Consider the following 114,821-nt stretch of genomic DNA (forward strand, 5'->3'; position numbering starts at 1 on the left):
GCACCACGGTCTCCCTGCCCGACTCGACATCGGTGATGCTCCCCCGCCAGGCGTGCACCTCCGGGGGCGAGTCGGGGGAAGGCGCCACCCGCAGGAGATACCGACGCCCCGGCTCCCACGGGAACTGCCTGGTGTTCGGATCGGACCGAAGGCCCGGCAGAGACGACTCACTCCCCCTGAGCGTCGCGCCGTGGTCGCCGGGGGCGTACCCGCCCCAGTTGGCGGCGGTACATCCGCGATGGCGACGGTTCCACTGCAAGCCCAGATGGGCGCCGCCACGCAAGGTTCGCTCGCTGGCAAAGCTCACCTGAAGTGCCCAGAAGTAGGTCCTGCGCACGGCCGGGGGCTGCAGCACCTCCAGGGTGGCCGACACCTCGATCAGCGGCACCTGTGGCAGCTCCCAGGCGAGATGCAGCGACGAGGCGCCGTTGCGGCTCGACGGCTCTCCGGACACCCGCTCTCGGGCGGTGACGGCGGATCGAACGCGGCGCCACATGTCACCGATCATGGCGGGCTCTGCTGGCTGGCCCAGGGGTGGACCCACGAGTTGGAGTAGATCCCGGGATACCGGGCGCACGACCAGTGGCCCCACGGGTTCGGTCCCTTGCCCCACGCCGAGTAGCCGTACCCCGAATTGGCGTACTTCTCCCAGTTGAACTCCGGCCACACCGCCGGGCTGATCGCCCCCCCATTGCGGTTGCCGAGCAGGGTCTCGCGCGACTCCCAGACCAGGAGGGCGGCGACGATCGCGTTGTGCTCCGGGTTGAGGATGTCGGCATCCGCCGGCAGGTTCGGCGCCTTGTCCGAGTGGTAGGCCCGCACCCGGTCGACGCGGCTCTGCCAGTAGTACGGGTGGTTCTGGAACAGCCCGGCGGTGCCGCTGCGCGAGTTCACGGCATAGGGCACGCCGTTGCTCTCGCACGCCATCACCGCCATAGCGTTGTCCACCTGTGATCCGACGCAGAACTCGGTCCCGTTGCGAGTGGCGCACTTGGTCTGGGCCAGGCCCCACGACTGGAACACGGACGTCACCATCGGCCGCCACTGTTCGACGCCGGCAGTGGGCACGTAGCCGTAGTCGGGCGTGGTGGTCGTCGTGGTCGAGGCCGGCGTAGACGCCTGCGTGGTAGTGGTGAGCTGAGATGCCAGCAGCTCCTCCTGGCGCCGCAGCTCCTCCTCCTCGGCGGCTCGGCGCGCCTCCTCCTGCGCCTGCCAGGTGCTGCGCAACTCGGTGACGCGACCACGGGCGGTCTCGACGGCGGCGGTACGGGCGGCGGCCTCCTCCTGGAGTGGACCGAGACGGCTCCTCTCCTCGGCGAGTCGCTGTTCCGCCGAGGCGAGCAGGTCGCCCAGATCGTTGGTCGAGACCACCAAGCGGTTGAGCAGGTCACGGTCCCCCTCACCGATGGCGGCCAGGTAGGCGAGTCGGGCGGAGAACGAGGCCACGTCGGTGACCACTATCGGGGTGCTGCCGCCGGCGGTCATGTACATGGCGGCGATCCGCGTCCGGATCGCCGAGTCCTGATAGTCGATGGAGGCGATCCCCTCACTGCGGCGTTCCCCCAGCCGCAGCATGGTGGCCTGGAGCCTCGCCACCGCCTGCTCGGTCTCCTCGATGGCGCGCCGCGTCTCGGCGAGCCGGGCCTCGGCCTGCCTCGCCTCGGCCTCGGCGGCGGCGATGTCGTCGAGGGTGACGGTCTTGGCGGAGGCGGTACCGGCCGAGAGCAGCCCTCCCGCCATGAGTGCCAGGACGATCGTGGCGGCGAGCCGCCGCCTCCGGCGGTTCGGGGCGTTCATCGACGCCGATCCTATTCGTACCCGGGAGACACGGTTCGGGTGATTCCCGCGGCGAGCAATCTCACCACCTTCTCATCGGAATCCAGGCCGGTAGCGACCGGGGCCGGTCAAGATGCCCACATGTCATTCAAGAAGAAGCTGATCGTCACTTCGGGCGCGACTCTCGGCGTGATCCTGGTCGCCGGGTTCGCCGCCTGGTGGTTCCTGCTCCGCTCCGACGCCCCGCCGCCGGTGGATCTGGGGGAGGCGGTTGCGGCGGCCACCTCGACCACCGTTCCCGGGGCGCCGGCCGAATCGAGCAGCCCTGACGGCGTCGAAGGACCCTGGTCCATATCGCCCGGCTCGTTCGCCGGCTACCGCGTCCAGGAGGAGCTGGTGAGGGTGGGCTTCACCACGGCGGCAGGTCGCACCGAGGACGTGACCGGATCACTGACAATTGAGGGCGGAGAGGTCACGGAGGTCGAGGTCGAGGTCGACGTGACCACGCTCACCAGCGACTCGAGCCGCCGCGACCGATCCCTGCGCGATCAGGCGCTGGAGACCGACCTCTTCCCCACCGCCTCCTTCGTGTTGGTGGAGCCGGTGACTCTCCCTGCCGAGGCCGAGTCGGGCGATCCGTTCGCCATCCCCGCCGTCGGCGATCTGACCATCCACGGCGTCACCAACCGGGTGACGATCGACTTGGAGGCCCAGTTGGTGGGAGACGTGATCATCGTGGTCGGATCGACCCCGATCGTGTTCGCCGACTACGACGTCGCGACGCCGTCGGCGCTGGCGGTGCTCTCGATAGAAGACAACGGGATCATGGAGTTCCAGTTGACCTTCGCCCGGGGGTGACGTCAGGCCGGTTCGATGCCGGCCATCGGCTTGCGTGTCCGCCGGCGCTGCGCCGCCCCCACCAGGCCGACCCCGAGCAGGATGATCGGCAGCCCGACGATGGTCCACCCGCCGATCACCTCGTCGCCGAGTGTCACCCCGAGGAGTACCGCCACGACCGGGTTCACGTAGGCGTAGGAGGTGGCGACGGCCGGACGCGTCGTGGCCAGCAGGTAGGCGTATGCGGTGTAGGCGAAGAGGGATCCGAACACCGCCAGGTAGACCAGGGCCAGTACCGATCGAAGCGTCGGGGTCCCGCCGAGCCGCTCCCCCCGGGCGAGCCCGACCAGGGCGAGGGCCATGCCGCCGGTGAGCATCTGGGTTGCAGACGCCATCAGCCCCTTCGGCATCCGCATCCGGCCCGCCAGCACCGAGCCGAACGCCCACAGAAACGGTGACAGGACCATCAACAGGGTGCCCAGGGGCGACCCCCGAAAGTCGCCCTCGCGGCTGAGCAGGACCACCCCGGCGAGGCCCACCAGGAGACCGGCCCACTCCAAGCGGTCCGGCCAGCGGCCGAACACCCCACTCCACAGGGCCGCCCACAGGGGCATCACCGCCACGGCGGAGGCGACCAGGCCGGACCCCACCCCGTTGTCCTCGGCCACCGCCACCAGGCCGAGGCCGCCGATGAACAGCACCGTCCCCACCAGGGCCGAGTTGCGCCACTCGACTGCGTCGGGATGGGAACGGCCGCGGGCCCGGGCGATGGCGTAGAGGGCGGCGCCGGCGACCACCAGCCGGATCCCGTTCATGAGGAACGGCGGGAACGACTCCAGCCCGTACTTGATCGCCAGGTAGGTAGAGCCCCACACCACATAGACCAGGAAGAGGGAGGCGGCGACCAAAGCGGTTCGGGACCCTTCGGGTGTGTCGGTGCTCGGTGCCATCTTCCGTTCGGGTCGTCGATGGCATTCTGCCACCGCGGTGAAATCGTCACCCGCTCAAGACCACGCAGCGTGGTGCCGATGAATACTTATCGTGTTCAAGCGTACCGTCACCGCCCTGGTCGTCCTGGTCGCCATCCTTATGGGAATGGCTGCCCCGGCGATGGCCAATGTGACGAGGCGCGCCGAGGGGCTCACCATCTCCGGGGAGCCGACAATCGACGAGGCCTCCGAGATCTCGCACCAGTGGTCTCGCATCCACCTCTTCTTCCCGGCGGCCGCAGCCTGCGTGCCACCGGTCTCCGTGGTGGTGGTCGACAGGGCCGAGGACGCCTGGGCCAGCGGCAAGGTGTCCGGCATCGCCGCCTTCTATCGGCGGTCCGAGCAGACCGTGTTCGTCGAGCACGGCAAGGTGCGCGCCGAGCACCTGATCCACGAGTTCGCCCACCACCTCGACCTCTCCTGCGGCTTCAACGAAGGCGGCCTCGGTGCCGAGTTCCTCGGGGCTCAGGGGTTCGCCGCCGACCAGCAGTGGACCCAGGGATCGACCTGGGGCCGGGTGCCGGCCGAGCACTTCGCCGAGGCCGTGGTCGGATTCATGGGGATCGACTCGGTGGACCTGCCGGTGTCCTCGGCCGCCTTCGCCCTGGTTCGCCGCTTCGCCATCTGGGGCGCCGGTGGGAACGAGGCGGCTGCGGCGCCGCTCTCCGAGCCGCGGAACTGAAGTTCATGACCCGGGCTGGGGTACCCTGCGGCCCCAGATGAGATCCCGTCTCCCAGCCGCCGTCGCCTTTATGCTGCTCATGGTGACCCCGGTCGCCATGGCCGCTCCCGAGGACGTGACCGCCGAGGAGCAGTGGTTCGTCTACGACCTCAACCGGGCCCGGTGGGATCCGCAGGGGTACGCCGCCGAGATCGAGGCCGCCTACCCGGGGGCGTACGGCCTGTCAGAGGCGGCCGGCCTGCTCCCTCAGCCGCCGCTCGCGCCCAACACCTCCCTGTACGCCTCGTCGGGGTTCAAGTCGAACGAGATGGCCTGGTACGACTACTTCGCCCACAAGAGCCCGATCACCGGGAAGTGGCCGAATGGCCTCGCAAGGTCGTACGGGTATCCCCTCCCGTCCTACTGGTCCAGCAATGACAACTACATCGAGGTCCTGTGGGCTTCGAATGGTGGTGGCAGTGTGCCGCCGCCGGCCGCCATCTTCATGGACTCGCCGTACCACACCCCGATCCTGTTCCAGTGGACCCGACACGAGATCGGCGTCGGCCACACCGACCTCTGTTCCACGCGGGGCGGATCGTGCCGGGCACTTTCCGTGAACGCAGCGTCGCGCACCGAATCCGCCCCGTGGACGCTCTTCGTCACCGGCGTCGCGTACGACGACGCCAACGGGAACGGCAGGATGGATCTCGGCGAGGGTCGCAGCGGGGTTCAGGTGAGTGCGGGTGGGTCCTCGACCACCACGAACGCCGGTGGTGGCTACTCGCTGATGCTCCCCCCCGGGAAGCACACCATCTCCACTTCCGGTGCCGGGTTCGGGGCGTCCACGGCTTTGGTCCTGGTGATCGGGCACAACGTCGGGGTCGATTTCGAGAAGGGCACGCCTGTCGGGGAGGTGCGCGCCTATCCGAGCCGGCTCGCAGGTGCCGACCGGTACGCCACGGCGGTCCAGACCTCCCAGTACTCCCACCCGACAGCCAGCGGAGGAACCGTGTACCTGGCCACCGGCGGCAACTACCCGGACGCCCTCTCTGCCGGTCCCGCCGCCGCCCGTGAGGACGCCCCGATCCTACTCACCGCTCCCACCGCCCTCCCCGGCAGCACCCGCAGCGAGCTGGCCCGCCTCCAGCCCTCCAAGGTGGTGGCGGTGGGGGGACCGGTGGCCATCGCCGACGAAGTGCTAGCCGAGGTGAAGGCGCTCCTCCCTGCGGCCACCATGGTGCGTCGCTCCGGGCCCACGAGGTACGGGACCGCCGCCGCCGTCTCCGCAGGAGCCTTCCCCCAGGGGGCGGATGTGGTGTACGTCGCAACCGGGCTCAACTTTCCCGACGCCCTGGTGGCGTCGCCGAACGCCATCCTGGATGAGGCTCCCCTGCTGCTGGTGCCGTCCACCGGCATCCCGTCCGACGTCGGAGCCGAGTTGACCCGTCTCGGGCCGAGCCGGATCGTCATCGTCGGCGGGACCGAGGCGGTGTCGGCCCAGACCGAGACGGCACTCCGGGCCTACGCCCCGACCGTGACCCGCATCCCCGCCTCCAGCCGGTACTCGCTCTCGGCCGAGATGTCCAAGCGGGCGTACCCCCAGGGGGCGAACACCGTGTACGTGGCCACCGGGGAGAACTACCCGGATGCTCTCGCCGCCGGACCGGCTGCCGGCACCAACCCTGGCCCGCTGCTCCTGGTCACCCCGTGGGGCGTTCCCGACGCCGTTCGAGATGAGTTCGAGCGGCTCGACCCCACCAACGTGGTGATACTCGGCGGCCCGGCTGCGGTGCCCGACTCGGTCCTGGCGGCACTGGTCCGGCTGCTCGAGCCCTGATCCTCCGAGGGGCCGATGGCTCTCTGTGACTCCGACGCGACCGACGCCCCGGGTGTGGCCCCGGGGCGTCGGTCGCGGTCGATGACCGCAGGTCAGATTCCGCGGTAGAGGCGACGCTTCTCGTCGGCGGTCACCAGGAGGCCGGCGCCCGAGAGCAGCAATCCCAGGCCGGCCAGGGCCACCAGCAGCAGGTTGCCTCCACCGCCGGTGTTGGGCAGGTCGGGCACGGTGGTGGTCGGCCCCGCCACCGTCGAGGTGGTCTGACCGACCGTCGTGCTCGGCCCCGCCACGGTGGTGCTCGTCTGAACGACCGTCGTGGTCGTCGGATCCGTGGTGCTCGTCGTCGTGGTCGTCGGATCCGTGGTGCTGGTGGTCGTGCTCGGACCACCGATCGTGGTGCTCGTAGTAGTCGGCGGCTCCGTAGTCGTAGTCGTCGGCGGCTCCGTAGTCGTAGTCGTCGGCGGCTCCGTAGTCGTAGTCGTCGGCGGCTCCGTAGTCGTAGTCGTCGGCGGCTCCGTAGTCGTAGTCGTCGGCGGCTCCGTAGTCGTAGTCGTCGGCGGCTCCGTAGTCGTAGTCGTCGGCGGCTCCGTAGTCGTAGTCGTCGGCGGCTCCGTAGTCGTCGTAGTCGGCGGCTCCGTAGTCGTAGTCGTCGGCGGCTCCGTAGTCGTAGTCGTCGGCGGCTCCGTAGTCGTAGTCGGCGGCTCCGTAGTCGTCGTAGTCGGCGGCTCCGTAGTCGTAGTCGTCGGCGGCTCCGTAGTCGTAGTAGTGGCGGTCGGATCCACGCAGATGTCGAGGTGCGAGATCCCGTACGGCGCCCCACCCGGGCCTGCCGGAGTGGTGTAGGGAAGCGTGCCCGGGTACACGAGGTAGTGCGTGTCCGGGCCTCCACCGGTCTTGACGTAGACCAGGGCCGATCCCGTGGGGTCGTCCACCGAGGTCACCCCGTCGTACTCACCTGGTTCCCCGGCCTTTGGATGGAGGTAGACGGTCACGCCACCGGCGGACACCGCTGCGCCCGGCGAGAGGTCCTCGTATCGCGTGTACCCCTCGGGGCACGACGGGTGCGGCCCATCCGGCACTGTGGTGGTCGTCGAAGGCCCGGCGACGGTGGTCGTCGTGGTCGGGCAGTTCTTGCCGACCTTCAGGTTGCTGTGGTTCCAGGGCCCGTGGCTGGTGTTGCCGTTCCCCCAGTTGGAGTTGGCCACGACCTTGAAGTCGAGGTCGTTGGTGGCGGCGAGGTAGATCGAACCGCCGAAGGACAAGTTCGGGTAATCGAATGCGCCTGTCTGGATCTCGACCCATGATCCGCCGTTCACACGGTAGGAAACCGTGATGCTCGAGTTCTCATACTTGACGTTGTTGCCCGTCCCCCATGACGTCGTGAGCCAGTCGACCTTGTAGAGGCCGCCCTCGTTGGTCTCACACGTGGGAGTGCCGGTGATAGTGGCGTGGTGGGCGAAGGCGGGGACCGCGACGGCCACCCCGAACGCCATCAAGACCATCACAAGGCCGATCACGGTCAGCCCGGAACCTGCGCGCGCCCTCGGCGAGCTCGCATGTGTAGAACGAATCATCTTGGACCGCGCCTTTCCTGCATTGCCACATGCACTTCTGTCCTCGGCGTTCCGGCTCCCACCGGCACACCCCCTCATCACCACTCAACGTAGCACTTTCCACAACCCACTTCCAGATGAACGCCCAAAGTGATCAGATCGTTCGGCCAGCAGCGAACTGACTAGTCACTCGCCGGGCTTTCGCGATCTCGATCAATCCCTTCAGGTCCACCCCCGCCACTCCGATGAGTGGTTGAAGTGACCACCTTCCGTAACCGCCTCTCGATCTTCGCCGCCGCGGCCCTGGCTTCTGCTCTGCTGCCGACCGTCGCGGCGGTCGCTGCCACCGATCCAGCAGTCGACGCCCAGCAACTGGTCTACGAGCTCAACCGGGCCCGCTGGAACCCGGGGGCATTCGCCGCCGAGATGGGATCCTCGATGCCGGCGATACCGGCGGCTCCTCCCGTTGCACCCAATCCCGCCCTCACCTCGTCGGCCATGTTCAAGGCCAACGAGATCGCCGACAACGGCTACTTCTCCCACCAGAGCGCCGTCACCGGAATCTGGCCCAACCGACTGGTGCGCGACCACGGCTATCCGCTCCCTCCCGGCTGGCCCGACGACGCCAACTACCTCGAGTCCCTCCACGGCGGCAGCCCCAACCCGCGCAACGTGCTGCTCTCCTTCGCCGACTCGCCTTCCCACCGGGTTCACGTCTTCGGTGAGGGCGGGTTCCTCGCCCACAACGAGATCGGGGTCGGACGGAGCACCAACCAGAACTACTGGGCGGTCCACCTCACCCCCCGCGCCGGGTCGCCGCTGTTCGTGACCGGCGTGGTGTTCGCCGACACCAACGGGAACGGCCTGATGGACCTCGGGGAGGCCATGCCCGGGGTCACCATCGCCACCACGGCAGGTACGACGACGACCAACGCCGGCGGTGGTTACAGCATCTCCCTCGCCCCGGGCTCCTACGCCATCACGGCGTCGGGTGGCGGGATGGCGGCCTCGGTCGGCGCCTCCTTCGATCTCGGCTCCTACAACGTCGGGGTCGACTTCATCAAGGGTGCGCCTCGCGGCGTGGTTCGCGCCTACGAACTCTGCCAGGGCCTGCAACCCACGATCTTGGGGACCGACTGGGATGACGTCCTGGTCGGCACCTCGGGCAACGACGTCATCCACGGGCTCGGGGGTGACGACCAGATAGACGGCATGGGCGGCAACGACGTCATCTGCGGCGGAGACGGCAACGACGTCGTCGAAGGTGTCGCCGAGAACCCACGCCTCGCCGGCGGTGACCGTTACGACACCGCAGCGGTGGTGGCCCGCTACTCGCACCCCGATGTCACCGGAGGCGTCGTCTACCTCGCCACCGGCACCAACTATCCGGACGCCATTGCCGCCGGACCCGCCGCCGCCCGGCAGAACGCACCGATCCTCCTCGCCTCCCCGACCGGCCTCCCGGGAGACACCCAGCGCGAGCTGACCCGTCTGCGCCCCGCTCAGGTGGTGGTCCTCGGTGGGTCGACGGCGGTCTCCGACGCCACACTCGACCAGGTCCGCAATCTTCTGCCCGGCGCTCAGGTGACCCGTCGCGCCGGCAGCAACCGCTACGCGACGGCGGTCGAAGTCTCCAAGGCTGCGTTCCCGTCAGGTGCCGGCACCGTGTTCGTCGCCACCGGGACCGCCTTCCCCGACGCCCTCGCCGCCGCCCCGGCCGCCATCGCCGCCGCTGCCCCGCTCCTCCTGCTGCCCGCCACCGGGGTCCCGTCGGTGGTCGCCGACGAGCTGCGACGCCTCGCCCCGACCCGGATCGTGGTGGTGGGTGACGCCAGCGTGGTCAGCGATGTCACCCTGGATCAGCTGGGAGGCCTTGCTCCAACGGTCACCCGCCTTGCGGGCGCCACTCGGTACGCCACGGCGGCGCAGGTGTCGAGGGCGACCTACCCCGACGGGGCCGACACGGTGTACATCGCCACCGGCGAGAACTTCCCCGACGCCCTGGCCGCCGGTCCCGCCACCCGGATCGGCGACGGGCCGCTCCTCTTCGTGTCCTCGACCTCGGTGCCAGACGTGATCCGCGACGAGATCGCCCGGCTGGCTCCGACCAAGATCATCATCCTCGGCGGGCCCGCCGTGGTGAGCGAAGCGGTGGCCGCCCAACTCGGGCGATGACCCGGCCAGGAAGAGATGTCGTAACACAGCAACCGTCCACCGGTACCCTGCCACCGGTGGACTTCACCCAGCGTCACGACACCGGTTCGGCACTTCTGACCTTCGAGAAGGCGATAGACATCGGCGTGTTCGACGGGAGGATCGGCCCGGGAGTCGTCGAGGCACCGACACCGCTGCCGGCGGAAGATGAACTTCCCCCCGGCGCCCTTGTGCCGGACCCGGAGAACACGGGACGCAGGTGGAATCCGTGGGCGCTCACACTCGGCGTGGCCATGGTGCTCGCCGGGCTGTCCTTCATCGGATTCGCTGCCTTCCAGAAGTTCGGCACCGACGCCATCGCCGCCTCCCATCAGGCCGACCTCGAGGTGGAGTTCGAGGCCAGGAAGGAGGGACCGGTCCCGGTCACCACCGAGACGCCACCGGACACGAGTTCCGCCGATCCTGCAGAGTTCGACGACCCCGAGGACGTCCCGATCCTCATCGGCACCGCCGGGGACCCGCTGCTCGCCGAGTCCGACAACATCGTGGTCGAGGCACCGCCCGCCTCCGGGATGGCGCTGGGAAGGATCGTGATCCCCCAGGCCGGGGTCGACTGGGTCCTGGTGGAGGGCGTCAGCGCCGCCGACCTCCGCAAAGGACCCGGGCACATGCCGTGGACTGCCGTACCCGGGCAACCCGGCAACGCGGTCATCAGCGGCCACCGGACCACCTACGGATCGCCGTTCAACCGGCTCGACCTGCTGGTGCCCGGCGATCGGTTCACCGTGGAGACCCTCATCGGCGACCACACCTACGAGGTGGTGTCCACGCTGATAGTGGCACCCGACGACGTCTGGGTGACCGAGCAGTGGACCGGGGGCTGGCTCACGCTCACGACATGCCACCCGAAGGGTTCGTCACGTCAGCGTCTGATCGTGTTCTCGAAGCTGGTGGACGGGCCCAACGCCGCCGCCATCAGGGTCGAGTACCCGTCGCTGTACACGCCTCCGCAGCCGCCCGCCTGACGGGGCGCCTACCAGGGGGCCCCTATGTACTTGGGCTCCAGGAACTCGTGCATCCCGTGGTGGGAGCCCTCCCGGCCCAACCCCGACTGCTTGACGCCACCGAAGGGGGTGGCCGGATCGGAGATGAGGCCGCGGTTCAGCGCCACCATCCCCGCCTCCAGCCGCTCGGCGACACCCATCCCCACCCGCTCGTCGGCCGTGTACACATAGGAGATGAGGCCCATGTCGGTGTCGTTGGCCTGCTCCACCGCATCGTCGAGATCGTCGAAGGCGACGATCGGCGCCACCGGACCGAAGATCTCGGTTCCGAGGATTCCCGCTCCCCTGGCCACGTCCTTGATCACCGTCGGCAGGTAGAAGTAACCCCGACGCTCGGGCGCCTTGCCACCGGTCACCACCGCCCCATCGGCCGCCGCCTCCTCGACCATCTCGGCGATCTTGTCCCGGCTGGCGGCGTTGATCAGCGGCCCGACGTCGGTCCCGGGCTCCATTCCCGGACCCACCTGCAGCGACTCCATCGCCGTCGCCAGGCGCGCCGCGAACTCGTCGACCACGGGTCGCGCCACATAGAAGCGGTTGGCAGCGGTACAGGCCTCGCCGGCGTTGCGCATCTTGGCCTGCATCGCCCCGGTCACGGCGGCGTCGATGTCGGCGTCGGCGAGCACCAGGAAGGGCGCGTTTCCACCGAGTTCCATCGAGACGTTGAGAACTCGTTGTGCGGCGTTGGCCAGCAGCAGACGGCCAACCTCCGTGGAGCCTGTGAAGGAGAGCTTGCGGACCCGGCGGTCGGCCATCATCGCCGCCACCACCGGGCCCGACCGCCCCGCCGGAACCACGTTCACCACCCCGGGCGGACACCCCGCCTCGGCCAGGAGGTCGGCCAGAGCGAGCGCCACCAGCGGGGTGTCGGAGGCCGGCTTGAGCACCACGGTGCAGCCGGCGGCAAGGGCCGGACCGATCTTGCGGGTTCCCATGGCGATCGGGAAGTTCCACGGGGTGACCAGCAGCGACACGCCCACGGGCTGATAGAGGACGGTGACCCGCTTGTCCCCGGCAGGTGACCGGTACACCTCGCCCCGGATCCTCACCGCCTCCTCGGAGAACCATCGGAAGAACTCGGCCCCGTAGCGGACCTCGCCGATGGCGTCGCCGAGGGCCTTCCCGTTCTCCCGGGTGATCAGCTCGGCGAACTCCTTCTCGCGTTCCACGATCAGGTCGAACGCGCGGCGCAGGACTTCGGCGCGGCGCCGAGGTGCGGTGTCGGCCCATTCCCCCGCCGCTCCCTGGGCGGCGGTCACCGCCTCGAGCCCGTCCTCCTCGGTGCCGCTGGCCACCGATGCGATGGCCTCCTCGGTCGCCGGGTCGATGACCTCCATGGTCGAGCCGTCGGATGCCGCTCTCCACTCACCCCCGATGAACAGCCCGGTCTTGCCCTCCGCGAGGAGTCGGTCGAGTAGTGCCATGTCCGGGATGGTAGAGAAGGTGCCGGTGACAGTCGCGGGCGACATGCCCTCCCCCGCAGGGGGAGCCGGCCCGAAGGGCCGCAGGGGGCACCAGCACTACCAATGTGTGTGAGGCATTCCCTCCCCCGCAGGGGGAGCCGGCCCGAAGGGCCGGAGGGGGCACAAACGCGACATCACCCGCAGCAACACCCTGCCAGGACCGTCGTTGCTTCTGCCCCCTCCCGGCTCCGCCGTACTCCCCCCTCCGGGGGGAGGAAACACCGAACCGACCCGCCCGACGCCATTCCCTCCCCCGAAGGCGAGGAAACACCGACACCTCCCGGCTTCGCCGTACCCGCCCCTGCCCGCGCACTCCAGGAGGGGAAGCCCCGGAGCCGCTATCGCTCGTCAGGCGTCCAGGACCGCCCTCCAGGTCTCCTCGCCCACATTCCCTCCGCTGAGCACCACGGCCGTCACCGGGCTCGGCGGCACCTTTCCGCTGAGCAGCGCCGCAGCACCCACCGCTCCCCCGCCTTCGACTCGGAGCCCGTGTTCCCGCCAGAGGTGACGCATCGCCCCGGAGATATCCTCCTCCGACACCAGAACGGTCGAGTCGACCAGGTCCCGGCACATGCCAAAGGTGAGGTGGTTCTCTCGGCCCAGGCCGCCGGCGAGGGCATCGGCAAGGGTGTCCTCCTCGACGACATCCACGACCCTTCGCGCCTGGAGCGAGAGGTGCATGGCCGGGCCCCTCTCCTGGCTCACGCCCACCACCCTCACTCCAGGGATCAGGTGTTTCACCGCCGTGGCCACACCTGAGATGAGCCCGCCTCCTGAGAGCGGCACCACGAGGGTGATTGCCTGCGACACCTGCTCGGCGATCTCCAGACCGACGGTGCCCTGGCCGGCGATCACGCGAGGATCGTCGAAGGGATGCACGTAGGTCACGCCGGTGGCCGCCAGGTCGAGGGCGGCCGCCTCCGCCTCGTCCTGGCCGGGGCCGCCGACCACAACCTCTGCGCCGAGTGCTCGGATTGCCTCGACCTTCGATGAGGGCACCCGCTCCGAGAGACAGATCGTGGCCCGGACGCCGAGCCGGGCGGCGACGAAGGCCACGGCCCGCCCGTGGTTACCGCTGGACACCGCCACCACCCCGGCGGAACGCTCCTCTTCGGTCAGGGAGAGCAGCGTGTTGGCGGCGCCCCGGACCTTGAACGAGCCCGTCTCCTGCAGGCACTCGGCCTTCAGCCAGACCTCACCGCCGCCCGGAAAGCCCGATCCGCCCAGGACCGGAGTCACCACGGCGATGCTGGAGATTCGTTGGGCGGCGCCGGCGACTTCCTCGAACGTCGGGCGCCCGACGATCACCCGGCAGAGACGACGAACGGTCCGGGGATCGTGGTGCCGTCGCCGAAGGTGAGGTTGCTCACCGTCGCCTCGAAGCGGTCTGTCTCCAGGATGGTGAACTCGATCTCTCCGGAAGCCGAGCCGTCGGCGCCCGAAACCGGGATCGGGCCGGGGCCATCGGCGTCGAAGTAGACACAGATCCCGGTGCCGGCCGACGAACAGTCGATGTCGAACGTCCCCAGCTCGCCGGTCCAACCCGGTCCGTAGACCGTGTAAGCCTCGATCGACAGGAAGAAGCCGTCGGTGTCCGGGTCGTTGTGGACATGGTAGAACGGGTCGCTCGAGCCACCCTGCGGGGGGATGTACGAGATCGGACCGCTGAGTGCGCTCCAGTCGACGGTGTAGGAGCCATCGGGGTTCTGGACCAAGGCCCCCTCCCCGGAAGCGGCTTCCGTGGTGGTCGTCGCAGCAGCCTCAGTGGTCGTGGTGGCGGCCGTCGCTTCGGTGGTCGTCGCCGCAGCCGCGGTGGTCGTCGCCGCAGCCGCGGTGGTCGTCGCCGCAGCCGCGGTGGTCGTGGTTGCGGCGTCGTCGTCGCCACAGGCGCCGACGATGAGCGTCAAAGCGGCCAGAATGAACAGCAGGCCCTTCCGGAACATGGATCCCTCCCAGGAAGCGGCACCTTGCCGCGATACGGGGACTGTAGTTGCCAGGCCCGATGGCGTTCGGCATCCAAGCCGGTGGGATTGCCCGACCGACCCAACCCACCGACGCCCGATACGGCAATAGGCTGCGAAGATGACTTCCGGCGAGATCATCGCCCACTTCCTGCTCGCCGCAGCCCTCGGCGGGCTGATCGGGATGGAGCGCCAGGTGGGTCGCGCCGACCGCAGCCACGACTTCGCCGGGTTGCGCACCTTCGCCCTGTACTCGGTGTGGGGGGCCGGCGCCGCCTACCTCGGAGATCGATTCACCTCGGTCGCCTTTGCCGCTGCCGCCGCCGCCTTCGGTGGTCTGATCGTGGTCGAGTACTGGCTTGCCGGCAGGCGGGGCGAGACGGGGACCACCACCGAGGCTGCCGCCTTCGCCGCTTTCGTAGCAGGAGTGCTCGTCTGGTCAGGTGAGGAGGTGGCGGCGACGGCGCTGGCGGTCGGGGTTGCCGCCGTCCTCCAGTCGAAGGCGTGGGTGCACGGCCTCGTGGGTCGGTTCTCCGACGAGGACATGCGGGCGGTGCTGCGCTTCGGGGTCCTCACGGCCGTGATCCTGCCTCTTGTACCCGACCGTCGCATGGGCCCATTCGCCGCAATCAACCCCCGAGAGATCTGGCTGATGGTGGTGCTGGTCGCCGGAATCGGGCTCGCCGGGTACGTGACGCTTCGCCTGCTCGGCCCGCGCGGGCTGGCACCGACCGGGCTGATCGGGGGCCTGGTCTCCTCGACCGCCGTGACCCTCGGGTTCTCCCGCATGTCGCGCAGGGTGCCGACAGCGACTTCGGCTCTTGCCGCCGGAGTTGTGGCGGCCTCCGGGCTGATGTACGTGCGGGTGCTCATCGAGACCTTCGTCGTCGAGCCGGAGGTCGGCCGCCTGCTCGTCATGCCCCTGGTCGTGCTGTTCTGTGCCGTCGAAGGGATCGCCCTGGTCATGTGGTGGCGTTCGGGTCACGCCGAGGCGGACCAGCCGCTCGACGTGCGCAATCCCGTGACCCTCACCGCAGCGCTGCAATTCGGAGTCCTGTACGGGGCGGTGGTGCTCGTCGCCGCCGCTCTGGTCGATCGGGTGTCGGAGGCATCACTCTCGGCGGTGGCCGCCATTTCGGGTATCAACGACGTCGACGCCATCACCCTGGCCACCGCCAACCTGGTGCGCGAAGGCAAGGTGTCGGCGGTATCGGCGGCGCAGGCGGTGCTGGCCGCTGCCACGGTGAACACGCTGGTCAAGGCGGCACTCTCCGCCTTCCTGGGTGGTCGCAGGTTCCGGCTGCAAGTTCTTGCCGTCCTGGGCCCGGCGGCGGCCGCCACGGCTCTGGCGTGGATGCTGGTTTGATGGGATGCGACTCGGAGGCGTGGTGAGATGAGCCGGACAGCCTGCGTGGCCAGAGCACTGCAAGCCCACGTGGCGCTCGCCCTGCTGCTCTCCGGATGCACGACAGGGACCCCCGCCCTCTTCTCGGAGGTTTCCACCACGACCACCGTGGCCCCCCCGGGGACGACCACCCCCGGCGTTGCTCCGGAGTCGACATCGACGACCGCCGCCCCATACCGCCGGGTCGACGCCTTTGGTGTGCTGCTCCGCTACGAAGGCGGCTCCGACGAGGGGACCATCGAGGTCGTCGTGTGCAACGCTACCGCCGGCGACTCGGGAGAGTTCACGGTGACCATCACGGCACCGGTGCAGGCGACTCTTGTCACCGGGGAGGCGCTGGAGTCGCGGACCTGCGCCGGGTACCACGACGCGACCGTGACGCTCGGGTCCGTGGCCGTGGCCGGACCCGGCACCTATCCGGTGACGGTGGCCGTGACCGAACCGGAGGGCACCGCCGAGACGACCTTCGAGGTTTCGATTGAGGAGCTCACCATCACACCGGACGCGGCGCAGTACGCCGACTACGAGGCATGCGTCGACCGCGGCGAGATCGGATGTGCCGACTACGTCTGGTACCAGCCGGTTCCTGGCGAGGTACTGAAGCGACTAGGTGTCGTGCAGTCGATCGCTCCGGCAGAGCTGGAACCGCTCGCCACCAGGTCGGTGTTCGCCAACGCCAACTGCATCGTGCGGATCGAAGAGTTCCTGGGAATCACCGGACCGAGGCCGATCTCGCACCGTTTCCTGGTCTCCGAGTACGCGGGCGGGTACGCATCGCCCATGAGCAGGTGGACGTCGGCGGCCTCCCTCGAGTTCCACCTGGAGAGCATCGCCCTGTGGCTCGACTCGGAGTGGCCCGCAGTCCAGGACGGCCAATGCGATCCGACGACCGCTCACGAGCTCACCCATGTCGTGCTGGGCGACACGCCGCTTGGCGGCTTCCTGAACGAGGGGCTCGCCACCTGGATGCAGATCACGGAACGCTCCAACGGCGCGAACCGGTCCTCCGACATCACATGTGGCGACGACGCCTGGTACGGGTACGACATCGCAAGCGGTACCGACACCTGGATCCCGTACTCGAACCTCTCCACATTCGATCCCGACGCACCGGGCATCTATGCGTACTACACGGGGGAGTGCTTCTGGAACTGGCTCGAGACCACCTACGGGACGGCCAAGGTCATCGAGATCGTTCAGGCGGCCCACGCCCTGCACGACACCGAGGTGTACAACGGCTGCCGGCCCGGAGGGCCCCCCGTGCTCTTCATACGCGACATCGTCAACCCGATAATCGGCGAAGACGTAAGCGTCGTTACCGAGCCGATGTTCGGCGTCGGACTGGAGTGGCACGCCTGCCTGGCGTAGATGCCGGCGTTCGTCACCCATGTCAGACCGACCCGTCTCGCCTTCTAGGCTTGGTGCCGGGGCCCGTAGCTCAACGGTCAGAGCGCCGGACTCATAATCCGACAGATGCAGGTTCGAGTCCTGCCGGGCCCACCAGTCTAGAACTGACGGACATTTCTTACATCTCGGCTCTCCGGATCCAACCGAGGAGAGTGATGACCGAGAGACAACAGCAGCGGCTGGTGAACCATCGGCTGGCGGTGATCCGCCACGCCGAGGAAGTGACCGGCAACGTCGCCCAGACCTGCCGCTACTTCGGGATCAGCCGCCAGACCTTCTACGTCTGGCTGCGCCGCTACGAAGAGAAAGGGCTCGAAGGTCTGCGGGATCGGTCCCGACGTCCCCACCACAGCCCCAACGCCACCTCAGCCGAGGTGGTGGGAAAGATCATCTACCTGCGCCAGAACTACCACTTCGGGCCGGGGAAGATCGCCATGTATCTCCGCCGCTACCACGAGATCACCATCAGCCCCTCGGGGATATGGCGGATCCTGTGCCGGCTCGAGCTGAACCGACTCCCCAGCTCGCAACGCCACAAGACCTACCAGAAGCGATGGAAACGCTACGAGAAACCCCAACCAGGCCACCGCGTCCAGGTCGACGTCAAGTTCATCACCCCCGTCGGGGCAGCCGGGAAACGGTTCTACCAGTTCACCGCCATCGACGACTGCACCCGGCTCCGGGTCCTGCGGGCATATCCCCGCTGCAACCAGAAGACCGCCATCCAGTTCCTCGACTACCTCCTGGCCAAGCTGCCGTTCCGAGTCGAGGTCATCCAAACCGACAACGGAGCCGAATTCGGATCCCAGTTCCACTACCACGTCCTCGACCGCGGCATCAGACACGTATACATCAAACCGGCCACCCCCCGACTCAACGGCAAAGCGGAACGATCTCACCGCATCGACGAAGAAGAGTTCTACCGGATGCTCGACGGCGTCGTCATCGACGACACCGACCTGTTCAACGACAAGCTGCAAGAGTGGGAGGACTTCTACAACTTCAACCGACCACACGGCTGCCTCGACGGCCAGACCCCCTACGAACGGCTAAGGCAGAAGACCACCGAGAGCCAACCGGTGTAAGCAGACACCGTCAATTGCACACTGCCGGGCCCACTGCGACTCACTCGAACCGCGATCGCGTCGATCCTCTCGGATGATCGAGCGCCGCCCGCGAGCGTGCTGTCGGGCAGGAGACACTACCCGCTCAAACCAGGGACGCTCAATGTCGGCCCAGCAACACGCAATGCCGCTCGAAAGCGACTGAGGCGGCATTCGACTCCCGGTTCTTAGGGGATGCAGATTCTTGCGGACAAGCACCGACGGATCGACCTCTACCGAGTCGTGGCGCGTGCAAGCACCACCAGGTCAACCGCGAACCGTAAGGAGCCCGAGACTGGCCGCCCCACCACGCGAATCTCATTGCCCGCGTGGCGCCATTGAGCCGGGGCCTTTGACGAGAAAGACGCCGAGCCCGCAGACCAGCAGGGTGAGGGCGGCGACCGCAGCAGCAGTTGACCCGCTGTCGTGCACTAGGAAGGCCCACGAGGATGGCGGAATCCCTGGGGACTGGGTGCCGATAAGCCACATCACCGCAGGCGTTAGAACCTGGATGAGCATTGCCCACGTGCGCGGGACCAATCCGGAGAGTGCGTATCCTTGCCCGACCAGAAAGCAAGAATTTCGGCAGGCAACTGAAGGATTCACCCCCGGTGGACTCAAAGCGATCAGTGTCGCGATGGCCACCACCGATAGCGCGACGTGCCCGACCTTACGTTCGGCCATGGACCGGACGCTGATTCGCTCGAGATCGTCGCCAAGGTAGTAGCAGGCATTCAAGAGAACACCGGCAGGGATCACGGGAAGCAACGGCCATAGATCTGCGACGACTTCGACACGGCCAGGCACCCGAACGGCAGTGCTGAACGCAGCCGACAGAAGCAGCGCAACAGCTACCGAGATGCCCACTGCCGCTGAATCCAGTCGTCTAAGTAGAAGTCGCACAGTCGATCAAGGTCCGGCTTGCCGCGGCTAGGAGTGGCGGGGGTTCTTCTCGTATGCCGTGGGCGTAGTCGTAAATCTCGTCCACCCATCTCACAATCGACCCCACGATCTCCAGTTGAGCGGGATCATCCGGATCGCCACTTAGGCAGTCGTGTATGTAGGAGTTGATCACCGCGCCAGTCGCTACCAACCGAGGGTCCTCGGCCGTATCGCGCACCTGCGGAATGAATCCGACCAGCGGACCTACGTCGGAGAGGTCTTGCGTCAAACGCACCGGCGCTGGGTGGCCACTCGCCTTGATGGCTGCGACCAGTGGATCGAGCGCCGCGATGAGATCGGGTCGGTATCGCTCATACTCAACGGTGAGGCAGACCTCCGGCCTGTCGCCTTCACACGCGACATCGGCTCGAACCACCTCGAGTGTGTCCTCGGTCCCCGCCAGCAAGATCGCAGCAGCGATCACCACACCGATGCTCGCGAAGACGCCGCGGGACAACATACCTGGCATTCGAGGTGACAGCCCAAGGGCTGTGATCGTTGCCGCGGCGTAGAACGAGAACTGGACGGCACTCACCGGCTGTCGAGGTGAGAGGGAGATGAGGGACGCGCCGGCCCCTCCGACGCGAACAAACGCGTAGTCAACCGAGTACCCGAAGAGAATCATCGCGAAGACGACGAGGGGCATCATCGCAACCGAAATCCACTTCTCAGTCTTCCAGCCAACGACCAACCCACTAGCACATGCAAAACCAACCAAGGCCAACGCTGGAGGCGTTGTTTGGAGGGCCGTTCCATACGGATGACCTGGCGTTCCATGCAGCTTGACAGCAATCACGACTGAGGTGAGCCCGACGAGGTACGCGAGGCTGGTCCACGTCATCAGACTGGCCCAAATGGCTGTGACGGCACGTCTTGCTTCGTTCCGGGCGTCCACAGCTTCCTTAGTCGCAGAGAACCGTACGCCCTCCCACGCTCCGAGCCCGGCGACGAGCGGTGCAAGGAGCACCGTGACGAAGTGGAAGTTGTATATCGCCCATTGCATCTCATGCAGCGAGTCGAGGGGCCGTAGGAAGTAGTTGAAGATCACTAGCGATACGATCGCCGCAAACGCAGTGCGGCCGATCGACCGTCGGAGTCCCAGAGTGATCACTTGAGCCTCACTCGGCCTGCAAGTCTGGCCGTGGGGTGCACGAGTGGCTCTCCGTGAGGAACCGCAACGCGGTCTCGATCGGCCGTTCGTCGCCGATCGCTTGGTTCGGGGGTGCCAGCTCCTCCAACCCTCTCGCGCTGCCGTCGAATAGGACGAGCCCCCGGTCGAGGACGACGACACGATCACCCAGGAGCTCGACCTCCTCAACCAGGTGCGTTGCTAGCACCACCAACCGACTACGCGACCAGGCACGGAGCAGGTGCCTCAGTCGGGCACGATGAGAAGAATCGACTGAAGATGATGGCTCGTCAAGGAGCAGCAACCGGGGTTCATGCACGGTGGCTTGTGCGAGATAGACCGTCTGCCTTTCGCCGACCGACATTTGGCCGATCCTCCTATCTGCCAGGTGAGTTGCACCGAACGCGCCAAGCGCCGCTCTTGCAGCCTTCCGCCTGTGTCCGCGCGCGACCTTCGCGAGCCAAGCGGCATACTCGACGGCGTCGATGGCCGTGAAGTGGCCCGGAAACGAGGCGTCTTGGGGGAGGTACCCAATCCAGGAACGAGCGCGCCGCAGTTGCCTTCGATCCGACAGGGAGTTGCCTGCAATGAAGACAGACCCCGAGGACGGGGGATACAAACTGGCGAGCGTACGAATCAGAGATGATTTCCCGGCCCCATTCGGGCCAGCCAGCACCAGGAGCCCGGTGTCCGCCTCCAGGGTTATGTCGTCTAAGACCAGTCGATCGCCGCGCCTGAGCGAGAGATTCTGGACACGAAGGGTGGGTGGAGGCCCGTCCTCCACCCACCCTTCCCCATTGGGCCGTTGTGGTGCTCCGTTCACCCTCAAGCGGGGCGTCTCCAGACTAAGGGACGGCTAGGGGATGATGACCCAACTTGAGCAACTATCCGGCACCGGCCAACCCATCTCGGCACACGCGATCGTCTTGATCGTATAGTACGACCCTGGAGCGGTGTGCGAGAAGTACCTTGTTGTATTCTCGATCTCAGGAGTGGTTCGTTGATAGAGCAAGCTGTACGGATACCACGACGAATAGAATCTCGTCTTCGCGTAGACCGTGTTTCCGTCGTTGATCGGGTCCTGCAAATAGAAGTTATTCCAGCTGGTTGATCCGTGGCCGGCGTCGCCCCACGCCTTGACAACTCGGTGTCCGTTGTACCAGGAGTCAATCGGCCCCCAGGCTGTCGCAGCCGCGGGACCGGCGCCGAGCAACAGGGCCAACGCAGCCCCCAGGATGACTCGGATCGTCTTTGTCATGAGTGCCTTCTCCTTCCCCCGGAACCAGTGCGTTGACACCGCGTACGTTTTCCTGTTCCAGGCAATCATTTCATCCCAGTTACTGTCTGATAGGGCCCAAAGACCCTATTTCGAGATCAAGGAGATTCTCGCCAGAGGTGCGAGCTCGCACCTCGCTGACCTGACCATCGAACGATGGGCCTGATGCACGGATAGTTGACAATGAGTCTGGCTTGCTTCGGTGGGCCGGGAAGGATGTTGCCTATGCCAAAGCCGTATCCCCGAGAGTTCCGTGACGATGTCGTGCGGGTGGCCCGCAGCCGAGACGAGGGGGTGACACTGGATCAGATCGCGGCGGAGTTCGGGATTCATCCGATGACGTTGACCAAGTGGCTGCGTCAGGCCCGGATCGATGCCGGTGAGCAGCCGGGACGCTCCACGACCGAGTCGGGGGATCTGCGGGCTGCTCGGCGTCGGATCCGCCTGTTGGAGCAGGAGAACGAGGTGCTGCGCCGGGCTGCGGCGTATCTCGGCCGGGCCAACCTCCCAAAAGGGTGATGTATCCGGTGATTCGCGAGCTCGCTGCCGACGGGATCCCCGTTGTGGTGGCGTGCCGGGTACTCGATGTCGCTCGCCAACCCTACTACCGGTGGCTGCATCGCCCGATCGGCCCGGTCGAGGCCCGCCGTGGGGTGTTGACCGAGGCGATCCGGGAGGCACACACCGATGATCCCGAGTTCGGGTACCGGTTCTTGGCCGACGAGGTCCGTGCCGGCGGCTATGACGTGTGTGACCGCACCGTGTGGCGGATCTGCGCCGCGAATGGCTGGTGGGCCAGTTTCTCCGTTGCCAACCGGCGCCGCAAGACCACCATCGGGCGTCTCCCCGCCCACGATGACCTGGTTCGCCGGGAGTTCACCGCCGAGGCCCCCAACGAGGTGTGGGTCGCCGACATCACCGAACACCCCACCGGCGAAGGCAATCTCTATCTGTGTGCCGTCAAAGACCTGTGGTCGAACCGGATCGTCGGCTACGCCCTCGACGAACGCATGAAAGCCCGCCTCGCCGTCGCCGCCATCGAGATCGCCGTCGCCCGCCGCGGTGGCGTGGCCGGATGCATCGTCCACACCGACCGCGGGTCGCAGTTCCGTGCCCGGGCACTGAAACGCTGCCTGGACCGTCACGGCCTGGTCGGGTCGATGGGCCAGGTCGGCTCAGCCGCCGACAACGCCGCCGCCGAATCGTTCTTCTCGCTCCTACAGAACAACGTTCTGAACCGGCGACACTGGCGCACCCGAGACGAGCTCCGAATCGCCATCATCACCTGGATCGAACGCACCTACCACCGCCGACGCCGCCAACAAGCCCTCGGCCGATTGACCCCCATCGAATACGAGATGATCATGACCCCAGCCGCCAAGGCGGCCTAACCCAAACCACCCGTCACCAAAACGTGTACCAGGCCCCATCGCCAGGCGGCTGAGGTCGCTGCCAGCGGCCACCAAGCCGACGATCAGGCGTTCATCGACGCCGTCAGCCTCGACGAGAGGTGAGACGCTCCGAGATCTGGACCGCCTCAGCAGGTAGCGGATACGCGGGCAAGCCGCGCCCGGTGGTCATCGTTCAAGACGACCGCTTTGATGCGACACACTCGGTGACCGTATGCGCCTTCACCACCGATCCGACCGAGGCGCCACTGATTCGGCTCCCCGTGGCCCCCGACGATCAGAACGGCCTCCGGATGCCCTGCAGCCTCATGGTGGACAAGATCACCACCGTGCCTCGCACCAAGCTGAGAGAACCGGTCGGGCGTCTCGCCGATCAGGACATGGTCAGGCTGGGTCGTGCCATCGTGGTCTTCTTCGGGCTGGCCGGCGCCTAACCGACCTGAGTACCGCCTCTCCCTTCGGCCTTGCTCTCCCGCAGGCTGCCGCCACCTGCGATGTGACGACTTCCACTCGAAACCGGCCTGCGGTTGGCGTCGCCTGCCCGGCCGGCGCTCGGCTCGGTCCACCGGAGTGGTGTGCTTCATGGGGAGCCTGTGCCGGCCCCACTCGTCGATCGTCCCGGACCAGACCAACGACCTGGGGGGCCGGGTGAGCCGACCCCCCAGGACATGGCCGACGACGGCATGCCGCCTCATGCGATGTGCTTCTCTGCGCTACTGAGGCTCCGTCGATCGGCCGATTCCCGATCCGAGGCCCTTGTGCCACACGAATGCCTCCACGCGAGCGGTGACCTCTCGCAGGATGGCGGCGGCGGCATCGTGACGAAGGCATCCGGCCTCCACCAGGGCCGCCAGCTCATCGGCAGCCGTTGCCGTGAGGGCGGCGACGACCTCACCTGGATCGAAACCGTTCTGGCGTGCCACCTCGGCGATCGACTTGCCGGAGTGGAGGTTGCGGACCAGCTCGAGCACATCGATACCGATCGCGTGAGCGGCACCCTTGAGCATGCCGCGCAGGGTCGGCTGCCGGTACAGGTCGGGCCGCTCGCACTCGTCACCTCCCAGCGGCCCACCCGGCTTCTCCACGAAGGCGGTGAACCTCGCCGTGACATGAGCCTTCAGCCGCTCACCATGGGCGGGGCGAATGCACCCCTCGCCGACCAGGTAGTCGATCCTGCGGTGCAGCGGTGCCGCCAGGGCGGCGACGACCACCATCGGATCCACACCGTTGGCGCGCGCCACCCAGGCGATCGATTCCCCCTCAGCAAGGAGCCGGACCAACTCGGTGGTCGGGATCCCGATCACCTCGGCCGCCGTGTTCAGGTATGACCTGAGGAACGGGAACCGATACACGTCGGGGATGGCGCAGTCCGGCCGATGCCTGGCATCGGACTCGGCCCCGGCATCATCGGCGAGCGTCGTCGTGGTCGGCTCGGAGTCCACGATCGTGGTTCGTGTCGGCTCCCCATCCGTCTGCTGAGCCAACACCGGGGTGACACCGGACAGCGCCAGTGCCGCCACGATCCCCACAGTCGTCAGTCGATATCGCAGCCCCATCGGTTACTCCTTCTCTAGGTGCGACATCCGGAGCATCGGCCGCCCACCTCGGGAATCCCTCGGAGCGGGCTGTGAACTCTCTGGGACGGGTAGCACCTTCGACTCTCAGCAAACTCCCAGGAAAAGCCGATAGGTTGGACCTGATGTCTGAAACCGACGATCCGGTGAGGATCCTCGTCGTCGACGATGAGGAGTCGCTGCGCGACCTAGTGGGCAGCGCCCTGCGGTTCGCCGGCTACCAGGTCGCCGCCGTCGCCGGCGGCCTCGAGGCCCTGCAATCGCTTCGGGCGGACCCGCCCGATCTCGTGGTCCTCGACGTCAACCTCCCCGACATGGATGGTTTCGAGGTGTGCCGGAGGATGCGTCGCGACTCGATCGCCACACCGGTCGTATTCCTCACGGCCCGCGACGAGATGGAAGATCTGCGAACCGGGTTCAGGCACGGGGGGGACGACTACCTCACCAAACCATTCAGTCTCGAAGAGCTGGGGCTCCGTATCGAAGCGGTGCTCCGGCGGTCCCGTGGCCCTGCCGAGGACCGGCATCGCCTGCAACGCGGGAGCCTGATCCTCGACGAAGACGCCCACCAGGTGTGGCATGACGACCAGGAGGTGGTGCTCTCGCCGACAGAGTTCCGGCTGCTGCGCTATCTGCTCATGAACCAGGGCAGGGTCCTGTCCAGGGGCCAGATCCTCGACCACGTCTGGGAGTACGACTTCGATGGCAACCACAACGTCGTGGAGACCTATGTCAGCTACCTGAGGCGCAAGCTCGGAGACGGTAGCGGGCGGATCATCTCCACGGTTCGTGGTGTCGGTTACGTGATCCGGCCCCCGACCACCCCCCGACCGTGACGCTTCGGGCCCGACTCGTCGCCGGTTTCACGGTGCTGCTCCTCGTGGCGGTGGGCATCACCGGGGTCGTGGCGACTTCTGCGGTCCGGGCGACCCTCACCGCCCAGGTCGAAGAGTCCCTCCACGAGGTGGCGCGCCGCGGGACCGAGATCGACCTGCGGACGCTGGTGCGCGGCGGCGACGTGTTCCCCAGAAACGTGGCTGTGGTCGTCATCGGCCCGGAAGGTAGGGTCCTGCGCTCCACTCCGTCCGGGTTCGGCGACGCACCCGATCCCCTACCGGACGTGTCGACCCTCGCCCACACCCCGACCGGGTTCTCGACCTTGCCCGCCGACGACGGGTCGTTCGACTACCTGGTGGTGATCACCCGTCCGACCGACACCGCAACGGTGGTGTGGGCGTCGCCTCTCAAGGAGGTCGACCGGGCCGTCGGCCTGGTCGCCAGGATGCTCATCATCGCCGGAGCCGTCGTCTTGATCCTCGGCGTCGCCGCAACCTGGTGGACCGTCCGCCGCGGCATGCGGCCGGTGGACCGGATGGTGGCGACCGCCGGTGCCATCGCCTCCGGCGCGACCGGGCGTCGAGTCGATGCTCAATCGGCGAAGACCGAGCTGGGTCGTCTGGGCCGCGCCCTCAATGAGATGCTTACCCAGATCGAGGCGGCCAAGGCATCCGATCGAGAGTCCCAAGATCGTCTGCGGAGGTTCGTCTCAGACGCCTCCCACGAACTGCGCACCCCCATCACGGCCATCGGCGGCTACGCCGAGCTGTACCGGCAGGGCGGCCTTCCGACCGCCGAGGACGTCGGGCGCGCCATGGGCCGCATCGAGGCGGAGAGCACCCGCATGCACCGACTGGTCGAGGACCTGCTGCTGCTGGCGCGAATGGACGAAGGCTCCCCGATCCGGCGCGAGCGGGTGGACCTGGGGAGGCTCGCCACAGACGGCGTGGCCGACCATCGAGCCGTCGATCCGACCCGACCGGTCTCGCTGATCGCCCCGGAAGGGATCGTCGTGTCCGGCGATCCCCAGGCACTCGCCCAGGTCGTCGCCAACCTGCTGGCCAACACCCGTGTCCACACCCCGGAAGGGACGACGGTGGTGGTCGACGTCCGCCACCAAGACGGCCGCGCAGTCCTCGAGGTGAGCGACGACGGTCCCGGGTTGGCCGACGGTGATCACGCCAGGGTGTTCGAGCGATTCGCCCGGGGCGATCGCTCGCGATCCCGGAGCAGTGGTGGCGCCGGTCTGGGCCTGTCCATCGCAGCCACCATCGTGCGCGGCCACGGCGGCTCCATCGACGCCGACCAAGCACCCCAGGGCGGTTTCCGGGTGACGGTGGGGCTGCCCGCGGTCGCCTCGGTGTCGTCCGCCGACTGAAGCGCCACCAGACCGCGAATTTCAGTCTTAGGCCCATCCTGCCGATGGTGACGGCAGGCGCACTCGAGTCGCCACGACCGCCCGACCCGCTCGGGGCCACGGACCATCGGGGTCGATCCAATGCATCGCTTTCTAACTGCAGCAATCGCCATCACGATCTCGGCGACCGCTCTCCTCGTAGCACCCGCGGCAACCGCCGCCGGCGTCACCGAGATCGTCATCGTGGGCGGTCCCGGGGCCATTGACGACGCCGTCCTGGAGCACCTGGCGACGTGTTCTGCCGTCCCGGTTCGCCGGGTGGCCGGGCCGAACCGCCACCAGACGGCTGCCGCCGCATCGGCGGACGCCTTCAGCGCATCGGACGAGGTCTTCGTCGCCACGGCATCCGATTACCCGGACGCAGTCGCCGCCGGAGCGCCGGCTGCACTGGCCGGGGCACCCGTCCTGCTCACTGACCCGGACCTGCTGCCCCAGGCCACACGCGACGAGATCTCCAGGCTGGGTGCCACCCGGATCTTCCTGCTCGGGGGCGAGGCAGCCGTGTCACCTGCGGTGCAAGAAGCCCTCTCCTCGTACGGCGAAGTCATCCGGATCGCCGGCCCCGACCGTTACGCCACCGCCGCCGCCATCTCGCGGGAACGCTTCGGCTCCGCCGACACTGTGTTCGTGGCAACTGGTGACGACTTTCCCGACGCCGTCGCCGCCGCGCCGGCCGCCGCAGCAGCAGGCGCTCCCATCCTCCTCGTCTCCAGGGACGCCGTCCCTGCACCCACCCGCGCCGAACTGGAGCGCCTCGACCCGGCCACCGTGGTGATCCTCGGCGGCGCCGCCGCCATCTCCGAAGCCGTGGCGTCCCAGATGCCCGGAAATGTGGTCCGGGTCGCCGGATCGAACCGATTCGCCACGGCGGCCGCCATCTCCCGGGTGGCCTTCACCGCCGGCGAAACCGACGTCATCTACGTCACCACCGGCCTGGCCGCCCCCGACGCCCTGGCCGGGGGACCGGCGGCCGGACACCGAGGAGGACCGGTTCTGCTCGCCACGAGGACCGGGCTCCCCTCCGCCACCGCGGCCGAGATCTCCCGCCTCACCGGGCTTCCATGCGCACAATTCGAGGCGCCCACACCCGAATTCCGGTTCGGTCTCGAGCCGGGGACCGTCCTCGGCGGCCATGTGCTTCCCCTGGACTGGTCGAAGCGACCATCGCCCTGCGGCGTCACCGAGGAGACCCGGCTTGTCGCCGCAACCGCCTCCGGCCGACCCGCCCTGTGCCCGGGTGATGCCTCACCGGCGGTGGCCGACCTGCAGCGCTTGCTCCGGCAGAAGCTGTTGTACCGCCAGCCGATCACCGGCGCCTACGACGAGCCCACCGCCTACGCCGTGGCCACCTTCCACAAGCTGATCGGGCGGGCCCATCGCGACCCGGCAACCGCACAGGCCGAGTGGCTGAGCGATCCGCCGCCTGAGGACTGGACAAACGCCGACTGGGAGATGCTCGAGTCGTTCCATCCCCTGCCTCCGAAGCCGCGCGACGGGCAGCCGGACCGGGTGGAGGTGGACATCGGTCGCCAGGTCCTGTACCTGATCGGAGGCGACGAGGTGCGGGCGATCATCCCGGTGAGCACCGGGGCCGGCACCGGGGTTCGGGGATGCACCTGGGTCGGGTGCGGAGCGCAGGTGACGCCGCGAACCGACCGCCTACCCGCTGGAAGCGTGTTCTACACCCAGCACTCCTACGCCAACGGATGGTCGCCTCGGCCCGGGGCCTGGTCGATCTACAAGGCGATCTTCTACAGAGGCAACCATGGGGAGTGGAACTACGGCATCCACGGCTACCGGTCGGTGCCCCACTACCCCGCCTCCCACGGCTGCATCCGGGTGACCGTGTGGGACATGGATCATCTCCGCCCGTTCGGAGCACCGGCCCTGGTTTGGATCGGGATGCCGATCCACGTGTGGGACGGCTAGACCCCAGGGCGACGTTCGCTCCTCCGAAGGACGGAGTGGGCACAGACGCGACACAGGTCCGCGACGCGTTCCCTCCCCCGAAGGGGGAGGTGGCCCGAAGGGCCGGAGGGGGCACAGGCGCGACCTTGGTCCGCCATCTACCGTGGGCCCGTGTTTGCCCGCCTACGGCGCCTTGGCGCCCGCATCGCCGAGAGCCTCTTCTACCTGCCCGCCCTCGGCGTGGCTGCGGCAGCATTCCTGGCGTTCTTCGTCACCTGGGCCGATAGAGCCAGAGCCGACACGATCGCCGAGATCCCGCTGCTCATGCGCACCACGGTCGACGGGGCCCGTGCGGTCCTGACCACCGCGGCGGCAGCCACGATCACGGTCGCCGGCATCGTGCTCTCGGTGACCGTGGTGGCGGTCCAACTGGCCGCCAGTCAGTTCTCACCGCGGGTCGTTGTCACCATCTTCGGATCCCGCTTCCAGCAGGTGGTCATCGCAATCGTGACCGGCGCCTTCACCTATGACCTGCTGGTGCTGAGCACCATCCACAGCGCCTCGGTGCTCGAGGGCGAACCTACCAGGACTCTCTCGGTCACCCTGGCGCTGGTCCTAGCGGTGGTGTCGGTCATGGCGATCATCGCCTTCATCGATCACAGCGTGGGCGTGATGCAGGTCGGCGAGATCATCCGGCGCACCTCCGACGCCACTCTGGCGGTGCTGCGGCGACACCTCCCCGAGCGCGGAACCGCCCCCGGCACCGACGACCAGGTCCGCCTGCCTCCGGCACCGGCCACCACGATCCGAAGCACGCTCGACGGGTGGATCCAGCACGTCGACACCGAGGCCCTCCTCGAAGCCTTGCCTCCCGGATCCGTGGCCCGGCTCGACGTGGACACCGGCTGGTTCGTCGGCGTCGGATCCCCCCTGGCCACCGTGTGGATGAACCATGAGGATGCCGACGACTTGGTCGAAGACCGGGTCTGTCGGGCTGTCGGCATCGGGAGATCACGATCCACGCAGAGCGATCCCACTTACGGCGTCCGACAGTTGGTGGATGTGGCCCTGCGGGCGCTCTCGCCGGGGATCAACGATCCAACCACCGCCAATGAGGTGATCCTCCACCTCACGGAGATCCTGCGCGAGGTCTTGGTGCGTGACATGCCGCCTCGCGTCATCCACGGTGCCGGCGGGCGGAGGCTGTTTCGCCCCCACCAGTGGACGCGAGGCGATTGGGTCGGACACGCCTTCCAGGAGGTTCGCATCGCCTCGACCGATCAGCCCGAGGTGGCGCGGGCGCTGATCCGCTCCATGGGCTCCCTGCTCGAACACCTCGAGCACGTCGGACTGGCAGGGCGCGCCGAGATCCTTCCCAAGGAGGCGGCGTTGGTCCTCGCCGGGATCGAGTCCAACGGATCCCTTCTCGAGGAGGACACCGCCCCGATCAGGGACCTGGCCGTCGCACTCCGGCTGGCGCCGACCGAGGAGCACTGATCGAGCCGACTCACAGAGGCGCCAGAGGCCGACGCCCAGAATCAGGCGACCCTGACGGAACCGCCTTCTTCGGTGAGCGCAACCGTCGCCCGTGTAGACAGCAGAGTCCGCGGTGCTCGGTCTCCTGGTCCTCATTGGCGTAGAGCATCATGTCGAGGTCGATCGTCCACCTCCACCGATCCAACTCCAGGCCAGCCCCCGCGGCGGGTCCGACTGATAGCCTGCCCGACAAGACGGAGGAACGATGGACCTCACTGGCGCGACCGCCCTGATCACCGGAGCCGCCTCGGGGATCGGGCTCGCCCTCTCCGAAGAATCGCTTCGGCGCGGAGCCGGGGTCGTCATGGTCGATGTCGAAGAGGGGCGCCTGCAGGCCGAGGCTGCCCGCCTGCGGGCTCGGGGCACGGTGACGCCGATCGCTGCCGACGTCGCCCAGCGCGAAGCCTGGAGCGCGATCGTCGGGCGGTCCAGAGCGGTCGACCTCCTGATCGCCAATGCGGGTGTGGGAACGGTCGGTGTGCCCGTGTGGGAACTCACCGCCGAGGACTGGCAGTGGGTTCTCGGGGTGAACCTGTGGGGCACGCTTCTCGCCATCGACGCCATCCTGCCCGGGATGGTGGAGCGGGACCGTGGTCACGTCGTCATCGTGTCTTCGGCCGCCGGCCTGCTCTCCCCGCGAGGCATGGCTCCCTACACGACCTCCAAGCACGCGCTCACCGCTCTGGCCGAGACCCTGCACCATGAGTTGACGGCGGCAGGATCGGCCGTCGGTGTCACCTTGGTGTGTCCCGGCTTGGTGAAGACCCGCATGGCCGACAACGAGCGAAACCGCCCCCCGTCGTTCGAACCTCCGGCGGCTGTCAGGGAAGCGCGCAGGAGGGCCCATGAAGGCGACATCGAAGCGATGCGGCTTGCAGTCGCCTCGGGTAGGGATCCGGCCGAACTGGCGCGCCAGACGCTCGATGCCGTCGAGCAGAGCCGCTTCTATGTGATCCTCGACGACTGGATCAAGGATGCGATGAGCACCCGCGCCGCAGACATCGCCAAGGGACGCCCTCCGACAGATCCAAGTTGAGGCTCAGCCGAGAGTGCCTCCGTGCTCCAGACGCAGTTCGCGGGTGATGACACGCTGTGCCGTCATCAACCCTTCCAGCACCTCGGCGTACAGCGGGATCCGCCCCGGGGCGCAGCAGCCCACCTGCAGCCTCCCGGCGGCGGCCCCGGCGTCCTCGAGGCGAGCGATCACGGGCAATGGGTCCATGGCGGCGGTCAGATCGGTGATCTGCTCCGAAGCCTGGCCCAGCAACCCTGCCAGCGCCTCCAGATGGGGGGTGCGGTGGGGCTCACAGCAGTCGGCGGCGAGTCCTAGTACGGCGGTGCGGGACCGCTCGAGTGCGGCCACCGCACTGGTGAGATCCGGCTCGCTGGACACGAGACGACGAGGATAGGTCCGTCACGCCGACACTCGGTTCGGTAGCCTCGCAACCAAGCGACCAAGGGAGTGCCCATGTCCGGATTCGGTGACGGCGCGCGCAGGATGCTGGAAGGCGAGACGCCGGAGGTGAAGGGAATGTGGGCGTGGACGGCCCTCCGGCTGCTTCTCGGATGGTCGTTCCTCTGGGCGTTCCTCGACAAGATGTTCGGTCTGGGGTTCGCCACCTGCCGGATCCCCGACTCCGGCGGGTCGATCGACTTCCTGTGCGATGCTGCGATGGTCAATGGGGGCTCCCCCACGTACGGTTTCCTCAACTTCGCCACCCAGGGCAGCCACACCGGAGGTCTGTTCGAGTGGATGGCGCCTGCTGCTCCAGACGCGATCAATCTGGCCGACATCGGGTTCATGGCGGCGCTGCTGCTCGGGGGGCTCACGCTAATGCTCGGCATCGGGGTTCGACTTGGCGCCATCGGCGGGGCTCTGCTCATGGCCTTCATGTTCCTGGCCGCCGACGTGTGGCCGGAGAACAACCCGGTCAACAGCAGCCATGTGATCGAGATGGTCGCCCTGCTCGGGGTCGCCACGGTCGGTGCCGGGCATTTCTCGCTTCAGGGGTGGTTCGACCGGACCATCGGGTGGCGCTGGGTCAGGTAGCCGGGTCGACGGACTGAAGACGGCGCATGCGCTCCCCCGCAGGGGGAGGTGGCCCGAAGGGCCGCAGGGGGCACAGACGCGACCCAGGCCTCTCAGGGTCCGCCCCAGTCCCGGCTACGCCGTACTCCCCCATGCGGGGGGAGGAACGAACCGGACGGAAGGGCTACGAGGCCAAGCCCTCGCTCGGACCGACCGCCGGCCTCGGCGCCGCCGGGAGGCTCAGCTCGAAAACGGTCTGTCCGTCCTCACGGCGATAGACGAGGTCGCCGCCCATCAGCCGCGCCAACGACCGCGACACGGTCAATCCCAGCCCGACCGCAGCCGGTTGCTCGCTGTACGACGGAGCCCGGTGATAGGCGTCGAACACAGACTCGGGGTCGTCCTCGGCCACACCCGGCCCGTTGTCTCTGACCCGGACGAAGGCAGACGCCTCGGAGACCGTGACCTCGACACCCACGCGCTCGCCCCCATACCGAACCGCGTTGGTGAGCAGGTTGCGCACCACCTGGCGGACCCGCCCCGGATCTCCGATCGCCCAGGTCTCGTCGCCGGTCAGGTTCGCCGATTGGGGACATGGCCGGCAGGACTCGACCACCCGCGCGACCAGCGAGCGAAGCTCGAACTCGACGCGATCGACCCTCAGGTTCCCGATGTCGGCGCGGGCCGCCACCAGGAGATCCTCGATGATCTCGGCCATGTCGCCCGCCTCGACGGCGATGGACTCGATCATCCCCGTCCGTTCCCCCTCGGTCAGATCAGTCCCCTCACTCCGGAGCACCTCGGCAAACCCGAGGACTGCGGTGAGCGGGGTGCGGACCTCGTGGCTGATCGAGGCGATCAGCTCGTCCTTGGAGCGGACCGCCGCCTCCAGGTGACGGGTCCTCTCCGCTACCTGCCGCTCGAGGGATCGGTTGACCTCGACGATGTCGGCGGTCATGGCGTTGAACGCCTCCGCCAGCTCGCTCAGCTCATCGGACCCGGTGACATCGGCGCGCAGGTCCAGGTCGCCCTCGCGAATGGCGCGGGTGACCGTGACCAGTGCCTTGATCCGACCCACGATGTGGCGCGCCACCCGCACCGCCACGAAGAGCGCCGCCGCCACGACGAGCAGACCCAGGACCAGGAACCAGATGGCGGCGACCTCGGCGCTGCGGGCGAGCGCGTGCCCGCGGACACGGACATCGTCGAGGAGGGCATCACCGATCGCCGCCATGGCGTCGATCCTCTCCGTCGTCGCGGCGAACCACTCGGCGGGGGTCACCGAGGGCGGGTCCTCATCTGCTCGCAGGCGGAGGTCGGCGAGCACAGGCGAGTCGAGCACCGTGAGGTGCTCCCGGAACTCCTCCTGCATCGCCGGGTCCAGTGCCGAGCGAAAGGTGGCCAGGGCGGCGTCCTGGCGTTGGCGCATCACGATCACCAACGACTCAGGCGAAGGGAAACCGGCTCCGTCGGCGAGATCGGCGGCGACAAGGGCACGTTCCATCCCGGCAGCCTCACCGGCCTCCACGATCAGCGCCCACAACGCCAGCGACACGTCCAGCTCGGGGTCCTCACCGGAAGCCGCCACCAGCAGCAGGCTCGCGTCCTGCAGCCCCTCCACGCGTGTGGAGTAGAAGGAGACGACCTCCGTGGTGGACGCCTCGAATGAGAGCACCCTCGCCCGGACCTCGGCAACCGAGGCGAGCAGCTCGGCGCCGATGTCGGCGTTGGCGAGAGATCCGATCGAGGTCGCCATTCCGGCTATGGCGACGGAGTACGAAGCACCGGCCGCGTCAGTCGCCTGATGTTGGGCGAGCAGACCTGCCAGGTCACCGGCAGACCTGGTAGTGAGGTAGACGGAGGACCGGCCCCGCTCGCGCTGCAGCTCGATCACCAGGCCCTGCGTCACCGAGGCCAGATCCGCCGCCTCGGCGAGCTCGTTCATCACCCGTCGGTCCTCGACCTTGTCGGCGATCCCGACGACGAGCAATGCCAGCACCGCCAGCAGGGGGATGAGCACCATCACCACCAGCTTGGTGGCAACGCTCATGTGGAACAGACGACGGCGAACGGGCCCATCCCTGAAGGAGGGTGGAGACGTCGCGTCGTGCCCCGCTCGCCGCGAACCGTTGGACCGATCGTCGTCGCTCATGCTCACCCGGCGGAGACCCCGCCGCCGGCAGCGCACGATAGCGACCACCGAGAGTTGTCGCGGTCAGGGTCGGGACTCGCCTCCGATCGAGCCGCCCAGGTAGGCGGCCCGAACCCTCTCGTCGGCGGCCAGGTCCGTCGCCGACCCCTCCAGGGCGACCCGGCCCACCTCGAGGACGTAGGCCCGGTCGGCCAACCGCAGGGCGGCGCGAGCGTTCTGCTCCACCAGGAGCACGGTCATCCCCTCCTCCGCCCGCAGCCGCTGCACAATGCCGAACAGCTCGCGCACCACCAGCGGCGCCAGGCCCAAGGAGGGTTCGTCGAGGAGCATGAGGCGGGGATGGGCCATCATTCCCCGGGCGATCGCCAGCATCTGCTGCTGGCCCCCGCTCAGGGTTCCGGCCCGCTGATGGCGACGCTCCTTGAGAATGGGGAAGATGGCGAACGCCTGGTCGCGGTCGGCGTCCACCGCAGACCGGCCATCCCTTCGATGGCGCCGGTAGGCGCCGAGATCCAGGTTCTCGTCCACCGTCATCGTGGCGAACACCTGCCGGTTCTCCGGCACGTGCGCCATGCCCAGGGACACGACCTTCTCCGCACCGAGACGGGTGACGTCCTGCCCGTCGAAGATGACCCGCCCCTCCCTGGCCCTCAACATCCCGCTCACCGTCTTCAGCAGTGTGGTCTTGCCCGCCCCGTTGGCGCCGATGAGGGCCACGATCTCACCCGGCTCGACCGTCAACGAGACGCCGTCGAGAGCGCGGATCTTCCCGTAGTAGGAAGAAACCGCCGAGACCTGGAGGCCGGCGCTCATTCCTCCGCCTCCCCGAGGTAGGCGGCGATCACCACCGGGTCGGCCTGGACGCTGGCAGGCAGGCCATCGGCGATCACGGCGCCATGGTCGAGCACCAGCAGATCGTCGACCAGGCCCATCACGAACTCGACGTCGTGCTCGACCAGGATCACCGTCGTGCCCGACTCCCTGATCCCGGCCACCAGGGCGGCGAGAGCGCGGCGCTCCTCCGAGTTGAGTCCGGCTGCCGGTTCGTCGAGGAGCAGCAGTCGCGGCTCCGTGGCCAGTGCTCGAGCGATCTCCAGGGTGCGCTGCAGTCCGAACGGCAGATCCAGAGCCTGCTCGCCGGCCCGGTCGGCCAGGCCGACACGATCGAGCACTTCCATCGTGGCCCTATGGATTTCGGCCTCTTCGCGGCGCGAGGTTCCGCTGTTCAGAGCGGCCGCGAGCATCCCGACCCGGCCATGGAGGTGCCTCCCAACCATCACGTTCTCCATGACGGTCATGTGAGCGAAGAGGCGCACGTTCTGGAAGGTCCGGGTGATTCCCCTGCGAGCGACCTCGTGGGGCTCCAGTGCCCCGATCGGAGACCCATCGAAGATCACCTCGCCCTTGCTCGGGGCGTACACCCCGGCGATGACGTTGAACAGCGTCGTCTTGCCCGCCCCGTTGGGGCCGATGAGGCCCTTGATCTCGCCGCGGCCGACCTCGGTGGAGACATCGCTGAGAGCCACCAGGCCCCCGAAGAACATCGAGAGCCCTTCGACGACGAGCAGCGGCCCGTTGGATGCGGTCACTCCGACCTCCAGCGTCGCGTCGCCTGCTTCAGCCTGGCGATCACGCCCTCGGGCATGAAGATCATGATCAGGACCAGCATCAACCCGAAGGCGACCACCTCCTGCTGCCCACCGGCCTCTCCGACCAGCGAGCCGAGGTGGGTGCGCAACAGCTCCCGAACCACGAGCACGGCAGCGACCCCGAACGGCGCACCCCACACCGACGCCATACCGCCCACGGCGGCCATCACCACCAACTCGAGAGAGGCGGCGAACCCGAACGGGCCCGGGGAGACCGCCACCCTGAAGTGGGCGAACAGGCTTCCGGCGAGGCTGGCGTACATGGCGCTGATCACCAGGACTCGCACCTTGAAACGGGCGGTGTCTATTCCCAGGGTCTCGGCGGCGAGCTCGTTGCCGTGCAGCGCCCGCAGCGCCCGCCCCGAGCGGGACCGCACCAGGTTCAGGGCCAGCACGATCCCTACGATCGCCACCAGCCACACCAGGTAGTAGTACCGCTCGACCGGCCACAGATCGAATGAGCCGATCCGCAGTCGAGGCACCCCGTACAGGCCGTCGAAGCCGCCGGTGATGTTGCGCGACCCCAGCGAGTATCCGAAGTTCTCCCGGAAGACGATGACGATGATGATCCCCAGGCCGAGGGTGGCCATGGCCAGGTAATGGCCGTGCAACTTCAGGATCGGCCGGCCCACCAGGTAGGCGACTCCCCCGGCGAGCGCCATCCCGCCGACGATGAGCAACCACGGCCACCACCACTGATTCGCCAGGCCGGCCCCGATCCCCAGCACGTCGGCGCGGGTCGTCAGGATGGCCGAGACGTAGGCTCCGATCCCGAAGAACGCCGCCTGTCCCAGCGAGACCTGCCCGGCGTAACCCATCAGCAGGTTGAGGCCCACCACCACGGTGGTGAGGATCCCGATCCGCACCATGGTGTCGAAGGTGATGACGCCACCGGTCAGGCGCGAGATGTCGAAGCCGCCCGGTGCCAGCTGCTGGAGCAAGCCGATCAGCACCACGAACCCGGAGAATGCGACCACGCCGTACAGAGTTGCGCGGCGACGGGCCGACACCGGCGGCGTCTCGGCCACGAAGTCGGGGGCGGTCACTGGAACCTCCCGGCACGGGACCTTCCGCGCAAGAGCACGGCGATCAACACGATGAAGGCGAACACGTCGCGCAGGCCCGCCTTGGTGACACCGGCGGCCAGGTTCTCGACCAACCCGAGCAGCAGGCCGCCCCCAACAGCGGCGGGGAGGCTGATCAGACCGCCCATGGCGGCGGCCACGAAGCCCTTGAGCCCGATGGTGAGGCCCATGTCGTACACCGGCTTGGTCAGGGGGGCGAGCACGATCCCGGCAACCGCACCGAGTGCGGCGGCGATGCCGAATGCGATCGCCGACATCCGGCTGGGGTTGATCCCCATCAGGCGAGAGGCGTCACGGTTCACCGAGCAAGCCCGCAGTGCCTTTCCCAACATCGTCTTGTCGAGAAAGAGCGACAGGACGGCGAAGGCCAGAACCATCGTGGCCAGGACCCACAGGGTCTGTGCCTTGATCACCAGCCCCCAGGGCCGGAAGATGCTGTCGGAACCGGTCGCCGTCGTGAACGACGGCAGCGTTCGCCCGGCATGGCCCCAGTAGATCAGGGCCAGGCCCTGGATGGCGATGTACACCCCCACGGTGATGATGATCAAGGTGAGGGGATCTGCGTTGCGGGCGGGAAGGATGGTGAGTCGTTCGACGACGACACCGATGACAGTGGTGAGCACCACGGCCAGCAGGGCGGAGATGATCAGGCCGGTACGGCCCTCCCCGGTGAACGGCGTCTCGTAGAGGGTCACGGTGAACAGGGCACCGAGCATCACGAAGGCGCCCTGGGCGAAGTTGATGATCCCGGTCACGGTGAACACCATGACGAAACCGAGGGCCACCAGGGCGTAGACGGCGCCGGTGCCGATACCTGCCACCACCAGCTGCCCGTACTGCTGTAGGCCGAAGTTCTGCCGCGATCCCAGCAGCCAGATGACGGCGACGACGAGGAGAACGCCCGCAGCCTTCAATGCGAGGCGGGAGGTCCTCTTCTCGATCAGCGCCAGCACGGTGCCCCTTCCTGCCTGCGGTCGTCTCGCGCCGCATCGTCGGGGCACGAGAGGGTAGTGGTTTGGTTTGGGGGGTCGGCCTCACGGCCGACCCCCCAAACCTCTTCGTCTTGGGTTACCAGTCGCTCGACGGGAAGTTGATGTACCCGCCGTCTTGCACCTTGACGAACCCGAGACCGGTGTAGTCCAGTCCGAGGTGATCGTCGGCGCTGATGTTGAACACGCCTCCGGTCCCCGGCCAGTCTGTGATTTCGGTCTCGACGTAGTCGCGAATCGCCGCCCGGCGAGCATCCAGGTCGGCGTTCTCCTCCAGGCTGCTCAGCGCCTCGCCGGCCCACATGAGGGCGTCCCATGCGTGGCCCCCGAAGGTGCTGATCGGCTCACCTCCGGTGAAGGCCGTGTAGTCGGCGATGTACTGCAGCAGGTTGGCCTTCTGCGGATCGCTGTCGGGCAGCGTGTCGGCGAAGAGCAGCTTGCCGCAGGGCAGCACCGTGCCCTCGACCGCATCGGGAGCCAACGAGATGTACTGCGAGTTGCAGGATCCGTGGCCACCGATGATCGGCAGGTCGGGGAGGAACTCCCTCGCCGCCTGGGTCACCGAGGACGAGCCCGGGGGGATCGACCCCACGACCACCGCGCCACATCCCGACGCCTGGGCGCCGGTCATGATCGGGAACTCGGTGTCGGTCCGCTCGAACGAGCCCTCGAAGGCGATGGTGATCCCGGCCGGCTCGAAGAACTGCTTGGCGCTGTTCAGCGTGTCCTGACCGTAGGCACCGTTCTCATACAGGTAGCACACCGAGGTGACACCCAGTGAGTTCAGGTACTCGGCCTGCCAGGCTGCACTGTGCTGGTTGTCCTGTGGCGTCTTGAACAGCCAGGGACGGGTCTGTCCCTCGCTCTCGATGATGCCGCGCGACGACGCCATGGAGATCATGGCGATCATCGCCTCCTCGGCGATCGGCGCCATGGCCAGGGCGTTGCCCGACAGCGTTCCCGCCACCAGCACATCGACCTGGTCCTCCTCGATCAGCCGGGTTACGAGGGCGGCCCCGTTGTCGGCGTTCGACTCGTCGTCGAGGATGATCACCTCGACCGAATGGTGGACGCCGTCAGGTCCTGTCACTCCACCCGCCCACTGCTCGGCGAGCATCCGGGCGGTGTTTGCCTCGGGCACGCCCAGTCCGGAGCCGGGCCCGGTCTCCGAAGCCACGAACCCGATCTTGTAGGCGGTTCCCTCGACCGGCGGGGCCTCGGTGGTTGCCGACGCCGCCGTGGTCGTGGTTTCCTCAGCAGCAGTCGTCGTGGTTTCCTCAGCAGCAGTCGTGGTGGTGCCGGCGTCGTCGTCGCCGCAGGCGGCCACAACGAGGAGCATCACCACCGTGAGCAGGCCCAGGCGCCACCACCGGTGACCCTTCGCCTGCCGTTTCGCTTCTTTCATCTCGCCTCCTGACTCAGTTATCGAGGAGAAGGTGGGTCCCTCCCCCGCACTCGAGATGATCGACCCGGTGGCGGCGAGATCTCCCTCCGCCACGCGAGTCATCCACGGCACCAAGACCCGGTCGGCTCACGGCCGCAGCTGAGGGTGTGAAGGCGGAAGACCCGACCCGGCCGACATGATCGGTCACGGTGACTCGCCCCTGCCACGCGCCCTCTCGCTGCCGCCCCTTTCCTCTCGCCTTCCGGGACCTGTGTGGGTCCATCGTCGGGCCCATCCACGGCGCCGGTCCGGCCCCTCATGGAGGCCGCGACACACGGGAATGTACCGAGCGGGCCCTGCCGGAGGCAGGCCGAATTCGGGACTAAGGTCCCTATCTCACCGGAAGCGAGCCAGCCCGTCCGATCGGTAGGTTCGACCTTCGATTGCGAACAGAACGGGGGCGATCCGCATGATTCTTCCAGAGATCGAGACCCTTGCGCGTGCCGACCTGGAACGCCTGCAGTCGCAACGACTGTCGGACCTCGTCGATCGCCTCAAGGGATGCGAGGCTCCCTTCTGGCAGGCCAAGATGTCCGGGGTGGGCGAGGTCCGCTCGCTTGCCGACCTCGCCTCGCTTCCCTTCACCGAAAAGGCCGAGTTCCGAGACCACTACCCCTTCGGGATGCTGGCCTTGCCCCTCACCGAAGTGGTGCGGCTCCACGCCTCGTCGGGCACCTCCGGCAAGCCGACCATCGTCGCCTACACGGCGAACGACGTCGCCGTGTTCGCCGAGGTCAACGCCCGGGCCCTGGCGGGGATGGGCGCCACCCCCGACGACGTCGTCCAGGTGGCCTATGGATACGGACTGTTCACCGGCGGGCTGGGACTCCACTACGGCGTCGAGCGCCTCGGCGCCGTGGCGGTGCCCACATCGGGGGGAAACGTCCGGTCGCAGCTCACCTTCCTGCTCGACCTGGGCGTGACCGGTCTGGCCTGCACCCCCTCATTCGCGCTGCTCCTCGCTGAACAGGCGGCCGCCGAGGGCGTCATGGATCGCCTCCGGCTCCGTTGGGGAATACACGGTGCAGAACCCTGGTCCGAGTCGATGAGGGCGAAGATCGAACAGGCCTGGGGCGGCGAGTACGACGCTTGTGACGTCTACGGGCTGTCCGAGGTGATCGGACCCGGCGTGGCCGCCGAGTGCCGGGACAACAAGGGGGGCCTCCACGTCATGGAGGACCACTTCTATCCGGAGATCGTCGATCCGGAGACCGGCGAGCCGGTGGCCGATGGGGAGATCGGCGAGCTGGTCCTGACTTCGCTCACCAAGGAGGCCCAGCCGGTCATCCGCTACCGGACCCGAGACCTCACCCGGTTCCTGGATGACGGTTGCCCCTGCGGGCGGACATCGCGTCGGATCGACCGCCTCCACGGCAGGGCCGACGACATGCTGATCATCCGCGGGGTGAACGTGTACCCGAGGGCGATCGAATCGGTGCTGCTAGAGGACCCCGCCCTGTCCGGGCAGTTCGCCATCATCATCGATCGGCGCCCGACCCTCCCCGAGATGGAGGCGCGGGTCGAACTGGCCGATGCCTCCCACGCATCCCGGCGTGCGGAAATCACCCAGGCGCTCGAGAAGCGGCTGGCCACGGTGCTGCGGTTGCGCGTCTCCGTCACGGTCGGCGACCCGGGAAGCGTCCCCCGCCAGGAGGTCGGCAAGGCGAAGCGAGTCTTCGAGCGCATCGACGATCGGGACCCGCTGGCCTGAGCCTCCTCAGGCGGGGGCGGCGACCCCCGTCACCAGGGCCGCCCCGGCCGCCAGGGCCTCCATGTTCATGGAGCGGTGACGCGCCGGAACGCGAGCGGCAACCGCCTGCCGCAAGGCTTCGAACTCGACCACCGGGGTGTGCGCCTGCAGAAGCCCGAGCGCGACCACACCCGATACCAGCTGCCCGCCCGACACCAGCCTTGCGGTCTCGACGATGGGAAAGGCCTCGACTCCACTGGGGGGTTCCTCGCCCCCGAGGGCGACGGAGTCCACGAGGATGCGAGTGACTCCTCCCGTCTCCTTGCGACCCTTCGTCCACGACTCGCCGTTGAGCACCAGCATCAGGTCGACGGTGTCGGCAAGGGGGAACCCGAGCTCGCCACGCGTGATCACCACGTCGGAACGGCTGTTGCCGCCGCGCGACTGCGGCCCGTAGACCTGGGAGTGCGCCGATCGCAGCCCGGAGAGCACGGCCGCCTCGGCGAGCATGAGGCCGGCGGTGACCACTCCCTGGCCGCCGGCGCCGGCGATTCGGATCTCGATCCGGTCGTTCATGGCGTCGCCTTCCTGGCGCCGGTGAACACCGGCCGCTCCTCGCGTTGCAGGACGCCGGTGGCCAAACCGGCCGGAGCGCCCGCCCCGGGAACGAACTCGACGAATCGCTTCTCGGCGAGAGGATCGGCGACCCCCTGTTCCAGGCGGGTCATCCAGGTGAGCATGTCGGCCCCCTCGCCGATCTTGTTGTAGCGCCCGTAGTACACCGGGCAGTCGCTCACCACCTCGACGAAGGCAAAGCCCCGATGTGCCATCGCATCGGCGATGATGTCGGTCATGGCGCCGGGGTTGGCCGCCAGCACACGGCCCACGAAAGAGGCGCCCGCCCCGGCAAGCAACCGGCAGGCGTCGAAGGGGGTCTCCACGCTCCCCTGGGGCGTGGTCGAGGCGATGCTCCCCTGGGGCGTGGTGGGGGCGGCCTGGCCACCGGTCATCCCGTAGATCGAGTTGTTGAGCATGAGGACCGTCATGTCGACGTTGCGGCGGGCGGCGTGGATCAGATGGTTGCCGCCGATCGCCAGCGCATCGCCGTCCCCGGTGATCACCACCACTTCGAGGTCGGGGCGCGCCAGCTTGAGCCCGGTGGCGAATGCGGGGGCACGACCGTGAGTCCCGTGAAGGGTGCAGAAGTCGGCGTAGCCGACCAGCCTGCTGCTGCACCCGATGCCGGCCACCATCGCCACCTTGTCCTGATCGAGCCCGAGCCGATCCACCGCCCCGAAGAACGACCGCAGCACGATGCCGTGGGCGCACCCGGGACACAGGACGTGGGGCATCGCCCACTGGCGCAGGTACACGTCGACGTCGAGCATCCCTATCCCTTCCTCGCCGCCATCAGCCCGTCGAGGGCCGCCAGGATCTCGGTGGGTGTGATCGGCTCGCCGTCGGCGCGCATGTGCCCCACGACCGACGCCCGGCCGGCTGCGGCGCGCTCCACTTCACCGATCATCTGGCCCCGATTCATCTCGGCCACCAGGATCGTGTGCACCCGGGCGGCCGCTGCGGAGATCGCCGCCGTCGGGAACGGCCACAGGGTCCGCGGCCGGATCAGGCCGACGGCCATCCCCTCGTCGCGAGCCCGGTCCACAGCCTCGCGTGCCGAACGGCCGACGATCCCGTAGGCGAAGATCGCCACGTCCGCATCATCCATCCGGTACTCGATCAGGTCCTCCACCTCGTCGAGATGGTCTTCGACCTTGCTGTGGAGCCGGTCGATGAGGGCACCCGCCTTCTCGGGATCCCCGGTGGGAAACCCGCGTTCGTCGTGGGTGAGCCCGGTCACGTGAAAGCGGTAGCCCTCGCCGAAGGCGGGAAGTGGCGGCACACCATCGGCCGGAGCAGCCTTGGGAAGAAACTCCGAGGGGGGAACCTGTGGCTGCTTGCGATCGACCACCGCCACCTCTGCGGAAACCTCGACACCCTCACGGGTGTGGCCGACCACCTCGTCGTAGAGCAGGATCACCGGGGTCCGGAAGCGCTCCGCCAGGTTGAACGCCCGGACGGTCAGCTCGTAGACCTCCTCGACGGATGCGGGGGCGAGCACGATCGCCGGGTGGTCGCCGTGGGTGCCCCAGCGGGCCTGCATCACGTCGCCCTGCGAAGGCGAAGTCGGCAGCCCGGTGCTGGGCCCGCCCCGCATCACGTTCACGATCACGCAGGGGACCTCGGCCATCGTGGCGTAACCGATGTGCTCCTGCATCAAGGAGAAGCCCGGGCCGCTGGTGGCGGTCATCGCCTTGCGCCCCCCGAGCGACGCCCCGATCACGGCCGCCAGGGAGCCGATCTCGTCCTCCATCTGGACGAACACCCCGCCGCGGGCCGGCAGGGCGCGTGCCATGTACTCGGCGATCTCCGAGGAGGGCGTGATCGGGTAGCCGGCGTAAAAGGTGCAGCCGGCGGCCACGGCGGCACGCGCCGCCGCCTCGTTGCCCTGGAGGAGCTCGATCTTGCCCATCAGGAGGCACCCTCCCCCGCGGCGACACCGGCCACGACCGGCGGGTGGATCCGGATGGCGAAGTCGGGACAGAGGATCTCGCAGAGACGGCATCCGGTGCAGGCGTCGGGATCGACCACGGCCAGCTTGCCGTCGAGGGTGAGGGCAAGGCAGTACTCGGGACACACCCGAGAACAGATGTCGCACGCCTTGCACCAGTCGTGCTTCACCTCGATCACGTGCGGCCCGGCGACGCCGGTCGCTTCCGGGGCGGGCTGCGCCGGGATCACGACGGTGCCCGCCTCCTTGCCCGCCCGAAAGGCGGCCAGGTTGATCTCGGCGGTCCCCTTCGGAACCAACGACGAGATGGCGGCCTCCCAGTACTGGTCATCGATGTCGAGGAACCCGGCCACCGATCCCAGGATGACGCTGTTGGCGGCCCGGACGTTCCCCAACCCGGAGGCGATCGCCGCCGCGTTGAGCAGACGGGGCTGCAGCCGCCGATCGGCGATGGGGCCGTCGTCGATGCGCGGGTACGCCGTCGCCCATCCCCGGCGGTCGACACACGCCCCGGGCGGGATGATGGTGCGCACGTCGACGACGACCGCTCCCCCGGGACGCACGTAATCGATCCACCTCAGTCCCTCGGCCCACTCGAAGGCGGCGAGCACCTCGGCACTCCCCTTCGGCGCCAGCGGGCTGCTCACCCGGGGCCCCCACCGGATGTGGCTCACCACCGACCCGCCGCGCTGGGCCATGCCGTGCACCTCGGACTGCTTGACGTCGTTGCCCGCCCGGACCAGGGCGTCGGCGACGATCATCGAGGCCAGGATCACCCCCTGGCCGCCGACCCCGGCCAGCAGCAGCCCCTTGGAGCGGTCAGACACCGGCGGCCTCCTTGCGGGGAATCGGAGCGATCGCCCGGGGCGGACAGAGCTGGGCACACAGGGTGCAGCCGGTGCAGGTGACGGTGTCGATGACGACCTTCCGTCTGCCATCGAAGGTCTCGTCCGACCAGACGATCGAGGGACAGCCCAGCGCCATGCACGCCTGGCAGGCGGTGCAGGCGGCGGCGTCCACCAAGTAGGGGCGGTCCTTGACCTTGACCGGGGCCTCCACGCAGGGCCGGTTGGTGATGACCACCGACGGCCCCTGGTTTCCGATTGCGGCGTTGATGGCGGCGTTGGTGGCGGCGATGTCGTACGGGTCGACCACGCGCACGTCCTCGACCCCCACCGCCTTGCACAGCGCCACCAGGTCGACCGCCTTGGCCTCCTTGCCCTGAAGGGTCTTGCCGGTGCCGGGATGCTCCTGGCCACCGGTCATGGCGGTGGTCCCGTTGTCGAGGATGATCACCGTCACGTTGGCGTTGCTGTACACCGCCTCGACGAGACCGGGGATGCCGCCGTGGACGAAGGTGGAGTCGCCGATCGTGGCCACCACCGGAGCCTCGGTGCCGCCCGATGCGGCTAGGCCGACCGCCATCCCGATGCTGCTCCCCATGGCCAGGCAGGTGTCCATGGCGGCCAGGGGCTCGAGGGCCGCCAGCGTGTAGCACCCGATGTCGCCCGAGACCACCGCCCCGAGGCGCTTCAAGGCGACGAAGGGAGCGGTGTGGGGGCACCCGGGGCAGAGCAACGGCGGGCGCTTGACGGTGGCCGGCGGGGCGGCGACCGGCTCGGGCGCTTCGACGACGCCGGCGGCGGCGAAGCCGGCGGCGACGGCGTCGGGGCCGAGCTCTCCGATCTGGGAGAACCACCGCTTGCCCTCCACGGCGATCCCGGCCGCCAGGATTGCATCCTCCAGGAACGGATCGAGCTCCTCGACGACGAAGAGACGGCCCACCGAGCCGGCGAACTCCCTGATCCTGTCCATCGGGAGCGGGTGGACCATCCCCAATTTCAAGACACGGGCTTCCGGCAGCACCTCACGCACGTAGTTGAAGGAGATGCCCGAGGTGATCACGCCCACCGCGGTGTCCTCCCCGAACTCGGCGGTCAGGTCGCAGTCCTCCGCCCAACGGGCCATCTCTTCGAGCCGCTGCAGGAGCACCGGGCGGCGGCCCCGGGCGTACCCGGGGATCATCACGTACTTGGAGGGGTTGCGCACGAACCCGGTGGCCGGCCGATCCTCCCTCTCGCCCAGGGCGACCAGGCCCCGGTTGTGCGAGATCCGGGTGGTGCTGCGCAGCAACACCGGCACGTCGAAGCGCTCCGAGATCTCGAAGGCGAGCCTGGTGAACTCGAGGCACTCGCTGCTGTTGGCGGGCTCGAGGAGCGGCACGCCGGCGAACCGGGCGTAGTGGCGGCTGTCCTGTTCGTTCTGCGAGGAGTGCATCCCCGGGTCGTCGGCCACGACCAGCACCAGCCCGGCCCCGACCCCCGTGTAGGCGGCGGTCATGAAGGTGTCGGCGGCGACGTTGAGGCCGACGTGCTTCATGGTGACCAGGGCGCGGGCACCTCCCAGCGAGGCTCCCAGCCCGACGTCGAGGGCCACCTTCTCGTTGGGCGACCAGCGGACGTCCATGTCGCCGCGATGCCGGATCGACTCCAGGATCTCGGTGCTCGGTGTGCCCGGATAGCCGGCGGCGACCCTCACCCCCGCCTCGACGGCACCGCGGGCGATGGCCTCGTTGCCGGAGAGCAGTGTTCGTTCCGGAAGGCGCGTCCCGGGTTCCTCGACGATGAGGCTCATGACCTCGACCGCCAGAAGTGTGCGTTCACATACCGCAACCGCCTGCCCTCCTCCACCGGATCGTTTCCCGTCCGGCCGTTCGGTTGGGAGACAGGCTCCCACCCCTGCGACCCGGCGGCAATCCTCCCTGAACATCATTTCCATGATGCATTGGACCCATGCGGATCGGAGTCATGGAGCGAGACTTCGACACCGGGGCCCTCCCGGTTCGTCTAGCGTGACGGGCCATGACCGACCCCCAGCCCCCCGTCCCCGACCTGCGCTACGGGCTCAACGGAGCCCTCGACTTCGAGTTTCTGGAGGTGGGGCCGGACCGGGTCGAGGTACGAATCGCCGTCGACGTCGTCCACCAGCAGCCGTACGGAATCGTCCACGGCGGGGTGTACTGCACCCTGATCGAGGCGGCGGCCTCGACCGGAGGCGCCTTCTGGGCGATGTCGCAGGGGATGCCCGGAGCGGTGGGGGTCTCCAACACCACCGACTTCTTGCGTTCGGTGCGCGGCGGCGAGTTGGTCGCCGAGGCGACACCGCTGCATCGGGGGAGGACCCAGCAGTTGTGGCAGGTGGTCGTCACCAGGAGCGAGGATGGGAAGGTGGCGGCGCGTGGGCAGGTTCGCCTGCAGAACCTGACCGACACCTCGGTGGTGGGGGGTTTGGAGCCGGTGTGAAGGACCGCTCAGGGGGCGGCTAGAGCGCCCAGTGCCCGTTCGACGAAGACCGCCGCCATCCACTTTCGGTAGCGAGAACCGAGGTCGGCGTTGTCGAACGGTCGCACCGGCTTGGCGGCCAGCTCGGCGGCGGCGGCGATCGTCTCCCGATCGAGCCGGCGCCCCAGGAGAAGGGCCTCGGCGTCGACCGCCCGCAACGGAGCCGGCGAGACGGCGCCGAGCACGATCCGAGCGTCCGACACCGTGCCGTCCTCCGCCAGCCGGACTCCGGCGGCCACGCCCAGCATGGGGAAGTCGACAGCCTGGCGACGGCGCAGCTTCAGGTAGGTGGTGCGGAGGCCGGCGGCCGGCGGCACCAGCACCTGGGTGAGTATCTCGTCACGCCTCCTGGCCATGTGGTCGATCCCGTCGGGCCGGTAGAGATCCGAGACCGGAAGCACCCGCTCCCCCGCCGGCCCGACCAGGCGTACCGACGCCCCGGACACGATCGCAGCCGGTGCCAGGTCGGATGACGAGATGGCGTAGCAATGGCTGCCCTTCGGAGCCACCCAGCAGACGTCTCCGCCGGCCTTGAGGCACGGTCCGGAGGCCGTGCGCCACTCCTCGGTGACGTTGATGAAGGCGCATCGGGTATCCACACACAGGTTGCCGCCGATGGTGGCGGTGTTGCGGATCTGGGGCGACGCCACCAGGGCGGCGGCCTCCCGCATCGCCGGCGACACCTCGGTCGAGTCGGCCACCTGGGCCAGCGGTGTCGACGCCCCGATCACCGTTGTCCCATCGGAGGCGGTGTCGATCCCGAAAAGCCCCGGGATCCTCGCCAGCGACACCAGCACCCCCGGGTGCACCTGGCGGCGCTTCATGTTGGGAAGCAGGTCGGTTCCGGCACCCACGGGCACCGACCCGGGATGAGCGGCGAGCATCTCCAGGGCTTCCCCCACACTCGCCGGGAAGAGCACCTCGAAGGCGGGGAGCCGGATCACGCCGAGAACCCTTCGGGCGGGTCGACGGAGATCATGCGGCCGTAGTCGAACTCCGGGATGGCTTCCGGTCCCACCCTCCCGGCGCCCCCCTTTGCCAGATCGCGCAGTGCTCGCACCACCTTGTCCGGCGTGATCGGGACCTCGTCGATACGAACTCCCAAGGCGTCGTGGATGGCGTTGGCGACCGCGGGGATCACCGGGAGCAGCGGCCCCTGGCCCACCTCCTTGGCCCCGAACGGCCCCTCTGGATCGTCGGTCTCCACGATGATCGACTCCACCGGCGGCATGTCGAGGAAGGTGGGCATCTTGTAGTCGAGCAGCGATGGCCCCCGGTGGAGGGCGTCACGAAAGGCGTGCTCCTCCATCAGGGCCTCCCCCAGGCCCATGTACACACCGCCCTCGATCTGCCCTTCGACCAGGGTGCGATTGAGAGCGCGACCGACGTCGTGGGCCAGCCAGACCCGGTCCACGGCGACCATCCCGGTGTCGGGGTCGCAGGTGACCTCGACCACCGCCGCCGAGTAGGAGTACGCCGGCGAGATGCCGACGCCGGAGCCCTTGTAGGGCCCGGCGAGCTCGGGTGCCCGGTACTCGCCCGAGGTGGAGAGGGGGCCGGAACGGGCCACGGCGGCCCTCACCGCCTCCTCCCACGACATCCCCTTCTCCGGGTCGCCTTCCATCGAGATCCTGCCGTCCTCGGCCACCAGGACGTCGGGGCTGGTGCCCAGCTCGGCCGCCACCGCCTCGAACACCAGGTTCCGCATCTTCCCGGCGGCATCCAGGGCGGCGTTGCCCGCCATGAAGGTGACCCGGCTCGAGTATGAGCCCAGGTCGACCGGGGTGAGGTCGGTGTCGGCGGTCACCACCGCCAGGCCGCTCGGATCCAAGCCGAGCACCTCGGCGACGATCGTGGCCAGCATCGACGTCGAGCCCTGGCCGACGTCGGCGGCCATCGAGAACACGGTGACCCCGCCGCCGCGGTCCACCTTGATGTTCACCTCCGACTGGGGCATGTCGTTGAAGTAGATGGGGAGCCCCGCACCGGAGAGATAGGCCCCGACGGCGAGGCCGACACCCCGTCCCGCCGGCAGCCGACCGTGCTTCTCGGTGAACCCCGAAGCCTCGACGACCCGATCCAGGCACTCGGCGAGCCCGCAGGAGGTGATGCGCAGGTGGTTCACCGTCATCGTGAACGGCTCCACCAGGTTCCGCCTCCGGATGGTCACCGGGTCGATCCCCAGGTCCTCGGCGGCGGCATCCAACTGGCATTCGATGGCGAACCTCGGCTGAGGAGTGCCGTGCCCCCGCTTGGGGCCGCACGGCGGCTTGTTGGTGAAACAGCGCACGCCCTCGAAGCGATAGGCGGGGATCCGGTAGGTGGAGGTCTGCAGGGCGCCGGTGTAGTAGAGGGTCGCCGCTCCATACGACCCGAAGGCCCCCCCGTCGAGATGGGTCCTGAGGTGGGCGGCGGTGATGGTCCCGTCCGACTTGAAGCCGGTACGGAGCCACATCAGCACCGGATGACGGCCGCGATGGGAGTAGAAGACCTCCTCGCGGGTCAAGGTGATCTTCACCGGCCGCCCGGTCTCCATCGAGAGGCGGGCGGCGGCGATCTCGTGGGAGAAGGGGTCGGTCTTGCCACCGAAACCGCCGCCCACGGGCGTGGCCACGACGCGGATCCGGCCGGTTGGCATCTCCAGGACCCGGGCGAGGGTGCGATGCAGGTAGTGCGGCACCTGGGTCGAAGACCAGATCGTCACCCGCCCGTCGGGCCCGTGCGACGCCACCGCGCAGTGCTGCTCCAGGGCGGCGTGGGTGTTTCCCAGGAAGTCGTAGAGGTCCTCGCGAATGTGGTCGGCCTCGGCGAACCCGGCATCGACGTCCCCGAACTCGAGGGCGGCCCGGCGGTGCACGTTGCGACCGGAGCCGTCCCCGTGGATCAGGAGGCGATCGGAGCCGGCGTCGAACACCGAGAGGGTCTCCTCCAACGGCTCGTACTCGACTTCGATCAGGGCCAGCGCCCGGGCGGCGGTCTCCGGATCCCGGGCGGCAACGGCGGCGACCGGCTCGCCGACGTAACGAACCCGGTCGAGAGCCAGGGTGTGCTCGTCCTGGCTCACCGGGAGGATTCCGAAGGTGATGGGAAGGTCGGCGCCGGTGATCACCGCCTCCACCCCATCCAGGGCGCGCGCCCGGGAGGTGTCGATCCTCACGATCCGGGCGTGGCCGTGAGGGCTGCGCAACAGCCGGCCGACGAGCATCCCGGGAAGCGAGATGTCGTCGGCGAACACGGTGCGTCCCGTCACCTGCAGACCGGCGTCGACCCGAGGCCGCCGGGTGCCCACCACCGAGAACCCATGACCCTCCATCACCCCTCCTCGGCGGCGAGATGGACGGCGTCGAGGATCTTGGAGTACCCGGTGCAGCGGCACAGGTTCCCGGCAAGCGCCTCCCGAATCTCATCCGTGGTCGGCGACGGGACCCGCTCCAGCAGACCGGTGGCGGCCATCAGCATGCCGGGGGTGCAGTACCCGCACTGAGCGGCGCCCAGTTCGGCAAACGCACTCTGCAGGGGACTGAGCACTCCACTGGTCTCCAGGCCTTCGACGGTTCGCAACTCCCGGCCTTCGACCGAGCGAGCGAGCGTGAGGCAGGACAGCACCGGCACACCGTCGATCAGGACCGTGCAGGCGCCGCACTCCCCCAGCTCGCAGCCGTGCTTGGTTCCGGTGAGGCGGAGGTCTTCGCGCAGCACCTCGAGCAGCGTCCGGTGGTCTTCGACCAGGACCTGGTGTTCGTCACCGTTGACGCGGAGTCGGAGAGGGCGACGGGTCATGTCCCCGACGGGACCCGCTCGTCGCGGCGAACGAAGGTGCGACCTTCGGCGAGCCTGCGGGCGGTGCGGTCGTACGAGGCCTGTTCCACGACCCATCCGTCGCCATCGGGGAGGACCCGCCCCACGGCCTCCATCATCCCCGAGGTGTGGCCGATCCGGTACAGGCCGTCGGGTGCCGGCCGGGTCACCTCGGCTACGACGCTTCCGGGGAGGCAGGCGGCAACGGCGGTACAGGCACCGACCGTTCCCGGATAGGCCTTGTGGAGCATCGGCGGGCGACCACCGATCACCCTCGCCACCAGGTCTACGTCGGCGGCGGCGATCCGCTCGCCGGACCCGTACGCCGTGTACTCGACCGGCGAAGCCACCATGGTCGGGATCGGTGTCAGGCCGTCGAAGGACACTCCGATGAGGCGGGCGGCGGCCTCCTTGACCGCCTGCACCGCCGAGAGGTCGGTGGTGTCACCGGGCGACTCGGCGCCGGTCATCCCCACCGCCGAGGCAGCCACGAAGACGCACAGGTTGGCCAGGTCGACGATGGTGGCGTCCACCGGGCCGAACTCGGTCTCGAGGCGGTCGCGGGTGTTCCCGGTGGGAAGAAGCGCCCCGGTGAGCCCTCCCGCCGTGCGGCTGTAGTCGAGGGCGATGGCGGCGCCGGTCCCGGGGACTCCGTCCATGGCGAACTCGCCCCGGACGGCGGCCTTCCCGTTGCGCACCGGGACCCGCGCCACCAGCACCCGCGAGGTGTTGGTGTTGTGGATGCGCACGACGGTCACCGGCTCCACCACCGGCACCAGGCCTTCGTCCACTGCGAACGACCCCACCGCCGCCGAGATGTTGCCGCAGTTGATGTCGTAGTCCACCACCGGCTCGGTGATGCTCACCTGGCCGAAGGTGTAGTCCAGGTCGGCGCCGGGGATGCTCGGGGGGCCGATCACCGCCAGCTTCGAAGTGAGGATGTCGGCGCCACCGAGCCCGTCCACCTGGCGAGGATCCGGGCTGCCGAACACCTCGAGGACGAGGCGGTCACGCTGCACACCGAAGGGCGGCAGGTCTTCGCTCTTCAGGAACACGGCCTTGCTGGTGCCGCCGCGCATCAGCACGAAGGGAAGGGACCGCTGCTCGGCCCCGTCGCTCACTTCACCAACACCTGCACCGTGCACGCCGCCCCTTCGATGCCGACCGCCTTGCCGCCACGACAGTGTGCCAGACCGACGCGGGCACCTTCGATCTGACGCTCACCGGCCTCACCCCGCAGCTGGCGCACCAGCTCCACCACCTGAGCCACCCCGGTGCCGCCGAGAGGATGGCCCTTGCCGATCAGCCCTCCGCTCGGGTTGATCGGAAGCCGTCCGCCGATGTCCGCCTCGCCACGCTCCACGGCGGCGGGATACCCACCCTGAGGGAACAGGCCCAGGCCTTCGACACGCAGCACCTCGGCGATGCTGAAACAGTCGTGAACCTCGGCGAAGTCGACGTCCTCGGGACCGATCCCCGCCTTCTCGTACGCCGCCTCGGCGGTCTTGCGGGTGAGGGGCTCGAAGGTCATCGAGGTCGGCTCGGTCTCCACCGATCCGGTGAAGAGGGTCGAGGCGGCGAGCCGGACCGCACGCCCGTTGCCAAGGCGCTTGAGCATGCGATCACTCACCAGGATGGCGGCGGCGGAGCCGTCGGTGACCGGCGAACAGTCGAGAAGGTTGAGGGGGTCGGCGATGGGGCGCGATTCGATCACCTCTTCGATCGTGATCTCCTTGCGGAAGTGCGCCAGCGGGTTGGCGGCGGCGTGGCGACGGTTCTTGACCGCCACCGCAGCCAGCTGCCGGCGGGTCATCCCGAACTCCTCCATGTAGCGACGGGCCCGCATGGCGTACACCGAGGGCATGGTCGCCCCCACGGCCGCCTCGGGATCGCTGGGATCCGGGGTGAGCGCCCCGGCGAACCTCGTCGTCAGATGCTCGGTGCCGACGGCGAGCACCACGTCGTGCTCGCCGGCACGGATGGCCAGGGACGCCTCACGGATGGCGGTGGCGCCGCTGCTGCAGGCGTTCTCGACGTTGGCCAGGGGAAGCCCGGCCATCCCCACCTGTGCCAGGATCCGCTGGCCGGTGACCATGCCCTGGAACACGTGGCCGCAGTAGGCGCCTTCGATCAGCCGGGGGTCGATGCCGGCGTCGGAGATGGCCTCGAGCAGGGCCTTGGCTCCGAGCCCGGCGGCATCGTCGTCGGGATGCTTCCCGAACCGGGTCATGCCGACGCCGATGATGTGCACGCCGGTCACTTGCCCTCCTCCGTTCCCACCGGGCGGAAGCGATACCCGAACAGGGTCTCGCCGTCGTCCCCGGTCCCGAATGGTTCCACCGCCAGCTCCAGGTCCATGCCGATCTTGACCTCTTCGGGATCGATACCGGAGATCTGGGTCATGATGCGGACACCCTCGGGAACGTCGACGTAGCCGAGGACGTACGGTACCGGGAAGGCGGGAACCGATTGGCGCACCACGGAGAACGTGTAGAGCTTTGCCGTGGTGGAGAAACGGACGGTCTCCAGATCGGTCCCCAGACAACCCGAGCACGCCTCCCTGATCGGGAAGAAGTGGGCGCCGCAGTTGCGACACCGGCTGCCGAGCAGCCGCCCGCTGCCGTCGGGGAGGATCTCGAACTCACCCGGTCGAAAAGAGACCGGGGCCGTGTCCCGATCGGTAGCAGTCACCATCGCCTCCTCAGTCTGTTCGGGGTGGCTTGGAACCCCGTCGCCGGTCGGTGTCGGTGGGCGGGTCGACGCGACCGAGGCGCGCCCGGTGGCCACCCGACACCCCGACAGCCGTCCGGCCGTTCGGTTGGATCAGTTTCCTCGGCCCCTCGCTGCCCCGTCAATGGGGCGAACGGCCCATTTGCCTGCTCCACTCACACCATGGCGCCCTCCGTCCGAGTCGAGTGGTGTCGACGCATCACCTAAATGAAACATCTGGCGGATTGTCGCCGGGCTTTCCCTTTGGGAGCCTTTGTCCAACCGAACGGCCGGACGGGTGACCGCTCCGACCTGTTCTGCGCCGCCTGGAGATGGAGGACGCGATGGCCGAGACCGACCGACAGCGCGAGGACGAGCTCCTCTACGACTGGAACCTGAGTGGCGGGAACGCCCCGCAGCGGCCCACCACCGTGGAACTCGACGACGAAACCCTACGCGACGGCCTGCAGAGCCCGTCGGTGCACCAGCCCGGTCTCGACCAGAAGCTCGAGATCCTCCACGCCATGGCACCCCTCGGGATCAAGTACGTCGACATCGGTTACCCCTCTGCCAGCCCGGTGATGTTCTCCGACGTGGTCGGGCTCGCCCGGGAGATCGCCGCCGCCGGGCTCGACATCGAGGCCAACTGCGCCGCCCGCTCCCACAAGAACGACATCCTTCCCATCGCCGAGGCGCAGCAGCAGTCGGGTGTGCCCATCGAGGCGTCGATCTTCCTCGGCTCCAGCCCGATCCGGCAGTACGTGGAGGGCTGGGACCTCGACTTCCTCCTCCGCACCACCGAGGAGGCGGTGAAGCTGGCCCGGGGCGAGGGGCTGGAGGTGATGTTCGTCACCGAGGACACCACCCGCGCCCATCCCGACGTTCTGCGGCAGGTCTACAAGGTTGCGATCGAGTCCGGTGCGCGCAGGATCTGCCTCTCGGACACGGTCGGTCACGCCACTCCCTGGGGGGTCCGCTCCCTGGTCCGGTTCGCCCGCGAGCTGGTGGCCGACACCGGCGCCGAGGTGAAGGTGGACTATCACGGGCATCGCGACCGAGGGCTCTCGGTGATGAACTCGCTCGCCGCCCTGGCCGAGGGCGCCAACAGGGTGCACGGATGCGGCCTCGGCATCGGAGAACGCTCCGGCAACACGCCGATGGAGCTGCTGCTGGTCAACCTCAAGCTGCTGGGATGGCTCGACGCCGACCTCACCGGGCTTCCCACCTACTGTGACGCCGTGTCTCGCGGCACCAAGACCCCGATCGCCCGCAACACCCCGGTCGTGGGCAGCGACGCCTTCGAGACCAGCACCGGGGTGCACGCCGCAGCCGTGCTCAAGGCCCTGCGCACCGGCGACGTCTGGCTCGCCGACCGCATCTACAGCGGGGTGCCGGCCGCCGAACTGGGCCGACAACAGTCGATCACCGTCGGGCCGATGAGCGGGCAGGCCAATGCGGTCGCCTGGATGATGCAGCACGACCTGGAGCCCGACGAAGGGACGGTGGAGCGCATCCTCGCCGCGGCGAAGGCCTCCGACCACGTCCTCACCGAAGCCGAGATCGAATCCCTGCTCGGGGTGGACGCCGCCTCGTGAGCGACGACACCCCCGACACGTCCGAGCGGATCCGCCGGGCGGCGGCGCGCCTGTTCCGGACCCGGGGCTTCAACGGCACCTCGATGGCGGACCTGGCAGCCGAGGTGGGCATCACCAAATCGAGCCTGTATCACCACTTCCCCAGCAAGCAGGCCCTGCTCTCGGAGATCATCGAGTTGACCATGGGAAGGGTCACCCCTCTCGTCGAGGACGTGGCCGGCTCGAATGCGCCGGCGGCCGAGCGCCTGCATCGGGCGCTCACCCTCCACACCAAGGCGACCCTGATCGACCGCGACTACGTGGCCTGCTTCATCGAGGAGGGGCGATACCTGGCTCCCGAGTTCATGGAGGCGCATCTGAAGAAGCGGGACGCCTACGAGCGCAACTTCCGCCGCATCCTCGAGGACGGCATCGCCTCCGGGGAGTTCCTTCCCCACGACGCCCGGATCTCGGCGATGGCCCTCCTCGGCATGTGCAACGCCTCGGTGCGCTGGTACCGGCCCGAAGGGGACCGAACCCCCGACGAGATCGCCCGCCAGTTCGCCGACCTGGCGGTGAGGGGCGTGGCGGCGCAGCAGGCGGTGGGGGCCAAAGCCTGATGCCGGGTCCGCTCGAAGGCATCGTCGTGCTCGACCTGTCCCAGGGGGCGGCCGGGCCCACCTGCGCCATGCACCTGGGCGACATGGGAGCCGAGATCATCAAGGTGGAACCGCCTGGGGGTGAATGGGGTCGCGGCCTGGGGCCGCCTTTCCTCGACGGTGTGGCCGCCTCGTTCCTGGGCATGAACCGCAACAAGCGAGGTGTGGTCGTCGACCTCAAGGAGCCCGGTGGCGCCGAGGTGCTGCTGCGGCTGGCCGAGGGCTGCGACGTGGTGATCGAAAGCTTCCGACCCGGCGTCGCCGACCGGCTCGGCATCGGGTACGAGGCGATGTCCGCCCGCAACCCGCGCCTGGTGTACGCCGCCATCTCGGCGTTCGGGCAGTCGGGCCCCTGGCGGGACCGGCCCGGCGTCGACGGCGTGGCCCAGGCCATGAGCGGGATCATGAGCGTCACCGGAACCGCCGACGGGCCCCCGGTCAAGGTGGGGGTTCCCGCTGCCGACATGGCGGGCGGAGCCTTCACCTCGCAGGCGCTGTTGGCGGCCCTGGTGGCACGGGGCCGGACCGGAGTCGGGCAGCGGGTGGACGTCTCTCTCCTCGACTCGCTGCTCGCCTTCCAGGTGGTGCCGCTCTCGATGTTCTTCGCCGAGGGCGTGCCTCCCCGGCGTCTGGGAAGCGCCGCCCCGTACGCCGCTCCCAACGAGGCGTACCCCACCAAGGACGGGTTCATCATGGTGGCTGCCTACACCCCCACCAGATGGCCCGCACTGTGCGGTGCCATCGGCATGCCCGAGCTGGCGACAGATCCCCGCTTCGACGACAACGCAAAACGCGTCGTGGCCCGCCGCGACCTGGCCGAGGTGCTGGAACCGGTGTTCCGCACCAGGACCACCAAGGAGTGGATCGAGATCCTCGACGCCGCCGACATCCTCTGTGGGCCGCTGCTCTCCTACCCGGAGTTGATGGCCGAGGAGCACGTGGCGACCGGAGAAGCCGTCGTCGCCGTGGAGCATCCGGTCGTGGGAACGGTGCACAGCACCACCGCCCCCGGGCGGTTCTCGGCGACCAGGCCCGGCCCCGGCACGTCGGGCCCGGTCCGGCCCGGCGAGGACACCGTCGCCGTTCTCCGGGAGCGCGGCTTCGGAGAGGACGAGATCGCCAGACTGTTGGCCGACGGGGTGGTACACGACCCCGGGAAAGGAGCAGAGAACCATGACGGATGAGACATCGGTCGAAGAGCTGGTTCGGTTCGAGATCGTGGAGGAGGGCATCGGGGTGCTCACCCTCGACCGGCCCGAGGCGCTGAACGCCCTCACCGTCCCCATGCTGGAGCGGATGCGCGACCTGCTCCAGGCCATCGGGTCCAACCCGGGGATCCGGGTCCTGGTGCTTCGGGCCGAGGGCGAGAAGGCGTTCTGCGTCGGTGCCGACCTGAAGAGCCGGGCCGCCGAGTACGAGGCGGGAACCGTGCACGATCCGCTGGGCCTCCTGGTGCGCCAGGTGTTCTCGGGCCTGGAGAACCTCAACGTGCCAGTGATCGCCGCCATCCAGGGGTACGCCCTCGGGGGCGGCATGGAGATGGCACTCGGATGCGACCTGCGGGTGGCCGCCGACACCGCCAAGGTGGGATTCCCCGAGGCGAAGGTGGGAAGCCTCCCCGGGGCCGGCGGAACCCAGCGCCTCACCCGACTGGTGGGCCCAGGGTTCGCCAAGGAGATGATGTTCACCGGCGATCAGTTCGACGCCGCCACCGCCCTGCGGATGGGCGTGGTCAACCGGGTGGTCCCCGTCGCCGAACTCCAGGATCGAGTGATGGAGATGGCCCGTACCATTGCCTCCCGGGCGCCGCTGTCGCTGGACCGGATCAAGGCGCTCATCAATCGGGCGCCGGACATGGACATCGAGTCGGGTCTCGACTTCGAGTCCACGTCACATGCGGTGTTGCGGGCGAGCGAAGATCGCAAGGAGGGGATCCAGGCCTTCGTGGAGAAGCGCCCGCCCCAGTTCAAGGGACGTTGAGGAGGACGGCATGAACGTGAAGGATCGAGTCGCCATCATCACCGGTTCCGGCCAGGGCATCGGCGCCGGCATCGCCGCGGTGCTGGGGCGGGCCGGAGCCAAGGTGGTCGTCAACGACCTGGCGGCGGACCGGGTGGAGTCGACGCGGTCGGCGCTGGAAGCCGAGGGTGTCGCCGTCGCCGGAGTCGCCTCCGACATCTCCACCGCCGACGGTGCCGCCGCCCTGGTCCAGGGCGCCATGGACGCCTTCGGCAGCGTCGACATCCTGGTCAACAACGCCGGGATCGCTCGCGACAAGTACCTGGTGAAGATGTCCGAGGAGGACTGGGACGACGTGTTGCGGATCAACCTCAAGTCGCAGTTCCTGTGCGTACGGGCTGCGGCTCCCCACATGATGGAGCAGAAGTGGGGCCGGATCATCAACATCTCGTCGCGTGCCTGGCTGGGCGGGCCCGGCCAGTCCAACTACGCCGCCTCGAAGGGCGCCGTGATCAGCCTGACCCGCTCGCTCGCCCTGGAGATGGCCCGCTACGGGATCACCGCCAACGCCATCGCCCCGGCACTGGTCGACACCCCGTTGTTCCAGGGTCTCGCCGATGACGTCAAGGAGCGCCTGGTGAAGACGATCCCGTTGGGTCGTGTCGGCCAGCCCGAGGACATCGGCAACGCCGTCTTGTTCTTCGCCGCCGAGGAATCCTCATACGTCACCGGTCAGACCCTCTACGTGTGCGGCGGTCGCAGCCTCGGGGCCGGATGAGGGGAGCCGTCTCATGCCGATGACGCTTGCCGAGAAGATCCTGGCGCGAGCCGCCGGGCGCGACTCGGTGAAGGCCGGGGAGTTCGTGGTCGCCGACGTCGACCTGGCGCTGGTACACGACATCTTCGCCGCCCGCGTCTTCGACACCCTGCGCAAGGTCGGGTTCGACAAGGTCTGGGATCCGGACAAGGTGGCGGTGGTGATCGACCACATGGTCCCGGCTCCTACCGCCGAGGCCGCCGACGTCCATCACCGGATCCGTGAGCACGTGAAGCGTCTCGGCATCGGCACCTTCTACGACTCGGGTGAGGGCATCTGCCACCAGCTGCTCCCCGAGCAGGGGCACGTCAGGCCGGGCATGCTGATCGTGGGAACCGACTCCCACACGACCACCTACGGCGCCCTGGCGGCGGCCGGCACCGGGATCGGCACATCGGAGATGGTGTACGCCATGGCCACCGGCCGGCTCTGGTTCCGGGTCCCGGAGACCCTGCGCTACGAGTTCTCCGGGGCACTCCAGCGGGGAGTCTCGTGGAAGGACGTCATCCTCCATCTGGCGGGAACGTTCGGTTCGGACGGCGCCCAGTACCGCTCCATGGAGTTCGGCGGGCCCGGAGTGGCCACGGCCGATGTCTCCAGCCGGCTCACCGTGAGCAACATGGCCCTCGAGATGGGGGCCAAGTTCGGCCTGTTCGCCGCCGACGAGATCACCGCCGAGTACCTGGGCGAGGCGGACACCTCGTGGGCGCCCGACCCGGGAGCCGCCTACGAGGCGGTGCACCAGATCGACCTGAGCACGCTGCCTCCCCAGGTGGCCCTCCCCCACGACGTGGGGAACGTGACCGCGGTCTCGGATGCCGCCGGCATCGTCATCCACCAGGCCTTCATCGGATCGTGCACCAACGGGCGCATCGAAGACCTGCGGGCGGCGGCGGCGGTGCTGGCCGGGCACAAGGTGGCCCCCGGTGTGCGTCTCGTGGTGGCTCCCGCCTCGCGCAGCGTGCTGCTGAAGGCGATCGAAGAGGGCGTGGCGGAGACCCTGGTACAGGCGGGCGCCTCGATCCTCGCTCCGGGCTGCGGGCCCTGCTTCGGCGGCCATGGCGGGCTCCTCGGACCGGGCGAACGCTGCATCGGCACCCACAACCGCAACTTCATCGGCCGCATGGGCAGCGCCGAAGCCGAGATCTACCTCGCCTCTCCGGAGACGGTGGCCGCCTCGGCGATCGCAGGCACGATCACCGACCCGCGAGAGATACAACGATGAGCGAGAACATGATCCGGGGACGCGTGTGGCGTTTCGGCGACGACATCAGCACCGATCTCCTCTCCCCCGGGCAGTTCGCCCTGGACCCTCTGGAGGTCCGCATGCGCCATGTCCTGGAGTCGATCAACCCTTCCTTCGCCCAGGACGTGAAGCCGGGAGATGTGGTCGTCGCCGGTGCCAACTTCGGTTGTGGCTCGTCACGCGAGACCGCCGCCGAGAACCTGAAGGCCCTGGGCGTGGCCTGTGTCGCCGCCGGGTCCCTGTCCCGGATCTTCATGCGCAACGCCATCGCCGTCGGGCTCCCGATCCTGATCTGTCCGGGCATCGGCGATGCCTTCGCCGAGGGTGATCCGATCGAGATCGATCTGGCGGCGGGTACGGCAACCAACACCGCGACCGGCACCACGTGTACCGGCGAGGCCCTGCCCGAGGAGATGAGACGGATCCTCGCCGCCGGAGGGATCCTCGAGGTGCTGCGCCTCGACGGCGGCACCCGACCGGGCTGAGATCCGCCGAGCGCTACAGTCCAGCGCAGTGATGGCCGCTCGCTCCGACAGCGACGCCACGGTCCGCACGAGGTTGGAAGACCTCCTGGAGGTTCTGGGGCGAACCGACGATGCCATGGTCGCAGTCGACGGCGATCTGCGCATCGTCGGCTGGAACGCGGCCGCCGAGCGGCTCCTCGGATACACCACCGCCCAGGCGATGGGACGATCCTGTCACGAGGTCCTCGCCTGGCGCGATCGCTGCGGCGACGGCATCTGCGGGCCCGAGTGCCCGGCCGCCGGGCCCGGCGATCCCGACGAGATCGTGGCGACCACCGAGGTGATCGGACGAACCGCCGCCGGACGCAGCCTGTGGCTCACCGCCACCAGCATCGTCCCGCCGCCTGAGATGCGATCCGAGTGCCGAATGATCCACCTGGTGCGCGAGGTGGGGCTCCCACCAGAACTGGAACGCCTGGTGGTGGAGCGCCTCTCCGGCTGGAGCCCGGCCATCGCCGCCGATCCGCGCCTGGAGACCCTCACCCGACGCGAGCGGCAGGTGCTCGAGCTCCTGGCCGACGGTCTCGATGGCGCCTCGATCGCCGAGAAGCTCTTCGTCTCCCCCGCCACGGTGCGCAACCACGTGCAGCACATCCTGCGCAAGCTGCAGGTCCACAGCAGGCTGGAGGCGGTCTCGCTGTTCCTGCGCGGCCGGCCCTGACCCGTCCCACGCCGGGAGATCAACCGCCGGCCGGGTAGGCCTTCATCAGATCGGCAGCGAGCATCACCAGGTCCTGACGGGTCCGACCCTCGAACGAGCGCCCGGCAACGGCGTCATAGGCACCGCACAGGCGGAGGCCCTCGCTCCCCGGAATCACCTGGTCGGCCATCTCGAAGACGATGTTGTCTTCCTTGCCGATGTGGGAGCGGATGAGATCGACGTAGGCCCGTCCCGCGGACAGCAGCGAGGCGACAGCCCCGGCGTCTCCCCGGCCCAGCTCGTCGAGCGACTCGGCCATCTGCCGGATGTGAGCCCGGCCCAGGCCGTGCTCGTAGAGCATCACCGCGATCGGCCCCCCATCGGTCGGAATCCCCTGACTCTCCATCTCGGGGAAGAGCAGGTCCTCCTCCTTGGCGTGATGGAAGGCGTCGACGAAGAGGCGAAAGAAGGCGACGCATCGATCGAAGGTGACCAGATCCGGCTCCTTGCCTTTCTCCGCCGCCGTGGTAATGGCATCGAGCACTTCCGTGACCTGGAGGATCAGCCGATGCTCTTCGCGGAGGCGCTCGGTCGGGGTCTCGGGTGGCATGATCCGATGCTAGCGAAGATCCCGGTCGTGTGCCTCGATCCATCCCGAACGTTCGTTTCACTTCATGGGAGCCCAAGAGAAGCGTACCCTTGTGCAGCGTCCGTGCTCGCCGAGTACACTCCTCACGGGGCGCTGGAACGACCGTTCTAGGAGGAACATGTCAGAACGCTTTTCCTGGCGCCTCGTCGAGGCGGGCAAGCCGCTGCAGCGACACGATGCCGCCGGACACGCCCCCGGGGCCGGAGAGGTCCTCGTCGAGGTCGCCGGATGCGGTGTCTGCCACACAGACGTCGGGTTCTGGGAGGGATCGGTCCGCACCCGGGGCGACCTCCCGATCACGCTGGGACACGAGGTCTCCGGAACCGTCGTCGAGGCCGGTGTCGGGGCCACGGAGTGGGTCGGCCGCCAGGTGCTGGTGCCTGCGGTGATCCCCTGTGGCGAGTGTGACCTGTGCCTGGCCGGCCGCGGCAACGCCTGTACCCGCCAGGTGATGCCGGGCAACGACATCGACGGGGGCTTCGCCTCCCACCTCACGGTTCCCGCCGGCTACCTGACCGAGATCCCGATGCTTCCCGAGGGCCACACCCTGGCCGACTTCGCAGTGGTGGCCGATGCCGTCACCACTCCCCTGCAGGCGGTGCGTCGCGCCCGGGTGGCCGCCGGCGACCTGGTGGTGGTCATCGGCACCGGCGGGATCGGCACCTACGCCGTGCAGATTGCCGCCGCATCGGGCGCCAAGGTGATCGCCATCGATCTCGATCCGGCCCGGCTCGACCCGCTGACATCGCGAGGGGCGGCGGCCACCATTTCGGCGGGCGGCCTCGACGCCCGGGCGGTGAAGGACCGGGTTCAGGAGATCGCCTCGGAATGGAACCTGGCCCGGCATGGCTGGAAGATCTTCGAGTGCTCTGGGCACCCGGCCGGTCAGGAGACCGCCTTCGGCTTGCTGGGCACCGCCGCCACGCTGGCCGTGGTCGGGTTCACCCGGGAGAAGGTGTCGATTCGCCTCTCCAACCTCATGGCGTTCGACGCCGACGCCTTCGGCACCTGGGGCTGCCCGCCCCATCTCTACCCCGAGGCGGTGGGCCTGGTCGCCACCGGGAAGGTCGAGGTGCTTCCCTTCACCCGCAAGGTCCCCATGGACGACGCCGAGGAGGCGCTCGCCCAAGCGGCGGCCGGGACCGACCCCCGCCGCATCATCCTGGTTCCCTGAAAGGAGAGACATGGAGTTCGTCGACCACGACCTGATGCCGGAGCGTGAGTTCCGGGAGATCGGATACGAGAAGCGACGGGTCCTCGACCCTTCCGGCAAGCCGGTCGATGGCCTGCACGCCGTCTGGATCACACTGGACAACCCGACCCAGCTGAACTCGTACACCACCGAGGCGGTCAAGGAGACCATCCTCGCCTTTCGTCGCGCCTCGATGGATCGGGCGGCGGTGGCGGTGGTGTTCACCGGCGCCGGGGACCGGGCGTTCTGCACCGGGGGAAACACCGCCGAATACTCCGAGTACTACGCCGGTCGGCCCCTCGAGTACCGGCAGTACATGCGCCTCTTCAACGACATGGTCTCGGCCATCCTCATGTGCGACAAGCCGGTGGTGAACCGGGTGAACGGCATGAGGATCGGGGGTGGGCAGGAGATCGGGATGGCCTGCGACTTCACGCTGGCATCCGACCTCGCCCGGTTCGGGCAGGCCGGTCCCAAGCACGGATCCGCACCCGACGGCGGCTCCACCGACTTCCTCCACCTCTACGTGGGATGGGGGAACGCCGTCGCCTCCTGTGTCCTCTGCGACCCGTGGAGTGCCCACGAGGCGCTTCGCCTGGGACTGGTGAACGACATCTTCCCGGTGCTCAAGGTGGACGGCGTGTTCGTGCCCAACCCGCTGGTGGTCACCGACCGGATGCTCGACGACTGGGGACGGCCGATCCTGGGCCGGCCCAAGGAGGGGGCCGAACTCGGCGAAGGAAAGGCCCTGCTCGCCCAGGGGGAGATCGACTTCACCCTGCTCGACGCCGGTGTCGACACCCTGGTCACCAAGCTGCTGATGACGATGCCCGACTGCACGATCAAGACGATCGAGTCGCTCCGCAAGAAGAAGCTGGAGCACTGGGACGCCAACAAGGAGTCCAACCGGGCCTGGCTGTCGCTCAACATGATGACCGAGGCCAAGGCCGGGTTCCAGGCCTTCCATCGCGGGTCACGGGAGCAGGGCCGCGAGGTCGACTTCATCGATCTCCGCCGTCGAATCGCCCAGGGGGAGACCTGGGGTGACGAGTTGATCGAGGCGATCTCCCCGCAGCACCGGGAGCCGTCGTGAGCAAGGTACGTCACGAGACGTCAGCAGGCGGGGCGGTGCACACCATCACCATGGACTCCGACCCGGGGAACGTGGTCGACATCGCCATGTGCGAGGAGCTGATCGCCGCCATCGACGAGGCGGCCACCGACCCCGAAGGCAGGGTGCTGGTGCTGCGAGGAGCGGGCCGCAACTTCTGCTTCGGCGCCAGCATCCAGGAGCACCTTCCCGACCAGGCGCCGGCCATGCTCGCCGCCATCGGCGGCGTGGTGCGCCGGCTGGTCGGGTTCCCCTACCCCACCCTGGCCGGCATCCAGGGGCGCTGCCTGGGCGGCGGGCTCGACCTGGCGATGTCGTGCGGGATCCTCGTCGCCGAGGAGGGCGCCGTGTTGGGGGTGCCCGAGATCAGGCTCGGGGTGTTCCCGCCACCGGTGAGCGCCCTGCTCACCGGCCGCTCCGCCGAGGACGTGATCCTCACCGGCCGGGACATCGTCGCCGCGGAGGCGCAGGCCATCGGGATCGTCAACCGGGTGGTGCCCACCGGCACCCTCGATGAGGCGATCGCCGGCATCGTCACCGAGGAGTTCGTTCCCCGCTCGGCGGCTTCGCTGAGGATTGCCACCAAGGCGGTTCGCATGGGCCGCCTCGAGGAGGTGGAACGCCGCCTGTCCGCAGCCGAGGCGCTGTACGTGGACGAGCTGCTTCCCCTGCACGACGGCTCGGAGGGGATCCGCGCCTTCATGGAGAAGCGGTCGCCGGAATGGAGGAACTCATGAGCGCACGGGCTCTGGTCAGTGGCGGCCAGGGTGGGATCGGCAGGGCCACGGTTGCGGCGCTGGCCGCAGCCGATCACCTGGTCGCCGTCGCCGACCTCGACGACTCCACCAAGCCGCCCGGCGCCGCCGAGGCCTTCGCCGTCGACCTGCGCGACCCACAGGCCTGCGTCGATGTCGTGGAGCGCACCGTCGAGACGTTCGGCGGCCTCGACGTTCTGGTGCACAGCGCCGGGATCACCCGCGACGGGGTCACCTGGAAGCTGACCCCCGAGGATTGGGACGCCGTGCTCGAGGTGAACCTGGGTGCGGCGTTCCACCTGACCCGCGCCGCCATTCCGGTGATGCGCCAGGGCGGCGGCGGCGCCATCGTGTTCGTGTCCTCGATCAACGGGGAGCGGGGGAAGTTCGGGCAGAGCGCATACGCCGCCTCCAAGGCCGGGCTCCACGGCCTCGCCAAGACCGTGGCCCGCGAAGTGGGGCACTTCGGCATCCGGGTCAACGTGGTGGCACCGGGGATGGTGCGCACCCCGATGACCGAGAGCCTCCCTGCCGCCGTCATCGAGGCGGCGCGCCAGGACTCGTGCCTGGGAAAGCTCGCCGAGCCCGAGGACATCGCCTCGGTGATCGCCTTCCTCGTGGGGCCGGCCTCGGGCCACGTCACGGGACAGGTGATCCGGGTGGACGGTGGGCAGTATCTCTGATCGGCCGGCCCCGACGGGCTCCCCGAACTGGCCCCGCGTCGACGCCATCCTTGCCGGAGCCGCCCGGGCGTTCGCCGCTCATGGCTACGCCGCCACCTCGATGCGGCAGGTGGCCCAGTACACCGGCGCCAGCCTGGGTTCGATCTACCACCACTTCGGGAGCAAGGAGGGCCTGCTCCAGGCGATCCTGACCACCAACTTCCGGCGGGTGCGGGCCGCTCTCGAGGAGAGGCTCACCGAGATCACCGACCCTGCCGAGGCGATCACCGCCTTCGTGGAGAACCACGTCGCCTTCTTCACCCGCGATCTCGACGCCATGAAGGTGATGTCCCACGAGTTGAGCACCCTGCGGGGCACGGCCGGCGAGGAGGTGCGGGCGCTGCGCGACGCCTACACGGAACGGGCCCGAGGCTTCCTGAGGCGGCTGCGGCCCGACCTGGGTCGCGACGAGGCGGAGGTGGCCACCCTGTGCTTCTTCGGGATGCTCAACTGGACCTATCGGTGGGTGCACTCGCTGCCGAGCACGACGACCCCCGCTGAGCTTGCCGGGCAGATGGCCCGGTTGTTCCTGGACGGCTTCGCCGGGACGGTCACCGCCCGACGGTCGCCGGGCGGGTGAACAGCGCAAGGTAGGAACGGCACGCCGTCATCGAGCACGTGGTGCACGCCTCTGCGAAGCTCTCCGGGTCGAGTCCGGTGACCCGGGTCTCGAACCCCAGGCTGTCGTACAGAGCCACCAGCTCGTCGATGCGTGCCTGGTCGGTGACGGTGCGTCGCTGCCAGCCCTCTGCACCCAGTGCCACGTCCTGGAGGATGGCTATCCCCTGGGAGCAGTAGACCGGAGGGAGCTCTTCGCTCATCACGCCACCGTCGCCTCGGCGGCGATCTTGGCCAGGCGGCGATGGCCGAGGATGGCGCACCCGAGGGCGGCCACGAACTGGACCATCTCGGGCTCGGGCACGTTGACCTCGGCGCCCAGCGTCTGGCTGATCGACCGTCCCATGGTCTCGAATCGGAGGATGCCGCCGATGAGCGTGTACTCGGGGGTCAACCCGGCCCGCTTCATCAGCTGTACGGAACGGCTGGTGAGCGACTCGATGGCGCCCTGCATGATGTCGGCGGGGGCGGTCCCCATGGAGAGGTGGTTGATCACCTCCGACTCGGCGAACACGGCGCACACGCCCGAGATCGGAACCGGCTCCTTTGAGGTGGACATCAACGGTCCGACCTCCTCGACGCTGTATCCCATGTAGCGGGCGGTCTTCTCCAGGAAGGCCCCGGTACCGGCGGCGCACTTGTCGTTGAGCCGGAACGACACCACCTTCGATTCGTCGTCGACCCGGGTGGCCTTCATCGTCTGCCCGCCGATGTCGAGGATGGTGCGGGTTCCCGGGAAGAGCCGGGCGGCGCCGCGGCTGCTGGCTGTGAGGTCGGTCACCTGGGTGTCCTTGAAGTCGACCTGGTGCCTCCCGATGCCGGTGGCGATGGCGTAGCGAATGTCGTCGCGTCCCAGGCCGGCGGCCTCGAGAGCCCGGTCGTAGGTCTCGGCGGCGATCTCGCGCAGCTTGAACCCGGTGGGCGACGCCATCTTGGCGAGGATCTCTTCGCTGTCGTCCAGGATCACGACCTTGGTGTAGGTCGATCCCACGTCGATGCCTGCGGTGATGGTCACTGCGTCACCCCCGCTCCCTGCTTGGACGGGGCGCGGCCGGCCACGACGTGATCGTGAGCGAACAGCGCCGCCCCGAGCGCCCCCATGTAGTGGCTGTCCTCGGAGTAGTTGAGCTTGCGTTCCAACCGCTCCTCGAGGGCCTTGACCATGCCCTGGTTGCGCGAGACGCCGCCGGTGAAGGTGACCTCGTCGTCGATCCCGACCCGGCGCATCAGTGCCACCGACCTGGAGGCGATCGACATGTGCACCCCCCAGAGGATGTCCTCGATCTTCTTCCCCTTGCCGATCCAGGCCAGGACCTCGGACTCGGCGAACACCGTGCAGGTGGTGCTGATCTTGATCGGCTTCTCCGACTGCATCGAGATCGGGCCCAGTTCGCTCAGGGGCAGGCCGAGTGCGGTCGCCGCCGCCCCCAGGAACCGTCCGGTGCCGGCGGCGCACTTGTCGTTCATGCAGAAGTCGCTGATCTCGCCTTCGGGCGTGACCCGAATCGCCTTGGTGTCCTGGCCCCCCATGTCGACCACGGTGACCGTCTTGGGGAACATGTGCACCGCTCCGCGACCGTGACAGGAGATCTCGGTCACCTGGGTGTTGCCGAAGGTGACCCGGTAGCGGCCGTACCCGGTCCCGACCACGAACTCGACCTGACGCTCCTCGAGGCCGGCCTGCTTGAGGGCGACCACGTAGGCGTCTTCGGCTGCCTTGATCACGTTGGCGCCGGTGTCGAGCAGGGCACGCCCGACGATCTGGCGCCCCTCGTCGATGATCACCGCCTTGGTCTGGGTGGAGCCGACGTCGACTCCTGCTGCATAGGGCATTTCCTATCCTTTCGCTTCGGCGGCGGCCAGACGCCTGCGGGAGTCCAGCCCCTCGAAGAAGGCGTCGATCCGGTTCTTCATCTGGGCCTCGGACACCACCCGCCGGTCCATCATGTCCGACTCGATGAACAGGCTGGGGATGCCGTGCTTCTCGGTCAGGTACCGGCGGCCATCGGCCAGGCCGGTGGACACGGTGCGACAGGATTTGATCGGGTGGTAGATCACACCCTCGGCGTCGAACTCCTCGTACATGGTGGCCAGCACCTCGTTCTGGTGGAACATGGCGTCCATGGCGTCGCGCACACTCACCAGCACGCCCTCGGCCAGGCTGGCCAGGGGGCGGTCGAGGTCGTACTCGAACCCACGGTTGGCGCCGCCGGAGGCGAACCAGAGGTAGGTGGAGTTGACGAAGGTCCCGCCCCAGTCGGTGAACAGCTCGTTGAAACGCCGGAAGATCGGGTAGCAGGGCACCCCCACGAACAGCAGCCGGTACTTCTCCTCGATGCTGGTGCCGATCCCCTGGGCCGCCTTGTACTCCATCTCCTCGACCAGGCGCTCGAAGTAGCGGGCCCCGGTCTCGGTGCCGCGAAAGCCGTTGGCCACACCCAGGTAGATGGTGCCGTCGGTGAGGGCGTTGAACACCGCCGGCTTGGCCCGGTTCAGCTCCAGGATGCGGCTCCAGGACCGGCTCATCACGTTGGCGTTGTCGAGCACGCCCCGGAACTTGTCGATGTCGAACTTGGTGCCCGTGACCTGTTCGCAGAGCGTGATCAACTCTTTCAGCTGCACCTCGACGTACTTGCGGTCGGCCTCGAAGTCGGAGTCTCCCGGCCAGGTCTGGGTCCCGGCCTGGCGGGTGCCGGGGATGTCGATGGTGAACATCGGTGTTCCGTACATCCGCTCCCAGATCTCGGCCCACTTGATGTAGGTGTTGCAGGCGTTGGTGAGCACCGAGAGTGCCGGCGGCGGGATCCGTCCCATCGGGTGTTCCCCACCCCGGAGCTGGGTGGCGACGTCGGCCTTCACGTAGCCGCAGATGTCGGGCGAGTAGCCGTGGTCCTCGGCCTCCTCCAGGTACTCGTGTGCCACCCGGCGCACCGCCGTCTGCAGCGAGTTGATCTCGGGGAAGACGACCGGGAGGTCGAAGGTCTTGAGGATCTCGTTGATGCTCCCCATCACGAAGACGTAGGCCGCCTTGCCGCCAGTGGCTGCGGTCTGGTCGAGCTCGGTGAACCAGTCCCGGAAGAGGTCGGCCCCTTCCTGGTTACCCCGGCCCACGAGGTTGGTTGTTGCTGTGGTCATCGATGGCTCCCTCAGGCGAAAAGGATGTTCTCAACGAAGGTCTCGAGCTGCAGCTCGAGCTGGTCGAACGAGGTCATGTTCTCCTCGAACTCGGTCACGAAGTAGGCGACTCCGGCCTCATCGAGGGCGTGCACGTAGGTGACCTGCTCCTCGAGCCCGGGCTCGCACATCTTGGCGGCGGCGAGGATCGCCGCCTCGGCGCCCGAGTTGCGGATCCGCTCCAGGATCATCTTCTCCTTCGGCTTGCGCAGGTCGTGCTGCACCGGGCTGTACGAGGAGCGCTCGACGTACGCCTCGGCGAGGGAATGGAGCGGATCGCCGTCGCTGGGGACGTCCTCGGTGATCCAGCGCAGGCCGATGAGGAAGTCGTCGTCGACCACGTATGTACTCCGCCCCAGCATCCGCACCAGGTCGAAGGGAGGCTGCTCGCAGAAGCCGCCCTCGAACACCACCCGGATGCGGTCCTCCTGACGAGCGGTCCGCGCCAGGATCTGCGGCAGAACGGTGGCCAGGAGGTCGTTGTGCTCCTCCCGGGGCATCATCCCGGCCAGGGCCACCAGGGCGTAGGCATCCTCGGCGGCGAGCAGCCACGGGGTCTCCCGCTTGATCCGGTAGATCTCCCGCATCAGCCGGCGGTTCTCGTTGAACACTTCGATCGAGTTGCGCAGGGCGTCGTCGGTGACCTGCGTCCCGGTGACCTCCTCGGCGATACGGCGAATACGGTCGTACTCGTTGCGGAGATACTCGACGCTGCCGCTGGAGTTGGGGTTCTGCGGAAGGTACAGGATCTGGCAGGGATGGTCGAAATTGCGACCCCAGATCGCAGCCAGATTGCGGGCCGCATCACAGATCGGATGGGACACGAACATGTCCAATTGCACCCGCCCGCTGAGCGGCAGTTCCAGGGAGGTCTTCAGGATCGAGCACAGGTACGACCCGAAATGCGAGTCCGCCTGATTGGGCTCCACCGGCGCCCCGCGCAGCTTGAAAGGAAGCATACCGGCCGCATGCATGATCTCCTCGGGGAAATACACCTGGAAGTGGCCCCCCACCTTGCCGCCTTGCTCCCGCCAGCGCGCCACCGTCGGGAACTCGGCCGACTCCACCATCTCGCGGCACTCGAGGAGGGCGTCGTCGAGCCCCTTCTCGCGCCACTCTGGGAAGACCCGCGCCGAAGTCGTCGTCATGCCATCACCCCCGCCGGGACCGCGGCGGCCCCCTCGAAGAACAGGTCCAGTACGTGATCGAGACGCGAGTCGACGTCGCCCAGAGTCTTCATGGCGTAGTCGCCGATGACGATCTCCACCAGGGCGACGAACGACCAGGAGAGCAGCCGGGGATCGGCAGGGGCCAGCTCGCCGTCGGCGATCCCATCGTTCACGATCGCCTCCACCTGCTCGGGAAGGGCTCGCTGGTAGGCGCGCACCAGGCGATCGCGATCGGCCCCCCGGAAGGTGTTGATGTCACGCCTCACCAGGCGGATCAGCTGCCCTTCCTCTTCGGGAAGCTCCAGGAAGTCCCGGGTGAGGCGGGCCAGCCGCTCCCGGCAGGTTCCCTCCATGTCGACGGCGCCGGCGAAGAGCCGCCGCTTGGAGTCGAGGTCGCCGAGCATCATCGTGACGTACAGCCGCTCCTTGGAGGGGAAGTGGTGGTACAGCCCTCCCTTGGTGACCTCGGCGGCGCGGGCGATGAGATCGGTGGTGACGTCGGCGTAGGGGCGGCTGAGGAACAGCGAGCGCGCCGCCGCCAGGATGCGCCCGGTGGTGTTGGCGGTCCGCTCGTCCTGGGTTGCCATGGTCGCCTCGCCGATCTTCGACAACTTACCGACCGGTCAGCCGGTAGGTAAGTTGATGATAGGGGTCGACGCCTTTCGATGTCAACGCGCTGCGCGCCTTCCGTGGGCCCGGCACAGCGGTTAGCCTCGGCTGGTCCATCACCGAGGAGTGCACACCCCCGATGCCCCGATTCCGGCCCGATCTGGAGGCGATCCCCAAGTACGACCCGGGCGACCCCCTCTTGGAGGTGGCCGCCCGGCTGTCCCTGGACGAGGTGATCGACATGGGCTCCAACGAATGCCCGGTGGAGCCGTTCCCCGAGGTGTTGGAGGCGATCCGGAAGGCGGCGACCACCGTCAACCGCTACCCGGTGACCGACTCCAGGTGGCTGGCGGAGGCCCTCGGCACCCTCTACGGAGTGGAGCGCCAGTGGGTCTGGGTGGCACCGGGGAGCACCGGGATCCTGATGGCGACGGCCCTCGCCGCATCGGGTCCGGGTACCTCCATCGTGTTCGCCGACCCTTCGTTCATCATGTACCGGATGGCCTCAGCCGTGGCCGGAGCCGAAGCGATCCCGGTCCCCGTCGACGGGGGATGGAGGCTCGACGCCGATGCCATGGCGGCGGCGGTCCGCCCCGACACGAGGGTCCTCTACTTCTGCAACCCCAACAACCCCACCGGCACCCACGTGCCGTTCTCCGCCATGGAGCGGCTGGTCGCCGCCGTCTCGCCCGAGGTGACCATCGTGTTCGACGAGGCGTACGCCGAGTACGTCACCGCCCCCGATTGGTCGTCGGCGATTCCCCTCACGATGCACCACGAGAACGTCCTGGTGAGCCGGACGTTCTCCAAGGTGTACGGCCTGGCCGGCGAGAGGGTGGGATACGCCATCGGGAACCCCGATCTGATCGCCGCCCTCAGCCGACCCCAACCGCCGTACGCCGTCTCCGTGATCGCCCAGATGGCTGCGACCGAAGCCCTACGTCATCAAGAACGGATCCGGCTCCGGGTGGCCGACGCCGTGGCCGGGCGGGAGTGGATCGCAGCGCGCCTGCGAGATCTCGGTCAGTTCGCCATCGACAGCCAGACCAACTTCGTGCTGTGGAGGCCGTCCGATGCGATGGCCGCCACCGATTTCGTGCTGAGGCGCGGCAGCCTGGTCCGGGCGCTGGGCCCGTGGGTGCGCATCTCGGTGGGCACGGAGGAGCAGAACCGGCGATGCCTAGATGCCATCGAGGAGGCCATCGCCTCCGGTGTGATCAGCCGAGACTGAAGGAGCTCAGGCTCCCCGACCGACGCCGGCCTTCTTCAGCACGGCGGCAGGGACTCCGGCCTCGCGCCATGCCGCATAGGAGATGCCCTTGCGAGCACCGTATTCGGCGGCATGGGCGACGAACTCGGCCTCCAACTCGGCGAGATCCGACGCTCCCTTGGCCCTGGCCAGAGCGGCCTGGGCGCCGAGGCGTGCCTGGCGAAGGTCGATCGCCTTGAGCGGGTTGGTCTCGGCGGCGATCTTGTCGCCCAAATCGGCGATCCTCTTGCCCAGGGATTCGGGGGTCACCGGACGCCCGGGACGGCGCGCACCCAACGCTTCCAGATAGTTCTTGATCGCTCGCGATTGACGCCTACCGGCGGCAAGCGCCGCCTTGTGTTCTGCGGACATCGCCATGGCCTTCTCCCCTTTTTCGGCGGCCTCGTAGACCCGACTATATCCGAGGTCGCAGTCGTACGTATTCGGATGAATCCGACCCCGTCGAGAAGGCTCATTGTGGTGATGCCTGGAGAAACGCATGTCCTCCGACGGGCGAGGTGCCCTCGCCTCAGGACCAGGGAATGGTGACGACCTCTACCTGGCCGTCGAAGCCCTTGAGATCCAGGAAACGTGCCTCCGAAGTGACGGCGATCCCTGCCGCCTCGGCCGCCTCTCTGGAAGCGACGATCTCGCCTCCGCCTGCGGTGCCCGCTATTCGGGCCGCCATGTGCACACCCCTCCCCTTGAGGCCTCCCGACACCTCGGCGCAATGAATGCCGATGCGAACCATGGGAGCGAACCCGTGCCTACGACGGTGTTCGTCGAGGGCTCTTTGGACGGCGGCGGCACAGGCGGTGGCTGCCGGGGCATCCTCGAATTCGACGAAGAACCCGTCTCCGGCATGGTCGATCTCGGACCCTCCGTGCCGGGCGAACAGGTCCCGCAGCGTCTCGTCGTGCCAGCGCGCCAGGTGCTCCCAGGCGGCGTCGCCGATCGTCTCGACCAGACGCGTCGATTCGACGATGTCGGTGAACATGAGGGTTCGAAGCCGTCGCCCCGCCGAAGGCCGGTCACCCAGGATGTTGTCCACGTCTACCGCGTCGAGACGCGCCCCCAGGCGCATGAACACCGATCGCGCCGCCTGCAACTCCATTTCGGCGAGATCGAGGCTACCGGCGGCGAGCAGTGCCCTGCCCTTGGCGAGGCGAGCTCGGGCAGCCTCGTACGGAAGGTCGACCTGCAGCCAGAGGCGACCGGCCTCGGCGAGCGCCGTCGCCGCGCCGGATGGATCCCCGCTCGCCAGCGCCACGAGGCCGCGCGACTGAATCGCCGCCGCCCGCAGGGCGGTGGTCGAGAAGGAGGCTGCGATCCCATCGAGCTCGGAGGCCGCAGCCGCCGCCACCTCCAGGTCGCCATCCTCGACGGCCACCTCGATCCGTGCCGGGAGCAGCCGGGCCCGATCGAGGGGGCCAAGTGTCGTCGACGCCAGCGCCTCGTCCAGCAGTGCGGCCGCCGCTTCGGGTTTCCCTTGGGCGAGGCGGAGTTGGGCAAGCCCCGGCACCGGTCGACGACCGCACTCGAGTGCCTGCCGGAATGCCGCCTCGGCGCCGACGAGGTCCCCGAGTCGCATTCGGATCTCCCCCACCTCGTACAGCGCCTCCCCCGAGTACGCGACGAAGTGCTCCAGCTCGGTGCAGGCTCGCCGCGCCTCCTGCTCGGCCTCCGTCCAGGCGCCGCGCAGCCGCATGATCTCTGCACGATGCACGCGACACAGCCCGGGAAAGCCGGAGTTGTGTCCCTCGCGCTCGCACCAGCGCCGTGCCGCCTCGGTCCAGTCACCGGCTCGGCCGTAGTCGGCCATCTTCTGACAGATGCTGATCATGTTGCAGTAGATCTTCCCCGTGGCCAGGGGGCCCAGTTCGCCGCCGACTGCAGCGACCATGGCCGCATCCATGAGCGCCATCCCCTCGTCGACGGTGCCCATCGCCGCGAGATTCCTCCCCTGGTCATGTAGGGCGAGCATCTCCAGGTCACGATCCCCGACCCGCCGGGCGATCTCGGCTGCCTGCCGCACCAGGCCCAGGGACCGCTCGAAGTCGGAATCCATCTCGAAGGCGATCATCGCTTCGATCCGGACCAGGTGGCCGTGGGCGGCCACCTCGGTGTGGCCGTCGAGCAACTCCTTGGCCCTGCGCACCCAACCGGTGCCCAGAGCCCGGGAGAGCATGGCGAACTGGTCGTAGGCGATGTCGACGGCCAGGCGAGCCGCCCGGGGGACGTCGCCCGAGGACGTGCACGCCGAGTAGGCGCGCTCACGGGCCCCGATGGCGGCGTCGAGTCGTCCGGTCCACCATGCCGCCTCGGCCATGGCCTCCAGGTCGTCGACCCCCAGTGCCGAGACGGCGTCGGCGGCGAGGAACAGGTCGTAGGCCCGATGCCACTCCCGGTGTGCCGCCGCGGAGCGCGCCTCTTCGGCCTTCGCCACGGCGCCCGATTCCGCCACCATCACCTCCCGCCGACCCGTCAGGCCGTGCTTCGCTATCCTCGCACAAGTCTCATCGGGAGGGACCCAAGGATGGATGCCAGCGTCCTGAGGACGGTTCCCCTATTCGCCGGCCTTTCGGACTCGGATCGCCGGCAGGTGGCACGCTGGATGGATCAGATCGAGGTGGGTGCCGGGACCCCGTTGGCTCGCGAGGGGGACTTCGCCTACGAGTTCTTCCTGATCGAAGAGGGAACAGCCGAGGTGACCCACGATGGCGCCGTAGTGACCGTCATGGGCCCGGGTGAGTACTTCGGTGAGATCGCCCTCCTCGACACCCGGCGGCGAACCGCCTCGGTCACCGCCAGCACCCCGATGCGCCTCATCGTCATGTTCAAGCGCGAGTTCCAGTCGATGGCCGACGCCCACCCCGAGATCGCAGATGCGATCCGGGCGGCCGGCAAGGAGCGCCTCGAGCGCACCTCGTGAGGTGTCGGCTCCGGGGGGGAGATTCGAACTCCCAACCAACGGATTAACAGAGGCGACTCGAGCCTTGTCCGACAAGCGAAAACCCACGCGTTTGGCGCTTAGCGACACTTGTGGTCTCTTGACCCCGGGCTGCTAGCACCCGATTCTGCAACCACCTGCAACCGACGAGGGCGCTACGGCGCAGCGGGAGGGATGAGCATGAAGCGACGCAAGATCACACTGCCGGGAACGGTGTTCCAACGGCCGAACGGACGGTGGACCGCGATGACTACCGGAGCAGCGGGGTACGGGCCTCGCCGTTCAATCGGCACTTTCGCGACCCGAGAAGAGGCAGAGGAGTGCCTGGAGCGTCATGTGCTGCTCGGTGGACCAGCGACCCGCAGGGAGGCTGCGGAGGCCCCCACGTGTCACTCTCTTGGAGAGCAGGATCGGACCAGCGAACTCGAACAGCAGACAGTCGGCGATTACCTCACCGGGTGGCTCGATGAGGTCCTTGCCAGGGAACTCGAGACCGGGCTACTCGCTCGCTCGACCGCCCAGAGCTACCGCCGGATCGTGCTTGGGGACATCATTCCTGACCTCGGACACCTGCCAATCGCAGACCTCGAACCCAAGCATCTGCGGACCTGGCTCGCGCACCTGCGAGAGCGCGGCCTAGGCGATCGAAGCGTGGTGAAGGTATTCGGGATGCTTCACCGAGCCTTTGCCGACTCCGACCTGCCCACGAATCCGATCTACCTGCCGCGTCGTGATCGTCCACGAGTCCGCTCCACCCGCGAAGTCATCCGTCCCACGGTTGACGACGTGACCGCCTGGCTCGAGCACATCCTTTGCTGCCCCGAGTCGGGCGGTGAGTCGCTGTACCCGTTGTGGCGTGTCATGGCAACAACGGGGATACGCCGGGCTGAAGCCTGTGGTCTCACGTGGGAGGACCTTGAGGCACACGACGGCATCTGGCTGCTGACCGTTTCCCGCAACCTCCTCATCGACAGCGGAACGCTGTACACCGGCCCCCCAAAGTCCCGTGAGGGGTATCGGTCGATCCGTCTCGACGAAGCCACGGCCGCAACACTGACGGCCTACCGGCAGGCGACAGCCTCTCGAGAGACTGTCAAGGTCGAGACTCGGGACGGCCATGGCGAGTTTGACTTCATGTTCCGATGGGGACCCACTCTCACGGCCATGAACCCCGACACCGTGACGCGCCTGTTCCTCAAGGAATGGAAGCACACACGACTTCGGCCCGGCGTCACGCTCCACGGACTGAGGCACAGCCACGGGTCGGCCCTCCTCCAGGCGGGCATGAGCGAGATCGAGGTGGCGGCCCACCTCGGCCACAACCCCCAGGTGCTGCTCACCATCTACGCGAGGGACCTCGACGAGGTGCGGCGGCATCAGCGGCTGGCAGCCACCGTCGAGCGGCTGTACGGGTAGTGGTAGCCGCCGATGGTTGGACCTTGTGGACCTTATGGACGTTCTCACTGCTGTCACGGAGAGGATCGACCTGATCTGGGTGGTCACCCCTACACGGGCCAGCACCCAAGGAGGGTCCAGAGGTCCTCAACGTCCTCAGCCCACCTCCCTGCGCAATCTCCACTGGTTCGCGCCTCCCCTATCCCTTGCCTTCTCGATCCGGTACCCGCTGTGGACCTGGCGGTCCATCTCGACAAGGCGCAGGCCAAGGGTGGTGGCGCGACTTCGTTCGGAACCGTCGCCGAGTTCCAGGAAGTCGGGTAGGTCTCCGAGGAGAGACAGCAGGTCCGAGGTACTGACGGGCAACTCACCGTGCCTTTCCGCCCACCGGTTGATGAACACCCGCTTCTGCTCCGTCTCCGTATCAGCCCGGCCTCTGAAGTCGTCCAGGTTCTCGAGGAATCCATCGATCCCCGCCACCTGAAGGATTCCGCCGACCACACCAGCCCAGTTCTCGAAACTGCCCATTGTTCGGTCTCCCAACGGCCGACCAACAGCAACCCACGCCTGGACCAGGGTGAGGATCGCGGCGACCACCTCGGAGCGGTTCTGGTCTAGCCATCCCGCCAGATCCCGATGCTTGAAGGAGGCAGGGTCCCTAGATGCTGGCTGCTCGACCCTCGCATCGAGTCGGATCGGCACAATCCTGCGCGTGAGTTCGGGAGAGAAAGTCGGGTTGTTCGCGGTCCCCACCCACAGCGCTCGGTTCGGGAACTCGATCGTCTCGTCGTTGTGCCCGAGCCGTCGGTCGCCCCACTCGGTTGTCGTCAGCACCGACGCTAGGTGAGAAGAGTCGATCCTGCCCCGCAGGTTGTCGATCACGACGAGAGCCGAACCCTTCGAAAGGGAAGCGCCGATCTTCTTGCGCCACTCGTCACTGCTCCCGCCCTGGGTCTCCATGCCCGGTTCACGCCCGAGGACAACAATGCCCACCAGCCTGACCAGGAGGGTCTTTCCTGTCCCCGGTGTGGGGGCGTCCACGACATGCATCGGGGTCGGCCCATCGAACATGTCTCGCACAAAGGGAAGAAGCAGCATCGCCATCGTGTTGGCGAAGTCCGCCGAACTTACCCAGGGGAAGTCCCCCAACAGGTCCTGCCGGATCAGGCGGACCGCCTCCTCGATCTTGCTCGGGGTCGGATCTTCCGATACGGGTGGAAGCACGAAACCCGCAGGTGGCGAGTAGTACGTCCCCGTGTTCGGGTCGTAGCCCCTCTCGGAACGGATCCGCCCGTCGCGTCCGAATACGGGGCACGGAACAACCCGAATCACCCGCGGCAAGGGCCAATCGGGTTCAGCGAGGACATTCGTCACCACATCCAGCGGCGGCTTCGCCTTCTTCCAGCGCGCGACTTCCCCGTCCTTGTCGTGGAGCGGCGCGAGCCACTTGATGAGCCTCGCCAACTCGTTGCGAAGCCGATCCGGGTTCAGCGGCTCCACCATGATGCCCCTGCTCGTCGCGCGGATTCGGGCCAGCCCGAAGCCGTACCGAAACAGGTGAGGCTCACCCAGATTCGCTTGGATAATGGCGACCAAGCACTTAATGGTCAGCGCATGGAGATCAGCGGTGTCGAGTTTGACGCAGGGCTGTTGGTGTGGAGTCATCTCGCGCCCCCGATCTGCCCGCCTAGCGACGCGAGGGATTCACCGACCGGGACGCCGATGCCGCTAGGATCTGGGGCAGCAAGTTCGGAGCGCCCCTCGACCCTAAGTCGGGGGGTTCTTCGCGCCGTCATCGGGGATCGGCCCCGGTGTTCTGCTCTTCCAGCCAAGCGTCCAGGTCCCGCTGCCGGTACCGGACCAGGAAGGCCCCGACCTTCACGGCCGTTGGTCCCCTCCCCTGGACCCGCCAGTTGCGGAGGGTCTGCTGGGAGCAGTTCAGGTAGGTGGCCGCTTCCTCGGTGCTGAGGAGGCGGTCCTCCAGATACGTTTCGAGCGCCATACGCCCTCACCCCTTTCGGGACTCGGGGCCGCTGGCGCTCTCGTGTGGCACTCTCGGTCGCGACCGATATTTCCTTGGCAGCATAGGACGGGATTTCACGTTTCCCGCGAAAGTGTGACGGGAGTCGGTAGGAGCCGCGGGTGATCGCTTCGCCCACTCCAAATCGACCGACCTCGAGGCCCGCGTGGCATCATGTGAGCAGAGCACCGCCGAGCGCCTCCCCCGCCCTGGAGGGGTCATGGCTCACCGCTTCGGCAACCCACGCGCATCGGCAACCCGTGAACGCGACCAGCAGGCCGTCCGCGGCCATTACGTCGACTACGAGCTGCTGCCCCCCGACCTTGCTCATGCCCTACGCCTCGCCCGGCTGCGTCAGGGCCTGAGCCTGAGGGAGGCTGCCCGGCTAGTGGGCATTAGCACCGGATACCTATCCCGCCTCGAGCGGGGCCTGCGGGCACCCAGGAACCGAGTGGCCCTCGCCCTCACTGTCGCCCTCGACCTGGAGGACTACCTCGCGGCGGCGCTACTCGAGGAGGCCGCCAGCCCGAGCGGATAGGCTCCAGGCATGTTCGTGAAACGCGCCGACGGGTCGCTGGTCAAGATGACCGAAAAAGGCTACGACTTCGAGGCGATCCTTCAGGGCCTCATCACCGAGCACCCTGACCTGCTTGTCGGCGATCAGATCGACCCCGAACAGCCACGGCGCTGGCTGGTCATCGACCAGGAGGTCGGGGTCCCTGCGGCTGAGGGAGGTGGCGGCTACTGGTCGCTGGACGTGCTGCTCCTGGACCAGGACGGTGTGCCCACCCTCATCGAGGTGAAGCGCTCCACCGACACGCGGATCCGCCGCGAAGTGGTGGGCCAGATGCTCGACTACGCGGCCCACACGGTCGCCTTCATCCCCGCTGAGCGCATGCGGTCGCTGCTCGAGGACAGGTGTTCCAAGGCCGACCTGGACCCCGGCCTCGAGGTAGTCGCCCTCACAGGAACGGACGACCCCGAGGAGTTCTGGTCGAATGTCGCCGCGAACATCGAAGCGGGACGGGTCCGACTCCTGTTCGTCGCGGACCGCCTCCCGGTCGAACTGCGGCGTGTCATCGAGTTCTGGAATCAGCACACCGATCCCGTCGAGGTGCTGGGTCTCGAGGTGCGACAGTTCGTCGGCGAGGACCTCGTCACCTTCGTTCCCCAGGTCTACGGCCAGACCATCCGGGCCACAGAGAAGAAGACGCGCCGAGGCCCAGCCCGCCAATGGGATGAAGGGTCCTTTTTCGATGCCCTGGCCGAACACGGCACCGAGGCAGTGACGGTCGGGCGCAGGATCTTCGACTGGGCGATCTCACGGGGCCTGGACATCCAATGGGGCAGGGGCGCGGTGTACGGGACGATGCTGCCGGTCCTCGATCACGGCGGTGCCGACCACGCGACGATGAGCGTGACTACCTCGGCGCGGCTCGAAGTCCGCTTCTCGGACATGTCGAAGCGCCAACCCTTCGCCCGGCCCGAGCACCGGCTCGACCTGCTCGCCAGGCTCAACCAGGCCGGAGCGAGTATCCCCGAGGACGGTATCGACCGATGGCCGGGGGTGCCGTTCGCCGCCATCGCCGAATCCATGGAAGAGTTCCTTGACGCCTGGGACTGGTATCTCGGGCAGGTCGTGGAGCACCGGCCATAGAGCTTCGTCGCTGAGGAGCAGCCTGGTGCCGCTGCTAACGGCTAACGGTTGACGGCGGCCCTTCCCCGGATTCGGTCTCCACGCCCCTCTCTCCTTTGGCCCGACCGAACGCAGCGAGGGCGGTCTTCCCCGAGCCGCAGGCGAGGGGGAAAAGAAGAAGGGGGCCTTCCCCGTTTCCGGTTCCAGCCCCTCTCTCCTTTGGCCCCCCCACCGTAGCGGCTAGTCCTCGACCCGAGGCACTTTCTTGCGGTGATTCCCCCCACCCCGTGCGCTCATCGGGCCGTGTGGACCGAACACCCTGGCCCGCTCCCTACGCACCCCGCGCACCGTCCCACGTGAGCTGCACGCTGGTCTGCTTCGGATGCAGCGCTTTGTCCACCCAGATCCGCCGCACGCCCATCCAGCCGAACACCTCGTAAGACTCTCGGTCGAAAAACACCGTCGCGAGGAAGTCCCAGTCCCGATCGCCGAGGCTGAAGGATGCCACTCTCGCTCCCGGTTTGAGGGTTCGGGCCACCACCCAATGACGCTTGCCCTCGGGATCGATGAGAACGCCCCCGTCAGCCTGGTCCCAACCCGACTCCTGGACGAGTACCGCGATGGCCAAGGCCCGCAGATCCTTTGGGCTAAACCGCCCGCCAGAAGCGGCAACCATCTGCGCCGCTACCACCTCGGGCGGTGTGTCCAGGCTCCAATGGCCGATGAGTTCCCTCATTTGCCGAGACACTCGGCCTTTGCCCTCATCCGCGAGCCACGCCTCGCACACGCGACAACGTGAGTGCGAATCGTCGAATCCCCTAATAGTCCTTCTTGTAGGGCTTCCCTGTGGGCCGAGGGGACTCGCCGAACTTGTCCCAGCGACCGCGTGTCTCGTCGGGATCGCGCTCCACGCGCCCAACCTTGCGCTTGCCCTTCGCCTTCGATGGCTTCGGCTTTCGAGAGTCGACCTCCCGGAGGATCTCCTGTGCCCGTTTCTCCTCTTCACGCCGCCTGGTCGCCTTGGGCCAGGTTCTTGCGACACGCTGTAAGCGCTCCTCGTGCCGCTCCTTGGCCCGCACCTCCCGGACTGCCACTTCGGCTGAGGACTCAGGGGCCTTCGGTTGAGGCTTTGTTGGCGCGGGCACAGTTGCGATTAGTGGAGGCAGTCCGTGGTGAGCGCGAATCTCGGCGACTCTCAGACTCTGCCCGCAATGCCCGCACTTCGCCACGCCGAAACCGTACTCCCTGCGAGGCGGCTGTAGCTGACGGCTTCTCCCCGGTGCTCACGAAGCTGGCCATCTTCCTCATGCTCCTGATGCGCAGTCCGCTCGACCTGTGATTGCCGAGGTACTACCCGCCATAGGAGAAGATCTTCACTGATGGAATCGAATTCGTTCCGCCGAGGCTCGTCTCATATGTCACCACACCATCACCTATCGCGTACCAGCGAAACTCATCCCCCTCCACCAACCCGTCGAGCCAGTCGCAGCCGACGCCGTTCGGGTCTTTGAACTCAACACGCAAGTCGTACGAGTACCAGGCTACATTGTGCGTGGCCACGTTTGCATGGAAGACACAAGGTCCTGTTGCCAGATCAAACTGGACCACGCGGCCCCAGCCCGTCAGGCAGTCCCCGCGGACTCGGTCGGGTTGCCGGCCAAGCGTTGCCAGGTCGACGGTCCTGCAGAGCGAATTCTTGATCTTCTCCTCAGACCAGTACTCCGTGTCTTCGAGCCACCAGTTTGGACACCCTAGGTCTATCGCGACACCGAGTGCCTCCCTCCCCTCGTCGAAGAGGTCGCTTGGTGTCGGTGCCGATTCCATCAAGGATGCCTCGGTGACCCCCGTCGCCCCAAGCTCTCTAAAGGCGGCCACGATCGACTTCGCACACTTCCAGCGCCCTTGCTCCGTATTCGTCGCCCGGACCCAGCGACCGAATGCCGAGGACTTGCGCATGGCCTCATGGAGCTCTTGCGTCGCAGTTTCAACCTGATCGCGGAGATTGTCGCGCTCAGCCTCTAGGGACTCGACGTCCGCCAGTAACGCGGGAAGTTGGTCTCGAAGACCGCTTTTCTCCGCCTCCATTTCCTCAAGCTCAAGACGAAGAGAGGCTACTTCGATCAGTGGTGCAGCCAACTTATCAATGGACTGCGCAGCAGCTTCGACTTCTGCTTCGAGCGTCCTCACCCGCTTTCTCAGGGCGTGTGCCACAACCTCAAGATCGTGGTACTCAGCTGTGGATGTCGGGCTTGAACAGCCTGCAACGACAATCACGGCCGTCAGCATTGATACCAGCCTCCGAATCATCTGAAATCCCCACTCTCAAGTTGCGCCCTCAGATCTGCCACCAAGCGGAGCCGGCTCCTGTGGATTTCGATAAGTCCTCGTGCCCTGCTCGCCGCTCCATCGGCCTGCGTGATATCTCGCCGAAGGAGGGCCATCTCGTCGGCCAGCACCGTCTTCGCTTCAACCAAGGCACCCTGTTCATCGTCGACTTCATCAGCTGACGAGACCGCTGCGTCGGAGAGCGCTGCGGCAAGAGATGCCTGCAACTGGGCCAGTTGAGCTTCGAGGTCGGCTACCCCCCGTTCCAGCTCAATCCGCTGTGCGTCGAGGTCCCTGTACTCGCCAGATTGGCGAGGGTCCTCCGAACAAGCACCGACCAGGGTTGTCAAGAGCAAGACCCCGGCTCCGACAAGGATGCTCAGCCGCACTGTGCTTCTCCCGCCTTGGCCATGTCACCTTGCTGCCACGTGCTGTCAAACTCATCAGGACTCTAGAACAACTCATGGGTCGACTTGAATGTCCCCGGGTGCCTTGGAGGCTCCGACCTCTTGGAGGATGGAGCCATGACACGGAGACAGCAGGGGAAGTATCAGAACGAGGTGCGCTGTCGGGCGGTGCGTCTCGTGTTGGAGCATGGTGGCGAGTACGCCTCGGAGTGGGCGGCGATCATGTCAACAGCGGCCAAGTCGGAGATGACGGCTGAGACGTTGCGCAAGTGGGTGCGCCAGGCCGAGATCGATGAGGGCCGGCGGCCGGGGGTGACGTCGGAGGAGTCGGTGCGGGTCCGGGAGCTGCAGCGCGAGAACCGGGAGCTGCGTCGGGCGAATGAGATCCTCAAGGCGGCGTCGGCTTTCTTCGCGGCGGAGCTCGACCGCCCACAGCAGAGATGATCGTTTTCATCGACGCTCACAAGGAACGTCGCACTGAGGGTCTTGTTTGGGGAGTCGAGCCGATCTGCGCGGTGTTGCCGATCGCTTCTCAGACCTACTACGCGGCCCGGTCCCGGTCGGCTTCGGCGAGACGGCTGCGCGACGAGGCCCTCGAGGCCGAGGTGCTGCGGGTATGGGAGCAGAACTACTCGGTGTATGGGGCTCCGAAGATCTGGGCGCAGCTGAACCGAGAAGGCATCATCGTGGCCCGCTGCACGGTGGAGCGTCTCATGCGCCAGCTGGGTATCCGCGGCGCCATTCGTGGCGGAGGACCCCGGACCACGAGAAGCGACCCGGCCGATGAGCGTCCCGCCGACCTGGTGGATCGGGACTTCACCGCCGAGGCTCCCGACACCAAGTGGGTGGCGGACTTCACCTATGTGCGCACCCGTTCAGGGTTCGTGTATGCGGCGTTTGTCATCGACTGCTACGCACGAGCCATCGTGGGCTGGAACGTGGCCCGGCGCATGACCACCGACCTGGTACTCACCGCACTCGAACAGGCCATCTGGGACCGACTCGGAGCCGGCGTCGTGGCCGGTCTCGTCTGCCACACCGACGCCGGGGCGCAGTACTTGTCGATTCGTCACACCGAACGACTCGCTCAAGCCGGCATCGATCCCTCGGTGGGATCCATCGGCGACAGCTATGACAATGCCCTGGCGGAATCGATCATCGGGCTCTACAAGACCGAACTCGTCTCGAACCTAGGACCCTGGCACGGCTGCGACGATCTCGAACTCGAAACCCTGCTCTGGGTCGACTGGTGGAACCACCGCCGGCTCATGGGCACCACCACCCCAACCGAGAAGGAGGCCACCTACTACCTTCAGAACACCACCACCGAATCGATGACACTCAAGACATGAAGCCTCTACCGAACCCGGGGAGGTTCCCTAGCATGCCATGCACGGTTCTTGGCAGAGGGAGCGTCCGGAATGACAAGGCCAACGCGCTTTGGGGCAGTCGTGGTGTTCGCGACGTTGCTGGTCGCGGCGAGTGCCTGTGGAGGGACTGGGGGGGCCGTCCCAACGGGTGCGGTGGATTCCAGCGACACTAGAGCGTCCGTTGAGACCACACAGACGAGCTTCCCGGCCCCCTCATGTCGAATGATGTACCGCATCCCCGTTCCTGAGGCAGGTTTTCGCGTCGCCGGCAGTACCGTCTGGTTCGCCGGCTGGGACGAAGTTGGCGCGATCAACGCGGAAACGGGGGCCTTCACCTTCACATCGGAGGCCGCTGACGTGCGGTTTCTTGCTGCGACACCCAGCTTCATGCTGATCAACATGGCTGGCAGTTTCGCGGCTGTTGACATGGCGGGTCGGATATTCGGGAGTTCCCAGTCCTCAGTCGGTACCGACGTACGGTATGTCGCCACCCTTGACGATGAGCGAGTCATGGTCTTTTACCCCGGGGACCTCTACTTCTTAGGCGACCGGGCTGGCAACGTCTCAGTCGCTTCATTCGATGGTGTCGCGGTCACTGTCACCCCCTTGGAGTCGACTCGGTACGGCTCACCGTATCTCTCGCTGTACGTCGCTGAAATGGCGGACGGCACCGACCGGCTCGTCGATCTCCGGAGTGGCGAGATGGTCGGACTGCCGGAGGGAGCGGGTGCCGATGTTGAGTTCTTCAGGGGCGTCGATGGAGCTGTCTGGGCGTTGGAGGCAGGCGCGGCATCACGGTTGTGGCGCCTGTCAGGAAGTCGGTGGATGGGCCCAGCCGTGGTCGAGGGGTTGCACACCTACCTCGTGTTCGGAGCCGGTGGGTTGGTGGGCCTGGTCGGCGACATGTCCGAACCTCTTATGGCGATCTACGAGATTCGTGAGAACACCCTCGTTCTCCGGAATCGCGTGCAGTCACCGCAGGAGTACGTCGGCTGGGGGGACTTCCATGTGCTCGCCAACGGCGACTTGGCTGGTAGTGTCGGAAGCGCGTTTGTGATAATCGATTCCCAGACCGCCGTCGGGCGAGTCATACCGGTGCCCGGTGTTCCAGTCGACCGCGGTCACCTCCATCCCTGGGTGTACGACTCATCCGCCAATGTCGCCTGGGTGGCGTACGGGGCGGACTTGGATGAGGGTGAGACCTGGGGTGGCGTATACGTGATTGACTTCAACACAGGACTAGTCGCCCAAGTCGACCACGGGGGCGGCAGGGTGTGGGATGTCGCTGGCACTGATGACAGCGGCAGATATTTCGTCGTGTCATCTGACCCAGACTCCCACTGGTTGTCTGCGTTGACGTGCCGTCCTGCTTAAGCGGGCCGCTCGGTGGGCCTGTTCTATCGGCATGCTGACACACGATGCACTCATAACCTGACGTCTACCGTCGATCCTCACCAACGCGAAGTATGTGGTGTGCCCGGGGCGGCGAGATCCCCTATGGGGGAGCGGAGACGACTCATCGGATCCTTGGGCGGTCCGGGGCGCAGTGCCTCCGGCGGTACTCCCCTGTCGTACGCAGTTGGGCAACCATGAAGCTTCCTGCGCTTCTCGCCGCCGCATGGGCCGACGGAGCCGTGGATCGCTGAGCATACGGGTTACCTCTTTACTTGAGTATGCAACGAAACTCGTCACGGTGCGTCGAGGGGGTCCGGCGAGGTCGGGGTGGGGATGGGTGTGGGGTGGTCTTTGGGGGCGGGGGTGACGAGGTGGCATAGGGGCCCCGCCCGGTCTTCCGGGTGGGGGGCTGCCGAGGTGAACCTCCCCGGGTTTCTTGGAGGCTCCGACCTTTGGGAGGATGGAGCCATGACACGGAGACAGCAGGGGAAGTATCCGAACGAGGTGCGCCGTCGGACGGTGCGTCTGGTGTTGGAGCATCGTGACGAGTACGCCTCGGAGTGGGCGGCGATCACGTCGATAGCGGCCAAGTCGGGGATGACGGCTGAGACGTTGCGCAAGTGGGTGCGCCAGGCCGAGGTCGATGAGGGCCGGCGGCCGGGGGTGACGTCGGAGGAGTCGGTGCGGGTCCGGGAGCTGCAGCGCGAGAACCGGGAGCTGCGTCGGGCGAATGAGATGGCGATTTCAACCGGTGGCCGCAACGAGCTCTGCGAGTTTCTCCAATGGTGTCATATAGCCGAGTGTCTTGCGCGGGCGACCGTTGAGGCTGCGCTGGATCCGGCGTAGATCGGTGGCGCTGGACTTCGAGAGGTCGGTCCCCTTCGGAAGGTATTGGCGCAGCAGTCCGTTGGTGTTCTCGTTCGATCCGCGCTGCCATGGCGAGTGGGGGTCGCAGAAGTAGATCGGGATATCGGTAGCGACGGTGAAGTCGACGTGGTCGGCCATCTCGGCTCCCTGGTCCCAGGTGATGGAGCGCCACAGCTCCTTGGGCAGGGACCTGATCGCCTTACGCATGGCGGCGTCGACGGCTTCGGCCGAGCGGTCGCCCTTCAGATCCAGCAGGAGCAGGAACCGGGTCGTTCGCTCTACCAGTGTCCCCACGGCGCTTCGACTGCGCTCACCGAGGATGATGTCGCCCTCCCAGTGACCCGGAACTGCACGGTCGTCGGCCTCGGCCGGGCGCTCGGAGATCATGACCATGCTCGGCAGGCGTCCCCGCTTCTCCACATGGCCCCGAGGGCGCCGGGTGGTGCGTCCCGAACGCAGGCACCGGGCCAGCTCCCGGCGCAGCTCGCCGCGTCCCTGCACGAAGAGCGACTGGTAGATCGTTTCGTGGCTCACCCGCATCTCCGGGTCGTCGGGATAGTCCAACGGTAAGCGCCGGGAGATCTCCTGTGGCGACCACAACTGCTCGAGGCGCCGGGAGACCTCCCGCAGGAGCCTGCCCCGCCGCAGCTTGCAGGGCTTGGGACGTCGGGCCTGTCCGCGGGCACGCTCATGGGCGTGCCAGGCCGAGTAGCGCTCCCGGCCACCGTTGGCCTTCACCTCCCGGGTAACCGTCGACGGCGAACGCGCCAGAACCCGGGCGATCGCGCTCAGCGACTCACCACGGCCGATGCCGAGGAGGATCCGCTCACGCTCGCGGATCGTGAGACCCCCCGACCGCGGCTCCCAGCCAAACGGGGCCGCCCCTCCATGCCTTCCGTCGCGCACCATCAAGCCGACCATGGGCGCGGTGCAACCGATCTCCCTGGCGATATCGACGAGCCGCCAACCGCGTGCTCGTAGCCGGAAGGCAAGCTGCTTCTGCTCGGCGCTCAGGTGTCCGTGCCGTCCCTGCATCAACGACCTCCCGTGATCGGCTCTCGCTCATCTCACAGGACCCGTTGCGCTCACCGGTTGAAATCGCCGATCCTCAAGGCGGCGTCGGCTTTCTTCGCGGCGGAGCTCGACCGCCCACAGCAGAGATGATCGTTTTCATCGACGCTCACAAGGAACGTCGCACTGAGGGTCTTGTTTGGGGAGTCGAGCCGATCTGCGCGGTGTTGCCGATCGCTTCTCAGACCTACTACGCGGCCCGGTCCCGGTCGGCTTCGGCGAGACGGCTGCGCGACGAGGCCCTCGAGGCCGAGGTGCTGCGGGTATGGGAGCAGAACTACTCGGTGTATGGGGCTCCGAAGATCTGGGCGCAGCTGAACCGAGAAGGCATCATCGTGGCCCGCTGCACGGTGGAGCGTCTCATGCGCCAGCTGGGTATCCGCGGCGCCATTCGTGGCGGAGGACCCCGGACCACGAGAAGCGACCCGGCCGATGAGCGTCCCGCCGACCTGGTGGATCGGGACTTCACCGCCGAGGCTCCCGACACCAAGTGGGTGGCGGACTTCACCTATGTGCGTACCCGTTCAGGGTTCGTGTATGCGGCGTTTGTCATCGACTGCTACGCACGAGCCATCGTGGGCTGGAACGTGGCCCGGCGCATGACCACCGACCTGGTACTCACCGCACTCGAACAGGCCATCTGGGACCGACTCGGAGCCGGCGTCGTGGCCGGTCTCGTCTGCCACACCGACGCCGGGGCGCAGTACTTGTCGATTCGTCACACCGAACGACTCGCTCAAGCCGGCATCGACCCGTCGGTGGGATCCATCGGCGACAGCTATGACAATGCCCTGGCGGAATCGATCATCGGGCTCTACAAGACCGAACTCGTCTCGAACCTAGGACCCTGGCACGGCTGCGACGATCTCGAACTCGAAACCCTGCTCTGGGTCGACTGGTGGAACCACCGCCGGCTCATGGGCACCACCACCCCAACCGAGAAGGAGGCCACCTACTACCTTCAGAACACCACCACCGAATCGATGACACTCAAGACATGAAGCCTCTACCGAACCCGGGGAGGTTCAGAGGGCGATTGCGTCAGGACTTGCGCGGGTCCTTTGATTGGAGACCTGTCCAGCTAAGTGATCTGCGATCTCGGGATCAGGAGCACCCGGCCGTCCACCCACCCGTCCTTGTTCTCGTCCTCTGTTGAAACCACTCTCGCCCATAGTGCGGCGACCTCAAGGACGCGAACCGTGTCGCCTCCCTGGAAACTCGCGGTCGAGGACAGGTTGGGGTCGGGGTCCGCTCTAATGGTCAAGCCCCCCTTGGGCACGAAGACAACCTGGCCAACTTGCGGGTTCCCGGGCTGAGGGCGGTTCTTGCGCGAGCTGGTAAAAAGCCACGTCGTGAGAATCGACAAGCCAATGTTGACCCCACCTGCGAGTGCCCAGAAATTGTCAAGGTCTTTCTGTGTCCTGAACGTCTGGTTGGGAAACAAGACCAAATCGAAAAAGAGAGCGACCGCCATTGCGGTCGCAATGAAGACGACAATGGCCATCAAGTGCCTCCCGTGTGCCTGCGTGTCCATCGGAGACTACGCCGTTAGGCGCTGAACTTGCCTTGAAATGGTGGACACGGGATTCTGGTCGCCTGACCAGAGAGGAGCCCGTGTATGAGTCGTCCGTCGAAGAATCCGCCTGAGTCTCGCGCTGAGGCGATGGAGCTGGTGGAACGTCTGGTCGGCCTCGGGCGGAGGTGGCTAGGAGTCTGGGGAACAGCGATAACACGCTGCGGAACTGGATCCAGGCCGATCGTGATGCCCGCACCCGTGCCGAGGACCCTGATGGGTTGTCTGAGACTGAACGCGCCGAGTTGGCGCGGTTGCGGCGGGAGAACGCCGGTTTGCGGGCGGATCGCGAGATCCTGCGTAAGGCGGCAGCGCTTTTCGCCCCGGAAGACGACACGGTGAGCCGCTTTGGTGTTGTCGATGAGCTTCGGGCCACCTATGAGGTGAAGCGGTTGTGTCGGGTGCTCGAGGTGTCACGGTCGGGCTATTACGCCTGGCGGTCGCGGAGTCCCTCGGCCCGGGCGGTGGCCAATGAGGCGCCGTTGGGTGAGATCCGTCGGATCCACGCCGAGTCTCGGGGTACCTATGGGTCGCCCCGGATCTTGGGCCAGTTGCAGCGTCGCGGTGTGGGGGCAAGTAGGGGTCGAGTGGCACGGTTGATGGGCCGAAATGGCCTGATGAGGGCTCAATCCCGCAAGAAGTGGCGGCGAGGTCGTCGTGATATCGCCCCGGCTCCTGACCTGTTGGCGCGGGACTTCGCTGCTGATCGCCCCCCAACCAACGGTGGGTGGCAGACATCGTTCAGTTCCTCACCACCGAGGTTCCCTAGCCGCAGCCGCGACAGGTAACCGAGTTCGGGCCCGGGGGGGTGTTGAATCGTTTGTGTGAGGTGTTTGTCCCAGCAACCCTGATCCCGGTTGGGGTCGGAGATAGGAGGCACCCGCATGACTGCTGAGAGTGACATGGGCCGGCGGGATCCGGAGGACCCGGTGATTGACGACGCGATGGTGGATCGGCTGATGGCCCGGGTTGACGCCGAGGGTCTGGAGCTTCTTGGTCCCGACGGGGTGTTGACCGAGTTGACGTCTCGGATCATGAACCGGGCCCTGGAGGTGGAGATGGCCGGGCATCTCGGCTATGAGAAGGGTGATCCGGCGGGGTGGGGGTCGGGCAACAATCGCAACGGGTCATATCCCAAGACGGTGCTGACCGACGCCGGCGGGATCCCTATCGAGGTGCCCCGGGATCGGGAGGGCACCTTCGTCCCGGCGTTGGTGCCGAAGCGGCAGCGACGGATCGCCGGGTTCAACGACTTGGTGGTCGGACTGGTGGCCCGGGGGATGACGGTGCGTGACGTCCAGACCCATATCGCCGAGGTGTATCAGGTGGAGATCTCTGCGGAGCTGGTCTCTCGGATCACCGACGCCATCCTGCCCGAGCTGAGGGAATGGCAGTCACGGCCCCTCGACCCGGTGTATCCGATCCTGTATCTCGACGCCATCGTGGTCAAGGTCCGTACCGACGGCCACGTCCGTAACCGCCCGGTCTATGTCGCTTTGGGTGTCGATCTAGACGGCCGCAAACATGTGCTGGGCCTGTGGCTCGGAGCCGGCGACGAAGGTGCCAGGTTCTGGCTGGGGGTGCTCACCGAGCTGCGTAACCGGGGCGTCTCAGACGTGCTGGTGGCCTGCTGCGACGGACTCAGCGGGTTCGGTGACGCCATCGAGGCGGTCTGGCCCCAGACGGTGGTCCAAACCTGTGTGGTGCATCTGATCCGCAACTCGATCCGCTACTGCTCGTGGAAAGACCGCAAGCAGGTGACCGCGGCGCTGCGGCCGATCTACCAGGCACCCACCAGAGACGCCGCCGCCGCCGCTCTCGAGGGCTTCGCCGCCGAATGGGGGCAGCGGTATCCGGCGATCGTCGACCTGTGGAGACGAAACTGGGAACGGTTCACCCCGTTCCTCGACTTCGACCCGGCCATCCGCAAGATCATCTACACCACCAACGCCATCGAATCGTTGAACTACCAGCTGCGCAAGATCACAAAGACCCGCGGCCATTTCCCCACCGACGAGTCGGCGTTGAAGATCCTCTACCTGGGCATCCGAAACATCGGCCACGACAGGGGGGGTGCACTCGGCACCGGCACCCACGGATGGAAACAAGCACTCAACGCATTCGCCGTCGCCTTCCCCGGACGGCTCCAAACCCGATGAACCAGCAACCTCACACAAACAACTTGACAGGCCCCGGCCCGGCGATCACCGCTGGGTGGGTGGCAACTCGTCCCTGGCTTCGGCCTCCCAGTGGAGGTGCTCTGCGTGTTCAATTATCCAACCGCTCCAATGAAAGATCAAGAAGAAGCCGAGGAAACCAAGAAGCGTTTGTCCTAGCGGCTCACTCCAGACCGGGGTTCCAGGTGGGTTGTCTGACCACGCGTACCCAAACAACGCCAACCCGCACGAGACAATCCCCAAACCTTTCAGCAACCAGCCGAGAACCACCAGCAGTCGGTGCCTAAGACGCACGTTGATCCCTCTTGGCCACACCCTTCGGACCCCGATGCTCCACAGCTTCGCACACCTCTTTGAACCTCGCCCTTATCGACTCGACAGACCGTGCGAACATAACCCGAAGATCAAGCGACTTTCGGCTCATCGACACCCCCATGTCACTCGCGAGGCAGCCATTCCGCGTCAACGCCGAATGTTGTAGATGGTCTGGCGAGAGACGCCAGCGGCTCTCGCGATGGCAGCAATGGCATAGCCGGCCGCGTGGGCTTCTCGGATCAAGTCGTTCCGCAGGTTCGCTACCGCCGTCAGCCGATCGGGATCTAGCAGGTCCCCCAGGATCGCGAGTCGAGCCATCACATCGAGGCGCAGCCGTCCACTTCTCACTGCTCGTCCCCCTCCTCGAGCGCGTCGGCGATGGCGGCGAACTCGGCCAGGGCTGCCTCCAGGTCTTCGACGATCTCGGCTGCGATGACACCCGGCAGCGGCAGATTGGCTGTGTCCTCGAGGGACTCGTCGCGTAGCCACAAGATGTCGAGGCTGGCCTTGTCTCGGGCCGGTGAAAGGTGTAGACGCGACGGTTCTTCGGATCCGGGTCCAAGCCGTTGGCGAAGCGGGTCTCGACCCCTGTCGACTCATACCCGAATGGCAGCGGACGGATCGGCGCCGGGTACATTTCAGGTAGTCCCTCCCGATACTTGTCGGTCTGGAACACCACCCCGGTGAGCGTATGCCCCACCGGCTTCGCCTCGATGGCCCCGACCGCCTCCCGGTTCACAAACAGCAGGTAGTCGGCTCGGCCGTGACCCGCCTCAAGGACCGCCTCGCGCACCGCTACGCCAGTTCCGGCTGCGAGGTTCAGGTGCGCCTGGTCCTGCACCACCCAGCCCGCCGCCAACAGCTGCTCGTCGATGTCCCGACGAGCCAACTGCTCCGCGGCGATGTAGTCGGTGTCAGGCATTGGTCGGGGAGGCTACCGGCCGGCGCGGGGCGGTGCCCATACCGTCAGGAAATCGTGAGGGTTTCGAAAGCCATCGGACGGGCGGGGGACCCGCCGATGGGACGCAAGCCCAAGTCGGGGCGACGCTAAGCGCCGGTTCACCGCCTAGCTCGACCGGCTGTACTCGACGAGGAAGTCGCGGGCCGTTCGCAGGGTCGCCTCGACCTTGTGCCCCTCTAGACATCGCCGATAGGCACCCTCTCCGTTTGCGTCCTCTCGGTCGGTTGGGGCCACGTCATCTACACGCCGCCAAACCCACCCTCCGAAGTTCAGGGGGAAGTTCGCTGGAAGGTCGACGCCGCCGATAAGGCCGTGCATCCCGGTTAGGTCGAGATCATGCGTCAGGCGATTGCGGGCGTACCGCAGGCCGACGAGTGTCGGACCGCGCTCGTCCCCTTCCCGCCGTGCGACATAGTCGTCTCCCGAGGGTCCCTTCCAGAAGGAGTCGTTGAGCACGCAGACCCACCAGAGGGCTTCGGCGAGCGCGGCGAACGCGCGCTCATTGTGTCGAGCGGCACGCTCGAGTGCCCGATCCAAGGCCTCGAAGGCGAGAGTGCGCTTCTCTCGCATGGCTCTCCCCTACTGGCTCGCCGCCACTGCGGCTTCCAGCCTGGACAAGAGGCTCGCGTACTGCTCTCGCAAATCCCCTACCGGCTCCCGGCCCGGCAGCCTTCGACCGTCGATGTACCCGGCGGGCTGTTCCCACTTGGTCACCGTGTGGCGAGACACATCAAGGAGCCGAGCAATGTCCTGCTGGGTGTACCCGGCACGGCTACGAATGGACGCTCGCTCAAGGGGAGAGGGCAGCGAAGGATCAAGGCGACCACCCTGGCGGCGGGTGTTGAACCGGATCGCCGCATTCTGCTCGACCTCGGTCAGGGGACGGCTTGTCTCTCTCAGCCACCATCCTGGGTCTGTCGCGTACCAGCCGATGCTGACGAAACCACACTGCTTGAGACCCATCCGCCGCTCCTTCTGCAACCGCCGTGCAACCGCCGCTACGGCTACGCTGGGGTGAAACCGGCAGGCTGTTGCGCTGCAAGGGTTTTCTGGCTCCGGGGGGGAGATTCGAACTCCCAACCAACGGATTAACAGTCCGCTGCTCTGCCGTTGAGCTACCCCGGAAAGGCGGGGAAGGGTACCACCGGCCGATCAGCCGCCCTCCAGGTAGTCCTTCAACTTCCCGGCGCGCGACGGCTGGCGCAGCTTGGCCAACGCCTTGGTCTCCAACTGTCTGACCCGCTCCCGGGTCACCCGAAAGTGCTGGCCGACCTCCTCGAGGGTGTGGATGCGCCCGTCCCTGAGCCCGAACCGCATGATCAGCACCTCGCGCTCCCGCTCCGACAGCTCCTCGAGCACCACCCCCAGGTAGTCCTGGAGCAGCCGGAACGAGGCGGCGGCAACCGGCGCCTCGGCGTCGGGGTCCTGGACGAAATCGCCGAGGGTCGAATCGTCCTCCTCCCCCAGCGGGGACTCCAGGGACAGCGGGTCCTGGGCGATGCGACGCAGCTCGGTCACCTTGCTCGGCTCCATGTGGAGATCGGCGGCGATCTCCTCGATGGTCGGCTCCCGGCCCAGGTCCTGGTTGAGCGCCCGCTGCACGGCCGCCAGCTTGTTGATGGTCTCCACCATGTGCACCGGAACCCGGATGGTGCGACCCTGGTCGGCGAGGGCACGGGTGACCGACTGGCGGATCCACCACGAGGCGTAGGTGGAGAACTTGAAACCCCGGCGGTAGTCGAACTTCTCGACGGCCCGCATCAGGCCCAGATTCCCCTCCTGGACCAGATCGAGCAGGGGCATTCCCCGTCCCACGTACTTCTTGGCGATCGAGACCACCAGGCGCAGGTTCGCCTCCACGAGCCGTTGCTCGGCGCGCTCTCCGGAGCGCACCGCCCGCTCCAGGAACACCCGGTCGGTGGCCGGGGCGTCGGGGCTGAGATGACGCAGCTTCTCGGCAGCGCGCTCCCCCGCCTCGCGCTGCATCGCCAGCTCCACCTCCTGCTGAGTGTCGAGCAGCGGCACCCGTCCGATCTCCTGCAGGTACATGCGCACCGGGTCGGTGACCTCGATCTCGTCGTCGCCGGGGAGCACGTCGAAGATGGCGTCGTGGGTGTCCTCGCGAATCTCGACCGAGTTCTCGCGCAGGGTGTCCATCACCGAGTCGAACGACTCGGATCCCGCCTCGGCCTCCTCGAGCTCCTGCTGGACCTCGGTGACCACCAGGAACCCGCGCTGGCGGGCACGGGCAAGCAGCTCGGCTATGACTTCATCCACGCTCATTGCTGCTTCCCGAGATCGCGGCGGCTGCGTTCCAAAGCTATCAACTCCTCGAACAAGGCGGAATAGGCCTCTGAGCCGGGGGAAGTCGACTCCACGCGGCGCCTCAACTCCTGGATTCGGCGTTCCATGGCCCCCACCTGAACCTTTCCCAACACCTCGCCCGGATCCGGGAGAGGCCTGTCGAGTGCGGCGAGGCCCCGCAGCATCACCGACACCTCCGAGTCGTCCTCCCCCAGGAGCGAGCCCAGGTCGGGTGGGTCCCCGGGTTCGAGCGCTTCCAGTACCGGCACCAGCATCTTGTAGGCGGCGGCATGGTCCTCGCGAGAGAACACACCGCTCAGGTCGCCGCCTCGCACCCCGGGGTGGTTGGCCAGCATCAACCGGAGCAGCTCACGCTCCGCCTTCTCCACACCGCCGAGCCGCTCGGTGGCCACCGCCGGTCGTGGCGGCGCCTCGACGCCGGGAACCGCCGCCTCCACGGCGCGGTTGACCACGTCGAGATCGACACCGGTGCGCCGCGACACCAGCACGGCGTACTCGTGACGGGTGATTCGGTCGGGATGGCGAGCGACGGTCTCGGCGGCCGCCCGCACCGCCCGCCCGCGGGCTTCGGGCTCGGAGAGATCGAAGGACTCCAGCTGCTTGTCCAGACGGAACTGGAGGAGCGGAGTGGAGCCTGCCACCGCCTTGGCCAGAAGCTCGGCCTCGCCCGCAGCCACCACGTCGGCGGGATCGCGACCCTCGGGAAGCAACGCCACCCGCAGATCCAGATCCCCCGGGACGCTCCGCTCGAAACCCCGCAGGCTGGCCGCAGTGCCCGCCTCGTCGGCATCGAACATGAGCACAACCTTCTCCGAGAACCGACGCAGCAGGTCGAGATGCTCCTCGCCGAGGGCGGTCCCGCAGGTGGCGACCGCAACCGGCATCCCGGCGAGGTGCAGGGCGATGACGTCGGTGTACCCCTCGACCACCACCGCCTCGCCGCGCCGCACGATGTCCGACTTGGCGGCATGGAGCCCGTACAGCAGCTGCGACTTGTGGTACAGGGGGGTCTCCGGCGAGTTCAGGTACTTGGGACCGTCCCCTTCGAGAAGCCGGGCACCGAACCCGACGGGGTCGCCGCGAACGTCGTGGATCGGGAACATCACCCGGTCCCGAAATCGGTCGAACACCCGGCCGGTGCGGGCCCGTACCGCCAGGCCGGCAGTGACCATCACGTCCTCGGGCACCTTCTTGCGTCGCAGGTGGTCGACCAGCGACGAGCCATCCCCCGGGCTGTAACCGATGAGGAAGCGATCCACGACGTCGGCGTCGTAACCGCGTCCCCGCAGGTAGCCGCGTGCCGCCCCGGCATCACCGCCCGTCTTGAGACGGTCGTGGAAGAACGCCAGGGCCTCGGCGGTGGCGTCGACCAGCACCTGACGACGGTCACGACGCTTGGCCGCCTCCGGGTCCTGATGCAGCGTCACCCCGACGCGGCGGGCCAGCATCTCCACCGCCTCGGAGAAGTCGACGGCCTGGGTCTCCTGCACGAAGCGAAACAGGTCTCCGCTGCGCCCACACCCGAAGCAGTGATACAGGCCCCGGGCGGCATCCACGCTCATCGACGGGGTCTTCTCCTGATGGAACGGGCACACCGCCATCACCGAACGCCCCGAGCGCCGCACCTTGGTGACCTCCCCGACCAGTTCGGCGAGGTCGGTGGAGTCCCTCACCCGCTCGATGTCGTCACGCCGGTAGGCCATCGCGGCGAGTGTACCGGGGGCGGTCGCGGCCACCCCGGGGGGACTCAGCCGAGGAGGCCCTCGAGGTGATCGACCAGGCCGGCGATCGGCAGTCGCACCTGTTCGGTGGTGTCGCGATCACGGATCGTGACCGCCCGGTCCTCGAGCGTCTCGAAGTCGATGGTGACGCAGTACGGGGTCCCGATCTCGTCCTGGCGGCGATACCGCCGGCCTATCGACTGTGTCACGTCCACCTCGATCATCCAGCGCCGGCGGAGCATCGCCGCCACCTCGTGGGTCACCGCCACCAGATCGTCCTTCTTCGACAGCGGGAGGACGGCCACCTTGATCGGGGCGAGGCGGGGATGAAGCCGCAGCACGAGGCGACTCTCCCCACCCACCTGATCCTCGTCATAGGCGTCGATGAGGAAGGCGAAGGCGGAACGGGTCACCCCGGCGGCCGGTTCGATCACGTAGGGGAAGAAGCGCTCGCCGCTCTCCTGATCGAAGTAGCGCAGGTCCTCGCCGCTGGCCTCGGAGTGCGCCTTGAGGTCGAAGTCGGTGCGGTTGGCGATCCCCTCCAGCTCGTCCCAACCCCATGGGAACAGGTACTCGACGTCGCTGGTGGCGGCGGCGTAGTGGGCCAGCTCGTCCTCGACGTGAGGGCGCAGGCGCAGGCGCTCCTCGCTCATCCCGAGGGAGCGATACCAGTCGATCCGCTCCTCCAGCCAGTACCGGTACCACTCGTCGGCCTCCTCGGGCCGGCAGAAGAACTCCATCTCCATCTGCTCGAACTCGCGGGTGCGGAATACGAACTGGCCCGGGGTGATCTCGTTGCGGAACGACTTGCCCACCTGGGCGATGCCGAACGGGAGTTGCATGCGGGCGGTGCGGCGCACGTTCTCGTAGTTGGTGAAGATCCCCTGGGCGGTCTCCGGCCGCAGGTAGGTGACGGCGGCGTCCTCCTCCACCGGTCCGAGGAAGGTCTTCAACATCAGGTTGAACGCCCTCGGGTCGGTGAAGGACCCGGTGGCACCACACTCGGGGCAGGTGTCGGGGTCGTCGAGCTTGTCGAGGCGGAACCGGTGATGACACGAGGTGCACTCCACCAGCGGATCGGTGAAGGAGGCCTCATGACCCGAGGTGACCCATACCTGGCGAGCCTGGATGATGGCCGAGTCGATGCCCACCACGTCGTCGCGCTCCTGCACCATGGCGCGCCACCAGGCCTCCCGCAGGTTGCGCAGCAGCTCGGCGCCCAGCGGCCCGTAATCCCACGAGGAGCGCAGGCCCCCGTAGATCTCGGATGCGGGGAACACGAACCCACGGCGCTTGGAGAGGTTGACGATGGTCTCGAGGTCGGGGGCCGGCATGGGCGCCGATGTTAGGGGTGGACGGGGTGCCGGCGGTCGGAGGGTGTGCCCGTGGCGGAGCGGGCCGGAGGCTCGACGGCGGCCGGCGACCCTGGATGCCCCTCCGACGAGCGGACGGCACGCCCCCGATCACACCCTGCCGAAGCGTCGCTCCCGGCCCCGGTACTCCGCCACGCAGGCCTCGAGGTCGGCGGTGTGGAAGTCGGGCCACAGCGTGTCGGGGAACACGTACTCGGCGTACGCCGCCTGCCACAGCAGGAAGTTGCTGATCCGCTGCTCCCCGCTGGTCCTGATCACCAGGTCCGGATCCGGCATGTCGGGCATCTCGAAACGGGCCGCCAGCGCCGCCTCGTCCACCTGGTCGGGCCGTACGAGGCCGGCGGCCACATCCTCGGCGAGGCGTCGGGCGGCGGCGGTGATCTCGGCTCGCGCCCCGTAGTTGAAGGCGAACACCATCGTCATGGCGGTGTTGCCCGAGGTCAGCGCCTCGGCGTCGGCGATCCTCTCCCGAAGCAGGTCGGAAACACGGGGATCGTCGCGATCTCCGAGGAACCGCACCCGGACCCCGAGCTCGTGCAGTTCGTCGCGCCGCCGCAGCAGCAGGTCCTCCTTGAACCCCATCAGGAACTCCACCTCGTCGCCCGGGCGATTCCAGTTCTCCGTGGAGAAGGTGAACACGGTCAGCCACTCGATCCCCAGGCCGAGGGCGCCATGGACCACGTCGAAGAGGGCGGACTCCCCGGCGGCGTGCCCGGCGGTACGCGGAAGTCCCCGTGCGGTGGCCCACCGGCCGTTGCCGTCCATGATGATGGCCACGTGGCGAGGATCAGGCATCGAGTATCGGTGCGGCCAGCCGCCGGTCGAGGTGATACTCCATGAACCGCCGCACCACGCCCATCGCCTCCCCGGAGAACGAGGGGTCGGCAGTGGGCAGATCGGAAAGGTCGATGGCGGCGAGGCGCTCCAGGTAGGCGGTGAGCCCGGGCCGCAGTGGGATCGCCCCCGGCACCCGGTCCCGCTCGCAGAGAACCCCACCCCCGGCGAAGGAGAACCGGCTGAGGTCTTCACGGCGCCCGCACCCGGCGCAGTGATCGAGGGCGGGGGCGATGCCGACCACGCCCGCCAGCTTGAGGAGGAAGGATGCGATCACGTCGGGATGGGCCGGTTTCGCCTCGAGAGCCCGCAGGCCGCGCTGCAACAGCAGGAAGGAGCGCCGGGACCCCTCGTTCTCCTGAACCACGGCGTCGATGGCCTCCACCATCGTCCCCGCTGCCAGCACCCGGTCCAGGTCGCCACGCACCCGAGGGAACGCCTCGATGACCGAGACCTGGGTGATGGTGTCCAGGTTGCGGCCCTCATAGAGGACCAGGTCCACGTGGGTGAACGGCTCCAGGCGACCCCCGAAGCGGCTCTTGGTGCGGCGAACCCCTTTCGCCACCGCTCGCAGCCTCCCGTGGTTCGGGCTGAGCATCACCACAACGCGATCCGCCTCCCCGAACGGGAAGCTCCTCAGCACGATCCCCTGGTCGTTGCGCAGCGCCACGGCGACAGCGTACCGGCGCCCCATCCGCCACCCGGGAACCGGCGGGCCCCGACCGGTCGTCCGAAGGAGAGACGACCGGAAGGAACAATCGATGCGCGCCGCCCTCGCCGCCGCCCTTCTGGCCATTTCCCTGCCCTCGACCGCCGCAGCACAGACCCCATCCCCCCTGCCCCCCTGCCCCTGGTGGCACTGCGGCGGCCCCGCCGACCTGGTCGTCGAGGAGTACCGGCTGGAGGTGGAGATCACCGACGGCATCGCCACGACGCGGGTTCGCCAGGTGCTGCGCAACGACGGAGACTTCGCCGGCGAGGGCGAGTTCCTCCACCCGATCCCGGTGGACGCCACGGTCACCGGCCTCACCCTGTGGATCGACGGCGAACCGGTCGCAGGCGAGCTCCTCGGCGGTGACGCCGCCCGACAGACGTACGAGGACATCGTCCGCCGCACCCAGGATCCGGCCCTCCTCGAGTGGGCGGACGATGCCCTGTTGCGGCTTCGGCTCTTCCCCATCGAGGCCCACTCGAGGCGAACGGTCGAGATCGAGTACCGCCAGGCGCTCGCCTCCGACCACGGACTCGCCCGCTACCGCCATCCGCTGGGAAGGGAACACGCCGCCACCATCGAGTCTCTGTCGGCCCGGATCGAGATCGCCTCCGCCGACGGGGTGAAGACCGTCTACTCGCCCTCTCACGACGTCGGGATCGATCGCATCTCGGACGGACGCGTCGTGGTGGGGTACGAGGCGTCGGAGGTGGCGACCACCGACCTGGTCCTCTATCACTCGACCGGGGCGGGTGCCGTCGACCTCGACGTGGTGACCTACCGTGACGGTGAGGAAGGCTGGTTCCTCCTCCTGGCATCCCCCGGGCTCGAAGGCGGAGGCGCCGTCGTGGCCAAGGACCTGATCCTGGTCCTCGACGTTTCGGGAAGCATGGAAGGCGAGAAGTTCATCCAGGCTCGTGACGCTGCCGCCCACGTCCTCGACGGCCTCAATCCCGGTGACCGATTCGAGGTGATCGCCTTCTCCACCGGGACCACTTCGTTCGGCGACGGGCTGCGACCGGCATCCGAGGCGCCGGCGGGGCGCGACTGGCTGTCGACCCTCGCCCCCGGGGGCTCCACCAACATCGACCTGGCACTCGAAGAGGCGCTCGATCGGGCCGAACCGGGCCGGCCGGCGTACGTGGTGTTCCTCACCGACGGGCTCCCCACCGAAGGTGTCGTCGACACCGCCACCATCCTGGAGAACCTCGATCGGCGCAGCAGCGATCAGGTGTCGATCTTCGCCTTCGGCGTCGGCTATGACGTGGACACCTTCCTGCTCGACTCGATGGCCAGGGAGCACCACGGAAGCACCACCTACGTCACCCCCGACGAGGCGATCGACGCCGCCATCGAGTCGCTGTACTCCCGGATCTCGTCCCCGGTGCTGACCGGAGTGAGCCTCACCGTCTCGGGCGTCACCGTCTCCGACCTCCAGCCGCAGCCCCTCCCCGACGTCTTCCGAGGTGGTCAACTGGTGGCGGTGGGCCGGTACACGGGAGCAGGGCCGGCCACGATCACCCTCACCGGGCGCTCCGGGGGCGACGAGGTTCGTCTGGTGTTCGACGACGTGCTCTTCACCGAGTCGGGTGGGGACCCGTCGGTGCCGCGGCTGTGGGCCGGTCGCAAGATCGGCGAACTGCTCCGCTCGGTGCGGCTCGACGGCCCCGACCCCGAGACCATCGACCAGATAGTGCGCCTCTCGATCAGATGGGGGATCGTCACCCCGTACACCTCCTACCTGGTGACCGAGGATGCCCCGTTCGGGGAGCAGGCGCTCGAGGACATCAGCAGCGAGGCGGCGCGCCAGGCCGCCGACACCCCCACGCAGTCCTCGGGGAAGGCGGCGGTGGATGAGGCCGACGCCGCCGCCGGGCTGGTTGCCGCCGAGCGCCTGGCGTCGATGCCCACCGACCTCGTGATCCTGGCGGGTGACCGTACCCTGCTGTGGAGCGACGGCAGATGGATCGACACCCTCTACGACCCCCAGATGCCGGTGGTACGCATCTCCTTCGGCTCGGTCGAGTACTTCTCGCTGGCGCAGCGACCGGAAATGGGAGCGATCCTGGCGGCGGCGGCGGAGATGATCGTGGTCGCCGATGGCGTGGCCTACGAGGTGGTTCCCTCCGGCGAGCCATCCGATCCCCTGCCCGAGAGCACCACCGCCGCCGAGCCGACCACGTCGACCGTGCCCGGGGAAGCCTTCGCCCCCCCGGCGAGCTCGGCGAGAGGGGAGTTCCCGGTCGCCTTGCTGGTCATCGGTGCCGCCATCGCCTCGGCTGCGATCCTCGCCTTCGGAGGAATCCGACGCCACCGTTGATCGAACGACTCACACGTGGCGCGGCCTTGCGCGACACTTGAAGGGTGAACGATCCACTCACCGACGAGCAACGCGCCGAACTCGCCTCCCGGCACCCCGCCTGGGAACCGGCGGGAGCCGGGGTCGGCCGCACCTTTCGCTTCGCAGACTTCGCCGAGGCGATGGGCTTCGTCACCAGGGTCGCCCTCGTCGCCGAGGCCGCCGATCACCATCCGGACATCGACATCCGCTGGAATCGGGTGACGCTGACCCTGATCACCCACTCGGCAGGGGCCCTCACGGAGCTCGACCGGCGTCTCATCGAGGCGATCGACGGCTTGGGGGTGACGAGTTGACGGTGTGGAAGCGGCCGGAGCTCGGAACGGTGATCCCCTACCTGATCGCCGATGACCCCGACGATCTGCTCGACTTCCTGGAGGACGCCTTCGAGGGTGAGGTGATCCATCGCAACGAGCGGCCGGACGGAACCGTCATCCACGCAGAGGTGCGCCTCGGAGACGGCATGGTGATCGTGGCCGAGCCCACCGGGGAGTCCGGGACGATGCCCGCAACGATCCACCTCTATGTCCCCGATTGCGACGACGCCTTCGCCGCCGCCCTCGACGCCGGCGCCGTCATCGTGGTCGAGCCGAGCAACCACCCGGAATCCGCAGAGCGCTACGGAGGCGTGGTCGATCCCGCCGGGAACCTGTGGTGGATCGCCACCCGGCTGCGAGAGGTGGACTCTGAAGCCGAAGAGCGACTCATCGACGAGCTCGCCGCCGCATCCGAGCCATCCCCCGGGCCCGAGGATTGAATCGGCTCACATGCCGAGCCGGGCGATGATGCCCGGATGGGTCTGCCAGTCCTTGCGGACCTTGACCCTCAACTCGAGGTGGATCCGAGTGCCGAAGCGCGCCTCCAACTCGGAGCGGGCGGCGCTGCCTGCCTCCCTCAGCAGTACCCCGCCCTTGCCGATCACCATCCCCTTCTGGCTCTCTCGTTCCACCATCACCTCGGCCTCGATCCGAGTCACTCCATTGGGCTGCTCCTCGACGGAGTCGACCAGTACCGCCAGCGAATGGGGCAGCTCGTCGCGCAGCAGGGCGAGGAACTTCTCGCGCACGATCTCGCCCATCAGGAACTCGTCGGCCTGATCCGAGGGCATCCCCTCCGGGAAGTAACGGGGCCCCTCGGGGAGCATGAGGGAGATCTCGGCGACCACCGGCTCCAGGTTGTCACCGGTGAGTGCGCTCACCGGAACGTACGCCGCGAAGTCCCACTCGGCAGCCATGGCGAGCCTCTCGACGACGTCGGCGGAGTCGGCGGCATCGACCTTGTTGACCACGCACACCGTGGCCAGGCCCGCCGCCTGCAGGCGCTCGGCGATCAGCCGATCTCCGGGGCCGATCCTCCCGGTCGCCTCGATCACGAACAGGGCGGCGTCGGCCTCCACCAGCGACCCCATCACCGCGGCGTTGAGGCGCTCCCCCAGTGCGGAGCGAGGTCGATGCAGCCCGGGGGTGTCCACGAGCACGATCTGCAGGTCGTCGCGATCAACCACGCCGCGGATCGTGTTGCGTGTCGTCTGCGGGCGCGGTGAGGTTATCGACACCTTGCTCCCGACCAGGGCGTTCACCAGCGTCGACTTGCCGACGTTGGGCCTCCCCACGACGGGAACGAAGCCCGACCTCATTCGGGCACGACGCGAATCGACGAGATTCGACGGCCCTGCACCTTCTCGGCCACCAGCCGCAGTCCCGCCACCGCGAATGCCTCACCCTCCTCGGGTACCCGGCCGGCGAGGCCGAGCATCAACCCTCCCACCGTGTCCCAGTCCTCACCGGGAAGGGTCACCCCGAGCAGTTCCTCGGCCTCGTCGACGGGGAGGCGGGCGTCGAGGAGGAACCCTCCGTCGGGCAGCACCTGGAACATCAGCTCCTCGGTGTCGTACTCGTCGACGATCTCGCCGACGATCTCCTCGAGCAGGTCTTCGATGGTGACCAGCCCGGCGGTGCCCCCGAACTCGTCGACGACGATCGCCAGGTGGACCTTGGACGCCTGCAGCTCGCGTAGAAGCTCCGAGACGCGCTTGGTCTCGGGAACGAACCGTACCGGGCGCATCAGACGGCTCACCGGCTGCGGGCCCTGGCCGCTGTCGAAGAGGCCGAGAAGGTCCCGGGCGTAGAGCACGCCGACCACATCATCGAGATCGTCGCCGACGACGGGGATCCTGGATCTGCCGCACTCGATCACCACGTCGAGCGCCCGGTCGGTGTCGTCGGAGGCGGCAAGGTTCACCATGTCGGTGCGGGGCACCATCACCTCGCGCACGATGGCATCGGTGAACTCGAGCACCGACGAGATGAGCTCCTTCTCCTCGACCAACGCATCGTCCTCCGCTTCCCCGCTCCCGGTGGCATCGGAGCCCTCGGACATGAAGTCGGCGGCCCGACGCCCGAGGTGTACGGCGCCGGCCAGCAGGCGAGAAAGGCGGTAGGCGGGCCGGCGAGGCGCCGCCCGTCCGAACGCCCGGGGCAAGGTGTCCCCGGCGAGCACCAGCAGCAGACCGAGCGCCACCAGCAATCCGAGGAGCAAGGCGCCGCTGGCCAGGGCGGTGAGCGCCCAGGTCGCCGGGATGCCGGCGGCCACCAGAAGCGCCACGTGAACCATGCCTATCGATGGCTGTACCGATGTCGGGTCTTCGAGGAGCACCGCCACCCGGGTCGCCCCTGACATTCCCATGGCGGCGTCGCGCAAGGCATCGGCGCGGTTCGTCCGCAGCATCGACGCCCCTCCGAACCGCAGGGCGGCGGCCACGGCCATGAGCGCCGCCGACAGGCCGAGGGCAAGGCCGATCACTGCCAGGTCCTCCCGATCAGGTCGAGTAGCTCGTCCTCGCGCCGCTCCATGGTCTCGGCGCCGCTCTCGTCGTCGTGCTCGTATCCCAACAGGTGAAGTATGCCGTGGGCGAGGAGCAGATGGACGAAGTCGTCATATGGGATCTGCTCTCGCCGGGCCCTGCGCTCCACCTCCTCCGGGCACAGGAAGACGTCACCGAGGTTGATCGGCGGCTCGCCGGGCAGCGACCGGGGTGGCTCGCCGGGGACCAGCACCTCGAGGGGGAAGGCGAGGACGTCGGTGGGACCCTTGCGTCCCATGAAGCGCTCGTTGTAGACGGCCATCTCCTTGGGGGACACCAGGTAGACGGCCAACTCGGAGTCGCCGGGAAACCGCTCGGCCTGCAACACCTTCTCGGCGAAGGCGAGAAGCGAGGCGGCATCGGCAGGATGACCCTGTTCGTCGCTCAGGTAGACGTTCACACCGGCTGGGTGGTTCGGGGAACCGGGAAGCCCGGGTACGGGATGCGGGTGTGGTAGTACCCGATCAGGGAATCGACGAACGCCTCCTTGATCCGGGTCAGCTCGCCGAACGTGACGTCGGACTCCTCGAGCTGACCATCTTCGACCTTCTCGGCGATGATCCCCTCCACCAGCTCGCGGATGCTCTCGCTGGTGGGGTCTTCGCTCTGCACCAGGGCCCGGGTGCCGGCCTCGGTGGCGTCGGCGAGCATCAGGATGACCATCTCCTTCGTCTTCGGCTTGCGGCCCCGGTGACGGTACTCGCCCAGGTCGACGTCGTCCCCGTAGAACTCCTCGGCACGGTGCGAGAAAAAGCGCATCAGGGATGTGCCGTGGTGGGTGAGGATCCCCTGGGCGACGTCGGGCGGGATCCGGAACTCCCTGGCCAGACGAAGGCCCTCGCTCACGTGGCTGCGAATGATCGCCGCCGACTCCTCGGGCGGAAGCCGGTCGTGAGGATTGGTGACCCCGAACTGATTCTCCACGAAGTACTTGGACTGAACGGTCTTCCCCAGGTCGTGGAAGTAGGCCATCGCCCGGGCGAGCAGCGGGTTGGCGCCGACGGCGCGGGAGGCACGATCCGCCAGGTTCCCCACCATGATCGAATGGTTGAAGGTGCCCGGCGCCGACTCCTCGATGCGGCGAAGCGCCGGGTGGTTGCGATCGGTGAGGTCGAGCAGGGTCTGCGTGGTGGTGATCCCGAACGCCGCGGCCAGGATCGGCAGCACGCCGAGAGCGACGACCCCGCTCACGATGCCACCCACGAAGCCCCACACCGCGGATAGCACCACGGTCTCCGAGCCGTAGAAGAGCCAGGCGAGTGCGCCGGCGAGCGGGGCGTGAGCCAACGCCGAGATCACCACCGCCAGGTTGAGTTGGGTCCTCGAGGCGACCGATGAGACCAGCGACACCGGCGTCAGGGCTGCGGCGGCGGTGAACACCACCAGTGCCAGGTCACCGGTGGCCAGGGCGGTGAAGGCGGGGAGGGGCAGCGCCATGAGAACCGCCACCCGCACGTCGAACAGGTTGGCGGCGAGATACCCGATCAGGGCTGCGGGCAGGACGAATCCCAGTTCGATTCGATCGCGCGACACCAACTCGGGAACCCTCGACGTCAAGGCGGCGATCACCAGCAGCAGACCGAAGAGGGCGACCATCTTGGGGTGACGCCAGGTGTCGCGCGCCAACCTGGCCATGAACACGAACGCCAGCACCACCACCAGCAGGGCCACCAGCGCCATGGCGCGCGTCGGGGCCGCCTCCACCTCGGGCTCGAGCAACCCGAGCTTCTCGATCGCCTCCAGGGCGGGAGCGGTCACCGGATCCCCCTCGCGTACGATCACCAGGCCGGCTCCGAAGGTGCGTTTCAGTTCCTCGACGGCGGCACTGGCTTCGAGGCGGGCCAGCTGGGTTGCGGCGTCGTCGCGGAACTCGTTGGCCTGCAGGGCATTGACCACGACGTCGGAGACGGCGCGCTCGGTCGGCTCGCGGATCTCGTCGGGGAGCAGAACCAGGGGCCTGGGGCGGGTCACCAGGTCGGTTCGTGCCTCGTCGAGCTCCGTCGGCCGGATCCCGTCGAGCAGATAGTCCTCGGCGATGTCGATCGCCTCCTGACGCACCACCGGGAACAGCGCCGTCTCGCCGGCGGCGATCCGCTCGGCATCGTCGTTCACCAGGTCGACCAGGGCGGCGATCGTCTCGTCCTCGAGCAGCGGGTACGAGGCCTTGATGAGCAGAATCTGCTCGGTTCTCGGGATCGGTTGTGGAGGCTCGGTGGTCGTGGTGGTGGCGGCCTCCGTCGTGGTCGTCTCGTCACCGGGAGCCGTCGTCACCGTGGTCGGGATCTCGGTGGTCGGGGGAGGCTCGGTGGTGGTGGTGGCAGGAGCCTCCGGCTCCACCGGCTCGGCGGCGACGGCGAGATCGGAGAAGAGGACGGCGATGATGCTGAGCACGGTCTCCGTGGCCTGGGTGTCGGTTCGGTACACGTCGGCGACCGCCGCCGCCGCCGCCTGGCGTGCCGCCTCGGTGGCCTCCTCGTCGACGACCTCGACCGTGCTGGTGGCCACGAAGGTGCGGGGAGCGCCCTCCCCCACCTGCAGCTCGATCGGGGCCGGAGCCTCCTCCTGGCCCCACACCAGGATCACGGCGACCAGGCCCACGGTGACGAACATGGTCGCCGGCCGGACCAGGGTGCCGAGGCGTGCCAGGAGCCTCATCGCCCCCGTGCCTCCTCGTGCATGCGGTAGGCCTCGACGATCGAGGCGACTATGCGATGGCGGACGACGTCCTCCGCGCCGAGCCTCAGGAATACGATCCCGGGGATGCCCTCGAGAACCTCACCGACCTGGCGCAGACCGGAAGCCCGCCCCTCCGGGAGGTCCACCTGGGTGACGTCGCCGGTGATCACCATCTTCGAGTTGAACCCGAGGCGGGTGAGGAACATCTTCATCTGCTCGGGAGAAGTGTTCTGCGCCTCGTCGAGAACCACGAAGGCATCGTTGAGGGTGCGGCCTCGCATGTAGGCCAGTGGTGCGATCTCGATCGCCCCCCGCTCCAGGAGCCTTCCGGTCTCGTCCGGCCCGAGCATGTCGAAGAGGGCGTCGTACAGGGGACGAAGGTACGGGTCCACCTTGGCGGCCAGGTCCCCGGGGAGGAACCCGAGCCGTTCACCAGCCTCCACGGCAGGGCGGGTGAGGATGATGCGGGTGTACTCCCCGGCCTGCAGGCCGTGCACCGCCAGGGCCATCGCCAGGTAGGTCTTGCCGGTGCCCGCAGGGCCGATGGCGAACACGACGGTGCCCTCGCGTATGGCGTCGAGATACCGCTTCTGGTTGAGCGTCTTCGGCCGGATCACCTTGCCCCGCCCGACGGGAACGCCGTCGGCGAAGACGCGAGACGGCACCTCGACGTCGTCCTTCACCAGCTGCACCATCCGTCGCACGCGGTCGGCGTCGAGACTCTGACCCCCGGCGATCAGTACCAGCAGCTCCTCGAAAGTGGTGCGAACCAGAGCCGCCGTCGCCTCCGGGGCATTGATGCGGATCTCGTCCCCGCGCGCCACGATGGTCGCATCGGGATGGGCATCCTCGACGATGCGAAGCAGGCCGTCACGCTCGCCGAGCAAGGCGACCATCGTGTGGTCGCCGGGAACGCGTAGCGTGACCTCGGTGAGTGAAGCGTGGGTCACGAAAGTCCTCGCGAAGAGGGGATCATGCGAAGGCGAAAGTATATCGCCGAGCACCGGCAAAGCCGGACTAGGCGCCGGTCGTCATCCCCAGGTCGGAGAGCCGCTCCGAGAACGCCTCTTCGGTCTGATCGATGAGCAGTGACAGCATCCGGAGATCGTCGGCACGGATGGTGAGCACTTCCCCGTTGAAGTCCTGACGCATCAGCTGGATCGAGCGCAGGAACCGGCTGACGATCACCGACTCGGTCCCGGAGAGCCGCTCGACACGATTGAGATCGATGGTCATCCCCTTGCTGGCGCGTGACGGCACCGCCCGTTCGGCGCCCTCGGGCCGGGGCAGGAACTCGCCAACCGGAACCTGGAAGAACTGGGAGATGCGCTGCAGGCGGGGCAGCGAAAGGCTGCGCTCACCGCGTTCGTAGGCCCCGACGACGGCTGCCTTGAACTCGCCATCGGAGAGGCGCTGCACGTCCTGCAGGGACAAGCCACGCTGCCGACGGATGGACCGAAGCCGCATCCCGACCATCTCGTTGTACGACGCCGTCACCGATCCCTCCTCCACCATCCGCCACCCTGAGTCACCGATGGCTGCGCTGAGCGCTCATCCTAGCAACTCAGCGCGCGAGTTCCAGTGCTCAACGCCGCCGCCGCTTGGACGGCTTCACCGGACCGCCATCCCCGGCGAACCGTCGCAACGCCTCCTCCTGCTCCGAGGTGAGCGAAGTCGGGACCTCGACCCCGACCTCGATGAGCAGGTCACCCCGACCGCGGCGTTCGAGGCGCGGCATCCCCAGGCGCGCCAGCTTGAAGATGGTCCCCGGTTGGGTGCCGGCGGGGACGGTGAACGAGGTGGACTCGCCGTCGACGGTCGGAATCTGCAGTTCCGTGCCCAGTGCCGCCTCGGCGATCCCGATCGAGACTCGATGCAGAAGATCCGGGCCGTGGCGGAGAAAGCGAGAGTCGTCCTCGACGGAGATCCCGATGATCAGGTCGCCGCGCCGCGCCCCCGGGTCGCCCATCGAGCCCGCTCCGCCGATCCGCAGGCGGGTCCCATCCTCGACGCCCGGGGGGATCCCGACCGGGATGCTCACCTCGTCGGTCACCGATCCGCCGCCCCGGCACTCCTCGCAATGCGCCGTCGCCACCTTGCCCCTACCCCGACACCGGTCGCAGGGCACCACCGACACCGCGGTCCCGAACATGGTCTGACGGCTGGAACGCAGAGAGCCGGCACCCCGACAGCGGTCACACTCGACCAACTCGGCACCGGGGGCCACACCCGACCCGGCGCAGGTGGCACACGGCACGGCGGCGCGATATGTGACCACCCGCTCGACACCCGATGCCGCCTCGGCGAGCGTGACCGCGACGTGCACCCCGACGTCCCGGCCGGGAACGGGCCCTCTGGACGATCCCCCGAAGCCACCGAACCCGCCTCCGAAGAACCGTGAGAGAAGATCCTCCACACCGGCGAACGACGAGAAGAGATCTCCCAGGTCGACCCGGTCCCCGCGGTCGTACGCCGCTCGCCGCTGCGGGTCCGACAGCACCTCGTAGGCCTCGGCCACCGCCCGAAAGCGCTCCTCGGCGGCGGCGTCATCCGGGTTGGCGTCGGGATGCGTCTCCCGGGCGAGACGCCGGAAGGCCCGCTTGATCTCCTCGGGGCCGGCGTCTCGGGCCACCCCGAGCGTCTCGTAGTAGTCCGCCACGTCAGTGGTTGAGGCTGTCGCCCAAGGCGCCGGAAACCTCTTCCACGGCCTGGATGGCGCGCCGATAGTCCATCCGCATCGGGCCCAATACCCCGACGCGGCCTCTGGATGCGGCCGCCGGGTACCCGGCCGACACGATCGCCAGGTCGTGCTCAGGGGAGTGCAGCTCGGTGCCCAGCTTCACCGACGTGCCCTCGGAGGTGTCGTCCAGCAGCTCGAGGATGGCAGCCTCGCGTTCCAGCAGGGAAAGCACCCGATGGAGCTTCTCGAGGTCTTCCCAGAGGTCGACCATCCGGCTGGCCCCACCCACGAAGACGTCGCGGCCGCGGTCGAGGGCGGCGGAGATGGCATCTGCCGCCAGTGCCACCAGAGCGATGACGGCGGGGACGGCTCCGTTGGCGGGCAGGTCCACCTCGCTTCCCAACGTCGTCCCGACGTGGCAGGAGAGCAGCTCCGCGGCTGCGGCCACGTCGCTCGGTCCCACGGGCATCTGCGGACGCAGCACCGCCTGATACACCCTTCCCGAATCGGTGAGGAGCACGAGCATCGCCGCCCCCGCCTCGAGCGGAAACACCTGCAGGTCACGCACCACGTGGCCCCGGAGGCCGGGGCCGAGCACGACGGCCGGATAGCGGGTGATCTCGCTGAGCAGGTCGGAGGTCTCGCGCAGGATCCTCCCGAACTCGGAGTGAACCGTGCTGAAGAACCCGTCGATGCGATGGCGGACCGAGGCGCGTGCCGAACCTGCCGACAGGTGGTCGACGTAGTAGCGGAAGCCTCGATCGGTGGGCACTCGCCCGGCCGAGGTGTGTGGCTGGCTGACCAGCCCCATCCTCTCCAGGATCACGAGCTCGTTGCGGATGGTGGCGCTGGAGCATTCGATCCCGCAACGCTCGAGGATGGCGCGCGACGAGACCGGGTCTCCGGTGTCGATGTGGCCCTCGACCAGAGCCCCCAGGATGGCGGCCTTGCGCGCGTCGAGCATCCCCGGGAGATTAGCAGGACCGGCCATTCGTTAGCACTCGGGGAGGTCGATTGCTAACAGTTCACGGGCCACCTCGTCGCCGAGCAGGGGGCGAGCCACCCTCAGGCGACCCCCTTCGACGGCGATCACGCCGGCATCTGCCAGGCGCTTCCCTGCCGGGGAGGCGAGCAGGGCGGCGCCGCCCCTTCCGAGAGTCACCCCGGCCGCCCGACGCAGCCCCAGCATGAGACGCTCCACTTCGACGGCGGCGCCTTCCACCCGCTCGTGCCCGCTGACCGGCGACGATCCTGCCTCGACCTTCTCCAGGTACCGGTCGAGCCTCCAGAGGTTCCAGGACCGCACCCCATCCCGATGCCGGTGCGCCCCGTTGCCGAAGGCCTCGTACTCACCCTGGGCCCAGGTGATGAGGTTGTAGGCGCAGGCGTGCCCGCGGCGAGCGAAGTTGGAGGTCTCGTAGCGTGCCAGGCCGGCGGCGGCAACGATCTGCAGGGCGACGTCGTAGGCATCGGCCTGCAGGTCGGGGTCGGGAGCCGGAGCGCCTTTGGCCACGGCACGAGAGAGTGCGGTGCCTCGCTCCACCGTCAGCGCGTAGGCCGACAGGTGGTCGACTCCGCACTCGATCACGCCTCTCAGCGACCTCTCCCACGACCCCGCCGACTCGCCGGGTGCACCGAAGATCAGATCGGCGTTGACCGATGGGAAGACGGCTCGCGCCGCATCGAGCGCAGCCCGCCCCTGAACGCCGTCGTGAGCCCGTCCCAGGTGACGCAGCACGTCGTCGTCGAGCGACTGGACACCCAGCGAGATCCGGTTGAACCCGCACTCGACCAGGGTTGACGCCAGTGCCGGGGTCAGGTCTTCTGGATTGGCCTCCAGCGACACCTCGACGTCGGGGGCGAACCGAAATCGGTGTTGCAGCGCCTCGAGGACTCGCCGCAGCAGCTTCGGCTCCAGGGCGCTTGGCGTCCCCCCACCGAAGTAGACCGCGTCGAGCGGCCGCGCGAACGGGCGGGATCTGCCGATCTCGGCGACCAGGGCACCGGTGAGCCGCTCGGCATCGCCCATCTCGGCCACGGCGAAGTCGCAGTAGGGGCAGCGCCTCCGGCAGAACGGGACGTGGACGTAGGCGGCGACGAGATCGGCGGCACCGTCGGCGAGTGTGGCCGAGTCGGGTCGATCAGCCCTCATCGACCGTGAGCACGGCGATGAAGGCCTCCTGCGGCACCTCGACGGAGCCGAGCATCTTCATCCGCTTCTTCCCCTCCTTCTGCCGCTCCAGCAGTTTGCGCTTCCGGGTGACGTCGCCTCCGTAGCACTTGGCGAGGACGTCCTTGCGCTTCGCCTTCACCGTCTCTCGGGCGATGATGCGCGATCCGACCGCGGCCTGGATCGGGATGTCGAACATCTGGCGCGGGATCAGTTGCCGCAGCCGATCGACGAGCCGGCGCCCATAGGAGTACGCCTTGTCCTTGTGGACGATGGCGGAGAAGGCGTCCACGGGGAGCCCGTTGAGGAGGATGTCGACTCGAACCAGGTCGGCGATGGCATAGCCATCCACCTCGTAGTCGAGCGAGGCATATCCCCGGGTGCGCGACTTGAGCTGGTCGAAGAAGCCGAACACGATCTCGGCGAGCGGAACGCGATACACCAATTCGACGCGCTCCTTCGAGAGATAGTGCATCGACGTCAGGCCGCCCCGATGCTCCTGTAGCAACTCCATCACCGCCCCGGTGTACTCGGTGGGCGTGAGCACCATCGCCCGCATCATCGGCTCGGAGATGTAGGAGCGAACCTCGGGGAGGTCCTGCGGGCTCCGCACCTCGGCCTCCTCGCCGTCGGGCAGTCCCACCCGAAACGCCACCGATGGCGCCGTGGTGACCAGCGACAGGTCGTACTCCCGCTCGAGGCGCTCCCTGACGATCTCCATGTGGAGGAGGCCGAGGAAGCCGCAGCGGAACCCGAAGCCGAGGGCGCGTGATGTCTCGGGCTCATAGACGAGGGCGGCATCGTTGAGCCGCAGCCGTTCCAGGGCCTCCCGCAGGCGCTCGAACTCGTCGCCGTCGGTCGGGAAGAGACCGCTGAACACCATCGGCTTCGGCTCCCGATACCCGGGAAGCATCTCGGTCGCCGGACGGTCGCGCCGGGTCACCGTGTCGCCCACCTTGATCCGCTCCACCTCCTTCACGCCGGTTATCAGATAGCCGACCTCGCCCGTTCCGAGCGATGCCATCGGGACCGCCTTCGGGGTGAGCACGCCGACCTCGTCGGCGGGAAGGTCCTCTCCAGTGGCCATGAAGCGAAGCTGGTCACCCGTGGTGATCGAGCCATCGGTGACCCGCAGGTAGCAGACGACCCCGCGATAGATGTCGTAATGGGAGTCGAACACCAGTGCCCGCAGCGGGCCCTCGCCCGGCGACGGCGGCGGCAGCCGTTCGACGATCGCCTCCAACAGTGCGTCCACCCCCTCGCCGGTCTTGGCGGAGACCCGAAGCACCTCCTCGGGATCCCCACCCAGGACCCCTGCCACCTCCAAGGCGACACGGTCCGGGTCGGCGGCGGGAAGATCGACCTTGTTCAAGACCGGAATCACCTCCAAGCCCCCTTCGATCGCCAGATAGGCGTTGGCGATGGTCTGTGCCTCCACCCCCTGGGCGGCGTCGACGAGGAGGATCGCCCCCTCGCACGCCGCCAGGCTGCGCGACACCTCGTAGGAGAAGTCGACGTGGCCCGGCGTGTCGATCAGGTTGAGCACGAACTCTTCGCCCCCCGGCCGCCGGTAGCGCAGTCGCACCGCCTGGGCCTTGATGGTGATCCCCCGCTCGCGTTCCAGGTCCATCGAGTCCAGCACCTGATCCCGCATCTCACGGGGGGCTATCGCCCCGGTGCGCTCCAGAAGACGATCGGCCAGGGTCGACTTGCCATGGTCGATGTGCGCGATGATGGAGAAGTTGCGGATACGCGAGGTGTCGGTCACACCGATCCCGGGATGGGGCCGGCATTGTACCGGGGCGCCACCGGCTGCTATCGTTGCGCCCCGTTCCCCCCCTATTCCACGGGTTGATTCACCATGGCCAACATCCCATCCCAGATCAAGCGCAACCGGCAGAACGTCAAGCGTCAGGCGCGCAACAAGGCGGTTCGCTCGGAGCTGAAGACCCGGACCAAGATCGCCATGCTGGCCGCCGATGCCGGCGACCCCGCAGCCACGGACGAAGCGTACCGTCTCGCCCAGAAGCGGCTCGACCAGGCTGCCGCCGACGGCGTCCTCCACAAGCGCACGGCGGCCCGGCGCAAGTCGCGGCTCGCCCGCCGGCTCGCCCGCACCTCCTGAGCCCACCAGGCCCATGGTCGACGATCGGCCCACCTGGCTGACACCGGCAGCCCATCGCAAGTTGCTCGACGAGTTCGAGGCTCTCACCACGACGGGCCGTCGTGAGATCTCGGAACGCATCGCCGAGGCACGCTCGCACGGCGACATCCGGGAGAACG

The 114,821-nt window shown here is 67.8% G+C and carries 108 protein-coding genes, 2 tRNA genes, 4 pseudogenes and 2 other annotated features (2 of these 116 running past the window's edge); of the genes and pseudogenes, 49 read left to right on the forward strand and 65 right to left on the reverse strand.

Annotated features, from left to right (window positions below; all coding sequences use genetic code 11):
- Both QY307_02350 and QY307_02355 read right to left on the reverse strand, forming a co-directional pair.
- Positions 1-508, reverse strand: partial view of a hypothetical protein gene (locus QY307_02350; GenBank protein WKZ83112.1) — the 5' portion only. Its footprint begins 287 nt before the window's first position; only the first 508 of its 795 coding nucleotides appear in the window; it begins with the start codon at positions 506-508; the stop codon falls past the left edge of the window.
- A complete protein-coding gene (locus tag QY307_02355) occupies positions 505-1,797 on the reverse strand; it encodes a transglycosylase SLT domain-containing protein (protein ID WKZ83113.1) in 1,293 nt (430 codons plus the stop codon). Before QY307_02355 ends, QY307_02350 begins: the two co-directional genes overlap by 4 nt.
- Positions 1,798-1,917: 120 nt before the next feature.
- Here QY307_02355 and QY307_02360 point away from each other — a divergent pair, with 120 nt between their 5' ends.
- Complete coding sequence (locus QY307_02360; GenBank protein ID WKZ83114.1) at positions 1,918-2,634, forward strand: YceI family protein; 717 nt, start codon at positions 1,918-1,920, stop codon at positions 2,632-2,634.
- A gap of 2 nt (positions 2,635-2,636) precedes the next feature.
- On the opposite strand, the gene yedA is transcribed toward QY307_02360, so the two are convergent.
- Complete coding sequence (yedA, locus tag QY307_02365; protein WKZ83115.1) at positions 2,637-3,563, reverse strand: drug/metabolite exporter YedA; 927 nt, start codon at positions 3,561-3,563, stop codon at positions 2,637-2,639.
- Positions 3,564-3,654: 91 nt separating this feature from the next.
- Here yedA and QY307_02370 point away from each other — a divergent pair, with 91 nt between their 5' ends.
- Both QY307_02370 and QY307_02375 read left to right on the forward strand, forming a co-directional pair.
- Positions 3,655-4,284 carry a hypothetical protein gene (locus QY307_02370; GenBank protein ID WKZ83116.1) on the forward strand — a complete coding sequence of 210 codons (630 nt, stop codon included), beginning with the start codon at positions 3,655-3,657 and terminating at the stop codon, positions 4,282-4,284.
- 37 nt (positions 4,285-4,321) lie between these two features.
- Entirely contained in the window at positions 4,322-6,103 is a 1,782-nt protein-coding gene (locus QY307_02375; protein ID WKZ83117.1) for a cell wall-binding repeat-containing protein, read from the forward strand.
- Between the two features lie 92 nt (positions 6,104-6,195).
- On the opposite strand, the gene QY307_02380 is transcribed toward QY307_02375, so the two are convergent.
- Complete coding sequence (locus tag QY307_02380; protein ID WKZ83118.1) at positions 6,196-6,393, reverse strand: hypothetical protein; 198 nt, start codon at positions 6,391-6,393, stop codon at positions 6,196-6,198.
- 25 nt (positions 6,394-6,418) lie between these two features.
- Between QY307_02380 and QY307_02385 the strand changes: the two genes are divergently transcribed.
- From QY307_02385 to QY307_02400, 4 genes are all read left to right on the forward strand, one after another.
- Positions 6,419-6,946, forward strand: a complete 528-nt coding sequence (locus QY307_02385; protein ID WKZ83119.1) for a hypothetical protein — start codon at positions 6,419-6,421, stop codon at positions 6,944-6,946.
- A 240-nt stretch (positions 6,947-7,186) separates the two neighbouring features.
- Positions 7,187-7,345: a hypothetical protein gene (locus QY307_02390; protein ID WKZ83120.1), complete on the forward strand. Its 159-nt coding sequence runs from the start codon at positions 7,187-7,189 to the stop codon at positions 7,343-7,345.
- Between the two features lie 569 nt (positions 7,346-7,914).
- Positions 7,915-9,831, forward strand: a complete 1,917-nt coding sequence (locus QY307_02395; GenBank protein WKZ83121.1) for a cell wall-binding repeat-containing protein — start codon at positions 7,915-7,917, stop codon at positions 9,829-9,831.
- Positions 9,832-9,887: 56 nt separating this feature from the next.
- Positions 9,888-10,835, forward strand: a complete 948-nt coding sequence (locus QY307_02400; GenBank protein ID WKZ83122.1) for a class E sortase — start codon at positions 9,888-9,890, stop codon at positions 10,833-10,835.
- An 8-nt stretch (positions 10,836-10,843) separates the two neighbouring features.
- Here QY307_02400 and QY307_02405 read toward each other — a convergent pair whose 3' ends face one another.
- The 3 genes from QY307_02405 to QY307_02415 form a co-directional block, all read right to left on the reverse strand.
- A complete protein-coding gene (locus QY307_02405) occupies positions 10,844-12,298 on the reverse strand; it encodes an NAD-dependent succinate-semialdehyde dehydrogenase (protein WKZ83123.1) in 1,455 nt (484 codons plus the stop codon).
- A 387-nt stretch (positions 12,299-12,685) separates the two neighbouring features.
- Positions 12,686-13,645 (reverse strand): pyridoxal-phosphate dependent enzyme, encoded by a 960-nt coding sequence (locus tag QY307_02410; protein ID WKZ83124.1) that lies wholly within the window; start codon positions 13,643-13,645, stop codon positions 12,686-12,688.
- A complete protein-coding gene (locus QY307_02415) occupies positions 13,642-14,280 on the reverse strand; it encodes a hypothetical protein (protein ID WKZ83125.1) in 639 nt (212 codons plus the stop codon). The genes QY307_02410 and QY307_02415 overlap by 4 nt, the downstream gene beginning before the upstream one ends.
- A gap of 139 nt (positions 14,281-14,419) precedes the next feature.
- On the opposite strand from QY307_02415, the gene QY307_02420 reads away from it, so the two are divergent.
- From QY307_02420 to QY307_02435, 4 genes are all read left to right on the forward strand, one after another.
- On the forward strand, positions 14,420-15,664 hold the full coding sequence (locus tag QY307_02420; GenBank protein ID WKZ83126.1) for an MgtC/SapB family protein: 1,245 nt from the start codon (positions 14,420-14,422) through the stop codon (positions 15,662-15,664).
- A gap of 27 nt (positions 15,665-15,691) precedes the next feature.
- Positions 15,692-17,071, forward strand: coding sequence for a hypothetical protein (locus QY307_02425; GenBank protein ID WKZ83127.1), 1,380 nt, complete (start codon positions 15,692-15,694; stop codon positions 17,069-17,071).
- A gap of 59 nt (positions 17,072-17,130) precedes the next feature.
- A tRNA-Ile gene (locus QY307_02430) sits at positions 17,131-17,206 on the forward strand.
- Positions 17,207-17,265: 59 nt separating this feature from the next.
- The gene (locus QY307_02435) at positions 17,266-18,195 is read left to right on the forward strand and encodes an IS481 family transposase (protein ID WKZ83128.1); all 930 of its coding nucleotides are present in this window, start codon (positions 17,266-17,268) and stop codon (positions 18,193-18,195) included.
- A gap of 336 nt (positions 18,196-18,531) precedes the next feature.
- Here the strand turns inward: QY307_02435 and QY307_02440 are convergent, their stop codons facing one another.
- The 4 genes from QY307_02440 to QY307_02455 all read right to left on the reverse strand — a co-directional run bounded on the left by QY307_02440 (position 18,532) and on the right by QY307_02455 (position 21,542).
- A complete protein-coding gene (locus tag QY307_02440; protein ID WKZ83129.1) occupies positions 18,532-19,080 on the reverse strand; it encodes a hypothetical protein in 549 nt (182 codons plus the stop codon).
- Positions 19,081-19,099: 19 nt separating this feature from the next.
- Positions 19,100-20,203 (reverse strand): hypothetical protein, encoded by a 1,104-nt coding sequence (locus QY307_02445; GenBank protein ID WKZ83130.1) that lies wholly within the window; start codon positions 20,201-20,203, stop codon positions 19,100-19,102.
- A gap of 70 nt (positions 20,204-20,273) precedes the next feature.
- Entirely contained in the window at positions 20,274-20,960 is a 687-nt protein-coding gene (locus QY307_02450) for an ATP-binding cassette domain-containing protein (protein WKZ83742.1), read from the reverse strand.
- Positions 20,961-21,140: 180 nt separating this feature from the next.
- Positions 21,141-21,542, reverse strand: a complete 402-nt coding sequence (locus tag QY307_02455; protein WKZ83131.1) for a hypothetical protein — start codon at positions 21,540-21,542, stop codon at positions 21,141-21,143.
- A 243-nt stretch (positions 21,543-21,785) separates the two neighbouring features.
- On the opposite strand from QY307_02455, the gene QY307_02460 reads away from it, so the two are divergent.
- Positions 21,786-22,951 (forward strand): IS3 family transposase gene (locus tag QY307_02460; GenBank protein ID WKZ83132.1). Its coding sequence is split into 2 segments (ribosomal slippage): positions 21,786-22,073 and positions 22,076-22,951, totalling 1,164 coding nucleotides; the frame shifts between segments, so codons are not numbered across the junction.
- Positions 22,952-23,070: 119 nt separating this feature from the next.
- Positions 23,071-23,403, forward strand: coding sequence for a type II toxin-antitoxin system PemK/MazF family toxin (locus tag QY307_02465; protein WKZ83133.1), 333 nt, complete (start codon positions 23,071-23,073; stop codon positions 23,401-23,403).
- A gap of 279 nt (positions 23,404-23,682) precedes the next feature.
- Here QY307_02465 and QY307_02470 read toward each other — a convergent pair whose 3' ends face one another.
- On the reverse strand, positions 23,683-24,525 hold the full coding sequence (locus QY307_02470; GenBank protein WKZ83134.1) for a hypothetical protein: 843 nt from the start codon (positions 24,523-24,525) through the stop codon (positions 23,683-23,685).
- A 143-nt stretch (positions 24,526-24,668) separates the two neighbouring features.
- Between QY307_02470 and QY307_02475 the strand changes: the two genes are divergently transcribed.
- The 5 genes from QY307_02475 (at position 24,669) to QY307_02495 (ending at position 31,277) form a co-directional block, all read left to right on the forward strand.
- Positions 24,669-25,379, forward strand: coding sequence for a response regulator transcription factor (locus QY307_02475; protein ID WKZ83135.1), 711 nt, complete (start codon positions 24,669-24,671; stop codon positions 25,377-25,379).
- Positions 25,376-26,758 carry a HAMP domain-containing sensor histidine kinase gene (locus tag QY307_02480; protein ID WKZ83136.1) on the forward strand — a complete coding sequence of 461 codons (1,383 nt, stop codon included), beginning with the start codon at positions 25,376-25,378 and terminating at the stop codon, positions 26,756-26,758. The genes QY307_02475 and QY307_02480 overlap by 4 nt, the downstream gene beginning before the upstream one ends.
- A 120-nt stretch (positions 26,759-26,878) precedes the next feature.
- Positions 26,879-28,726: a cell wall-binding repeat-containing protein gene (locus QY307_02485; protein WKZ83137.1), complete on the forward strand. Its 1,848-nt coding sequence runs from the start codon at positions 26,879-26,881 to the stop codon at positions 28,724-28,726.
- A gap of 150 nt (positions 28,727-28,876) precedes the next feature.
- Positions 28,877-30,202, forward strand: coding sequence for a DUF2254 domain-containing protein (locus QY307_02490; protein ID WKZ83138.1), 1,326 nt, complete (start codon positions 28,877-28,879; stop codon positions 30,200-30,202).
- A gap of 244 nt (positions 30,203-30,446) precedes the next feature.
- A complete protein-coding gene (locus QY307_02495) occupies positions 30,447-31,277 on the forward strand; it encodes an SDR family NAD(P)-dependent oxidoreductase (protein ID WKZ83139.1) in 831 nt (276 codons plus the stop codon).
- A 3-nt stretch (positions 31,278-31,280) separates the two neighbouring features.
- On the opposite strand, the gene QY307_02500 is transcribed toward QY307_02495, so the two are convergent.
- A complete protein-coding gene (locus tag QY307_02500) occupies positions 31,281-31,634 on the reverse strand; it encodes a hypothetical protein (GenBank protein ID WKZ83140.1) in 354 nt (117 codons plus the stop codon).
- Between the two features lie 75 nt (positions 31,635-31,709).
- On the opposite strand from QY307_02500, the gene QY307_02505 reads away from it, so the two are divergent.
- Positions 31,710-32,291: a hypothetical protein gene (locus QY307_02505; protein WKZ83141.1), complete on the forward strand. Its 582-nt coding sequence runs from the start codon at positions 31,710-31,712 to the stop codon at positions 32,289-32,291.
- A 163-nt stretch (positions 32,292-32,454) separates the two neighbouring features.
- On the opposite strand, the gene QY307_02510 is transcribed toward QY307_02505, so the two are convergent.
- From QY307_02510 to QY307_02535, 6 genes are all read right to left on the reverse strand, one after another.
- Entirely contained in the window at positions 32,455-34,320 is a 1,866-nt protein-coding gene (locus tag QY307_02510; GenBank protein ID WKZ83142.1) for a nitrate- and nitrite sensing domain-containing protein, read from the reverse strand.
- 165 nt (positions 34,321-34,485) lie between these two features.
- Complete coding sequence (locus tag QY307_02515) at positions 34,486-35,235, reverse strand: ABC transporter ATP-binding protein (GenBank protein ID WKZ83143.1); 750 nt, start codon at positions 35,233-35,235, stop codon at positions 34,486-34,488.
- Positions 35,232-35,966, reverse strand: a complete 735-nt coding sequence (locus tag QY307_02520) for an ABC transporter ATP-binding protein (GenBank protein WKZ83743.1) — start codon at positions 35,964-35,966, stop codon at positions 35,232-35,234. The genes QY307_02515 and QY307_02520 overlap by 4 nt, the downstream gene beginning before the upstream one ends.
- A 41-nt stretch (positions 35,967-36,007) precedes the next feature.
- Positions 36,008-37,117, reverse strand: a complete 1,110-nt coding sequence (locus tag QY307_02525; GenBank protein ID WKZ83144.1) for a branched-chain amino acid ABC transporter permease — start codon at positions 37,115-37,117, stop codon at positions 36,008-36,010.
- Positions 37,114-38,109, reverse strand: a complete 996-nt coding sequence (locus QY307_02530; GenBank protein WKZ83145.1) for a branched-chain amino acid ABC transporter permease — start codon at positions 38,107-38,109, stop codon at positions 37,114-37,116. The genes QY307_02525 and QY307_02530 overlap by 4 nt, the downstream gene beginning before the upstream one ends.
- 115 nt (positions 38,110-38,224) lie before the next feature.
- Entirely contained in the window at positions 38,225-39,550 is a 1,326-nt protein-coding gene (locus QY307_02535) for an ABC transporter substrate-binding protein (GenBank protein WKZ83146.1), read from the reverse strand.
- A gap of 448 nt (positions 39,551-39,998) precedes the next feature.
- On the opposite strand from QY307_02535, the gene QY307_02540 reads away from it, so the two are divergent.
- Complete coding sequence (locus QY307_02540; GenBank protein ID WKZ83147.1) at positions 39,999-41,300, forward strand: phenylacetate--CoA ligase; 1,302 nt, start codon at positions 39,999-40,001, stop codon at positions 41,298-41,300.
- Positions 41,301-41,306: 6 nt separating this feature from the next.
- On the opposite strand, the gene QY307_02545 is transcribed toward QY307_02540, so the two are convergent.
- Genes QY307_02545 through iorA form a run of 5 tightly spaced genes read right to left on the reverse strand, consistent with a single transcriptional unit; the run spans position 41,307 to position 46,482 of the window.
- Complete coding sequence (locus QY307_02545) at positions 41,307-41,855, reverse strand: 2-oxoacid:acceptor oxidoreductase family protein (protein ID WKZ83148.1); 549 nt, start codon at positions 41,853-41,855, stop codon at positions 41,307-41,309.
- Positions 41,852-42,667 (reverse strand): thiamine pyrophosphate-dependent enzyme, encoded by an 816-nt coding sequence (locus tag QY307_02550; protein ID WKZ83149.1) that lies wholly within the window; start codon positions 42,665-42,667, stop codon positions 41,852-41,854. Before QY307_02550 ends, QY307_02545 begins: the two co-directional genes overlap by 4 nt.
- Before the next feature lie 2 nt (positions 42,668-42,669).
- The gene (locus tag QY307_02555) at positions 42,670-43,809 is read right to left on the reverse strand and encodes a 2-oxoacid:acceptor oxidoreductase subunit alpha (protein WKZ83150.1); all 1,140 of its coding nucleotides are present in this window, start codon (positions 43,807-43,809) and stop codon (positions 42,670-42,672) included.
- Positions 43,809-44,675, reverse strand: coding sequence for a 2-oxoacid:acceptor oxidoreductase family protein (locus QY307_02560; protein WKZ83151.1), 867 nt, complete (start codon positions 44,673-44,675; stop codon positions 43,809-43,811). Before QY307_02560 ends, QY307_02555 begins: the two co-directional genes overlap by 1 nt.
- The gene (gene iorA / locus QY307_02565; GenBank protein ID WKZ83152.1) at positions 44,668-46,482 is read right to left on the reverse strand and encodes an indolepyruvate ferredoxin oxidoreductase subunit alpha; all 1,815 of its coding nucleotides are present in this window, start codon (positions 46,480-46,482) and stop codon (positions 44,668-44,670) included. The genes QY307_02560 and iorA overlap by 8 nt, the downstream gene beginning before the upstream one ends.
- Before the next feature lie 227 nt (positions 46,483-46,709).
- Between iorA and QY307_02570 the strand changes: the two genes are divergently transcribed.
- Positions 46,710-47,150 (forward strand): PaaI family thioesterase, encoded by a 441-nt coding sequence (locus QY307_02570; GenBank protein WKZ83153.1) that lies wholly within the window; start codon positions 46,710-46,712, stop codon positions 47,148-47,150.
- A gap of 8 nt (positions 47,151-47,158) precedes the next feature.
- Here QY307_02570 and QY307_02575 read toward each other — a convergent pair whose 3' ends face one another.
- The 6 genes from QY307_02575 to QY307_02600 are packed head-to-tail and all read right to left on the reverse strand — an operon-like array spanning position 47,159 to position 53,681.
- Entirely contained in the window at positions 47,159-48,133 is a 975-nt protein-coding gene (locus QY307_02575) for a xanthine dehydrogenase family protein subunit M (protein ID WKZ83154.1), read from the reverse strand.
- Entirely contained in the window at positions 48,130-50,502 is a 2,373-nt protein-coding gene (locus QY307_02580; GenBank protein ID WKZ83155.1) for a molybdopterin-dependent oxidoreductase, read from the reverse strand. The genes QY307_02575 and QY307_02580 overlap by 4 nt, the downstream gene beginning before the upstream one ends.
- The gene (locus QY307_02585) at positions 50,502-50,969 is read right to left on the reverse strand and encodes a (2Fe-2S)-binding protein (protein WKZ83156.1); all 468 of its coding nucleotides are present in this window, start codon (positions 50,967-50,969) and stop codon (positions 50,502-50,504) included. The genes QY307_02580 and QY307_02585 overlap by 1 nt, the downstream gene beginning before the upstream one ends.
- Positions 50,966-52,108: a PrpF domain-containing protein gene (locus tag QY307_02590; GenBank protein WKZ83157.1), complete on the reverse strand. Its 1,143-nt coding sequence runs from the start codon at positions 52,106-52,108 to the stop codon at positions 50,966-50,968. Before QY307_02590 ends, QY307_02585 begins: the two co-directional genes overlap by 4 nt.
- Positions 52,105-53,247 (reverse strand): thiolase family protein, encoded by a 1,143-nt coding sequence (locus QY307_02595; GenBank protein WKZ83158.1) that lies wholly within the window; start codon positions 53,245-53,247, stop codon positions 52,105-52,107. The genes QY307_02590 and QY307_02595 overlap by 4 nt, the downstream gene beginning before the upstream one ends.
- Positions 53,244-53,681 (reverse strand): Zn-ribbon domain-containing OB-fold protein, encoded by a 438-nt coding sequence (locus QY307_02600; GenBank protein WKZ83159.1) that lies wholly within the window; start codon positions 53,679-53,681, stop codon positions 53,244-53,246. The genes QY307_02595 and QY307_02600 overlap by 4 nt, the downstream gene beginning before the upstream one ends.
- A gap of 359 nt (positions 53,682-54,040) precedes the next feature.
- On the opposite strand from QY307_02600, the gene QY307_02605 reads away from it, so the two are divergent.
- Genes QY307_02605 through QY307_02640 form a run of 8 tightly spaced genes read left to right on the forward strand, consistent with a single transcriptional unit; the run spans position 54,041 to position 61,136 of the window.
- Complete coding sequence (locus QY307_02605) at positions 54,041-55,291, forward strand: LeuA family protein (GenBank protein ID WKZ83160.1); 1,251 nt, start codon at positions 54,041-54,043, stop codon at positions 55,289-55,291.
- Complete coding sequence (locus tag QY307_02610; protein WKZ83161.1) at positions 55,288-55,890, forward strand: TetR/AcrR family transcriptional regulator; 603 nt, start codon at positions 55,288-55,290, stop codon at positions 55,888-55,890. The genes QY307_02605 and QY307_02610 overlap by 4 nt, the downstream gene beginning before the upstream one ends.
- Positions 55,890-57,113: a CoA transferase gene (locus QY307_02615; protein WKZ83162.1), complete on the forward strand. Its 1,224-nt coding sequence runs from the start codon at positions 55,890-55,892 to the stop codon at positions 57,111-57,113. Before QY307_02610 ends, QY307_02615 begins: the two co-directional genes overlap by 1 nt.
- A complete protein-coding gene (locus tag QY307_02620) occupies positions 57,103-57,909 on the forward strand; it encodes an enoyl-CoA hydratase-related protein (GenBank protein ID WKZ83163.1) in 807 nt (268 codons plus the stop codon). The genes QY307_02615 and QY307_02620 overlap by 11 nt, the downstream gene beginning before the upstream one ends.
- Positions 57,910-57,919: 10 nt before the next feature.
- A complete protein-coding gene (locus QY307_02625) occupies positions 57,920-58,666 on the forward strand; it encodes a glucose 1-dehydrogenase (protein ID WKZ83164.1) in 747 nt (248 codons plus the stop codon).
- Positions 58,667-58,679: 13 nt separating this feature from the next.
- Positions 58,680-59,930: a 3-isopropylmalate dehydratase large subunit gene (locus QY307_02630; GenBank protein WKZ83165.1), complete on the forward strand. Its 1,251-nt coding sequence runs from the start codon at positions 58,680-58,682 to the stop codon at positions 59,928-59,930.
- Positions 59,927-60,436 (forward strand): 3-isopropylmalate dehydratase, encoded by a 510-nt coding sequence (locus QY307_02635; GenBank protein WKZ83166.1) that lies wholly within the window; start codon positions 59,927-59,929, stop codon positions 60,434-60,436. The genes QY307_02630 and QY307_02635 overlap by 4 nt, the downstream gene beginning before the upstream one ends.
- Positions 60,437-60,467: 31 nt before the next feature.
- Complete coding sequence (locus QY307_02640) at positions 60,468-61,136, forward strand: LuxR C-terminal-related transcriptional regulator (protein ID WKZ83167.1); 669 nt, start codon at positions 60,468-60,470, stop codon at positions 61,134-61,136.
- Between the two features lie 19 nt (positions 61,137-61,155).
- Here the strand turns inward: QY307_02640 and QY307_02645 are convergent, their stop codons facing one another.
- The gene (locus QY307_02645; protein WKZ83168.1) at positions 61,156-61,725 is read right to left on the reverse strand and encodes a hemerythrin domain-containing protein; all 570 of its coding nucleotides are present in this window, start codon (positions 61,723-61,725) and stop codon (positions 61,156-61,158) included.
- 157 nt (positions 61,726-61,882) lie between these two features.
- Between QY307_02645 and had the strand changes: the two genes are divergently transcribed.
- From had to QY307_02670, 5 genes are read left to right on the forward strand one after another with little or no spacing between them, the layout of a single operon-like run.
- On the forward strand, positions 61,883-62,938 hold the full coding sequence (had, locus tag QY307_02650) for a 6-hydroxycyclohex-1-ene-1-carbonyl-CoA dehydrogenase (protein WKZ83169.1): 1,056 nt from the start codon (positions 61,883-61,885) through the stop codon (positions 62,936-62,938).
- Positions 62,939-62,948: 10 nt separating this feature from the next.
- On the forward strand, positions 62,949-64,049 hold the full coding sequence (oah, locus tag QY307_02655; protein WKZ83170.1) for a 6-oxocyclohex-1-ene-1-carbonyl-CoA hydratase: 1,101 nt from the start codon (positions 62,949-62,951) through the stop codon (positions 64,047-64,049).
- Entirely contained in the window at positions 64,046-64,804 is a 759-nt protein-coding gene (locus tag QY307_02660; protein WKZ83171.1) for an enoyl-CoA hydratase-related protein, read from the forward strand. The genes oah and QY307_02660 overlap by 4 nt, the downstream gene beginning before the upstream one ends.
- Positions 64,801-65,505, forward strand: a complete 705-nt coding sequence (locus QY307_02665) for an SDR family NAD(P)-dependent oxidoreductase (protein WKZ83172.1) — start codon at positions 64,801-64,803, stop codon at positions 65,503-65,505. Before QY307_02660 ends, QY307_02665 begins: the two co-directional genes overlap by 4 nt.
- On the forward strand, positions 65,489-66,124 hold the full coding sequence (locus QY307_02670) for a TetR/AcrR family transcriptional regulator (protein ID WKZ83173.1): 636 nt from the start codon (positions 65,489-65,491) through the stop codon (positions 66,122-66,124). Before QY307_02665 ends, QY307_02670 begins: the two co-directional genes overlap by 17 nt.
- On the opposite strand, the gene QY307_02675 is transcribed toward QY307_02670, so the two are convergent.
- From QY307_02675 to QY307_02700, 6 genes are read right to left on the reverse strand one after another with little or no spacing between them, the layout of a single operon-like run.
- On the reverse strand, positions 66,096-66,365 hold the full coding sequence (locus tag QY307_02675) for a hypothetical protein (protein ID WKZ83174.1): 270 nt from the start codon (positions 66,363-66,365) through the stop codon (positions 66,096-66,098). The two genes, QY307_02670 and QY307_02675, sit on opposite strands and share 29 nt — an antisense overlap.
- Positions 66,365-67,177 carry an acyl-CoA dehydratase activase gene (locus tag QY307_02680; protein ID WKZ83175.1) on the reverse strand — a complete coding sequence of 271 codons (813 nt, stop codon included), beginning with the start codon at positions 67,175-67,177 and terminating at the stop codon, positions 66,365-66,367. The genes QY307_02675 and QY307_02680 overlap by 1 nt, the downstream gene beginning before the upstream one ends.
- A complete protein-coding gene (locus QY307_02685; protein WKZ83176.1) occupies positions 67,174-67,995 on the reverse strand; it encodes an acyl-CoA dehydratase activase in 822 nt (273 codons plus the stop codon). The genes QY307_02680 and QY307_02685 overlap by 4 nt, the downstream gene beginning before the upstream one ends.
- A 3-nt stretch (positions 67,996-67,998) precedes the next feature.
- Positions 67,999-69,297, reverse strand: coding sequence for a 2-hydroxyacyl-CoA dehydratase family protein (locus QY307_02690; protein WKZ83177.1), 1,299 nt, complete (start codon positions 69,295-69,297; stop codon positions 67,999-68,001).
- A gap of 11 nt (positions 69,298-69,308) precedes the next feature.
- On the reverse strand, positions 69,309-70,484 hold the full coding sequence (locus QY307_02695) for a 2-hydroxyacyl-CoA dehydratase (GenBank protein WKZ83178.1): 1,176 nt from the start codon (positions 70,482-70,484) through the stop codon (positions 69,309-69,311).
- Complete coding sequence (locus tag QY307_02700; protein ID WKZ83179.1) at positions 70,481-71,092, reverse strand: TetR/AcrR family transcriptional regulator; 612 nt, start codon at positions 71,090-71,092, stop codon at positions 70,481-70,483. The genes QY307_02695 and QY307_02700 overlap by 4 nt, the downstream gene beginning before the upstream one ends.
- Before the next feature lie 161 nt (positions 71,093-71,253).
- On the opposite strand from QY307_02700, the gene hisC reads away from it, so the two are divergent.
- The gene (gene hisC / locus QY307_02705) at positions 71,254-72,345 is read left to right on the forward strand and encodes a histidinol-phosphate transaminase (GenBank protein ID WKZ83180.1); all 1,092 of its coding nucleotides are present in this window, start codon (positions 71,254-71,256) and stop codon (positions 72,343-72,345) included.
- 6 nt (positions 72,346-72,351) lie between these two features.
- Here hisC and QY307_02710 read toward each other — a convergent pair whose 3' ends face one another.
- Positions 72,352-72,864 (reverse strand): hypothetical protein, encoded by a 513-nt coding sequence (locus QY307_02710; protein ID WKZ83181.1) that lies wholly within the window; start codon positions 72,862-72,864, stop codon positions 72,352-72,354.
- Positions 72,865-72,892: 28 nt separating this feature from the next.
- Positions 72,893-74,830 carry an adenylate/guanylate cyclase domain-containing protein gene (locus QY307_02715; protein ID WKZ83744.1) on the reverse strand — a complete coding sequence of 646 codons (1,938 nt, stop codon included), beginning with the start codon at positions 74,828-74,830 and terminating at the stop codon, positions 72,893-72,895.
- 69 nt (positions 74,831-74,899) lie between these two features.
- On the opposite strand from QY307_02715, the gene QY307_02720 reads away from it, so the two are divergent.
- Together QY307_02720 and QY307_02725 are read left to right on the forward strand one after the other, a co-directional pair.
- The gene (locus QY307_02720; protein WKZ83182.1) at positions 74,900-75,295 is read left to right on the forward strand and encodes a cyclic nucleotide-binding domain-containing protein; all 396 of its coding nucleotides are present in this window, start codon (positions 74,900-74,902) and stop codon (positions 75,293-75,295) included.
- A 354-nt stretch (positions 75,296-75,649) separates the two neighbouring features.
- Positions 75,650-76,729 (forward strand): tyrosine-type recombinase/integrase, encoded by a 1,080-nt coding sequence (locus QY307_02725; GenBank protein WKZ83183.1) that lies wholly within the window; start codon positions 75,650-75,652, stop codon positions 76,727-76,729.
- Between the two features lie 135 nt (positions 76,730-76,864).
- Here the strand turns inward: QY307_02725 and QY307_02730 are convergent, their stop codons facing one another.
- Both QY307_02730 and QY307_02735 read right to left on the reverse strand, forming a co-directional pair.
- On the reverse strand, positions 76,865-78,373 hold the full coding sequence (locus tag QY307_02730) for a hypothetical protein (GenBank protein ID WKZ83184.1): 1,509 nt from the start codon (positions 78,371-78,373) through the stop codon (positions 76,865-76,867).
- Between the two features lie 127 nt (positions 78,374-78,500).
- The gene (locus QY307_02735) at positions 78,501-78,710 is read right to left on the reverse strand and encodes a helix-turn-helix domain-containing protein (protein ID WKZ83185.1); all 210 of its coding nucleotides are present in this window, start codon (positions 78,708-78,710) and stop codon (positions 78,501-78,503) included.
- A 238-nt stretch (positions 78,711-78,948) separates the two neighbouring features.
- Between QY307_02735 and QY307_02740 the strand changes: the two genes are divergently transcribed.
- Together QY307_02740 and QY307_02745 are read left to right on the forward strand one after the other, a co-directional pair.
- Entirely contained in the window at positions 78,949-79,266 is a 318-nt protein-coding gene (locus QY307_02740; GenBank protein ID WKZ83186.1) for a helix-turn-helix transcriptional regulator, read from the forward strand.
- 9 nt (positions 79,267-79,275) lie between these two features.
- Positions 79,276-80,385 (forward strand): hypothetical protein, encoded by a 1,110-nt coding sequence (locus QY307_02745; protein ID WKZ83187.1) that lies wholly within the window; start codon positions 79,276-79,278, stop codon positions 80,383-80,385.
- A gap of 310 nt (positions 80,386-80,695) precedes the next feature.
- Here the strand turns inward: QY307_02745 and QY307_02750 are convergent, their stop codons facing one another.
- From QY307_02750 to QY307_02760, 3 genes are all read right to left on the reverse strand, one after another.
- Positions 80,696-81,100, reverse strand: a complete 405-nt coding sequence (locus QY307_02750) for a hypothetical protein (GenBank protein WKZ83188.1) — start codon at positions 81,098-81,100, stop codon at positions 80,696-80,698.
- A gap of 614 nt (positions 81,101-81,714) precedes the next feature.
- Positions 81,715-82,671: a hypothetical protein gene (locus QY307_02755; GenBank protein ID WKZ83189.1), complete on the reverse strand. Its 957-nt coding sequence runs from the start codon at positions 82,669-82,671 to the stop codon at positions 81,715-81,717.
- On the reverse strand, positions 82,668-83,078 hold the full coding sequence (locus QY307_02760) for a hypothetical protein (GenBank protein WKZ83190.1): 411 nt from the start codon (positions 83,076-83,078) through the stop codon (positions 82,668-82,670). Before QY307_02760 ends, QY307_02755 begins: the two co-directional genes overlap by 4 nt.
- 135 nt (positions 83,079-83,213) lie before the next feature.
- Here QY307_02760 and QY307_02765 point away from each other — a divergent pair.
- From QY307_02765 to QY307_02775, 3 genes and pseudogenes are all read left to right on the forward strand, one after another.
- Positions 83,214-84,448 (forward strand): annotated as a pseudogene (locus QY307_02765) (IS3 family transposase).
- Positions 83,498-83,629: a sequence feature (AL1L pseudoknot), on the forward strand. (Overlaps the previous pseudogene by 132 nt.)
- A 240-nt stretch (positions 84,449-84,688) precedes the next feature.
- The gene (locus QY307_02770) at positions 84,689-85,840 is read left to right on the forward strand and encodes a hypothetical protein (protein WKZ83191.1); all 1,152 of its coding nucleotides are present in this window, start codon (positions 84,689-84,691) and stop codon (positions 85,838-85,840) included.
- A 489-nt stretch (positions 85,841-86,329) separates the two neighbouring features.
- Positions 86,330-86,599 (forward strand): annotated as a pseudogene (locus QY307_02775) (transposase).
- Between the two features lie 6 nt (positions 86,600-86,605).
- Here QY307_02775 and QY307_02780 read toward each other — a convergent pair.
- Positions 86,606-87,763, reverse strand: coding sequence for an IS30 family transposase (locus QY307_02780; protein WKZ83192.1), 1,158 nt, complete (start codon positions 87,761-87,763; stop codon positions 86,606-86,608).
- Between the two features lie 86 nt (positions 87,764-87,849).
- Positions 87,850-87,981 (forward strand) — a sequence feature (AL1L pseudoknot).
- Here QY307_02780 and QY307_02785 point away from each other — a divergent pair.
- A pseudogene (locus QY307_02785) lies at positions 87,862-88,719 on the forward strand (IS3 family transposase). It overlaps the preceding feature by 120 nt.
- A 161-nt stretch (positions 88,720-88,880) precedes the next feature.
- Here the strand turns inward: QY307_02785 and QY307_02790 are convergent.
- A complete protein-coding gene (locus QY307_02790) occupies positions 88,881-89,333 on the reverse strand; it encodes an SH3 domain-containing protein (protein ID WKZ83193.1) in 453 nt (150 codons plus the stop codon).
- Between the two features lie 941 nt (positions 89,334-90,274).
- Here QY307_02790 and QY307_02795 point away from each other — a divergent pair.
- Positions 90,275-91,531 carry an IS256 family transposase gene (locus QY307_02795; protein WKZ83745.1) on the forward strand — a complete coding sequence of 419 codons (1,257 nt, stop codon included), beginning with the start codon at positions 90,275-90,277 and terminating at the stop codon, positions 91,529-91,531.
- Positions 91,532-92,208: 677 nt separating this feature from the next.
- Here the strand turns inward: QY307_02795 and QY307_02800 are convergent.
- From QY307_02800 to recO, 9 genes and pseudogenes are all read right to left on the reverse strand, one after another.
- Positions 92,209-92,382: pseudogene (locus QY307_02800) on the reverse strand (SAM-dependent DNA methyltransferase).
- A 548-nt stretch (positions 92,383-92,930) separates the two neighbouring features.
- Positions 92,931-93,395 (reverse strand): hypothetical protein, encoded by a 465-nt coding sequence (locus QY307_02805; protein WKZ83194.1) that lies wholly within the window; start codon positions 93,393-93,395, stop codon positions 92,931-92,933.
- Positions 93,396-93,404: 9 nt separating this feature from the next.
- Complete coding sequence (locus QY307_02810; protein WKZ83195.1) at positions 93,405-93,788, reverse strand: helix-turn-helix domain-containing protein; 384 nt, start codon at positions 93,786-93,788, stop codon at positions 93,405-93,407.
- 87 nt (positions 93,789-93,875) lie between these two features.
- A tRNA-Asn gene (locus tag QY307_02815) sits at positions 93,876-93,950 on the reverse strand.
- 27 nt (positions 93,951-93,977) lie between these two features.
- On the reverse strand, positions 93,978-95,108 hold the full coding sequence (rpoD, locus tag QY307_02820; GenBank protein WKZ83196.1) for an RNA polymerase sigma factor RpoD: 1,131 nt from the start codon (positions 95,106-95,108) through the stop codon (positions 93,978-93,980).
- Positions 95,105-96,853 (reverse strand): DNA primase, encoded by a 1,749-nt coding sequence (gene dnaG, locus QY307_02825; protein ID WKZ83197.1) that lies wholly within the window; start codon positions 96,851-96,853, stop codon positions 95,105-95,107. Before dnaG ends, rpoD begins: the two co-directional genes overlap by 4 nt.
- Before the next feature lie 44 nt (positions 96,854-96,897).
- Complete coding sequence (locus QY307_02830) at positions 96,898-98,205, reverse strand: glycine--tRNA ligase (protein WKZ83198.1); 1,308 nt, start codon at positions 98,203-98,205, stop codon at positions 96,898-96,900.
- Between the two features lie 129 nt (positions 98,206-98,334).
- Positions 98,335-99,021 carry a polyprenyl diphosphate synthase gene (uppS, locus tag QY307_02835; protein ID WKZ83199.1) on the reverse strand — a complete coding sequence of 229 codons (687 nt, stop codon included), beginning with the start codon at positions 99,019-99,021 and terminating at the stop codon, positions 98,335-98,337.
- Between the two features lie 10 nt (positions 99,022-99,031).
- Complete coding sequence (gene recO / locus QY307_02840) at positions 99,032-99,748, reverse strand: DNA repair protein RecO (protein ID WKZ83200.1); 717 nt, start codon at positions 99,746-99,748, stop codon at positions 99,032-99,034.
- Positions 99,749-99,839: 91 nt separating this feature from the next.
- Between recO and QY307_02845 the strand changes: the two genes are divergently transcribed.
- Genes QY307_02845 through QY307_02855 form a run of 3 tightly spaced genes read left to right on the forward strand, consistent with a single transcriptional unit; the run spans position 99,840 to position 102,906 of the window.
- Positions 99,840-102,110: a VIT domain-containing protein gene (locus tag QY307_02845; protein ID WKZ83201.1), complete on the forward strand. Its 2,271-nt coding sequence runs from the start codon at positions 99,840-99,842 to the stop codon at positions 102,108-102,110.
- Positions 102,111-102,154: 44 nt separating this feature from the next.
- A complete protein-coding gene (locus QY307_02850) occupies positions 102,155-102,445 on the forward strand; it encodes a 4a-hydroxytetrahydrobiopterin dehydratase (GenBank protein ID WKZ83202.1) in 291 nt (96 codons plus the stop codon).
- 2 nt (positions 102,446-102,447) lie between these two features.
- Complete coding sequence (locus tag QY307_02855; GenBank protein ID WKZ83746.1) at positions 102,448-102,906, forward strand: VOC family protein; 459 nt, start codon at positions 102,448-102,450, stop codon at positions 102,904-102,906.
- Between the two features lie 6 nt (positions 102,907-102,912).
- Here the strand turns inward: QY307_02855 and era are convergent, their stop codons facing one another.
- The 10 genes from era to lepA form a co-directional block, all read right to left on the reverse strand.
- Positions 102,913-103,785 (reverse strand): GTPase Era, encoded by an 873-nt coding sequence (gene era / locus QY307_02860; GenBank protein WKZ83203.1) that lies wholly within the window; start codon positions 103,783-103,785, stop codon positions 102,913-102,915.
- Positions 103,782-104,951: a hemolysin family protein gene (locus QY307_02865; protein WKZ83204.1), complete on the reverse strand. Its 1,170-nt coding sequence runs from the start codon at positions 104,949-104,951 to the stop codon at positions 103,782-103,784. Before QY307_02865 ends, era begins: the two co-directional genes overlap by 4 nt.
- Complete coding sequence (ybeY, locus tag QY307_02870) at positions 104,948-105,412, reverse strand: rRNA maturation RNase YbeY (GenBank protein ID WKZ83205.1); 465 nt, start codon at positions 105,410-105,412, stop codon at positions 104,948-104,950. Before ybeY ends, QY307_02865 begins: the two co-directional genes overlap by 4 nt.
- The gene (locus QY307_02875) at positions 105,409-107,667 is read right to left on the reverse strand and encodes an HDIG domain-containing protein (protein WKZ83206.1); all 2,259 of its coding nucleotides are present in this window, start codon (positions 107,665-107,667) and stop codon (positions 105,409-105,411) included. The genes ybeY and QY307_02875 overlap by 4 nt, the downstream gene beginning before the upstream one ends.
- Complete coding sequence (locus tag QY307_02880) at positions 107,664-108,584, reverse strand: PhoH family protein (protein ID WKZ83747.1); 921 nt, start codon at positions 108,582-108,584, stop codon at positions 107,664-107,666. The genes QY307_02875 and QY307_02880 overlap by 4 nt, the downstream gene beginning before the upstream one ends.
- 121 nt (positions 108,585-108,705) lie before the next feature.
- Positions 108,706-109,185, reverse strand: coding sequence for a transcriptional regulator (locus QY307_02885; protein ID WKZ83207.1), 480 nt, complete (start codon positions 109,183-109,185; stop codon positions 108,706-108,708).
- Between the two features lie 88 nt (positions 109,186-109,273).
- Positions 109,274-110,347, reverse strand: coding sequence for a DnaJ C-terminal domain-containing protein (locus QY307_02890; protein ID WKZ83208.1), 1,074 nt, complete (start codon positions 110,345-110,347; stop codon positions 109,274-109,276).
- A 1-nt stretch (position 110,348) separates the two neighbouring features.
- Complete coding sequence (gene hrcA / locus QY307_02895; protein ID WKZ83209.1) at positions 110,349-111,332, reverse strand: heat-inducible transcriptional repressor HrcA; 984 nt, start codon at positions 111,330-111,332, stop codon at positions 110,349-110,351.
- A gap of 30 nt (positions 111,333-111,362) precedes the next feature.
- The gene (hemW, locus tag QY307_02900; protein WKZ83210.1) at positions 111,363-112,520 is read right to left on the reverse strand and encodes a radical SAM family heme chaperone HemW; all 1,158 of its coding nucleotides are present in this window, start codon (positions 112,518-112,520) and stop codon (positions 111,363-111,365) included.
- On the reverse strand, positions 112,510-114,312 hold the full coding sequence (gene lepA, locus QY307_02905; GenBank protein ID WKZ83748.1) for a translation elongation factor 4: 1,803 nt from the start codon (positions 114,310-114,312) through the stop codon (positions 112,510-112,512). Before lepA ends, hemW begins: the two co-directional genes overlap by 11 nt.
- A gap of 87 nt (positions 114,313-114,399) precedes the next feature.
- Between lepA and rpsT the strand changes: the two genes are divergently transcribed.
- On the forward strand, positions 114,400-114,663 hold the full coding sequence (gene rpsT, locus QY307_02910) for a 30S ribosomal protein S20 (protein WKZ83749.1): 264 nt from the start codon (positions 114,400-114,402) through the stop codon (positions 114,661-114,663).
- A 13-nt stretch (positions 114,664-114,676) separates the two neighbouring features.
- Positions 114,677-114,821, forward strand: the start of a protein-coding gene (gene greA, locus QY307_02915) for a transcription elongation factor GreA (GenBank protein ID WKZ83211.1). The gene runs 335 nt beyond the window's last position; the window shows 145 of its 480 coding nt (coding positions 1-145); its start codon is at positions 114,677-114,679; the stop codon falls past the right edge of the window.

It is taken from the genome of Acidimicrobiia bacterium (genome assembly GCA_030584185.1).
In the GTDB taxonomy this organism is placed as follows: domain Bacteria; phylum Actinomycetota; class Acidimicrobiia; order Spongiisociales; family UBA11373.

Coding starts and splice junctions, on each gene's coding strand:
- dnaG (WKZ83197.1), bottom strand. CDS start 96,853: ATGGCCTACCGGCGTGACGACATCGAGCGGGTGAGGGACTCCACCGAC.
- QY307_02625 (WKZ83164.1), top strand. CDS start 57,920: ATGAACGTGAAGGATCGAGTCGCCATCATCACCGGTTCCGGCCAGGGC.
- QY307_02805 (WKZ83194.1), bottom strand. CDS start 93,395: ATGCGAGAGAAGCGCACTCTCGCCTTCGAGGCCTTGGATCGGGCACTC.
- QY307_02550 (WKZ83149.1), bottom strand. CDS start 42,667: ATGCTCGACGTCGACGTGTACCTGCGCCAGTGGGCGATGCCCCACGTC.
- QY307_02555 (WKZ83150.1), bottom strand. CDS start 43,809: ATGGGCAAGATCGAGCTCCTCCAGGGCAACGAGGCGGCGGCGCGTGCC.
- QY307_02715 (WKZ83744.1), bottom strand. CDS start 74,830: ATGGTGGCGGAATCGGGCGCCGTGGCGAAGGCCGAAGAGGCGCGCTCC.
- QY307_02420 (WKZ83126.1), top strand. CDS start 14,420: ATGACTTCCGGCGAGATCATCGCCCACTTCCTGCTCGCCGCAGCCCTC.
- QY307_02540 (WKZ83147.1), top strand. CDS start 39,999: ATGATTCTTCCAGAGATCGAGACCCTTGCGCGTGCCGACCTGGAACGC.
- QY307_02790 (WKZ83193.1), bottom strand. CDS start 89,333: ATGGACACGCAGGCACACGGGAGGCACTTGATGGCCATTGTCGTCTTC.
- QY307_02695 (WKZ83178.1), bottom strand. CDS start 70,484: ATGACGACGACTTCGGCGCGGGTCTTCCCAGAGTGGCGCGAGAAGGGG.
- QY307_02630 (WKZ83165.1), top strand. CDS start 58,680: ATGCCGATGACGCTTGCCGAGAAGATCCTGGCGCGAGCCGCCGGGCGC.
- QY307_02770 (WKZ83191.1), top strand. CDS start 84,689: ATGATGTACCGCATCCCCGTTCCTGAGGCAGGTTTTCGCGTCGCCGGC.
- QY307_02545 (WKZ83148.1), bottom strand. CDS start 41,855: ATGAACGACCGGATCGAGATCCGAATCGCCGGCGCCGGCGGCCAGGGA.
- QY307_02425 (WKZ83127.1), top strand. CDS start 15,692: ATGAGCCGGACAGCCTGCGTGGCCAGAGCACTGCAAGCCCACGTGGCG.
- QY307_02830 (WKZ83198.1), bottom strand. CDS start 98,205: ATGCCGGCCCCCGACCTCGAGACCATCGTCAACCTCTCCAAGCGCCGT.
- yedA (WKZ83115.1), bottom strand. CDS start 3,563: ATGGCACCGAGCACCGACACACCCGAAGGGTCCCGAACCGCTTTGGTC.
- QY307_02720 (WKZ83182.1), top strand. CDS start 74,900: ATGGATGCCAGCGTCCTGAGGACGGTTCCCCTATTCGCCGGCCTTTCG.
- QY307_02700 (WKZ83179.1), bottom strand. CDS start 71,092: ATGGCAACCCAGGACGAGCGGACCGCCAACACCACCGGGCGCATCCTG.
- QY307_02475 (WKZ83135.1), top strand. CDS start 24,669: ATGTCTGAAACCGACGATCCGGTGAGGATCCTCGTCGTCGACGATGAG.
- QY307_02585 (WKZ83156.1), bottom strand. CDS start 50,969: ATGACCCGTCGCCCTCTCCGACTCCGCGTCAACGGTGACGAACACCAG.
- QY307_02405 (WKZ83123.1), bottom strand. CDS start 12,298: ATGGCACTACTCGACCGACTCCTCGCGGAGGGCAAGACCGGGCTGTTC.
- QY307_02795 (WKZ83745.1), top strand. CDS start 90,275: ATGGGCCGGCGGGATCCGGAGGACCCGGTGATTGACGACGCGATGGTG.
- iorA (WKZ83152.1), bottom strand. CDS start 46,482: ATGAGCCTCATCGTCGAGGAACCCGGGACGCGCCTTCCGGAACGAACA.
- QY307_02505 (WKZ83141.1), top strand. CDS start 31,710: ATGTCCGGATTCGGTGACGGCGCGCGCAGGATGCTGGAAGGCGAGACG.
- QY307_02510 (WKZ83142.1), bottom strand. CDS start 34,320: ATGAGCGTTGCCACCAAGCTGGTGGTGATGGTGCTCATCCCCCTGCTG.
- QY307_02740 (WKZ83186.1), top strand. CDS start 78,949: ATGGCTCACCGCTTCGGCAACCCACGCGCATCGGCAACCCGTGAACGC.
- QY307_02645 (WKZ83168.1), bottom strand. CDS start 61,725: ATGCCACCCGAGACCCCGACCGAGCGCCTCCGCGAAGAGCATCGGCTG.
- QY307_02620 (WKZ83163.1), top strand. CDS start 57,103: ATGACGGATGAGACATCGGTCGAAGAGCTGGTTCGGTTCGAGATCGTG.
- QY307_02375 (WKZ83117.1), top strand. CDS start 4,322: ATGAGATCCCGTCTCCCAGCCGCCGTCGCCTTTATGCTGCTCATGGTG.
- QY307_02635 (WKZ83166.1), top strand. CDS start 59,927: ATGAGCGAGAACATGATCCGGGGACGCGTGTGGCGTTTCGGCGACGAC.
- QY307_02675 (WKZ83174.1), bottom strand. CDS start 66,365: ATGAGCGAAGAGCTCCCTCCGGTCTACTGCTCCCAGGGGATAGCCATC.
- QY307_02755 (WKZ83189.1), bottom strand. CDS start 82,671: ATGATTCGGAGGCTGGTATCAATGCTGACGGCCGTGATTGTCGTTGCA.
- QY307_02600 (WKZ83159.1), bottom strand. CDS start 53,681: ATGGTGACTGCTACCGATCGGGACACGGCCCCGGTCTCTTTTCGACCG.
- QY307_02730 (WKZ83184.1), bottom strand. CDS start 78,373: ATGACTCCACACCAACAGCCCTGCGTCAAACTCGACACCGCTGATCTC.
- QY307_02520 (WKZ83743.1), bottom strand. CDS start 35,966: ATGTTCTTCGGGGGCCTGGTGGCTCTCAGCGATGTCTCCACCGAGGTC.
- QY307_02690 (WKZ83177.1), bottom strand. CDS start 69,297: ATGACCACAGCAACAACCAACCTCGTGGGCCGGGGTAACCAGGAAGGG.
- hemW (WKZ83210.1), bottom strand. CDS start 112,520: ATGAGGGCTGATCGACCCGACTCGGCCACACTCGCCGACGGTGCCGCC.
- QY307_02710 (WKZ83181.1), bottom strand. CDS start 72,864: ATGCGTTTCTCCAGGCATCACCACAATGAGCCTTCTCGACGGGGTCGG.
- oah (WKZ83170.1), top strand. CDS start 62,949: ATGGAGTTCGTCGACCACGACCTGATGCCGGAGCGTGAGTTCCGGGAG.
- QY307_02580 (WKZ83155.1), bottom strand. CDS start 50,502: ATGGAGGGTCATGGGTTCTCGGTGGTGGGCACCCGGCGGCCTCGGGTC.
- had (WKZ83169.1), top strand. CDS start 61,883: ATGTCAGAACGCTTTTCCTGGCGCCTCGTCGAGGCGGGCAAGCCGCTG.
- QY307_02780 (WKZ83192.1), bottom strand. CDS start 87,763: ATGCAGGGACGGCACGGACACCTGAGCGCCGAGCAGAAGCAGCTTGCC.
- rpsT (WKZ83749.1), top strand. CDS start 114,400: ATGGCCAACATCCCATCCCAGATCAAGCGCAACCGGCAGAACGTCAAG.
- QY307_02640 (WKZ83167.1), top strand. CDS start 60,468: ATGGCCGCTCGCTCCGACAGCGACGCCACGGTCCGCACGAGGTTGGAA.
- QY307_02605 (WKZ83160.1), top strand. CDS start 54,041: ATGGCCGAGACCGACCGACAGCGCGAGGACGAGCTCCTCTACGACTGG.
- QY307_02735 (WKZ83185.1), bottom strand. CDS start 78,710: ATGGCGCTCGAAACGTATCTGGAGGACCGCCTCCTCAGCACCGAGGAA.
- hrcA (WKZ83209.1), bottom strand. CDS start 111,332: ATGCTCGACGCGCGCAAGGCCGCCATCCTGGGGGCTCTGGTCGAGGGC.
- QY307_02570 (WKZ83153.1), top strand. CDS start 46,710: ATGACCGACCCCCAGCCCCCCGTCCCCGACCTGCGCTACGGGCTCAAC.
- QY307_02615 (WKZ83162.1), top strand. CDS start 55,890: ATGCCGGGTCCGCTCGAAGGCATCGTCGTGCTCGACCTGTCCCAGGGG.
- QY307_02360 (WKZ83114.1), top strand. CDS start 1,918: ATGTCATTCAAGAAGAAGCTGATCGTCACTTCGGGCGCGACTCTCGGC.
- QY307_02880 (WKZ83747.1), bottom strand. CDS start 108,584: ATGGTCGCCTTGCTCGGCGAGCGTGACGGCCTGCTTCGCATCGTCGAG.
- QY307_02535 (WKZ83146.1), bottom strand. CDS start 39,550: ATGAAAGAAGCGAAACGGCAGGCGAAGGGTCACCGGTGGTGGCGCCTG.
- QY307_02750 (WKZ83188.1), bottom strand. CDS start 81,100: ATGAGGGAACTCATCGGCCATTGGAGCCTGGACACACCGCCCGAGGTG.
- rpoD (WKZ83196.1), bottom strand. CDS start 95,108: ATGAGCGTGGATGAAGTCATAGCCGAGCTGCTTGCCCGTGCCCGCCAG.
- QY307_02470 (WKZ83134.1), bottom strand. CDS start 24,525: ATGGGGCTGCGATATCGACTGACGACTGTGGGGATCGTGGCGGCACTG.
- QY307_02515 (WKZ83143.1), bottom strand. CDS start 35,235: ATGAGCGCCGGCCTCCAGGTCTCGGCGGTTTCTTCCTACTACGGGAAG.
- QY307_02685 (WKZ83176.1), bottom strand. CDS start 67,995: ATGCCCTATGCAGCAGGAGTCGACGTCGGCTCCACCCAGACCAAGGCG.
- QY307_02415 (WKZ83125.1), bottom strand. CDS start 14,280: ATGTTCCGGAAGGGCCTGCTGTTCATTCTGGCCGCTTTGACGCTCATC.
- QY307_02355 (WKZ83113.1), bottom strand. CDS start 1,797: ATGAACGCCCCGAACCGCCGGAGGCGGCGGCTCGCCGCCACGATCGTC.
- QY307_02495 (WKZ83139.1), top strand. CDS start 30,447: ATGGACCTCACTGGCGCGACCGCCCTGATCACCGGAGCCGCCTCGGGG.
- QY307_02665 (WKZ83172.1), top strand. CDS start 64,801: ATGAGCGCACGGGCTCTGGTCAGTGGCGGCCAGGGTGGGATCGGCAGG.
- QY307_02810 (WKZ83195.1), bottom strand. CDS start 93,788: ATGGGTCTCAAGCAGTGTGGTTTCGTCAGCATCGGCTGGTACGCGACA.
- QY307_02485 (WKZ83137.1), top strand. CDS start 26,879: ATGCATCGCTTTCTAACTGCAGCAATCGCCATCACGATCTCGGCGACC.
- QY307_02745 (WKZ83187.1), top strand. CDS start 79,276: ATGTTCGTGAAACGCGCCGACGGGTCGCTGGTCAAGATGACCGAAAAA.
- QY307_02875 (WKZ83206.1), bottom strand. CDS start 107,667: ATGAGGCTCCTGGCACGCCTCGGCACCCTGGTCCGGCCGGCGACCATG.
- QY307_02455 (WKZ83131.1), bottom strand. CDS start 21,542: ATGACAAAGACGATCCGAGTCATCCTGGGGGCTGCGTTGGCCCTGTTG.
- QY307_02845 (WKZ83201.1), top strand. CDS start 99,840: ATGCGCGCCGCCCTCGCCGCCGCCCTTCTGGCCATTTCCCTGCCCTCG.
- QY307_02435 (WKZ83128.1), top strand. CDS start 17,266: ATGACCGAGAGACAACAGCAGCGGCTGGTGAACCATCGGCTGGCGGTG.
- era (WKZ83203.1), bottom strand. CDS start 103,785: ATGAGGTCGGGCTTCGTTCCCGTCGTGGGGAGGCCCAACGTCGGCAAG.
- hisC (WKZ83180.1), top strand. CDS start 71,254: ATGCCCCGATTCCGGCCCGATCTGGAGGCGATCCCCAAGTACGACCCG.